A 115,343-nucleotide genomic window follows, 5' to 3' on the forward strand; every position below is an offset into this window, starting at 1 on the left:
AGCTGGGTACGTCCGGAGCTGATGGTTGGCAGCATGCGGCCAGGCAGTTAATCCGCAACGTACAGGTGCAGCCGGGGAATAATCAATCTCAACGGCTGCGCCTGAGGTTTAAAACGATGTTGAACGTTATCGGCATCGTAATTCAGTAACTCGCCGATATCCGGTACGGTCATTCCGTTGTCGTTGTTAAGCAGAGCAATCAGAGGCGTCGGGCAGGCATATTGCACCTGTTTTTGCTCTCCTTTGTACCAGACGCGGGCAATAGGCTGCACTTTTACCGGCCTTTTAATTTTCAGGCGGGCCTGCTGCGGTAAGGCGGCGATATCCTGATATTCGCGTTCAAGCTTCGCCTGCCATTCTTCACGTGTCCAGGGATGTACGCTGCGCGGTGAGGTCAGGCTTTTTTCCAGTTGCTGCAGTACTTCATCGCGTTTCAGGTTTTTAATAATGTGCTTGTTAGCCCAGCCGAATCGCAGGGTGGCAGGATCTCTGACAACGGTGAGCGTGCGATAGGCATTCAGTGTAATCAGCCCCGGCAGGTGGCGATGCACCCATTCGAAACGTGCTGCCGGCGCCAGCCCTGATTCTACTGTAACAATGCGCTCGAAGGTGGTTTTTAACTGGTTTATACGCTGGATTTGTTCTTCCAGAGCACATTGCGCCGCATTATCAACCTGGTAGCACAATACACCCGGTAGGCGGACGGCCGCTTTGCTGCTGCGGTTTTCGGACTGCTGCTGAATAAACAGGTGACGGTAATGACGCAATGCCAGCGCTTCAGCCTCTTTGCCTAAGTGCTGCTTAACATCAATGTTTTGCAGAGGGGCATGCTCTGCCTCTTTGACCACTTCCGGTAACGAGAATACGCGGGCAATCAGCAGCGTCTGCTGCAACAGGTTTTCGTTCAGAAGCGCCAGTTCTTGTTCCATCTGGCGAAAGGTGCCGTTCAGGCGGTCGACGAGATCGTAACGGGCCATAGATTTACCATTTTAGTTACAACATACTTTTTTATAGCACAACATCCACCGCCTGACCACCGAGCAGAATAGGTCAGGCAGCTGAAATTTCAGGAATGTTATGCCAGACGGGCCAACGGAAAGTAAAACGGGCACCGCCAAGTTCACTTTCACCACAGACGACCGTCCCTCCCATAGCCAACGCTATTGAGTGGACGATGGCTAACCCAAGCCCACAACCCCCGGTCGCCCGATCACGGCTGGGATCAAGGCGTACAAACGGTTCAAAAACCTGTTCGCGTGCGTCTGGTGCAATACCGGGACCGTCGTCTTCCACTACCAGCGTGGCTTGATTGCCGCTCAGCAGCAGACTGGCTTGCACTGTAGACTGGCAATAGCGTAGGGCATTGTTCAGCAAATTATCCAGGACCCGCTCCATCAGGCGCATATCCAACGCGCCGTAGTCGCCAGTTTCGAGATGACGTAATTGCACCACACGGTCAGGATTCACGCTTTGCACATCCTCCAGATGGGTGGTTAACCAAGCAGGTAGGTCCGGTACGCTGAGTTTCAGTTCATTTTGCGGGCGATCCAAGCGGGCGTAGGTCAGTAACTCTTCGATCAACGCTTCCAGTTGGCCGATATCACGATTCAGAGCCTGAGATTCCAGCTCGGTGAGGTTATCACTCATTTCCAGCCGGTAACGTAAACGTACCAGCGGGGTACGAAGCTCATGGGCAATACCATCGATGAGCTGTTTTTTACTGGCGATCAGCGCATTGATGTTGTCGGCCATTTGGTTAAACGCCACGCCCAGGCGCTCAAAGCTGGAACCGCTGTCAAAATGCAGGCGTTCACTCAGATGTCCTTCACCAAAACGTTGTGCGGCGGATTCGAGTCTGAGCATTTCCTGCCAGTGCGGACGCATCCAGATCAGTACCGGGAAGGCCAGTGAGATAGCAATAAACGCCATCAGTGCGATGTCCAGCAAGCGCATTTGATGAAGAAAATAGAGATAGGGAACCGGGCCGACGGCCAGCACGTAATGGCTGCGAGGAATGCGTTGAATAAAGGTGTATTGATCGTCAAGTGCCACAATATCGCCTTCGCGCAAACGCTGCATGGTTGGGGCATCTAGTGTGTACTTATTCAGCGGTTCAACGCGAAGGTCAAATGAGAGGTTTAAATCCATCTCCTTCAGCGTCTTACCCCAGTCGCGTGGCGGGATTTCGCGTAGTTCACTGCGCATCAGGTACAACGAGCTTTTCATCAAATCGTCGAGCGACTGTCTGCCTGCGCGTTCTGCGGTGAATTTGTATACCAGACCGACCAACAGGGTCATCACCAAAAAGCAGACAAACAGCAGGAGGTAAAACTGCACAAACAGTTTCTTCATAAAAAATCACCGAACGCTCAATAAGTTAGCGAGTGCACGTGTCCCTCAGGGGAAAAGTGGGCACAGCAGTATCCGCCGATGCGTGGGTTCAGAAAGGTTCTCCGATCACCATCCGGCGTGCTTGTCCACGCAGAGTACACTGTATATCTCTTTTCTGCATTCTTATGGCCCCTACGGGCGCAGAATGACCTTTCGCTGGATCACGCATTGCTTTCTATGCTGTAAGTTAATCAAAATCGGGATGGGGTTGTTCTGGCGTACGTCACGACCGCACCTAAAAGGTTACTTCGTTTCTCAACGTAGATGGTGTTGTTATATTCGTAGTTACCTTCGGGATAGCAAATTCTGATATTAGTCCCAAGGTCTGGATCGTCAACATCAGCCCCCGAACAGCTTTTCGAACTTCCTGTAGCATAGACGTATGTGGTGGTATAGGACGAGGGGACACCCGGAATGAACCAGGTTATCGCCATAACCATGATCACTGAAAACAGCACCATGGCAATGCTGATACCACCAAATAATTTTAGATAAGTTTGGAAGGGACTTTTTTTCATTATCCCATTACCTACCAGAAATAAGGTAATTAACAATGACACTGCCAGAGAAATAAGCATGAGGTATTTGGATGTGAGCGGGTAGAGAAATGTCGCTCTGTAAATCGTTACCTTCCACCAGTAAAAGAGAAAAATTGCGCCGAGAGATGAGACGGTAACAAAAAACAAATATGGATATGAGTATTTTCTCATCCTTGTGACTCCAGAACAATTTCTCCATTTGGGTTTAATAAATTACCATTTGTTTTGAATAATGAAAACGGCTCTCTTGTTTGAATTGTTAGGTACGCCGCAGACCAGAGAATTTGCGCTATCTTTGGGGATATAGGCATAATAATAAAAGGGATATTCTCACCCGTGGCAGGGATGACTGACCTTGCGTATAATGCGTGTCGATACTTCCTGAAAAGTGCTGTGACTGAAAATATGAATCTCAATCGCTGTTGTTATTCGCTACTCATTTTCGCAGCGGTCGGCTGCATTTTCACCGCTTATCCTCTTGTTATATGGTTTCTACTCGCCAACGTTTTGACGCTGCTGTTATACGGCGTGGACAAAATGGCGGCACGTAAGGACTGGCGCAGAGTGCCGGAATCCACATTGCTGGTGTTTGGCGTTGTGGGCGGGTGGGGCGGCGCGATAGCGGGTCAACAAATCTTTCGCCATAAAACACAAAAGCAGCCTTTCAAAACCTACTTCATTATCAGTGTGATAGTGAGTATTTCTGTGATGGGCGTGATTTATAAGTTCTATCCATTTTTACCTTCCTGAGCATGGTTGGTGAATAAACTGCCGGTTTATTTGAGGCAGGAAATATATTTTTCACCTGAACGGCGCACAATTTCATCGGCATTTTGCGTAATATTTTTTCCTTCAAATGCGCCGTAAAGTTGCTTAAATTTCACTGTTCTCAGGCGTTGGATGATGTCGCTGACGGTGGCGGCTGGCAACGGTAGCATATTGGGGTAGCTCCACATAAATGAGACTGCATGGGCACCTGGTGTAACTTGAACGATGTCGCCAGAAAGCACGACGCCTTCGTCACGCGCCCAGTGCAGGACGCAGCCGCCAGCAAAGTGCCCGCCGAGACGTATCACCTTGACGTCACGGGTTAACTCAATGGTGTCGCCATCCCAGAATCTAATCCACGGGCTGTCGCGCATTACCCACCTTCTGTCGCTGGCATGAAGGTAAATCGGCGCGTTAAATTCCGCAGCCCAGTCCTGCATGGTGGTGTAGTAATGAGGATGCGAAATCGCGATAGCCTTAAGGCCGCCAAGGGACGTTATTAGCGTTTTTGTGGCATCGTCGAGCGTGGCAATGCAGTCCCACAGAATATTTCCTTCTGGGGTGCGCACAAGAAACGCGCGCTGATCAATTGCAAAATCAGGAACGGTGCGGATGCTGAGGAGAGTACTGTCGTGTTGCTTCCACTTATTTGTATGCGATGCACACAGGGTGTCAAAATCGATCCATTTCTGCCCGCATGTGGGGACATATTGACGTTCATCCAGGCAGATATCGCAATGTTCCGGATGGGCGCCAGCTACCTCATAGGATGTTCCACAGGTTTTGCATAACGAGATCATCGTGTCCTCCTCATATACCGAACACAGTCAGCATGGCACACAGATACACAAGGATGTGCCTGTTAGTGCTCTACCCGATAAGTCAGTGATGATGGAAGTGGGGGTTGTGGCTCAACCAAAAGAAAACAGGAATAATGCCGACACGGATCTTGTTGATTACCATCTTCCAGAGAAAAATGAGGATATTGTTTGGAAAATCGTCTGTTCAACACCTGGCTCAACCGTTGGGGGCTCACTCCAGATGGTGAACCGTTTGAAACGCACACATCGCAGCTTTTGCCTGTGGTGGTGGTCAAGGACGGGCAGAAAGCCATACTAAAGATCACCGACGATGACAGTGAACGGATCGGCTGTGAACTCATGGTCTGGTGGAACGGAAATGGCGCAGCGAAAGTACTTGCTCATGCAGCAGGGGCGATTCTGCTGGAACGTGCGACAGGGACAGAGTCTTTAGCGGACATGTCCTGGACTGGCAACGATGCGCAGGCCTGTCGCATTATTTGCCATGCTGCCAGTAGACTCCATCTCTCCCGAAATGCGTCTACGCCTGCGTTAACACCTCTGCACCATTGGTTTCGCGATCTGGCTCCTGCCGCGAAAAAGCATGGCGGTATCCTGACGCGTTGTGCTGCGGTGGCAAACGTACTGCTATCTTCACCCCATGATGAAGTCGTATTACATGGCGATCTACACCACGGCAATATTCTTGATTTTGGAACGAGAGGATGGCTGGCTATCGATCCCAAAGGACTGCTGGGCGAGCGTGGCTTTGATTACGCCAATATTTTTACTAACCCCGATCTTGCCGAGCCCACCAGACCTGTCGCCATTGAGCCGGAAAGATTCACGCAACGAGTCAACATTGTGTCTGAAATCGCCAGAATTGAACGGCAGCGTTTACTGATGTGGATTGTTGCCTGGTGCGGGTTGTCGTCCGTCTGGTTTCTGCAAGAGGGCGACAGCGCAACGGTACCTCTGCGTATTGCGGAGCTAGCGATGGCGGAACTTGCTTCAGGTGGTAATCAACTTTGATCTACGACACTGGGTTAGTAATTCTTAAGAGTTATCATTAGCCTGATAAACGTTATATTAATTAATCAGTGAACGGTGGTGTGGTGTGTTGTTTAGCTCAAATGTAATCGGCGGGAAACAATGAACGCATTGTTTTCATTATTTAAAAAACGCCCGAATATTGTTTTGTTGATGGTCTTACTCATCGGGGCAAACATTGTGGCGTGGCTATGGGCTTTCAGCGCGTTTGGCAACAACACGTCATTACTGGCACTGAGTCTGATTGCGTGGTGCTATGGTTTGCGCCATGCCGTAGATGCCGATCATATCGCCGCGATAGACAGCGCGACGCGTAAACTTATGCAGCAGAAAAAACGCGCCCTGACGACGGGAGCCTGGTTTTCTTTGGGGCACTCCACCATTGTGGTACTGGCAAGCATTGGCATTGCACTGACCACCAGCGTGTTTAAGCAACATATGGCATGGTTTCAGAATGTCGGCGGTCTGATAGGAACTACGGTCTCTGCCGTATTTTTGCTGATTCTGGCTACCATTAATCTCATTATTTTCTGCCAGGTCTGGAAGGCATTCCGCCATCTTAAACGCACCGGTGCTTACGATGGCGCCACGGAAGATATTACGGTTTCAGGCCCTCTAAACTGGCTTTTCCGCTCAGCGTTTCGGCTGGTAGGTAAAGACTGGCATATGTATTTTGTCGGTTTTCTGTTTGGTCTGGGTTTTGATACCGCCACTGAAATTTCTTTGCTGGGAATTTCTGCTTCAAGCGCGTCCAGTGGCATGTCGGTTTGGTCAATTCTCGTGTTCCCGGCGCTGTTTACCTGCGGTATGGCGTTAATTGATTGTCTCGACAGTATTCTGATGGTTGAGGCCTACGGCTGGGCGTTCAATAAGCCGCAACGCAAGCTCTATTACAATATGACCATTACCGGGACTTCCGTGATTGTTGCTCTATTTATTGGCGGGCTGGAGGCGCTGGGACTTCTCTCTGACGCGTTTTCGCTCCAGGGTGGTTTGTGGGATACCGTCAGCGATTTGAGTGACCATATGGGAAATGTCGGATTTGCGATTATTGGCGTCTTTATCGGCTGCTGGATTATCTCCGCCGTAAACTACCGTTGGAAAAAATACGACGGACTGACGTTTAGTTGACACAAAAGAAAGCCTTCCAGGAACAGGAAGGCTTTGATCTTTTTAAGACTGACTAATTCGCGTTCACGGGTTGTGGTTTTTCAGTACTCTTTTTCAGGATCCGGTTAGCCAGCACGCCAGACATCATCGAACCGTTCACGTTTAATGCCGTTCTGGCCATATCGACGACAGGCTCGATAGCAATGAAAATCCCCACCAGCGCGACCGGGAAGTTCAGCGTTGAAAGGACGATCAGTGCAGCAAATGTTCCGCCACCGCCTACACCCGCCACCCCAATAGAACCCAGCGCAATCGCAGGTAGCATGGCGAGCAAAAAATGTACTGATAGCGGATCAATCCCAATTGTTGGAGCAATCCCAATTGTTGGAGCAATCATCGCCACCATAATAGCCGGGTAGATCCCGGCGCAGCCGTTTTGCCCCATGCTGGAGCCGAATGAAGCCGCAATATTAGCAATGGTGTTTTGCACGCCAAATTTTTCCTGTGCGGAAATAGCCAGTGGAATAGATGCTGCACTGCTGCGTGAAACAAATGCAAAAGTTAATACTGGCCAGACAGTTTTAAAATAGTGAACGGGATTATTTCCGCTCAGAACCAGTATCAGTGCGTGGACGATAAACATCATCAGAATCGCAAGGTAACAGGCAGCAATAAAGCCTAACAAACTGGCAAATTGTTCAAATCGATATGCGGAAAATATGCCTGCCATTAATGCCATCACACCATAAGGGGTGAGGGCAATAACGATGCGCACCATTTTCATCACCCAAATCTGGATAGCGTTAATACAAGCACTTAATTTTTCACCTTCTTGCGGGGCGTCTTGTTTGACCTTTAATAATGCCACGCCGGCAAGCAGGGTGAAGATAACAATGCCAATGACGGAAACGCTTCTGGCTCCTGTTAGGTCGAGGAAGATATTAGTGGGGATCAGAGATGTAACCAGTTTAGGTAGTGAAATGGAGGCAGTTTTACTCACATCGTCTGCAGTCAGTGTGGACTGCATATGAACAAACGCACTGGCGTCCAGACCTAATACATGCGCAGTCAACAGCCCAATAAAACCGGCAATCATTACCAGACAGAGCATGCATCCGACAATGGTTAACGACATTTTCCCAATGCCAGCGCTGTTTTCGAGCTTATTAATGGCTGAGAGAATAGAGATGAAAATCAGCGGAACCGCAACCAGTTTCAGTAAATTAACATAACCGTTGCCGATAACATTATACCAGTCGATAACTGTTTTACTTTCGTCAGCAGCAATGAGATGCAGGGATAAGCCGATAACGGCACCCATAAAAATAGCGATGAAGACGCTTTTTGAAAGAGAGTGACTTTTTTGGTTGATTCTAAAAATTGCCCATGAACAAACCAAAAAGAACGCGATATACGCAAGCGTTACGAACATATTGTAGCCTCTTGCCTCATTCAGCACCTGAAATGCCGGAAAGAGTTTTGTTAGTGCGAAAAAAACCTATGAACCATAAGGGTTCAGGACCGCGACGGATTATAGGGAGGGGGGAGGGCTACAGCCACACAAAAAGTGTGGAACGGCTTCGGATGGCGTTTATATGCCTGTTCTGTAGACGATTACACGTGACGGTGTAACGTATTGCGAATAATCCAGCCGACCAATGAGATCGGCCCGGTGGCATTACTTCTGCGGCTAGTCGTCCCAGGCGTGCGGTGCGAACAGATAACCTTTGTTGCGTACCGTTTTGATTCGATAGGGTTCAGTCGCGTTATCGAGAAGTTTTTTGCGTAAGCGGGAAATCGCGACATCGACGCTGCGATCCATACCGTCATAACTTACGCCACGCAGGTTCTTTAGCAACGCATCACGGTCCATAATCTGCCCGGCATGGGTTGCCAACTCCCACAGTAATTCAAAATCAGCGGTGGAAAGAGAGATTTGCTCGCCGCCGAGCAGCACGGAGCGGTTGGTGGGATCGATTGCGAGTGTGCCAAAGCGCAGCGTTGTGTGCGGTGTGATGGTTGCCGCCTGAATGCCTTTAGACTGTGCTGAGTGTTCATTCTGGCGCAGGTGCAGGCGCAGGCGAGCCAGCAGCACAGCTGGCGGCGTTGTCTTCAGGATGTAGTCACAGGCGCCCATTTCCAGCGCAAGGATATGGTTCATGTCGCTGTCCAGCGAGGTGAGCAGGACAATCGGGCCTTGCCAGCGCCCGCGTAAATCGCGGCAGATAGTCATCCCGTCTTTGCCCGGCAGCATGATATCTAATAACACCAGATCGGGTTGAACGTGCAGGATTTTCTCCTCGGCCAAATCACCACGAGGTTCAAGGATAACCTCAATATCATGCCGGGCCAGATAGGCTGCAATCAGTGAGCCAACTTCGGGATCATCTTCAACAAATACGATGGTGTTCATATCATTCATTTTGAATATAAAACGCCAACATACACCGCCCCGGTTTTTCCTTCCATTAATCTTTTCTAAACAAGAACGCTTCCGTTATGCTAGAGGCTGATGTTATTGATGTGTTAAGGCAGAGTGATGGGACTCGTTATAAAAGCGGCGCTTGGTGCGCTGGTGGTGGTGTTGATTGGCTTGCTGGCGAAAACAAAGAATTACTATATTGCTGGATTAATTCCACTGTTCCCGACGTTTGCGTTGATTGCCCACTACATCGTGGCCAGTGAGCGTGGGATCGAGGCGTTACGTACAACCATTGTATTCAGTATGTGGTCGATTATTCCCTATTTTGTCTACCTTGTTTCACTGTGGTATTTCACCGGGTTTATGCGCTTACCCGTCGCGCTCGGCGGTGCAGTAGTGTGCTGGAGCCTGAGCGCGTGGTTGCTGATCTTTTGTTGGATCAAACTGCACTAACGCAGATGACGCCCGCCATCAAGGGCAAAACTACGTCCGGTGACAAAACAACTGGTTAGTAGGTAGTCAATTAAATCTATGACCTCTTTTTCACCAGGCGCAGTTTTCATCAGTGATTTGTTCAGTGCCTGCTGGCGATACTCTGCATCGTCACCCTCGTTAAACAGGATAAGTGAGGGGGCAATCGCGTTCACTTTCACTTCCGGTGCCAGTTTGCGCGAGAACGAGCGGGTCATATTGTCCAGTGCCGCTTTGCTGGCAGCATAAGCAATGTGCTTGTCGCTGCCGCGCTCCACAACATAATCCGTGAAATGGATGATGTCGCTGGCAGCGTGCCCATGACCGCGTAGCAATCCTTCCAGCGCGTGGTTGAGCAGGTAGGGCGTATTGACGTGGATCTGCATCATGCGTGACAGTACTTCGCTAAGCGGTGTGCCGGGTTTTTCGGCTACCCAGGCGCTGGCATTATGCACAATGGCGCGCAAGCCATCCGTCTGTGCTTTGACCTCATCAGCAAAGGCCAGCACACCTTCATCCGTGGAAAAGTCAGCCGGGATACAAATCGCCCCTGCTTCTCGCAGGCCGTCAATGGCAGGATAGTGAGTACGGTAGCTGACAATAACTGGCTGTTTTTGATTCAGAAAGTGCCATGCGACGGCGAGGCCGATGCGACGACCACCTCCGGTGATAAGAATTGGCAAAGGGTTTTTTTTACCCATCGTAATCTCCATATGTCGCGAACGATGGGTATAACGTTACCCCATCAGCATCCAGGTAGCCGGCACAGCAGCAACAAGCAGCAGGCCGATCAGCGCCATCTCCTGGCGTTTTAATACGTTTTCATGCGTGTGCGTTTTACGGGCATAAAGGAAAACCAACAGCCCTGGCGCATACAACACCACAGACAGCAACAGATGCATCGGACCTGACGCATACAATAACCATATGCCATAAATACTCGCGCCGATACCGACAGCCTTATGAATTGGACGGGTGGCAATTTTTAACAGAAATGCGCCGACCAGCAAATAGGGCACCAGAATCATCTCTGAGGCGATAGTCAGTAACGTATTGTAGTCGGAGCCTGTGAGCCAGATTAGCACAAGGCAGATTTGTACACAGATGTTGGTTAGCCACAGCGATGCCGATGGCGCACCCTGTGCATTCTGTCGCGCAAAAATACGCGGAAACGCTTTGTGCGTGGAGGCGAGGAACGGCACTTCCGCCGCCATAATCGTCCAGCTTAAATAGGCCCCGCACACGGAAACAATCAGACCCGCAGCAATAATAATTTCGCCCCATGGCCCCATCATTTTAACCATCAGACCGGCCATTGATGGATTGCGGATCTCCGCCAGTTCTGGCCGTGCGACAACCCCGAGAGATAGCAGGGTGACTAACAGGTAAACGCCCAGTGCGGCGAGTACAGCCAACAGCGTGGCGCGACCTACATCGCGTTTATTTCTGGCGCGGGCAGATACCACCACCGCGCCTTCCACACCGATGAAAACCCACAGGGTGATGAGCATGGTATTTTTGACCTGCTCCCAGACAGGCACGCCCAACGCGACGCCGGTAAAATCGAGAGTAAAGGTGTCGAGCTTGAACAGCATGAACGCCAGCACGATAAACAGGCCTAGCGGCAGTAGTTTTGCCAGAGTAGCAACCAGGTTAATGCTGGCCGCGGTTTGTACTCCCCGCAACACCAGAAAATGGACTATCCATAACAGTACCGATGCGCCGACAATCGACTGCCAGGTATTACCGTCGCCGAACAGACGTAATTCTGGTGTGTCGGTAAAGAAACTGAGCGCAGAGAAGACAATGACCAGATACGAAACGTTAGCGATAACAGCGCACAGCCAATATCCCCACGCGGAGCAGAAGCCAATCAGTTCGCCGAAACCTTCACGCGCATAAGTAAAGATACCGCCATCCAGTTCAGGACGGATACGCGTCAGGATCAGCATGGCAAAGGCGAGCAAAAGGATACCCGCACCGGTAATCGCCCAACCAATCAGTAATGCAGCCGGGCTGGCTACTGCCGCCATATTTTGTGGCAGGCTGAAAACGCCAGCGCCGAGCATTGAGCTTAAAACCAGCGCGGTCAGTGCGCTCAGACCCAATTTCTTTTCCATTTGTATCCAGTTACAAAAACGAGAGTGAGAGAATAATTATTTTGGCAAACCGCATAAAAATGGTGAAAGCCACTAAGGCGCGGGATTTTACGGAGAGAAGAGAACGCATGCAATGGGGATAGAGAGATTTGTGACTAATAGTGTGAAAAGTTGTCTTAATACTGCTGTTTTTGTTTTGCCTGGGAACTGAAACGCGGAAAATTATCAGGTCTACAAGGGCTGTAGACCTGATAAGGCATTGGGTATTACTTATACAGATCGGCGCTGATCGTCACGTTGTTACCACGTTCTGACCACTGGCGGGTAATGTGATAGTACTTCGCACCTTTCTTCGCTGCGCGTTTTGCTACCTGATAAGAGACTTCCGTCATGTTGCCGTAGTTACCGGTGAACTTGATGCTGTCGAACGGTACCATCATGGCGGCGGTCGCTTTGTTCAGCTCTTCAACTTTGGTTCCATCCGGTAGCGTGACAGTGTAACGTCCGCCTTTGGTGGATTGCGTTTCGAAGAAGCGGCCAACTTCAGCACTCGGAGAAGCGGTAGTTGCTACGCCCGGGATCTCAACTTTCTTCGCGGCTTCGCCACCTGCTGCTAATGCGGCACGACCAGCATCTGAATCTGCTGGGATCGCATCAGGGCTTTGTACAATGCGTTTTTTCGCATCAGCTTTATAGATGAATGCAGTAATACGCTGGTTGCCGCCCTGGTTGGCATCGACCTGACGCACGATATAGAAGGAGTAAGCACCTTTCTCTTTCGCTGCTTTGGTGATGGCATCGTTTACTTCAGGCTGGCTACGGTAGAAACCTTGCACTGTAACGGTGTCGTAAGGTTCTATCAGAACGGCCTGATCTTTTGGCAATTCCATAACGCCGTTAATGACACGGTTTTTTGACGCTTCCGCTTTTTCAGCGTCGGCTTTATAGACGTCGGCAACAACGCGCCAGTTACCGCCGCTGCCAAAATCTGAGGTATCAACAACATAAAAGGAGGCTGCACCGTCTTTATCTGCACGGCGCGAAACGGCAGCAACCGCATCACCGATAGCATTAAAACGACCGGTGACCACAATGCGGTCATAGGGTTTCAGGGCAGCCGCTTGCTCCGGCGTCAATTCTGTCGCTGCATTTACAGAAAAAGCAGTCGCAGAAATTAGTGCGGACGCCAGGAGAGTGTTCTTAAGCTTCATAAAAATAATCCTTCGCCTTGCGCAAACCAGGTACTGGTATTGTTATTGACTAGAAACGTCGCTGATTATTGCATTTAAATTGTGTCAGTGTCTGCGTCATTTTTCACTCATCGTGTCACGTTAGGTAACAACAGCGATAACATTTTGTGATATGCCGAAAATTTCGGCGTTTGGTGACCAAAACTGATAAAGCAGTTGAATTTCATAAGTTAATTTAATGTTAATCAATTGTTTTTGACAGGTAGGTAATCATGTTTTGCCGCTTCGCTTGAGCGAATTATCAGCCTTTGTGGGCTATTTTTAGGGCATTTTATCTGTCTGAGGTTCGATTCATCTCTATTTCGCGAATTTCATAATAAATACTGTTTTTTGGCGCTAGATCACAGGCGTCATTTTCAGTAGGTTATACAGAGTTTGTTACTGTTTTATTTTATTGAGGTAACACTGACCTCTCTCGAGAGTGCGCGCATGCCTCGTGCGAACATTGATAAACCATCATCATAATTACAGATGGAAGGGAACATTATGCGAATTGGCATACCAAGAGAACGGTTAACCAATGAAACCCGCGTTGCAGCCACGCCGAAGACGGTTGAGCAGCTGCTTAAACTGGGTTTCAGCGTCGCGGTTGAAAGCGGTGCAGGTCAACTGGCGAGTTTTGACGATAAGGCGTTTGTACAAGCAGGCGCAGAAATTGTTGATGAAAATGCAGTCTGGCAGTCAGAGATCATCCTGAAGGTCAATGCGCCGGAGGAGGCGGAAATTCCGTTACTCAATCCGGGCACGACGCTGGTGAGTTTTCTTTGGCCCGCGCAAAACCCTGAACTGTTGCAAAAGCTTGCAGAGCGCAACGTGACAGTTATGGCGATGGACTCTGTGCCGCGTATTTCACGCGCACAGTCGCTGGATGCCTTAAGCTCGATGGCGAACATCGCCGGGTATCGCGCTATTGTTGAAGCTGCACATGAATTCGGTCGCTTCTTCACCGGCCAGATCACCGCCGCAGGCAAGGTTCCACCTGCCAAGGTCATGGTGATTGGTGCGGGGGTGGCTGGTCTTGCGGCGATCGGTGCGGCAAACAGCCTGGGCGCTATCGTGCGTGCTTTTGATACCCGTCCGGAAGTGAAGGAACAGGTGCAGAGTATGGGCGCAGAGTTCCTTGAACTGGACTTTAAAGAAGAAGCGGGCAGCGGCGATGGCTATGCCAAAGTGATGTCCGAAGCGTTCATCAAAGCCGAAATGGAACTCTTCGCCGCGCAGGCGAAAGACGTCGACATTATCGTTACCACTGCGCTGATCCCGGGCAAACCGGCCCCGAAACTGATCACCCGTGAAATGGTCGATTCGATGAAAGCGGGCAGCGTAATTGTCGATCTTGCCGCGCAAAACGGCGGTAACTGCGAATATACCGTGCCTAATCAGGTAACCACCACCGAGAACGGGGTGAAGGTTATCGGCTATACCGACCTGCCTGGCCGTTTGCCAACGCAATCTTCCCAGTTGTACGGCACGAACCTCGTCAACCTGCTCAAACTGTTGTGCAAAGAGAAAGACGGCAATATCACCGTCGATTTTGACGACGTGGTTGTGCGTGGTGTCACGGTGGTTCGCGAGGGTGAAATCACCTGGCCTGCGCCGCCGATCCAGGTTTCTGCTCAGCCGCAGGCAGCGCCAAAAGCCGCACCTGCGCCGAAAGAAGAGAAAAAACCTGTCTCTCCGTGGCGCAAATATGCGCTGATGGCGCTGGTAGTGATTTTGTTTGGCTGGCTCGCCGACGTCGCGCCGAAAGAGTTCCTTGGTCACTTTACGGTGTTCGCGCTTTCCTGCGTGGTGGGTTACTACGTGGTCTGGAATGTGTCACATGCGTTGCATACTCCGCTGATGTCTGTGACTAACGCCATCTCGGGGATTATCGTGGTTGGGGCGTTATTGCAAATTGGCCAGGGTGGCTGGGTGAGTTTCCTGAGCTTTATCGCGGTGCTTATTGCCAGCATTAATATTTTCGGTGGCTTCACCGTGACTCAGCGCATGCTGAAAATGTTCCGGAAAAACTAAGGGGTAACATATGTCTGGAGGATTAGTTACAGCTGCATACATTGTTGCCGCGATCCTGTTTATTTTTAGTCTGGCGGGGCTTTCGAAACACGAAACCTCTCAGCAGGGTAACAACTACGGCATCGCCGGGATGGCGATTGCGCTGATTGCCACGATATTTGGTCCGGATACCGGCAACGTTGCGTGGATCCTGGTGGCGATGATCATTGGCGGCGTGATTGGTATTCGTCTGGCGAAGAAAGTCGAAATGACCGAGATGCCGGAGCTGGTGGCAATTCTGCACAGCTTCGTCGGTCTGGCTGCGGTACTGGTGGGTTTCAACAGCTACCTGTATCACGATACGGGCCTGGAACCGATTCTGGTGAACATTCACCTGACGGAAGTGTTCCTGGGTATCTTCATCGGTGCGGTAACCTTTACCGGTTCCGTGGTGGCCTTTGGCAAACTGCGCGGCAAGATCTCCTCTAAACCGCTGATGCTGCCGAATCGTCACAAAATGAACCTGGCGGCGCTGGTTGTTTCTTTCCTGCTGCTGGTGGTGTTTGTTCGTACCGAAAGCGTGGGCCTGCAGGTATTGGCGCTGCTGGTGATGACCATTATTGCACTGGCCTTTGGCTGGCATCTGGTGGCCTCCATCGGCGGTGCGGATATGCCGGTCGTTGTGTCAATGCTTAACTCCTATTCAGGATGGGCGGCGGCGGCGGCGGGCTTTATGCTGAGCAACGATCTGCTGATCGTTACCGGTGCGCTGGTCGGTTCTTCTGGTGCGATCCTGTCTTACATTATGTGTAAGGCGATGAACCGTTCATTCTTCAGCGTTATTGCGGGTGGCTTTGGTTCTGACGGTTCTTCTACCGGGTCTGATGAGGAAGTGGGTGAACATCGTGAGATTACAGCGGAAGACACAGCAGAAATGCTGAAGAACTCCCACTCCGTGATCATCACCCCGGGCTACGGCATGGCAGTGGCTCAGGCACAGTATCCGGTGGCGGAAATCACTGAGAAACTGCGCGCGCGCGGCATCAAAGTGCGTTTTGGTATTCACCCGGTAGCAGGGCGCTTGCCAGGTCATATGAACGTGCTGCTGGCGGAAGCCAAAGTACCTTATGACATCGTGCTGGAAATGGATGAGATCAACGATGATTTCGCCGATACCGATACCGTACTGGTTATTGGTGCCAACGACACGGTAAACCCGGCGGCGCAGGATGACCCGCGCAGCCCAATCGCCGGCATGCCGGTACTGGAAGTGTGGAAAGCGCAGAACGTCATCGTGTTCAAACGTTCGATGAACACCGGCTATGCAGGTGTGCAGAACCCGCTGTTCTTTAAAGATAACACCCATATGCTGTTTGGTGATGCCAAAGCCAGCGTGGATGCGATCCTGAAAGCGCTGTAATTGCCAGTAAAAGTAAGACGGCCTCTGCGGAGGCCGTTTTTTTAAACATCCAGTTTACGCTGGGTGATCCATTCCACACGAGCCGGATCGCGATGCGAGAAGAACGCGCTGGTTCCGCTGTCCATCGCGGCAATTTGCGTCATCTCTTCCGCCGTTAGGGCAAAGTCCAGCACCTGAATATTCTCGGCCATCCGTGCTTTACGCACGGTTTTCGCCAGCGAAATAATCCCACGTTGATAAATCCAGCGCAGCACGACTTGACCAACGCTTTTGCCATATTTTTCACCAATAGCCGATAAGACTGGGTTCTGAAACAGGTCATTGCGTCCTTCAGCGAACGGTGCCCAGGCTTGCGGTTGAATATTCCGGCTCTGCATCCAGGCTACTGCATGCGGCTGCTGATGAAAAGGATTCACCTCAATTTGGTTAACGGCTGGGATAATGCGATTGAAAGCGATTAAATCCGCCAGACGATCCGGATGAAAGTTACTCACGCCAATCGCGCGGATTTTCCCTTCTTCATATAATTCTTCCATCGCACGCCAGGCACCGTGCACATCGCCATAGGGCTGATGAATCAAATAAAGGTCAATATAATCCAGTTGAAGCCGTTGCAGAGAACGTGCGAATTGCGCCTTTGCGCCTGCATAGTTGGTATCTTGTAACCACAGTTTGGTAGTCACAAAAAGCGCCTCGCGGGGGACTCCGCTTTGCTTAAGTGCGTTGCCGACCTGAGTTTCATTCTGGTAAGAGGCTGCGGTATCAATCAGGCGATATCCTGTGTCAATGGCATCACGTACGGCTTGCTCACATTCGGTGGCATCGGTCATTTGATAAACGCCAAATCCGAGTAGGGGCATCTCAACACCGTTATTCAGAACTGTTGTATTCATAGGGTTCTCCCGAGCATCATCGTTGTATTGGCTGCAGATTAGCAAATCTGCGTTGATACGATTAGTCGGTGAAATTCGCATGGACCTATGAGTAGAATTCATTTCTGGAAAGTAATTGTTGGAAGTCAGTCACAAAATATGACGCATATGATTTCACCATTCATGATTGTAATTCATAAACTCATGCGGTTTTAGCCGTCTAATCAGAGCAATACGTTGTAGATATACTGCGACCTGACTTTTTAGAACATGACAGGGCACTATGCGTACACGTGAACATGCCTCGCCGGTAACTACCGCAAGCCAGACCGGTCTTACTTTTATTCTGATCCTCAGTGGCCTGATGGCCTTTACATCGCTTTCTACCGATATTTATCTTCCAGCAATGCCGACGATGGCCGAGGATTTACATGGCAATGTTGAGCTGACGATTACTGGTTTCTTAATTGGTTTTACTATCGCACAGTTGATTTGGGGGCCGATTAGCGATCATATGGGGCGGCGTAAGCCGCTGTTTATCGGCATGGTGCTATTTATCATTGGTTCCGCAGGGTGTGCGCTGTCTACAAGCATCACGCAAAATGTTTTCTGGCGGGTATTTCAGGCGCTTGGAGCCTGTACCGGGCCTATGCTGGCGCGAGCGATGATCCGCGATCTCTTTGCACGTACTCGTGCGGCGCAAATGCTCTCAACCCTGGTGTTGGTTATGGCGATTGCGCCAATCGCCGGACCGTTGATTGGCGGGCAAATTATTCGCCTGAGCACCTGGCACTCTATTTTTTGGCTGCTGGTGGTGATTGGTGCGCTGATGTTTATCTCCCTAAACTGGCTGCCCGAAACATTGCCGGAAGATAAACGGGTGAAAGCCTCTTTGGCTGGCGCATTTCGTAATTACCGTTCGTTGTTAACGAATGGGCGTTTTATGCGCTATACCCTGAGCCTGACGTTTTATTACGTCGGTGCGTACGCGTTTATTACCGGGTCACCGTTTGTTTATATTAGCTATTACCATGTTGATCCACAGCATTACGGCTGGTTGTTTGCGCTAAACATTATCGGTGTTATGGCGATGAGCGTGGTTAACCGCCGTCTGGTGCAACGGCACGCTCTGGAACAGCTGCTGAAATATGCGACGCTGCTGGCGGCGCTGGCTGCGGTTGTGCTTGCGCTGCTGGTTAAGCTGGAATCAGGTGGCGTCGTTGCCATTATCATCACTGTTTTTCTGTTTTTCTCGATGAATGGCATTATTGCTGCAACGTCGACTGCTGCGGCGTTGGATGCGGTACCGAACATTGCGGGTTCAGCTTCGGCGCTGATTGGCGCGTTGCAATATGGCAGCGGTATTATCTCATCGTTGCTGCTGGCCGCCTTCAGTGATGGCACGCCCTGGACCATGGCGTGGATAATAGCGTTATTTACGCTGTTAAGCGCCGTTTTGGCTTTTCGCGCGAAACGATAAAGGAAATGCCCCGCGATGGAGGGGCGAAAACTCATTCTTTGTTCAGATCGCTAAGCAGCACGGCAATGCTTTGACCGCCGTTGGTTTGCTCAAGCGCGATTTTCACGATGATGGTTAGCGGCACAGAAAGCAGCATCCCCACGGGACCGAGCAACCAGCCCCAGAAGATTAACGACAGAAATACTACCAGCGTGGACAGCCCCAGCCCGCGGCCCATGATCCGCGGCTCGAGGATATTCCCGAATACCAGGTTGATGACCAGATAGCCTGCCAGAACCACCAGCGCATCGTAAAGACCGCTGAATGCCAGCACCTGAGCAATAGGGGGAATGGCCGCCAATACAGAACCGATATTAGGGATGTAGTTCAGGGCGAAGGCCAGTAATCCCCAGACAAAGGCAAAGCGCACATCCAATGCAGCAAGCATGCCCCAGGCGACCAACCCGGTCACAATGCTGATTGCCGTTTTAAGCACCAGATAGTGGGAGACGCTGTCGATGGCGCGTTGAATCGCCGCCATACCTTCAATGGGGCGACTCATCATTTGTTTGAGTTTGTTGGGCAGTTGCGGTACTTCCAGCAGCATAAAAACTACCGTCAGTAGCAGTAAAAATATCGATGACATAGCATTTGAAAGCTGCGCCAGTAAATTGGTCACCAGCGTCATTGCCGCGTTCGGATCGATATATTTGACGAGTTCGTCCACGGAAACGCCGATCCCTGCGCGTTGTAACCATGGTTCAAGATTTTTCAGTGGGATAACCAGTGAAGAGCGATATTGCGGTAGCGTTCGCGCAAGTTCATTTAAGGATGTACCTAAATATGCCAACAGCAGCACCATTAACATTACAATAATAACGATAAGCAATGACACCGCAATTACGCGCGGTATGCGAAGCTTGACCATCCGCTGCACAACGGGATTGAGCACAACGGCTATAAATAACGCCAGAATAAAGGGGACGATGATATCTGCGGCAAAGCGAATACCGCTCAGGATGATAACCAGCATGCCCAGCATAATGACTATTTTTAGACCGTTAAGCGTGATGATCGGTTTCGCCATGTGTATTCCCGCATTTTTCATTTTTGAATCTGCATAATAATGTGATTTGCGTCGAGCCGTTATAACAAAAATCAAACGGGGCAGGTAAAGAAGTGAAAAGACTTTGAGTTCGTCTCGAAGCTATGATACAAATCATCTGTGTTTAACTACTGAGGACAATTATCATCCGCGATGATGAGAAGCAACACTGCGGATAATTGTAATATTATGGACAATATGTTCAGGATGTTTTTGCGTTTACCTACACTTCTTCGGACCTCCTCCACTTTCTTGCTTGCGGGTGAGCAACACTGGCGCAACGCGCTTTAGTCCCTTCTTCTGCCTGAGCTGGCGCTGTGCGCTTAGCTAACTAATTTTATTTTTTGGTTTACTGCATGCAGTAGGCCTAAAGGACTATATTCTCAAGCAGGAGAAGCATCATGTTTTACTGGATATTATTAGGTCTGGCCATCGCGGCTGAAATTACTGGCACGCTGTCAATGAAATGGGCAAGCGTCGGTCATGGTAATTCGGGCTTTATTTTAATGCTGGTAATGATCGCCTTATCGTATATTTTTCTCAGTTTCGCCGTTAAAAAAATTGCCCTTGGTGTGGCCTATGCCTTGTGGGAAGGTATCGGTATTTTATTTATTACGCTGTTTAGTGTGTTGTTATTTGACGAAACCTTGTCCACGATGAAAGTGGCTGGACTGGTCTCGCTGGTATTAGGCATTGTGCTGATCAAGTCTGGTACTCGAAAACCTGCCAAAACGAGCAAAGAGGTGACCCATGCAGCAGTTTGAGTGGGTTCATGGTGCCTGGCTTGGCATGGCCATCGTGCTGGAAATAGTCGCTAACGTCTTTTTGAAGTTTTCAGATGGATTTCGCCGCAAGATTTATGGCGTGCTGTCGCTGGCTGCCGTGTTAGCGGCCTTTAGCGCGCTGTCGCAGGCGGTAAAAGGTATTGACCTTTCTGTTGCCTACGCCTTGTGGGGCGGGTTTGGGATTGCCGCGACGTTAGCGGCTGGTTGGGTGTTGTTTGGTCAGCGCCTGAATAATAAAGGCTGGATTGGCGTGGCGCTGCTGCTGGCCGGAATGGTGATGATTAAACTTGCCTGATATCCGTGCTGCCCGTTAATGCGGGCAGCATGTGTTACTCCTTCGCCAACGCTTCCAACTTATCGCGAAAACCGGTCACGGATATGGCGCGATTATCGGCTCGCCAGCGATCTTTCGCCGCTGGAGCGGAGCTTTGTACGCCAATCAACTGCCAGCCTGAATCTGTCTTCAGCATCAACGGTGAACCGCTGTCGCCCGGGAGCGTGTCGCACTGGTGTGACAAGACGGTATTCTGCGCCCAGCCGGTCACTACACAATCCTGATGGGTGTACAAATCGTCCAGATGATCTTCCGGATAGCCCGACTGTGTGACTTTACGATCGGCGGTTTTCAGTGCCGCGGTTAACGCCGCTTTATCACCTTCGAATAACGGTAGGGGGGTGATCCCGGAAGGCGGGTAACGCAGCACCACCAGACCAAAATCCCATGGGGCAGCGGATGGCGGCACAATCCAGCCTTCGCCATCGGCTTTTAAACGCTTACCGAGTGAGGGATCAACCCGTCCTTCGATTCCATGGATTTCATAGCGCCAGACACCCTTTTTCGACACAAAGCGTAACGCGACGGCTTTATCCGGTTTGCCTTTCGGTGGGGCGAGCAAGCAGTGTCCGGCAGTCAGGGCCAGATGCGGTGAAATGAGCGTGGCGGTACACAGATTACCACTGGCTGTTTCCAGTTGTCCGATAGCGTCCCATGGTGATTGCGTTGGATCAGTCACTTTTGTGCGATCGTCATGACCAAAAAACAGCGTTTTTATGTTTTCTGCTTCAGCGGTGGTCGTTGCTGGCTGATCCGCATGCGCAACAACGGGAAAAAAACAAATTGAGCCCAGTAATACAGCAATGGTTTTATGCATATCACACTCTGGTGGGGAATTATGATTATAAACAGCAAACCCTCAGTTAATACTATAGACGGGACGGCGAGAAAGTGGGAGTAAAATCAGATAACTACACTCAGGAAAGATAAAAATGCATGGCGATGAGGGCGCAAATTATCAGAGTAATAAGAATGAACTCAAAGCGGTAATGTGACACCATTTTACCCTCCGAAAGGCGGCGCTACATCAGGTCGATCTAGCGCCGTATGCTATGGCGTGGGGGACGCCATAGTGACTACAAATGCGTTATGCTGCAGGTTGAGCTGCTGGTTTAGCGGTGTCGTGTTTTACGGCTTTTTTGGTGTGTTTTTTAGCGGCCTGAGCTTTCTGCTCTGGTGCTTTTTGTTCTGCTGCTGGCTTGGTTGCCGCTTTTTTGGTGTGTTTTTTAGCAGCCTGAGCTTTTTGCTCTGGCGCTTTTTGTTCTACAGCCGGTTTAGTGGTGGATTTTTTAGCGTGTTTCTTGGCAGCCTGCGCTTTCTGCGGCGCTGCTTTGTGCTGTTTTTTATGATGCGTGGTTTTTGCCGGCGCTGCTTTGGTGGTTGCAGCAGCAGTCGGAGCGGTAGTAGCAGTTGTCTCAGCAGCAAACGCGGCAGAAGACAGACCCATAGCAGCGGCAACAACCAGAGCTAATACTTTTTTCATTCTCATACCCTCGATTTGGTTTTTCATTCAACCCCACTGCGGGGCCGTTGAAATAACTATATCGCTGTAATCAGAGGGCTTCCGTGAGTCATTGGTTTCGGCGTGTAACGATATGTACAATGACTCACGGTATGAGATTACAAATAGCGGGTTTCCAGATGAGCGCGGAAATAACGGCTGCTGAGCGGTTCGCCGGTGGCCTGGGTAATAAGCTGTTCAGTGGTAAAACGGCTGCCATGCTGCCAGATGTTCTGACGTAGCCAGTCAAACAGGGGACCAAACTCACCTTGTGCAATAGACTGATTCAAATCAGGCAATGCGCGGTTAGCGGCACTGAACAACTGCGCCGCATACATGGCGCCCAGGGTATAGGAAGGGAAGTAGCCAAAGCCGCCATCGGTCCAGTGAATATCCTGCATACAGCCGTTACGATAGTTTCCGATCGTTGACAGCCCCAACCAGGACTGCATTTTTTCGTTCCACAATGCCGGGATATCATCCACTTCAATATCGCCATTAATAAGCGCACGTTCGATTTCATAACGCAGGATCACGTGAGCGGGATAGCTTACCTCGTCGGCATCAACACGGATAAACCCGGGCTTGACCTGCTGGTTCCAGGCGATGAAATTGCTTTCTTCAAACGCTGCCTGATCGCCAAAGTGGCGCGTTACAGTCGGAATCAACCGCATCAGAAAGGCTTTACTGCGTCCCAGCTGCATCTCAAAGAACAGACTCTGGGACTCATGAATGGCGGTTGAGCGTGCCAGAGCAATAGGTTGCCCAGACCAGCTGCGTGGCAGGTTTTGCTCATAGCGCGCATGACCGGTTTCATGGATCACGCCAAACAGTGCGCTGAGTAATTCGTTTTCATCATAGCGGGTGGTAATGCGAACATCTTCTGGTACGCCGCCACAGAAAGGATGAGCACTGATATCCAGCCGACCAGCGGTAAAGTCGAAACCTAGCTGTGCCATTGTTTCAAGACCCAGCTCTCGCTGTACAGCTGTTGGGAAGGGACCTACCGGGGCGATGAGCGACTGTTGAGACTGCTTTGCCACCACCTTGTTTAGCAGATCGGGCAGCCAGCTTTTAACGTCCGCGAAAAGGACATCCAACTGAGCGCTGGTCATTCCTGGTTCAAAGATGTCCAGTAGCGCGTCATACGGCGAACAACCTTTTGCTTCTGCGCGCAGTCGGGCTTCTTCGCGGCTATACTTCACAACCTCTTTCAGGTTTTCGGAAAATCCTTCCCAGTCATTAGCTGTTCGCTGGCTACGCCAGGCATGCTCACAGCGACTTCCCGCAAGAGATTTTGCTTCTACCAACGATTCGGGCAACAAGGATGCCTGGTGATGCAATCGCGACATTTCGCGCAGGTTCGCCTGTTCTACATCGTTGAGATCTTCCCGTTGCGCTGCGGCGATCCACGTTGCCACTTTCGGGTCAGTTAACAGTTGGTGTTCAAGCACGCTCAGCTCGGCCAACGCTTCGCCTCGGGCTTTACTGCCTCCTGGCGGCATCATGGTAAACATGTCCCAACTGGCGATTGCCGAGAGGTGGGAGAAGCGAGAGAGCCGCTGGAACGTGCGGGTGAGCTGATGGTAATTATCATTGTTACTCATTTTTTGTTCTCGTTCTGTTTAGGTGTGGTTAAGAAGTTTACCGTGATTCACTCACTTTTCATAAACACACCTTTGTACCCGGTTTTCCGTAACAGCTTTTTATAGCGAAAAGCCAGCAGAACCACAAAACAGATGGCGTAGATAATAGGGAGCGGTGATAACACTTTTACCGACCACAGATAATGCAGCGGTAGCAAAATGGCGGCCAGGTAGACGTAGTTGTGCAATGTTTGCCAGCGTTTGCCCATTTTACGCTGAGCGGCTTGTGTCGAGGTCAACGTCAACAGGAATAAGATAATCCAACCGGACATACCCAGCATTAGCCATGGGCGTAAAACCAGTTCACGACCCAACAATCCCAGGTTTTGTATACCCAGTTCCAGCAGAGCATAGCTGGTAATATGCAGTGTGGCCCATGCAAAGCACCATAAACCTAACAACCGCCGGGTACGAAATAACAAAGGCTGCTTTGCATAGCGTGCGAGCGGCGATACCAGCAGGGTAGCAAGCAAAAACTTCAGCGCGGTAATGCCCGTAAAGTGCTGGATATCTTTTCCCGGGTCGGCACCCAACCCGCCATGCTGCGCGGCCCAGAAGAGCCATAACAGGGGTAAAAAACCGGCGAGATGCAGCAGCACTTTCAGGCCGGTTATCTGTTTTGCAGTCAACCTCACTTAAAAATACTCCCGAAGATCCATGCCCTGATATAACGATGCCACCTCATCGGCATAACCATTAAAAGGTAACGTGGGCTGTCTCTGTACATCAAGAATGCCACCGGAACCGATAAAACGCTCAGTAGCCTGAGACCAGCGAGGGTGATCAACCTGCGGATTTACGTTGGCGTAAAATCCGTATTCATTTGGTGCTGACATATTCCAGGTCGTCGGCGGCTGCTCACGCGTCAGCTTAATACTGACTATCGATTTAATGCCCTTGAAGCCGTATTTCCAGGGTACGGTCAGGCGTATCGGCGCCCCGTTTTGCGGTGGCAATGCTTTGCCATATACGCCTACGGTGAGAAGTGTGAGTGGGTGCATAGCCTCATCCAACCGCAGACCTTCGACATAGGGATATTTCAACCCACCGCCAATAAAGCGGTCTTTCTGACCCGGCATTTCATCAGGGGCGTAGCGTGTTTCAAAAGCGACGTATTTGGCGTGACTGGTTGGCTCAACCAGCGCCAGTAATTTATGCAACGGAAAACCCACCCACGGCACAACCATCGACCAGGCCTCAACGCAACGCATCCGATAAATACGCTCTTCTAATGGAAAGCGTGTGGTCAGCGCATCATGATCCAAGGTTAAAGGTTTGTTGACCTCACCGCTGATGGTTAACGTCCAGGGATCGGTTTTCAGGCTACCGGCATTGGCGGCAGGATCGGCTTTATCCAGACCAAATTCGTAGAAATTGTTGTAGCCCGTCACCTTGTCTTCTGGCGTCAGTGACAGGCTGTTTTGCCAGCGCTCGGGCTTTGTGAACTCAAGCGCTTTGCCTGCGGGGGCCGGTGGACGATCGTTGCCTTTAAACCAATCCAGCAAATTAGCCTGTGTAGGGGAGGACAGCGTGGCCGCAGCAGCACCTATCCCAAGTGCTTTGAGGATCTGTCGTCGTTGCATAAAAAATACTGACTCGGCTGTAACATCTGCTTCCCGAAGTGGACGTTTTTTTAGCATGACTTTTCCTTCTTATTTTCATGTTAAGGAAAACAAGCGACGTTTCCCTGTTGATGTCTGACGTGTCTGTAACGACATACTGCGCGTATGCGTATCCCTGGATCCTCACGAAAAGTTAAAAATTTTGTGATAACTTCCGCCCCTTGCCTGAGGTAAGCTTTCAGCATGACGAGAGGGGGATGACACTGATGGCAGGCGCGAAAAAGATATTTTTGGTGGAAGATGACAGCGATATTGCCTCACTTTTGCAGCTTAGCCTGAAGGATGAGGGTTACGAGATTGTTCATGAGGCGGACGGCACGCGAGCGCTTGAACAACTGGAGCAACACGTCTGGGATGCCGTTATCCTCGATTTGATGCTGCCGGGTGTCGACGGGCTGGAGATTTGCCGTCGCATTCGCCAAATGAGTTTTTATTTGCCCGTCATTATCATCAGCGCCCGCACCAGCGAAACACACCGTGTTTTGGGGCTGGAAATGGGCGCCGATGATTATCTGGCCAAACCTTTCTCGGTGCTGGAGTTGATGGCCCGGGTGAAGGCGTTGTTTCGCCGTCAGGAAGCAATGAGTCAGAACCTGCGTATGGAGGCGGGGATTATCACCGTTCATGGCGTAGAGATTGACCCATTAGCCCGGGAAGTCCGGCTGCATGGTAAATCCCTCGATTTAACGCCGCGCGAATTCGATCTGCTCTATTTTTTCGCCCGTCATCCAGGCGAGGTCTTTTCGCGTCAGGCGCTGTTAGATCAGGTGTGGGGCTACCAGCATGAAGGGTATGAGCATACGGTGAACAGTCATATTAATCGCCTGCGGACCAAAATTGAAAAGGATGCTGCGGAGCCGGAAATTATTCTCACGGTTTGGGGACGAGGCTATAAGCTTGCTGCGGTTAACGCGGAGCATCAGCCATGATTTATCGCCTGTCGCTGAGCCAGCGTCTGACCCTCGTCTTTACCTCCATTATGCTGATTTGTGCGGTTACCGTCAGTGTTGTCCAGATCCGCAGCAGTAAACAGTATGGTGACGCCATGGTGCAAAGGCTCTCGCTGGAGCTGGCGAGCAAGATTGTCAAAAGTGAGTCGCTTATTGATACCAGCGGGCAGATTAATCGCCAGACCTTAAAAGGATTGTTTAATCACCTGATGACGCTCAACCCCAGCGTGGAGCTGTATCTGATTTCACCATCAGGTGAAATACTTGCTGATGCTGCACCGCCCGGGCATATCCAGCGGCAGAAAATTAGCGTGCAGCCGATCCAGGATTTCCTTAACTCAGATGCGTTGCCCGTCTATGGCAACGATCCGCGTAGCAGCCAGCAAAAGGTATTCAGCGCAGCGCCGGTTTTATATAACGGTGAGCTACATGGCTATTTGTACATTATTCTGCAGGGTGAAGACCTGAATATGCTGGCGAATACCGCCTGGCAAAAAACGCTCTGGAATACCGTGGCCTGGACGTTAATACTGGTTTTATTAGCTGGTGCAATCGCTGGATTCCTGGTGTGGCGATGGGTGACGAATCCAGTGAAAAGGCTGACTGGGCAGGTGGTCAAACTGGAACAGGACAGCATTAGCGTCATCAAACAGCTGGCGCAAAAAAATCCCGAACCGGTACCGGAGAATGAAATAGCGCTGCTGAACAATGCGTTTATCGAGTTAGCGCAGAAAATTGCCCAGCAGTGGGATTTATTAGCAGACAGCGATCGTCAGCGCAGAGAGTTTATTGCCAATATTTCGCACGATTTACGCACGCCGTTGACTTCACTGTTGGGGTATCTGGAAATGCTGTCGCTGAAAGCCGATACGATGACGCCTGAGGAAAACCGGCATTATCTTAGCATCGCGCTGCGCCAGGGGCATAAAGTTCGCCATCTGTCACAACAGCTGTTTGAGCTGGCAAGGCTGGAGCATGGCGGTATAAAACCGCAGCGTGAACGTTTTGCTATTGGTGAATTGATCCAGGACGTGGCACAGAAATTTGATCTCCCTGTTGCCACGCGTCATTTGCAGTTGCACCTTGACGTAACGGGGCCGTTACCGCTGGTGAATGCCGATTTATCGATGATAGAAAGAGTCGTGACGAATTTGCTGGATAATGCTATCCGTCATACGCCTGACGGAGGCGAAGTACGGCTAAAAGTCTGGCGTGATGAAGACCGTTTATTAGCCGAAGTGCAGGACAGTGGGCCAGGGGTAGAAGAAGCTGTGCGAGAAGTATTGTTTCAGCGCCCGACCGCGTTAATTCCCCGTGAGCAGCGGGCTGAGCGCGGCGGTCTGGGCTTACTGATCGTGCGTAGAATGCTCGAGCTGCATGGAGGGGATATCCATCTGGTTAGCTCAACGGCAGGGGCTTGCTTCCGTTTCTCGTTGCCGCTGGCGGATTCTCCTCTGAGTAGCTGACGGTGAAATTCCGGAGTAAAGAGGGTTTTGGCATTGTACCCATGGGCATTGCGTAAAAGTTGGTAGGTTGTCAGTGATAATGAGAATTTTTATCATACATAGGTAATTCATCAACTTATCTTCGATGAGCGCAAGGAGATCGTATGTCACAGGATGCCGACAACCTGTATATCGCCAGGACCAAAGCAGTTGCTGGCTGCTTTTCAATGTTTTTACTGATGTTTGGCCTCACGTTTACCCCGTTGTTTTTCCCCGCGAGTCAGGACCTGCTTGCCAAAGGGTTACTTTTTCCGCTGCTGTTTGCGCTGGAATTTGTTGTGCTGGTTCCGCTGTATTATTTCTTCTTTAGAAAAAGAGAGGGACTGGGCAAAGGCATTTTCAACGCCAGGTGGTTTGCCATTTTGTTCGCGGCGCTGCTGTTTATTCAGCTTATCCTGCCATTGATTTTGGGTCTCAGACAAACTGAAGCGTGGGTGACCAGCCAAATATCCTTAAGTAGTTATGCGTTGTGGTTATCTACGTTGACCCTGATATTTATCGCGCCAGTTTATGAAGAAATTGTTTTCAGAGGCTGTTTATTCAACGCGTTCCAGTACTGGTTCAATAATAAAACCTGGCTGTCGTCAGTGGTGGTATCGGTCATTTTTGCCATCATGCATACGCAGTATGTGGATCTACGCACGTTGCTGATGTTGTTTCTTGTGTCGCAGGTGTTGATCCTGGCCAGACTGAAAAGCAACGGTCTGTTGATGCCAATTTTGCTGCATATAGTGATGAACGGGACGGTTGTTGCTCTGCAGATGGCGGCTCAGACGTTACAGCCAGGGTGATGAAGGTGATGCCCGGAACCCGGGCATCGTGGATTATACGTGCAGACGATGGTGCAAACGCGCACCGACCAGCAACGCCAACACCAGCATCAGGGCGATAAATCCGCCCACACCGTTCCAGCCATAGCTGTGCCAGAACACACCGCCCAGCGTACCGGCAATACTGGATCCCAGATAATAGCTGAACAGGTACAGGGAAGAAGCCTGGCCTTTAGCGCGTTTTGCCCGTGGTCCAATCCAGCTGCTTGCTACGGAGTGCGCGGCAAAAAAACCGGCTGAAAAGAGCAGCATCCCGGCGAAGATCAGCCATAGCGATGTGAATAGGGTCATTAACAGTCCAACCAGCATCACGCCTGTTGAAAAGAGCATTACCGGGCCACGGCCATAACGAGTGGTCATAGAACCCGCCTTTGGCGAACTCCAGGTCCCAGTCAGATACGCCACAGATAACAAACCTACAACCGCCTGGCTGAGCTCCCACGGGGAGAGCATCAGGCGGTAGCCGATGTAATTAAACAGCGTGACAAACGACCCCATCAACAAAAAACCTTCCGCAAACAGCAGCGGCAAACCTTTGTCGCGCCAGTGCAAGCGGAAGTTGATAAACAACGTTTTCGGGCGCAGCGACGTAGGTCTGAAATGACGGGATTCCGGTAAGATTTTCCAGAACATCAGTGCAGAGGCAAGGGCAAAACAGCCGATCGCCGCCAGCGCGATACGCCAGTTAAAAAAGTCGGTAAACACGCCGCTAATTAAGCGACCACTCATTCCGCCAATTGAGTTACCGCTGATATACAGGCCCATTGAGAAGGCGACGAAACTGGGATGAATTTCTTCACTCAGATAGGTCATCCCTACCGCCGCGACGCCGCTCAGTGAAAGTCCTATCAGAGCACGCATGATTAAAATACCGTGCCAGCTGGTCATCATCGTTGAAAGCAGCGTACAACAAGAGGCGAGCAGCAGCGCGGTAACCATCACCGGCTTGCGGCCAATAGCATCTGAAAGTGGGCCGGTAAACAGCAACCCTATCGCCAGCATCGCCGTTGATATGGAAAGCGAAATACTGCTGCTGGCGGGAGATACCCCAAACTCGTGCGAAAGCACTGGCAGTATGGGTTGTACGCAATAGAGGAGGGCAAAAGTCGCCAGCCCGGCGGAAAACAGCGCCAGCGTGACGCGCATAAATGGGGATGTTCCGCGTTTGATAAAACCATCCGGCGGGGTAACTATCTGTTCGTCAACATCGCTTGTTGGCGCGGTATCGACAGTTGTTGTACGGCTCACTTGAAATCCTTGCTCATTCAATTACGTCTACAGGACCAGCCATAAGAGTATGAAAATCACAATATTCTGTCTAATATATTAATAATCTCAAATAATATTTTAAAAATATGAATATCGAACTGCGTCATTTACGTTACTTTGTGGCCGTTGCCGAAGAGCTGCATTTTGGTCGGGCGGCGGCGCGGTTAAACATTTCGCAACCGCCGCTAAGCCAGCAGATCCAGATCCTTGAACAGCAGGTTGGCGCCCGGTTACTTGCCCGAACTAACCGTAGCGTGGCGCTGACCTCTGCCGGAAAGCAGTTTCTGGCGGACAGTCGGCAGATCCTCGGGCTGGTTAATGAAGCCGCCGCCAGGGCTGAGCGTTTGCATCTGGGAGAAGCAGGGGAATTGCGTATTGGCTTTACGTCGTCCGCGCCGTTTATCAAAGCGGTTTCAGATACGTTATCTCTGTTTCGCCAAAGCTACCCGGCAGTGCATATGCAAACCCGTGAAATGAACACACGTGAGCAAATTGCCCCGCTCAATGAAGGAACGCTGGATTTGGGACTTCTGCGCAATACGCAGCTACCGGATACGCTGGAGCGTGAAATCATTCTGCATGAACCACTGATGGCAATGATCCCACGTGCGCATCCGTTGGCGCAAAAACCCGTGGTTACGTTGGCCGAACTGGCGAATGAGCCATTTGTCTTTTTTGACCCCCATGTGGGGACAGGGTTGTATGACGATATTCTGGGCCTGATGCGTCGCTATGGACTGAAACCGACGATTGCGCAGGAGGTTGGCGAGGCGATGACTATCATTGGGCTGGTGGCCGCAGGATTAGGGGTTTCTATACTTCCTGCTTCTTTTAAACGGGTGCAGCTGTATGAAATGTGTTGGATCCCGATAGCGGAAGAAGATGCTGTCTCGGAAATGTGGTTAGTGTGGCCAAAGCATCATGAGCAAAGTCACGCCGCGCAACGCTTTCGTGAGCAGTTGCTGGCGGCCGTTCAGGGCGGTTAATTTAGTTTAAAAATGGGCGAAAATGTGCAGTAAATCACAAGGCTAAGTAAAAAGTTGACGGAAGCCATTGAAGTGCTTCACCATAGCCCGCAGATTATTTCGGAGCGCGAAAATAAAGGGAGTAAGTGGTGGTTGCTGATAGTCAGCCTGGGCATATCGATCAAATTAAGCAGACCAATGCGGGCGCGGTTTATCGCCTGATTGATCAGCTGGGTCCGGTATCGCGTATTGATCTCTCTCGCCTGGCACAATTGGCGCCTGCCAGCATTACCAAAATTGTCCGCGAAATGCTCGAAGCGCATCTGGTGCAAGAGCTGGAAATCAAGGAAGCGGGTAGCCGTGGTCGTCCGGCCGTTGGGCTGGTTGTCGAAACGGAAGCCTGGCACTACTTATCCATTCGTATCAGTCGCGGCGAGATTTTTCTGGCGCTACGCGATCTGAGCAGCAAACTGGTGGTTGAAGATTGTCTTGAAATGGCGCTGGTCAGCGAAATACCGTTGCTGGATCGCGTGATAACGCAGGTCGATCAGTTTTTCATCCGCCACCAGCAAAAGCTGGAGCGCTTAACCTCCATTGCCATCACCTTACCCGGCATTATTGATACTGAAAACGGTATCGTTCATCGCATGCCATTTTACGAAGATGTCAAAGAGATGCCGTTGGGCGAAGCGCTTGAGAACCATACCGGTGTGCCGGTGTATATTCAGCACGATATCAGCGCCTGGACGATGGCCGAGGCGCTTTTTGGCGCATCGCGTGGTGCTCGCGACGTCATTCAGGTGGTGATCGATCATAACGTGGGTGCAGGGGTGATCACTGACGGGCATTTGCTGCATGCAGGCAGCAGTAGCCTGGTGGAGATTGGCCATACGCAGGTCGATCCCTACGGTAAACGCTGCTACTGCGGCAACCATGGTTGTCTGGAAACAATCGCCAGCGTCGACAGCGTGCTCGAATTGGCGCAGGTGCGGCTGAAGCAGTCAATGAGTTCTTCTCTACACGGACAACCGTTAACGGTAGACGCGCTGTGTCTGGCGGCCATGCAGGGTGATTTATTGGCGAAAGATATCATTAGCGGCGTCGGGACCCACGTCGGTCGAATTCTTGCTATCATGGTGAATTTGTTCAACCCGCAAAAGATATTGATTGGCTCTCCGCTCAGTAAAGCGGCAGATATCTTGTTCCCAACCATCGCTGACAGCATTCGTCAGCAGGCGCTTCCGGCTTACAGTCAGCATATAGTCGTTGAAAGTACCCAGTTTACCAATCAGGGGACGATGGCAGGGGCGGCACTCGTGAAGGACGCGATGTATAACGGTTCTTTGTTGATTCGTCTATTACAGGGTTAACATTTTTTAACTGTTGTACGAAAAATTGCGCTATCTCAAGCTGATCCTGGTCGTCATACCTTAGACTTTCTCCACTGTTTTATTTTCCTGACTTATATTTTCAAAGCATAACGGTGGAGTTAGTGATGCTGAAGCGTTTCTTTATTACAGGTACAGACACTTCTGTTGGGAAGACCGTGGTTTCCCGCGCATTACTACAAGCGTTAGCGTCAGGGGGTAAAAGCGTTGCAGGTTACAAACCTGTGGCCAAAGGCAGCAAAGAGACGCCTGAAGGTCTGCGCAACAAAGATGCACTGGTACTGCAAAGTGTGTCATCTATCGAGCTGCCCTATGAGGCAATTAACCCAATTGCGTTGAGCGAAGATGAAAGTAGCGTGGCGCATAGTGGTCCGGTCAATTACACCCTGTTATCCAACGGTCTCGCAAGCCTCAGCGAAAAAGTCGATCACGTTGTCGTGGAAGGCACCGGAGGCTGGCGGAGCTTGATGAACGATCTGCGTCCGTTATCGGAGTGGGTGGTGCAGGAACAACTGCCGGTGCTGATGGTAGTGGGTATCCAGGAAGGCTGTATTAATCATGCGATCCTCACCGCGCAGGCGATAGCCAGCGACGGACTGCCGTTGATTGGCTGGGTTGCGAATCGCATTAATCCTGGGCTGGCGCATTATGCGGAAATCATTGATGTGCTGGGTAAAAAATTACCTGCACCGCTGATCGGTGAACTGCCTTATCTGCCTCGTGCAGAGCAGCGTGAACTGTCGCAGTACATCCGCCTGTCAATGCTCGGCAGCGTGCTGTCGGTAGATAGAGTCGTGGCGTAACGTACGCGACAGCACCGACGCCAGGACACAGGCAATCAGTAATCCGGGGAGCAGGCGATACTCCCCGGTCATTTCACAAACCATCAACGTCGACATTATTGGTGCATGCGTGGTAGCCGCCAGCAGCGTGGCCATCCCCGTTAATCCCAGCAAAATGGCAATTTCATCCGAGCCTGGAAGCCATAATCCCCATACCTGACCCAGCAACATGCCCACCGACAAGCCGACAAACAGCGTTGGCGTAAACACGCCACCTGGCGCACCGGATCCACTGCTGGCAAGCACCGCCAGTAATTTGCAGATAAAAATCCCGCTAACCACGGCCAGCAGCGGTGGTGAAAGTAAATATGACTGCACCACGCTGTAGCCATTACCCCAGACCGCTGGCGTGAGCAATGAAAGCAGGCCAACGATCAGCCCGCCAAGCGCCAGTTGCCACGGCGGCGAGAGTTTTAAGCGCAAAAATACATTATGGCTGGCAGTCATCAACCACATGAAGAGCGGTCCGCAGATGCCAGCAGCCAGACCGGTGCTGACAATCATAACGTATTCCAGAGCATGTAATTCCCGCGACAGGTGCACGGTATACAGCAGCGCATTGCTGTCGCTAAGCAGATTGGTGGTGAGTAATGCGACTACGGCGGATACCACTACCGGTCCCAGTGAGGCGAGGATCAGCGTGCCAAACAATACTTCGGCAATAAATAAACTGCCCGCCAGCGGGGCATGATAGGCTCCAGCCATACCTGCAGCGGCGCCGCAGGCAATCCATAACTTCCATTCTGTACGCGGGGTAAAGCGTTGAGCAAAGCAGGAGGCCGCCAGGGCCGCCAGTAAAATCATGGCACCTTCACGTCCGATGGCACTCCCGCTGGCGACGACCAGTAACGAGGCCAGCGATTTCACCAGGCTTGCACTGACGTCAAATTGTCCGTCGGTTTGCAGGGCTTCCATATAATCAGTGGGAGCCTGCGGACGTAAACGGTTAAATTTTTGCCAACCCCACAGTAGTAATCCAGCCGCCAGGCCGCCGAGTGCAGGTGTAAGCATACGCCTTAAAGGCGAAAGATTTGTCGCTGCGTTGACCAGACTCCCCGTGTTGTTGCTCAGAAACAACCATTCGAGAAGCAGCATGGCATGACGAAATCCTGCGACGGCCAGCGCAGCAAGGACGCCAATCAACGCGGCGATCAGCAGGCGGCGGAACATGGCACGCAGGTCAGGGTAAGCATGTAAATGATGCATGAGTGGCCAGACTGGAAAATTCAGACGCTCTATTTTGCGGCTATTAGGCAACAGAAGCAAAAGCTCAGCGTGCGCAACAGGATGATGCACCACAGGCAGGACAATTCCTGCCTGTGACGAAATTAACGGAACAAAGGCTTATCGGCTACCGGGATCAGTAACTGTGATTGCCACTGTGCCAGCGTCAGACGCGCCAGCTCACCCAGCGCCTGGTAGAACGGGTGGTCGGCTTTTTCGATTAACACATTAAGGAAGCGCGATGACCATGGGAACAGATGCCAGGCCAGCAGTTGCTCGCACTCGGTGTGGCGTTCGTTCTCAGCAAGCCAGGCCGTCAGCAACAGCAGTGAACCAAAGTGATCTTCTGGCTCATTTTGCTGCATGGCAAACTGGATGCCGTTGTCCCGCATCCACTGACGCAAAGCCAGCGTGGAGTCGCCAAACAACACGTTTTCACGATCCAGCCAGACGGATCCCCAGGGCGGAGAAGGGAGCGCATAGGGGCCAACAAACAGACGTTGCCAGGCCTGCGGGAGAGACTCATCGGCCTCAGCCTGAAACTGTGCGACCAACGGCGAAAGCGTTGTCTTTTCAAGCGGCCACTGCGCCTGCCAGCCATCGGTTCTTAACTCACTGACCAGTGCCGAAGCTTCGGCACTGTCTGGGGCATAATAAAACAGCGCGCCGAGCACACGCGCTGCAGTAGAAAAGTTGTCTCGTTGTGAAAAATGGGTCATGCAAACAATCCTGAACAGTGCGGGTTGCCCCGCACCCGAAAGTTAACCTGCAACAGCCATTCCGACTGTCATATGTAAACCGTAAAACAATCCGCGGCCAATGATTTCACCGACAAGCACCAGAATTAACCCGAGCGCCAACCCGCCAACGGACGGTCCTTTGCGACGGATCAACGGACATATCCAGCAACCCAGACCCGCAGCCAGCAGCAGGACACGCCAGACCTGTAAACTGCCGTAGTCGGGAACCAGTGCGCTGGCATATTGTACCGAACTGTGGATCTCGCCGAGTGACAGTCCCTGCAGCACAATAACCACCACGGTCACCAGCAGGGCCAGCACGCTGATACCGGCGAATCTGGCGGCGTTAAAAGAAACACCTGCAGCACGCAGCAGCAGAGCGGCAAAAAGCGGTCCACTGAGCAGCATCGTCATGAAAAATGCCAGAGTAGTATAGCCATTATACCAGGTTGGGACGGTGTCTATCTGGTAGACGTTGGTCATCGCAAAGACAAATACCAGGCCCAGCAGCATGCTCAACAGCAGCCAGATTTTACCTAACGCTGCGGGCATTTTACCGAGAAACGCCACCAGCCACCACAAGCCACCGACGGCGAAAAACAGTGAACCACTGGCGATTTCGTTACTCAGCGCCGATGCGCCAATTCTGTTCAGCGAGTTTAACGCGCGCAGCGGCGAACCTAAATGCATGATCGAGGCGAGAAAGGCGATGCCCATCACCAGCCAGAGGAAAAACATACTGCGAACGATACGCTGTTTTGCCAGCTTGTCTTTAGCGGTCAGCCAGCTGTAACCACTTACGATCAGCGCCCCGACTACGCACTGGCCCAGCACCGTGAACAGTACCAGCGGCCATTCATGCCATCCATTTCCCATTTTACACCTCTTTTGGATTAGCCAGAAAACCCGTGGTATCCCCGGTCGGGCGGCAATTGGCGTTTGGTTTGATCACAATATTTGGTTTGGTGAAGTGCGCACCCGGCAGCGGGGCGACGGCAGCCAGTTCACCATGTTTTTTGCGCAGTTCGTCGATGGGGCCAAAATCCAGCGCACGCAGCGGACAGGACTCGACGCAGATGGGCTTTTTGCCGTCTGCCGCGCGTTCATGGCAGCCATCACACTTGGTCATATGTCCTTTCGCAGCATTGTACTGTGGCGCACCGTACGGGCAGGCCATATGACAGTAGCGACAGCCAATGCACACGTCTTCATCGACCACCACAAAACCATCCTCACGCTTATGCATCGCACCACTTGGACAAACCTTGGTGCAGGCCGGATCCTCGCAGTGGTTACATGAGATGGAGAGATAGTAGGCAAAAACGTTCTGGTGCCAGACGCCGTTGTCTTCCTGCCAGTCACCACCTGCGTATTCGTAAATCCGCCGGAAACTGACGTCAGGAGTGAGGTCTTTGTAGTCTTTGCAGGCCAGCTCGCAGGTTTTGCACCCGGTGCAACGACTGGAATCAATAAAAAATCCATACTGAGTTGTCATGGGTTAGTCCTTAAACCTTCTCGATCTCGACCAGATTAGTATGCTGTGGGTTGCCTTTTGCCAGCGGTGAAGGGCGCTGTGTTGTCAGCGTATTGACGCAGGCGCCATGGTCAATCTTGTCGCCGGCCATATCGGCATCGTGCCATGCCCCCTGGCCCATTGCGCTGACGCCAGGCAGGATCCGCGGCGTCACTTTGGCCGGAATACGTACTTCCCCGCGATCGTTAAAGACCCGCACCATATCGCCATTTGCAATACCACGCTTTTGGGCATCGACGGGATTGATCCACACTTCCTGACGACAGGACGCTTGCAGAACATCGATATTGCCGTAGCTGGAGTGCGTACGGGATTTGTAATGGAAGCCAAACAACTGCAGCGGAAATGCGCTGCGTTTGGGATCGTCCCACCCTTCAAACGTGGAGGCGTAGACGGGAAGCGGGCTAATTACTTCATCCTTCTGCAACTCCCAGGTGTTGGCAATTTTCGCCAGTCGGCTGGAGTAAATTTCAATCTTTCCAGACGGTGTTTTGAGTGGATTGGCCTGCGGATCGTCGCGGAATTTTTTATAAGCGACAAAATGCCCGTTAGGATCTTTGCGTTTATAGATCCCCATTTTTTTCAGCTCGTCATAAGAAGGGAGCGCGGGGTCCTTGGCCAGCATTTTTGCATACAGATACTGGAGCCACTGTTCCTGAGTACGGCCTTCCGTAAACCGTTGATAGATATCATTGCCAAGGCGTTTGGCGACTTCGCTCATTATCCAGTAGATCGGTTTGCGTTCGAACTTCGGTGACGTCGCGGGTTGAATAAAAATGAGGTATCCCATGTTGCCTGCATAGTCGTTAGGAATGATGTCTTCCTGTTCGACGGTCATTAGGTCCGGCAGCAGAATATCGGCATATTTCGCCGAAGATGTCATGAAATTTTCGATGACCACTATCATTTCGCATTTCGTATCATCCTGAAGGATCTCATGCGTTTTATTGATATCTGAGTGCTGATTAGTAATGGTGTTGCCCGCGTAGTTCCAGATAAATTTAATCGGTACATCAAGCTTATCTTTACCGCGCACGCCATCGCGGGTTGCGGTCATTTCCGGACCCCGGGCGATGGCGTCGGTCCAGCTAAAGCAGGATATCTGGGTCTTGATGGGATTATCCGGCAGCGGCATACGTTCAATCGTGATGGTGTAGGTTGATTCTCGCGCACCGCTATTGCCGCCGTTGATACCAACGTTGCCGGTCAGGATTGGCAGCATTGCGATCGCGCGCGAAGTCAGTTCGCCGTTAGCCTGACGTTGTGGACCCCAACCCTGACAAATATACGCCGGTTTTGTACTACCGATTTCCCGTGCCAGTTTAATGATGCGCTCGGCCGGGATCCCGGTGACATGCGAGGCCCATTGGGGCGTTTTAGCGATACCGTCATCGCCGTTGCCTAGTATATAGGCCTTGTAGTGTCCGTTAGCCGGGGCGTCGGCGGGTAGGGTTTTCTCGTCATAACCGATGCAATATGTGTCGAGGAACGCCTGGTCGACAAGATCTTCGTTAATCAGGACCCATGCGATTCCCGCCACGAGTGCGGCATCGGTTCCCGGACGAATAGGGATCCACTCATCTTCACGACCCGCAGCGGTATCGGTATAACGTGGGTCGATGACGATCATGCGAGCGTTAGAACGCTCCCGGGCCTGTTCAAGGAAGTAAGTTATTCCGCCGCCGCTCATGCGCGTTTCGGCAGGGTTATTGCCGAACATCACCACCAGCTTCGTGTTTTCAATGTCGGAGGTACTGTTGCCGTCATTTGAGCCGTAGGTGTAAGGCATTGCCGCCGCGATTTGTGCGGTACTGTATGTGCCGTAATGGCTCAGGAATCCGCCATAGCAGTTCATCAGGCGAGCAACCAGCGAGGCATAAGGGGAGGAGCGAGTAATGTTGCCGCCGACAATGCCAGAGGTGTAGTTGATATACACGGCCTCATTACCGTATTTCTGTACGGTATTTTTTAAACTGGTGCTGATGGTATCCAGCGCTTCCTGCCAGGTTATACGTTCGAATTTACCCTCACCGCGTTTGCCCACACGCTTCATAGGATAATTGAGGCGATCCGGATGATTGATCCGTCGACGGATTGAGCGTCCACGCAAACAGGCACGCACCTGGTGCTGACCATAAATATCGTCTCCGGTCGTATCGGACTCCACCCATACGACCTCGTCATCTTTGACGTGCAGTTGCAGGGCACAACGGCTGCCGCAGTTTACGGAACAAGCGCCCCAAACCACTTTCTCTTCAGCCGGTTGTATCGCCTGTTGTACCGCAGCCGCTGCGGTGCGCATTCCAAAAGGTAACGATAACCCACCAGCGGCAAGTGCCAACGAACCTATAGCCGAGGATTTCACTAACATCCTGCGGCTAATGCCTCCATATTGCTCAGTATCAGACATAACTCACTCCATTCTAGTTATCGCTATATATTAATTTCTACAACGAAATTAATAGCATGCTAATAATAGAGTGAGTTTACCCATTTATGAGTATGGCATCTTAATGCATATCAAACTGGAGTAACCCTCCGCGTACGGAGGGTATGATTTATTGCGGTTCGGCGACGTGCCCGTCCTGTGCAGGCGAGCTGTTGGCAGGGGCGTTGCCACTGTTAGTTCGGGTGTAGAGAATTTTGTGCGTATCGTTTGCACAATGTCCTACCACCAGTGAATCAGGTTGATCGGCCTGATCGTTGGGGACAATGTTCAGCGTAAAGCTGGACTCTGCAACGCCATTATTAATGATGCGCTGTTCGATATCGCTCTTCACGCGTTCACATGACGCGGGTGCCGCCAGAACCTGTGGGGATGCAACTGCCAGTAAGATCGTGGCAATTCCTGTTACGTATTTCATCATCAGCTCCTTTATGATCGACATAGACTAAGATTAGCATTTCTGGTGTAAATAACTGTATTTGCTAATATGATTGAGAATTATCTTCTTATCCCGGTGAAAAATGTGAAGAAACAGACCCTGTTAGGTTTCCTGTGTGTCGTGCTGGTTGGGTGTGATAATGCCAAAGGGCTGGTTTCCTTTACGCCGGAAATGGCCAGTTTTTCCAATGAATTTGATTTCGATCCGCTGCGCGGGCCGGTGAAAGATTTCAGTCAGACGCTGCTCAACGACAAAGGTGAGGTCACCAAGCGCGTCGCTGGTACCCTGTCACAGGAAGGGTGTTTCGATACGCTTGAACTGCACGATATCGAAAACAATACCGGTATGGCGCTGGTCCTGGATGCTAACTACTATCGGGATGCCGAAACGCTGGAAAAACGGATCCGTTTACAGGGCAAATGCCAACTGGCGGAACTGCCTGCTGCAGGTGTGGTGTGGGATACCGACGATAACGGTTTTGTCGTTTCTGCAACGGGGAAAGAGATGAAGGTGCAGTATCGATATGATGCCGAAGGCTACCCGCTGGGTAAAACAACCGTCAGTAAGGACAATACCTTACAGGTTGATGCCAAACCGTCGGTCGACCCGTTGAAGAAGCTGGATTACACCGCGGTGAGCCTGCTCAACAATCATCCGTTAGGCAATGTCAAACAAACGTGCAAATACGATGAATACGCAAATCCGGTCAACTGCCAGCTCGTTATCGTTGACGAGAGCGTGAAGCCGGCAGTTGAACATCATTACTCGATTGAAAACACTATCGATTACTACTAATCGCCTTTACTGAGCGGTAGGTTGCAACAGGTTAGGGCCTGCCGTTTTGTGTTCTGCCAGATACTGCTGCTGGAAGATGCACATGCGGATAGTGTTGCGGTATTGGCCGTTGATAAAGAATTCATGAATCAGCTCGCCTTCCACCATAAAACCGAGTTTACGGTAAATGTGGATAGCCTTTTCGTTCTCTTTATCGACGATCAGATACAACTTATAGAGGTTGAGCACGGTAAAGCCGTAATCCATCGCAAGCTTAGCCGCCCGTGAGGCCAGACCCTTCCCCTGATATTCCGGCGAAATAATGATCTGAAATTCGGCCCGGCGGTGCACATGGTTAATTTCAACCAGCTCCACCAGCCCGGCTTTTTCACCGTCGCACTCCACCACGAAGCGACGTTCGCTTTGGTCGTGGATATGTTTGTCATACAGGTCTGACAGCTCAACAAACGCTTCGTAAGGCTCTTCGAACCAGTAGCGCATTACGCTGGCATTATTATCAAGCTGATGGACGAATCGTAAATCTTCACGCTCCAGCGGGCGCAACTTAACACTGAGGGCGCTAGTCATATCGTATCCTTTCAATATCCTTCAAAGTGCAATGATTATGGGGCAACGGTGCGGCCAGTACGGCGGTCAAGGCAGCGCAGGGTGTTAGGTTCCCAGTACGCATTAATATTAGCGCTCTGTTCGCACTTATCACGACTATCGAAGGCAGCGTCGGTTTTGTCCCACTCCTTCTCTGCACGTTTGTTGGCTTTCTGGCGAAGCTGGCGCGTATCGTTCCATTGTTCCTTTTCCATTGCGGCTTGTTGACGACTTTGCGCACTGTCTCCGGATTCAATGATCAGTTTACTGGTTTCAGCAAATGCGGAAGAGGTGTACACAGCCGCAGCCAGCGTCAGCATAGCCGTCAGGCACAGGCGTTTGGTCAGTGTAATTTTCATGGTGAATTCCTTTTATGGGAAAGGGTAAAAACGATAAAACAGGGTTAAATTCTACACTATTCCAGTTTGCGGGCATACCCACCCGGTAGATATGGATACGCTAACGAGATTCTGTCGTATCATGGTTAAACCGAAGGTAACTGAATAACATCAATGCTTAAGACCACATTTCTTTTTTTCGTCACCGCGTTATGCGAAATCATTGGCTGCTTTTTACCCTGGCTCTGGCTTAAGCGAGGGGCTACAGCCTGGTTGCTGATACCCGCCGGGGTGTCACTGGCTTTATTCGTCTGGTTGCTGACGCTGCATCCGGCAGCCAGCGGGCGTGTATACGCAGCCTATGGTGGTGTTTACGTGGTGACCGCGCTGCTATGGCTACGCATTGTCGATGGTGTAAAACTCAGTTTATATGACTGGTCTGGCGCGCTGGTGGCATTGTGCGGCATGTTGATCATTGTGGCTGGATGGGGGCGCGCATAGCGCCTTTTTTGTGATCAAACAGCGTTTTTTTGATCTTTATACTTGTATGGTAGTAGCTCAGTTGAGTAAATTTCCTGCATCACAAGAACAGATGTAGGGAATAAGAAATGAAGATTGTTGGGGCTGAAGTGTTTGTCACCTGTCCTGGGCGTAATTTTGTAACGTTGAAAATTACGACAGAAGATGGGATCACCGGGCTGGGAGATGCCACGTTAAATGGACGCGAGCTGTCCGTGGCGTCGTATCTGAAAGATCACGTGTGTCCGCAGCTTATTGGTCGCGATGCGCATCGTATTGAGGACATCTGGCAGTTTTTCTACAAAGGTGCGTACTGGCGTCGTGGTCCGGTCACCATGTCGGCGATTTCTGCGGTGGATATGGCTCTCTGGGACATCAAAGCGAAAGCGGCGAATATGCCGTTGTACCAGTTGCTCGGCGGTGCTTCTCGTGAAGGGGTTATGGTCTACTGTCACACCACAGGCCATACCGTTGATGACGTACTCGAAGATTATGCGCGTCATAAAGAAATGGGCTTTAAAGCTATTCGCGTGCAGTGCGGCGTGCCGGGTATGAAAACCACTTACGGTATGTCTAAAGGCAAAGGACTGGCCTACGAACCCGCCACCAAAGGGCAATGGCCGGAAGAGCAGTTGTGGTCAACGGAGAAATACCTGGATTTCACACCAAAATTGTTTGCTGCCGTGCGTGACAAGTTTGGTTTCAACGAACATCTCCTGCACGATATGCACCACCGTCTGACGCCAATTGAAGCGGCCCGTTTTGGCAAAAGCATTGAACAGTACCGTTTGTTCTGGATGGAAGACCCAACGCCAGCTGAAAACCAGGAGTGCTTCCGCCTGATCCGCCAGCATACGGTCACGCCGATTGCGGTAGGGGAAGTGTTCAACAGTATCTGGGACTGTAAACAGCTTATTGAAGAACAACTGATCGACTATATCCGCACCACCATCACCCATGCGGGTGGTATCACCGGTATGCGCCGGATTGCCGATTTCGCGTCGCTGTATCAGGTTCGTACCGGTTCACATGGACCTTCCGATCTGTCGCCTGTGTGCATGGCCGCCGCGTTGCATTTTGATCTGTGGGTGCCGAACTTCGGCATACAGGAATATATGGGCTATTCCGAGCAAATGCTGGAAGTGTTCCCACATAACTGGACCTTTGATAACGGCTATATGCACCCAGGAGACAAACCTGGTCTTGGGATCGAGTTTGACGAAAAACTGGCGGCGAAATATCCGTATGACCCTGCATATCTGCCCGTTGCTCGCCTGGAAGATGGCACGCTGTGGAACTGGTAAATATAAATTTTACGTACGAAAGATGTTGATTAACCCAATACCCTACAGAAGGTTAAACTTATGGTTAGTTCAGTCGATATTAAAGATAACGTAGATAATAAGCCCATTATTCGCCGAGTGGCTTCAGCATCCGCAATTGGTACAGCAGCTGAGTATTATGATTTTTTTGCATACGGGACAGCTGCTGTACTCTTTTTTGGTCATTTATTTTTCCCAAGTGATGATCCGTTAATAAGTACTCTCGCTGCTTTTGCAACCTATGCTGTTGGTTTCCTCGCAAGACCATTAGGAGGAATTGTCTTTGGTCATATTGGCGATAAGGTTGGGCGAAAAAAAGCACTGGTTATTACCATATTAATTGTAGGTTTGGGGACGTTTTGTATCGGGTTATTACCTACATATGAGAAAATTGGTGTCTGGGCTCCAGCTTTACTTATTTTTATTCGTGTATTACAGGGATTTGGTGTTGGAGGAGAGCAAGCCGGTGCAGTACTGATGACTGCTGAATATTCTGAACCCAAAAATCGTGGATTTTTTTCCAGTTGGGTTCAAATTGGTGCCCCGGTTGGTTTTCTTCTGCCGTTAGCACTCTTTGCGCTGTTAAATGCCACACTTTCTCCAGAGGCAATGATGGATTACGGGTGGCGTATACCGTTCCTTTTGAGTCTGTTACTGGTTATTGTAGGGCTGTTTATCCGCTTAAAAATTGATGAGTCACCGGTCTTTGCTCAGATTAGGGAGACAAAAGCAGAAGAATCACGTCCATTAGTTGAAGTTATCCGCGATTTTCCTGGCATTGTTGTCAAGGGGGTCTGTGCGAAACTAATTGAAGCTTGCACATTTGCAATGTTCACAGTGATTGTTTTGGCTTACGGTAAGGCAAACAATCTTGATGCTAATATTTTGATGGAGACAATGATCGTTGCGGTCATAATAGAAATCATTGCAATACCGTTGATGGGGTCGCTATGCGATAAAATTGGACGTAAACCAGTTTATATTATCGGCGCGTTGCTGCAGGTCGTTATGATTATTCCTTTCTTTCTTGCGATTAATCAGGATAGTTTTTGGCTTACACAAATAGTAATGATCCTGGTTCTGAGTATTGGGCATAGTATGTGCTACGCACCTCAGGCCTCTTATTTTCCAGAGCTTTTCCCAACTCATATTCGCTGTAGCGGAATAGCATTAATTTGGCAACTGGGGTCGCTAATAGGCAGCGGGATTCTTGGCTTAGTAGCAGTAAAAATTCTGCAAGTAACAGGTGGACATTACTATGGACTTGCAACCTATGTGATTGTGCTTGGAGTTATTTCAATTATTGGTTTGTTGATGATGCCGGAAACTGCACCGCAAAGACTTAAACGTGAATATCAGCAGTGGCAGAAACACTAATATCGATTGGCGGCAGTATGCCGCCAAACTCACCGATTTTGGTTCATAACTCAATAAATGATGTCATACCAATCATAAAAAGCTTAATGCAAATCAAAACATACAACCATACAGGCGTTACTCTGGAACAGTCCTGATTTCATTTATAAGTAGGCCATACCATGCAAAATAAGCTCTTAGCGGCAAAGGCTGCACTTCCTGACTACGATCGTTCAAAACTGGTTCCGCGTATTGTTCATCTGGGGTTTGGCGCGTTTCACCGCGCACATCAGGGTGTTTACGCAGACATTCTGGCCGCCGATCACGGCAGTGACTGGGGCTACTGCGAAGTGAACCTGATTGGCGGCGAGCAGCAGATTTTCGATCTGAAACAGCAAGATAATCTGTATACCGTTGCAGAGATGTCTGCTGATGCCTGGACCGCGAGAGTCGTGGGCGTGGTGAAAAACGCATTGCATGCGCAGGTTGATGGTCTGGAAAGCGTACTGGCAGCGATGTGTGAACCTCAGGTCGCGATCGTTTCCCTGACCATCACCGAGAAAGGATACTGCCATTCTCCGGCGACCGGCCAACTGATGTTAGACAATCCAATGATTGCAGCCGATCTGCAAAACCCCAAACAGCCTAAAACTGCGCCGGGTGTGGTGGTTGAAGCCCTGGCTCGTCGCAAAGCTGCGGGTTTAGCCGCCTTTACCGTGATGTCCTGCGATAACATGCCAGAAAACGGTCATGTGATGCGCAATGTTGTCACTGCATATGCCCGAGCGGTGGATATGGAACTGGCCGCGTGGATCGAACAACATGTGACATTCCCATCAACAATGGTTGACCGCATTGTCCCGGCGGTTACGCAGGAGACGCTGGACAAAATTGAGCATATAACCGGTGTACGCGACCCGGCAGGCGTGGCATGCGAACCGTTCCGTCAGTGGGTTATTGAAGATAACTTTGTCGCCGGCCGTCCTGAATGGGAAAAGGCCGGGGCGGAACTGGTGGCTGATGTCATTCCGTTTGAAGAGATGAAACTGCGTATGCTCAACGGCAGTCACTCTTTCCTTGCGTATCTTGGGTATCTTGCGGGGTATCAACATATTAACGATTGCATGGGCGATGAAAACTATCGTCTTGCTGCCCGTGCGCTGATGTTGCAGGAACAAGCACCCACGTTGAAAGTAAAAGGTGTCGACCTACAGCGCTATGCCGATCTGTTAATTGAGCGCTACAGCAATCCGGCGCTGCGCCATCGTACCTGGCAGATCGCCATGGACGGTAGCCAAAAACTGCCGCAGCGTATGCTTGATTCCATTCGCTGGCACATTGTGCACGGTAGTGACTTTGCGCTGCTGGCACTGGGTGTCGCTGGTTGGATGCGTTACGTCGGTGGTGTGGATGAACAGGGCCAGGCGATTGAAATTAGCGATCCACTGTTGCCTGTGATCCAGAATGCGGTGCGTAGCAGTCACGAGGGCGAAGAGCGCGTTCAGGCGCTGCTGGCAATCGATGCTATTTTCGGTCGCGAATTGCCGCAGGTTGAGTTGTTCAACCGTCAGGTCACACAAGCGTATCTTGCTTTACTGGCTGAAGGGGCGAAGGCGACGGTTGCGAAGTATGCAGCAAAACTGAAGTAACGAAGATCATCCTTTATGTCGCCATCTGGCTTGCAACGGCCAGATGGCGCTGTGTTTTCTGGCATTCACACCAATTAGTTCATGCCTAAACGAATCAGCTCGAGGGGGGCGTATTTGCCTTCACATCCTTCGATTTCCACTGTTTTCCCGCGGCGAATCTGCTCAGCGGTCAGGCCATCGGTATCTATCGCTGTAATGCGGCCTGTGAGTCCGGTGTCGCTGATCATGACGCGGCTGCCAGTGGTGATTGCGTTACGGTTACGATCGTATGTTTTCATGGTGTTTTCTCCTCTCCAACTTACCGTCAAAGCCCGTGGGCTTTTAGTCCCACGTAACGGGCGCAATATAAATACGCTTCTCGTTAATGATTTTTTTTGTTTTCGATCAAAATCACAGCTTTTTTTATGCAGTTATGCGGGAGAGGGGAAAGCGCAGGAGAAACTCACCCCGGAGTGAGGTGAGCGTAGTATTAATCTTCGCTGAACCAGTCGCTATTTTCCTGACGAATAAGCTGAACGGACTCACCGATTTCCTGGAGATGGAGCATCATTGCGCGCTCGACCGCATCGCCATCATGCTTCTCAAGGGCGGCAAAAATATCGTGATGCTGGCGTAGCAGCATTTCAGGCGGGGAAATATGATCCAGGCTCATATAACGAACGCGGTCAATTGTTGCCTTAATATTCTCGACGGTATCCCAGGCGAGTTGGCACTCGGCGATTAAAGCCAGTTTCTGATGAAACTCATCATCAAGCTGGAAGAAATCATTGATTTGTTTTCGGTCAATTGCGATGCGCTGCTGATGCAAATTCTGTTCAAGCTGATAGCACTGCTGATCGTTGATCAGCGATGCGGCGCGGCGTACCACGGCACATTCAATCGCCTGGCGGACAAAACAACCATTTTGCACCTGCGACAGCGAAATCTTGTTCACGTAGCTGCCACGCTGCGGGCGGATCTGAATCAGGCCGTTTTCTGCCAGTTTGATGAATGCTTCTCGTACCGGTTGGCGTGACACATTAAAGCGTACGGAAACCTCTTTCTCCGACAGCGGTGTACCGGGTGCAATCAGACAATGCACGATATCACGGCGAAGAATACGGTAAATCTGTTGATTTACTGGCTGTGTAGGGTTGAGCTGCGTTTCTACGGTCATTCATTCTTACTTTTTAGAGAGTTAACCCGGATATTTTATCACTTCTTTCTGGCTATCTATACCCGGCGCAAGGCCGGGTAGAGAAATTAGCCCCGATGAATACTCAGCCCGGCAAAAGACTGTGTGACAGGCATCATTTCAAGGGTGTTGATATTGACATGAGCCGGTAAAGAAGCCACCCACCATACCGCTTCTGTAACATCTTGCGGAGTCAGCGCCGTGGTATTTTCGTAGGCTTTTTCAGCTTTGGCGTCATCACCTTTGAAACGGACATTAGAGAATTCCGTACCGCCAACCAGACCCGGCTCGATGTCGGTAACGCGAATTGCAGTGCCGTGTAAATCAGTACGTAAATTCAGGCTAAACTGGCGAACAAACGCTTTAGTCGCACCGTAGACGTTACCGCCAGCGTATGGCCAACTGCCCGCGGTAGAACCGATATTGATAATATGACCGCGGTTGCGTTCAACCATACCAGGCAGAACGGCACGGGTCATATAAACCAGCCCCTTGTTGTTGGTGTCGATCATATTCTCCCAGTCTTCAATGCTGGCCTTGTGAGCAGGCTCAAGGCCCAGCGCCAGACCTGCGTTGTTGACCAGAACATCAATATTGCGCCATTCTGCGGGTAAGGCGTCCATCATCTCTTCAATCGATGCACGATTACGTACGTCCAGTTGCGCGGTATAGAGGCGGTCACCCAATTCCTCTTTCAGTTCCTGCAGGCGCTCCTGGCGGCGTCCGGTGGCAATAACTTTATGCCCATTCTCAATAAAACGACGCGTAATGCACTCACCAAAACCTGCGGTTGCTCCGGTTACTAAAACGATCATCTCACTGTTCCTCAACGCTTTTTATGTCGTACTACCATAGCACGTCATTTCCGTTCAGAGCTATTCCTGCGTAACGCGATTGCGGTTGATTCCCGGGAAGTCTACTCTGGTAAACAAATCGTTTTCAGGAGTGGAAGATGTCGTTAACGAATCCCTTTTTACACCACAGCACATTGCCGTATCAGGCCCCGCAGTTTGATCAGATAGAGGTGCAGCACTATCGCCCAGCGTTCGATGAAGGCGTGCGGCAAAAACGTGCAGAGATCGAGGCGATTGTGCAAAACCCGCAGGCCCCTGATTTTGCCAATACGTTGCTGGCGCTTGAACAAAGCGGCACGCTGCTCACACGTGTAACCAGCATTTTCTTCGCGATGACGGCGGCACACACCAACGATGAACTACAGCGCCTTGACGAAGAATTTTCCGCGGAACTGGCGAGCCTTGCCAATGATATTTATCTCAATGGCGCGCTTTTTTCGCGCGTTGAAGCGGTCTGGCAACAGCGAGGTTCACTGGGGCTGGATAGCGAATCATCACGCTTGCTGGAGGTCATCCACCAGCGTTTTGTATTAGCCGGCGCGCGTCTGAATGAGGTCGATAAAGCAAACCTTAAAGCGCTCAATACAGAGTCCGCCACGTTGACCAGCCAGTTTAATCAACGGCTGCTGGCGGCGAACAAGTCCGGTGCTCTGGTGGTGGATGATGCACGTTACCTGGACGGACTTAGCGCAGAGGAAATTGCTGTTGCCGCCGAAGCTGCAAAGGAGAAAGGGCTTGAAGCGCGTTGGGTTATCCCGCTATTGAATACGACTCAGCAACCGGCGCTTGCGGCGTTACGCGATCGCCAGACCCGTGAGAATCTGTTCAACCGCGCATGGACGAGAGCAGAAAACAATGACGCTAACGATACTCGGGCGATTATTCAGCGACTGGTCGAGATCCGGATGCAGCAGGCGAAACTACTCGGTTTTGCCAATTACGCTGCATGGAAAATTGCCGATCAGATGGCAAAAACACCGGAGGCGGCACTGAATTTCATGCGGGCGATTGTTCCTGCTGCGCGAGCCAGGGCATTGGATGAACAGGCCGAAATCCAGAATGTTATCAATCACGAACAGGGGCAATTTAACGTCGAGGCCTGGGACTGGGCATTTTATGCCGAGCAGGTTCGTCGTGAGAAATATGCTCTTGATGAGGCGCAGCTCAAACCTTACTTTGCCCTTGATACGGTGCTGAACGAGGGCGTTTTCTGGACAGCTAATCAACTCTTTGGCATAAAATTTATAGAACGGTTCGACATTCCTGTTTATCACCCGGATGTTCGGGTATGGGAAATATTCGATCACGATGGCGTAGGGCTGGCGTTATTTTACGGCGATTTCTTTGCCCGGGAATCGAAAAGCGGTGGTGCCTGGATGGGCAATTTTGTTGAGCAATCGCAACTCAATGAAACCCGGCCGGTTATTTATAACGTGTGTAATTATCAAAAACCGACAAAGGGTCAGCCTGCATTGTTATTGTGGGATGATGTTATTACGTTATTTCATGAGTTTGGGCACACGTTGCACGGCCTGTTTGCCACTCAGCGTTATGCCACACTTTCAGGAACCAATACTCCGCGGGATTTTGTTGAGTTTCCTTCACAGATCAACGAACACTGGGCGAGTCATCCGCAGGTCTTTGCTCGTTTTGCTCGTCATGTTGATACCGGGGAGCAAATGCCGCAGGCGTTGCGGGATAAGATGCAGCGGACCAGCCTGTTTAACAAAGGTTACGACATGACCGAACTGCTCAGTGCCGCATTGCTGGATATGCGTTGGCACAGTCTGGAAAATAGCGCGTTATCTCTTTCGGTTGATCAATTTGAACAGCAGGCGCTGGCAGCAGAAGGTTTGGAACTCAAGGCTGTGCCGCCTCGTTATCGTAGCAGCTATTTTGCCCATATCTTCGGCGGCGGTTATGCCGCAGGTTATTACGCCTATTTGTGGACGCAAATGCTGGCCGATGATGGCTATCAGTGGTTTGTAGAGCAGGGCGGATTAACTCGTGAAAACGGGCAAAAGTTCCGTGAAGCTATTTTGTCCCGCGGTAACAGTACTGATTTAGCTGAACTCTATCACCAGTGGAGCGGGCGCGATCCCCGAATGGAGCCGATGCTGGAACATCGTGGTTTGAGCGCGTAAGGTTTGTTCAGAGGGGGAAAGTCCTCAATTCAGCTTAGCTAAACATAATGACGCCGATAAATTCATCATTGTGCTGAAAAGGGAATTACGCTGTAGGCCGGATAAGCGAAGCGCCATCCGGCTGCTTGTAACAGATTGCCGGATGGCGGCGTAAACGCCTTATCCGGCCTACTGCTCACTATCGTTTCGTGCATTCCCAACCGGGTGTAACGCTCGGTTTTTATATTACCTAAGAAATAACCTTGCAATTTAGGTCTCTAATCGGAAAAAGATAGCTATAAAAAGCTTAAAGCATACACATCAGCTTTCTTAGCGGTTTTTATCTATCCGCGAAAATAAAAGGCTCAATGGCCGTGTTCAATTTGAGTCTGGTATGAACTGAGTGATGTACGCTATGCCGCGACCAGTGGCATAGCGCAATGCTATTGTTAATCGCGGCTTATTAATTACTATTAAAAAATTTACATAAATTTTCTTTTTTATCGTTAAGATAATTCCATCAGAAACGCTCGAACAGGGAGAGAGAACGTGATGATGAGAAATACGAAGGAAATAGATACAATTTTGATTGAGTTGAACAACTCCATTGATGCCCACTACAAATGGCTGGTAAAGATGTTCCGCTGCGTGGTGTCTTCAGATGTAACACAGCCTGATATTATGGGTGAAAACTCGCATTTTGTTTGTCGATTTGGACTGTGGCTTAATAATCAATCGCGGTACAATGAGGATGATTGTAGTTACGTGAGCAAGATAAGTGCCACTCACGAAAAGATGCATTTATTAGGCAAGGAGTTGCTATTGGCTATAGTGGAGAAACGTAGCCATTCATGGCATTTCGACAGTTTCCAGGACGCGCTTCTGGCATTTACCTCATCTGTAATGGACTACAAAATATATTTATTGAGTATCCGCAGTAATATCGATGTATTAACAGGTTTACCTGGCAGAAGAATGCTCGATGAGTCTTTTGATCGGCAGTTGCTCGACGCCGAACCGCTTAATCTCTATATATTGTTGTTGGATATCGATCGTTTTAAATACGTTAACGATACATACGGTCATCTGGTCGGTGACGTGGTATTGCGCGCTCTGGCATCAAATTTATTGTCATGGACGCGATATGATGAGGCGGCGTACCGCTACGGTGGAGAAGAGTTCATTATCATCATCAGAACAAAAACGGACGAGCAGGCATGCCTGGCGGGTTTGCGACTTTGTCGTCTGATTGGTCAGAAAAAAATTCCCTACGCTGATGGAGAGATCGGTATCACGGTGACGGCAGGCATAACCCGGGTTCAACAGGGTGAAACGCTGGATACCGCGCTTGGTCGGGCCGACAGGGCGATGTATCAGGGGAAACAGACTGGCAGGAATCGCTGCATGTTTATGGATGAAAATGAGCGGATCGCGTTGGTGGACACCAATGACGGAACCTCGTATCCCCTCAGTGCGTGAGTTTTCGAAAAACGTTTTGAGGTAGTTGCGTTTCGTTTAACTTTCATTGGGGTTGTCGATGATAGGTTAGCTGACTATCCGTTATCTTCGCAGGGAATTGCCAGATAGCGTATAAAAGCAAAACACAAATCTATCCATGCAAGCATTTACCGCTGGTATATCCGGCGGTTTTTTTTATCTGTAAATCAGGATAAAGGCACAGCGAGCGCGATTCAGGTAAAAAAATGGCCCCTTGTGCAGCTACGCAACAAGGGGCCGGGTCGGTGCAGGACTATCTCCGTTCATCAATCATCCCATCTGTGGCTAAAATACGCGGCCAGAAAACCGGAAAATAAAATAATTCCCAGAACAGCCATAAAAATATTCATATTACCCAGCATAGTAAATGCTCCTTTATCTGTGAGTTTCCTCTCTTACCTTAAGTTCACCTCGCTTATGACTATAGTAGCAATTCAATCTTAAACAAAGGCTGAACTGTGTGATTATTTCGACTGAAAAGTAAATTTTTGACATGATCACGTCGAATAAAATAAATAATAGTGACGAGACACATTTATCTGCGCACAAATAACCTTGTTTTTAAACCCTGAGACGCTGTTATGACGGTGTGATGCTGACACAGATTGTTGCACGTTTATAATGCAGAGTTGTCTCATGGTGGTTCATTTTTTCGTGTGATTAATCCTTTTGGCGGGAAAATGTAATACTGATTTTTGTGTGCGGGATGCTAATTTATTGATTTTATATGAGGTTTTAATATCTGGCATCGTTTTTGCCTTATCACTTCTGAACACCCTTAATTTGCACCGTTTTGTCTGCCCGGCTGCACCGGAGCTTTCAGCAAGTCTAATTTCAGGAGTGAAACTATGCAGCGTCGTACATTTTTAAAAGCTTTTGCACTTTCTGCCTCTGTTGTTGCAATGGGCGTGAGTTTTAGCGTTCAGGCAGCCGACACCATTAAGGTTGGCATCATGCATTCGTTATCCGGCACGATGGCCATATCCGAAACGCCGCTAAAAGATGTGGCGTTGATGACCATCGATGAAATAAATGCTCAGGGCGGTGTGTTGGGTAAAAAGCTGGAACCGGTGGTGGTTGACCCGGCCTCGAACTGGCCGTTATTTGCTGAAAAAGCAAGACAACTGCTGAGTCAGGACAAGGTGGCGGCAGTTTTCGGCTGCTGGACATCGGTTTCGCGTAAATCAGTTTTACCGGTATTTGAAGAGTTGAATGGTCTGCTGTTTTACCCGGTGCAATATGAAGGTGAGGAGATGTCGCCTAACGTCTTCTATACCGGCGCAGCCCCCAACCAGCAGGCGATCCCTGCGGTTGAGTATCTGATGAGTGAGGATGGCGGTAGCGCGAAACGCTTCTTCCTGCTGGGCACGGATTATGTTTATCCGCGCACGACCAACAAAATTTTACGCGCCTTTTTGCACTCAAAAGGGGTCGCCGATAAAGACATCGAAGAGGTGTACACCCCATTCGGACACAGCGATTACCAGACCATTGTCGCCAGTATTAAAAAATTCGCCGCAGGGGGAAAAACGGCGGTGGTATCAACCATCAATGGGGATTCTAACGTACCGTTCTATAAAGAGTTAGCGAATCAGGGGCTGAAAGCCACCGATGTGCCGGTGGTGGCTTTTTCCGTGGGCGAGGAGGAGCTACGCGGTATTGATACCAAACCGCTGGTGGGTAACCTTGCCGCCTGGAACTACTTTGAGTCTGTCGATAATGCGGCCAACAAGAAGTTTGTCGCGGATTACCGGGCGTATGCCAAAGCGCACAAATTACCGAATGCTGATTCGGTGGTGACGAACGACCCAATGGAAGCCACATATGTTGGCCTGCACATGTGGGCGCAGGCGGTAGAAAAAGCCGGAACTACCGATGTGGATAAAGTTCGTGCTGCTATGGCGGGGCAATCCTTCGCTGCACCATCAGGTTTTACCCTGACCATGGATGCGACCAACCATCACCTGCATAAACCCGTCATGATTGGCGAGATTGAAGGCAACGGCCAGTTTAACGTGGTGTGGCAAACCGATGAGCCGGTCCGCGCCCAGCCGTGGAGTCCGTACATCGCTGGTAATGATAAAAAATCTGAACAGCCTGTGAAAACCGCCAGCAACTGATCTAACGCCCTCCTGCGGGAGGGTAATGCTTTGGAGAACGCTCATGAAAGCTATGCGCTTGATTCGTGGTGTGTTGTTGCTGATGTGGTTTTTGCCGTGGATAGCCCAGGCCGCAGATGCTGATTCCTTTACCGCCGCCAACCGTGCTCAGCAGGCCGCCTTGCTTGAACAATGGGCGGTGAATCCCGACGTTCAGCGCATCCCGCTGCTCAGCGCGCTGCGAGATGAGAACCTGCTGACCGATAACACGAAAAATGCCTTCATCATGAACGGCTCGCACGTACAGCCGTTAGGCACAGCGACAGCCCCAAACGGCGAGCTAAAAAAAACTCGCCTGACTAACCGCCTGCGTAATTTGGTAGCCGGAGCGTTGGCTGTCCATCAGCTTTTAAGTGACAGCGTCACGGTAAGGGGAGAGGCAGCTCGTACATTACAGCGTGAGGCGCAGCCGGGCATGCTGCCGTTTTTACAACAACGACTGGCTCAGGAGTCAGATGGTGATGTGAAATCCGCACTCGCTATTGCACTGGCAAATCTGCAACTGAGTAGCACCTCGCCGGAGGTCAGGCTTCAGGCAATCGAACTATTAGGGGCGTCAAATGATCCTGAAACTCAGGCGCGCCTGCAGCCATTCACCCGGGCTGAACATGAACCCGATGCCCGAGTGCGTGCTGCCGCTGACGAAAGTCTGAATTCCATCTCGCATCGCATGAAGGTTGGGGATCTTCTAGGGCAGGCTTTCATGGGACTGTCACTGGGTTCTATTTTGCTGCTGGCGGCATTGGGTCTGGCGATAACCTATGGATTGCTCGGCGTAATCAATATGGCGCATGGCGAGATGTTAATGCTCGGGGCGTACTGTACCTGGATGGTGCAACAGTTGATGGGGCAGTTTTTCCCGCACGGGTTAGCCTGGTATCCGGTTATTGCACTTCCGGTCGCCTTTTTGCTGACTGCGGCAACAGGAATGCTGCTGGAGCGTGGGGTGATACGCCATTTATACGGCCGCCCGCTCGAAACGCTGCTGGCGACCTGGGGGATCAGCCTGATGCTCATCCAGTTGGTGCGTATGACCTTTGGCGCACAAAACCTGGAAGTCGCCAATCCGGCATGGCTTTCCGGCGGTATTCAGGTTTATGCCAATCTGATATTGCCATGGAACCGAATAGTGGTGCTTGGCTTTGCCATGCTGGTGCTGTTCTTCACTTGGCTGCTGTTGAATAAAACGCGCCTCGGGCTGCGCGTGCGTGCCGTGACGCAAAATCGCAATATGGCGGCCTGCTGCGGCGTACCCACCGGACGAGTCGATATGCTGGCCTTTGGCCTTGGTTCAGGAATTGCCGGTCTGGGAGGCGTGGCGCTCTCGCAACTAGGTAACGTAGGACCGGAGCTGGGGCAAAGCTACATTATCGATTCGTTTTTGGTGGTGGTACTGGGCGGCGTTGGACAGCTTGCCGGGAGCGTGGCTGCGGCATTTGGGCTGGGGATCTTCAATAAAATTCTGGAGCCTCAGGTGGGGGCGGTTCTCGGCAAAATCATGATCCTGGTGCTGATCATTCTGTTTATTCAGAAACGACCTCAGGGACTGTTCGCGCTGAAAGGGAGGGTTATTGACTGATGACGATGCCAATGACAATAACGCTGGCGCGTAAAGCGCCGCGTGCAACACGCGTGCTGGGTCTGGGCTTACTGCTGGCGTTGATTATTCTGCCGTTTCTTGCGCTGTTACCTGCGGAGCATCCGCTGGCCATATCGGTGTGGACGTTGACGCTGGCCGGGAAAATTCTCTGCTATGCCATTGTGGCCGTTGCGCTGGATCTGGTGTGGGGCTATGCCGGAATGCTCTCGCTGGGACACGGTATCTTCTTCGCGCTGGGGGGCTATGCGATGGGAATGTACCTGATGCGGCAGGCTTCCGGCGAAGGATTACCGGCCTTTATGTCATTCCTGTCGTGGAGCGAGCTGCCCTGGTTTTGGTGGGGGACGCAACATTTTCTCTGGGCGATGCTGCTGGTTGTTCTGGTGCCGGGCCTGCTGGCGCTGGTATTTGGTTGGTTTGCCTTCCGTTCAAAAATCAAAGGTGTCTATTTCTCCATCATGACCCAGGCCCTGACTTTCGCCGGAATGTTGCTGTTTTTCCGCAATGAAACCGGCTTTGGTGGAAATAACGGCTTTACCGGTTTTACCACCATTCTGGGATTTCCGGTGACCGCGACGTCCACCAGGATCGCGCTGTTTCTGGCGACGGTTATGCTGCTGGTGCTGGCAATATGGCTGGGACTTGCGCTGGCCCGCAGTAAGTTTGGTCGTATTCTGACCGCCGTGCGCGATGCCGAGAACCGTCTGATGTTCTGTGGTTACGATCCGAAAGGTTTCAAGTTACTGGTGTGGACGCTTTCAGCTGTACTGTGCGGCCTGGCCGGGGCGCTTTATGTCCCGCAGGTAGGGATTATCAACCCCAGCGAAATGTCGCCGACTAACTCGATTGAAGCGGCGATTTGGGTTGCTCTGGGCGGACGTGGAACCCTGATCGGCCCGGTATTTGGCGCAGTACTGGTGAACGGTGCTAAAAGCCTGTTTACCGTCATTATGCCGGAATACTGGCAGCTGTTTCTTGGCCTGATCTTTATTGGCGTTACGCTTTTTTTACCTAGTGGTGTGATTGGCCTGTTTCGCAAAGGAGACAAATAATGCAGCCGGATGAAGGACTTTTTACACGCCAGATGCCGGGCGATCGGTTTCGCGAACAAACGGACCCGGTACTCCAACTGGAAAAAATTAACGTTAATTTCGACGGATTCCAGGCGTTAACGGATCTCTCGCTCAATATTGGCGTCGGGGAACTGCGCTGTATTATTGGCCCCAACGGCGCCGGGAAGACGACGTTAATGGATGTCATAACCGGTAAAACCAGACCGCAAAGTGGTCGTGCGATATACGACCAGTCGACCGATTTAACAACGCTGGATCCCATCGCCATCGCGCGTCAGGGGATTGGACGGAAATTTCAGAAGCCCACGGTATTTGAAGCATTAACGGTGGAGGAGAACCTGGAGTTGGCGCTGAAAAATGATAAATCTGTCTGGGGTTCTCTACGGGCACGACTCTCAGGCGAACAACGGGATCATATTGATGAAGTACTGGCGCTGTTGCGGCTGGGTAATGAGCGGACCCGCCGCGCCGGACTGCTTTCGCATGGGCAAAAACAGTTTCTCGAAATTGGCATGCTGCTGGTGCAGGAGCCGCATTTACTGCTACTGGATGAACCCGCGGCGGGGATGACGGATGCGGAAACGGAATACACGGCGGAGCTGTTTCGCCAGCTTGCCGGTAAGCACTCTCTGATGGTTGTTGAGCACGATATGGGATTTGTTGAAACTATTGCCGATCGCGTCACAGTATTACATCAGGGACGTGTCCTCGCTCAGGGGAGCCTTCGCGATGTGCAGGCCAACGAGCAGGTTATTGAAGTCTATCTCGGGCGTTAAGGAGTTCATATGCTGCAGGTGAAAGAACTGAATCAATATTATGGTGGCAGCCATATTCTGCGCGGGGTGAGCTTTGAAGCGCGTATCGGCGAGGTGACATGCCTGCTGGGGCGTAACGGCGTGGGGAAAACAACACTACTAAAGTGTCTGATGGGGATTATTCCGGCCCGTAGCGGAAGCGTGCTCTGGCAGGATAAAAATGTCACTCACTGGAAGCCGCATCAGCGGGTCAGGGCCGGTGTGGCGTATGTCCCACAGGGGCGTGATATTTTTCCGCGTTTGACGGTAGAAGAGAATCTGCTGCTCGGTCTTTCCCGTTTTTCAGCACCGGAGGCCCGGCATGTGCCAGATGATATTTACGCGCTCTTTCCGGTTTTACAGGAGATGAAGCATCGGCGAGGCGGAGATTTGTCCGGCGGGCAACAGCAGCAACTGGCGATTGGGCGAGCGCTGGCAAGTCGCCCACAGCTGTTGATCCTCGATGAGCCCACCGAAGGGATTCAGCCTTCGGTAATTAAAGAGATTAGTCAGGTTATTTCTCAACTGGCGCACCGGGGTGATATGGCCATTTTGCTGGTGGAGCAGTTCTATGATTTTGCGCAGCAGCTAGCCGACAAATACCTGCTGATGTCGCGGGGCAGCATTATTCAACGCGGCGACGGTAAAAATATGGAGGCCGAGGGCGTACGGGGACTGGTTGCTATCTGAGGTATGCGACAGAGCGGTTTCGGCTCTGTCGCTATACTCATCAGCAGACTGCCGTCTGCCCCCAGGGCTTGGCGCGCATGCCTTTTATCATGAGCGTCCAGGCAAGAACGATCGCCACTATCAGCGCGACAAACAGCGACCATGGCGGCAATGTGGTTAAAATGACGCCGCTGACTAATGGGTTAACCGCTGCGCCAAGCCAGCCCAACGACTGGGCGGAAAAATAGCTGGCTTTCATGCCTGCTGGCGCGATGTTGTCGATAAGCATATATTCGCCCGGCGCGTAAATGACTTCGCCGATAGTGAAAAAGGCAGCAGAAATTCCCCATAACAACAGACTGTTGCCGGAAAAGGCGAAACCGATCAGGCCAACGACAAAGAAGACTGTACCCATTGTCATTAACGGGCGGATATTCGTGGCGGTGAGCCTGCGACCAAGTGCGTATTGCAGTGATACTACGATGGCGGCGTTCACGGGCAGGACCACCGCCACGACTTTCTCGGCAAAATCGCCATCGGCGACCACCATAACGTATTGCGAAATACAGGACGCAAAAGCACCGCCAACAAACGATGCCAGAAAGGCCGATAACGTAAACCAGAATAATGCCCGGTCGCGCAGGAGTACCGAAGGGGACCACACCGCGGCGTTTAAACCTTCTGATGGTGCTGTTGAACGTTTTACCCAGGTCTGGATAAACACCAGTGGCAATGCTGAACAGGCGGCAGCCAGCCAGAATGGCAGGTTAATGCTTTGCATCACCAGCAGCGTGCCCAGCGGTGGACCAACGGTCCAGCCAATATTCAGCACGGTATAGTTAAGCGAGAAAATTTTAGTCTTGTTGGTAGCAGACAGATTATCGGCAAACCAGGCCTTCAGCACCGTGGCGAAGACGGAGTAGGTACAGTTGATCAGAGCAAAGAGCAAAACCACGACCACCACGTTATGCACCAGTGGGATCGCAATAAAGCCGGACGCAAAGCCACAAATTGCCAGCAGCATAAAGCGTTTTTTTTCAAATTTATCGGCCAGGATGCCGAATCCAAGACTGAAAACGACGCCAATAGTCAGTGCTACTGTCATTGCATAACCGATCAGATCGACACCCAGGCCATACTGACGACTGAGGTAAATCGTCATGAATGGCAGAGTGGCGCCACGGCCAATTGTTAATAACAAAGATGACGCGAGTAACGCGAGAGTGGACCTTCTCAGAGAGATATTCATTTTCCTGCCCGACAATGCATGTTGTTATGTTTTTTTTAGATATAAGAAACAAATAGCATGCTAAAACTGTGATGTACACTCAATAAGTTGTCCGAAAATGCCTTGCGTGGCCTACCTGAAATAATGATCTGTTACGGCACAACGATTTCCGTTACTTTAACTTGTTTACAAAAATTTAATATTTGCAGGGGCGGTGGTATGTCGCGTAAAGACGGGTTATTGGCGTTACTGGTCGTTGTGGTTTGGGGACTGAACTTTGTGGTCATCAAAGTGGGGCTGCATAATATGCCCCCTTTAATGCTGGCAGGGCTGCGTTTTTTACTGGTGGCGTTCCCGGCAATACTCTTTGTTGCCAGGCCGAAAATCCCACTTTCGCTGTTGCTCGGCTATGGGCTGACCATCAGTTTTGGGCAGTTTGCGTTTCTCTTTAGCGCTATCAAATTCGGTATGCCTGCCGGGTTAGCTTCTCTGGTATTACAGGCTCAGGCGTTTTTCACCATCATTCTGGGGGCATTCGCCTTTGGCGAACGTCTGCAGGGTAAACAGCTGGTAGGCATTGCGCTGGCGGTATTTGGCGTGCTGGTGCTGATTGAGGCCAGTCTGAACGGGCAGCATGTTGGCATGCTCGGTTTTATGCTGACGTTGGCGGCGGCGCTAAGCTGGGCCTGTGGCAATATCTTTAACAAAAAAATCATGCAGCATACCTCGCGCCCGGCCGTTATGTCGTTGGTGGTATGGAGCGCGTTAATCCCTATTGCTCCGTTCTTCCTTGCTTCATTAATTCTCGATGGTCCAGCGCAAATTACCCAAAGTCTGGTGGCGATAGATATGACCACCATTCTGTCACTGGTTTATCTGGCGTTTGTGGCGACCATCGTGGGTTATGGTATCTGGGGTTCGTTACTCGGACGCTATGAGACCTGGCGTGTAGCGCCGCTGTCGCTGTTGGTGCCGGTCGTTGGACTGGCGAGTGCGGTTGTGCTGCTGGATGAAACGCTGACCGGATTGCAACTGCTCGGTGCGCTACTGATCATGGCTGGGTTGTATATCAATGTGTTTGGCTTTCGGTTGCGTAAGGTTGCGTCGGTGAGGGGCTAAAAAAAGCCCCGCAGTGGCGGGGCAATATAATTACAGGTTGCGCATATTGTAATATGGCACACCTAATTCGTCGGACTTGTCGCTGCCTGCACCCATATGATTAAAATCGAACGGGGACTGATCGTTCGCAGGGGGCATAATCATCGCGTCGCGACTGTTCTGGGTGGCAGGTTGCGCGGTCTGTTCCGCCATGCTCTGGCCCGAAACAACAAACAGTAGGGCCAGCATTGCATAAGACAGAAGTTTCATGATTTCCTCGGTTACGTCGTTAACTGGCGTTTAGCAATTACATTGATTAAGTGGGAGCAAATAGCGTGATTCGCCGTGCATATTCGTCATACGGTATTTATGCGGCGGAACATCAAAATAGTTTTTGAATGTCCGGGTCAGCGTCTGCTGAGACTCAAAACCGTAACGCTCTGCCAGATAAAGAATAGGTTCGTTACTTTCTTTTAGTTTTTGCGCTATTTCAGTCATTTTACGGCTGCGAATGTATTGACCCAGTGAATGACCGGTTTCTTTTTTAAACATCCGTTGCAGGTGCCATTTGGAGTAACCTGAACGCTCTGACACTTTTTCCAGTGAGAGCGGCGATTCAAGGTTATTTTCGATCCAGTCCAAAATGCTATGAATAGTGATTGTGTCAGTATTGCGTCTGGACATCGTCATACCTCTTTCTGTTTACGGCAGGATTCTCTTAAGCAAGTGCTCAAGTGTGGCTACTTCATCCGCCGTTAAGTTTTTTGTTAGTTCCTGGTGCAGGTCTTGCCCTACTAATTGATGACACTGCTCGCAAATTGCTGCGCCATGCTCGGTGAGTTTCACCAGCACGCCACGCTTATCATGTGGATTCGGAAGCCTTTCTATCCAGCCTTTACAGGCCAGTCTGTCCAGCATCCGCGTCAGGGCGCCAAGGTCGACAGACAGCACTTTTTTCAATTCGACAGGGGTGATGCACACCGCGCAACGGATGGAGCAGAGCACCTTGAACTGCGATGCCGTGATATCCAGCGGTGACAAATAGTCGTTTAACAAACGATCTTTTTTCTGATTAACCATATAGATCAAACGACCCAGTGGGATGATTTCGTTAAACAGATCACTGGTGTTTTTCACAATGGTTGCCCTGGCAAGTAGTTAGTCACGGCTGATATTATTGCTTAGGCAAATATAAGTCAAACGAATGAATCAGCAAATGCCACGTTTTGCTAAATCATCAGACTCAATACCTGGCGTGTGGAAATTTAACGATCTGATAATTATGGTTTATACGCGTAGATGAAAAATGAATCCTTACATCGCGAAAATGGCTTATCTTCTGGATTTCACCGTATACTTGCCGTTGACGATTAACGCACAGGAAAGATGACATTATGATGGACTTGTTTAAAGCAATAGGGCTGGGGCTGGTAGTCCTGTTACCGTTGGCAAACCCGTTAACCACCGTGGCGTTGTTCCTTGGCCTCGCGGGCAACATGAACAGCGCAGAGCGTAACCGTCAGTCACTCATGGCATCTGTTTACGTGTTTGCCATCATGATGGTGGCGTACTATGCCGGGCAACTGGTGATGAATACCTTCGGGATTTCGATTCCAGGACTCCGTATTGCGGGTGGGTTAATCGTTGCGTTTATCGGCTTTCGGATGCTGTTTCCGCAGCAGAAGGCGCATGATTCTCCGGAAGCGAGAAGCAAGTCAGAAGAGCTGGAAGACGAGCCGACTGCCAATATCGCCTTTGTACCTCTGGCTATGCCAAGCACTGCCGGTCCGGGGACGATTGCGATGATCATCAGTTCCGCGTCAACCGTGCGCCATGGCTCCGAATTTCCGGACTGGGTGATCATGATCGCGCCGCCGATTATTTTTGCGGTTGTCGGGATTATCCTGTGGGGCTGTTTGCGCAGTTCCGGGGGGATCATGCGCCTGGTCGGCAAAGGTGGTATCGAAGCGATTTCTCGTCTGATGGGCTTCCTGCTGGTGTGTATGGGCGTGCAGTTTATTATTAACGGCGTGCTGGAAATTATTAAAACCTACGCTTAGAACACTGTGCCCGGTAATCGGTAATGTCTACCGGGCACATTTTTTACGAATGCTGAGGCTGTTCTTCCAGCGATACCGGCCATTTACGAAAGATAATCACCGACCATATCAACGCCACCACGGCAGGCACTGCGCCGACGTAACCAATCGTAGACATTGACCAGTGCAAACTCACCTGATTGCCTACCAGCGCGCCAGCGCCAATACCGATATTAAAGATGCCTGAGAACAGTGCCATTGCGACGTCAGTCGCATCAGGAGCAAGCGCCAGCACTTTCACCTGCATACCCAGACCTATCAGCATGATGGCGACGCCCCAGAAAATACTCAGGATAGCAAGGTGCATTTCGCTGTCAGCAGCGGGAAGTAACAACACCAGGCATACCGTCAACAGGGCAATGGCACTGCTAATCAGTACGGAAGCATGCAGATTCCCCAGCTTACCGAAAATGACGCTACCGACAATTCCCGCGCCACCCAGAACCAGCAACAGCACGGTAGCAAAGTTTGCGCTCAGACCCGCGACGGTCTGCACAAACGGCTCGATATAGCTGTAGGCCGTGTAATGTGCGGTGACCACAATCACCGTCAGTAGATACAGACTCATCAATGCCGGACGATGGAATAACACCGGCAGGCTTTTTAAAGAGCCGGAGTGCTCACTGGGTAGTTTGGGCAGGAGCTTAATCAGGCAAAGCAGGGTAACTAACGCCCCCATGCCGATGGCGAAGAAGGTGGTGCGCCAGCCAAAATACTGACCGACAATGCGCCCGATGGGCAGACCCAATACCATAGCCAGCGCGGTGCCGGTGGCAATCAGGCTGAGAGCCTGTGCACGTTTACCGGCAGGAGCCAGGCGGATCGCCAGCGATGCGGTGATCGACCAGAAAATAGCGTGCGCAAAGGCAATACCAATACGGCTAATTACCAGCACGGTAAAATTCCATGCCAGGAAAGAGAGAATATGACTGGCGATAAACACAACAAACAGACAGATCAGCAGTTTTCGGCGCTCCACCTGACTGGTAAGTAACATAAAAGGGAGCGACATCAGGGCGACAACCCAGGCGTAGATCGTCAGCATGATCCCGACCTGAGCAGTCTGCATATTGAAGCTTTGTGCGATGTCGGACAGCAAGCCGACAGGGACAAACTCTGTGGTATTGAAAATAAAACCGGCAATGGCAAGCGTAACTACCCGTAGCCACGCGACCTTGCGGGAAACAGTGTCTGTTGTCATATCAAATAAGAGGATTAGCTGCGAAAAGGTAAGGCCACGATCTTAAAACGTTTGCTGGCGAAAATACAATCATTTTGTGATGCGGATCTCATTTCATTGGCAGGGCGCCACAATTTGCTGCCGAACATTCCTCGTATTTTTAAGTATTTCAATAATAATGAAATTCCGGGCGTATGACTTCACTCGGATTTACAGGTATTCATGTTCTTTGAGGAGCGCCAGTTACTCCGGGCTCTGTGATAACTGAGGGTTCAACACCTCAATAAACGCTTCCAGCTGACGTGTCATTGCACCTCTGCGCCAGACCAGCCATGTATTCAGCCAGCGCCAGTTCTCGCTTAGCGGCCAGGCGTTGACCTGATGATGCCCTGGCATGCTCTCCAGCATCGAACGCGGGATCAATGCGATACCCGCGCCGGCAATAACACAGGCCAGCATACCGTGATAGGACTCCATTTCATGAATGGTGCCGGGCATGGCGCGATCGGCATGAAACCAGCTTTCAAAATGGCGGCGATAGGAACAGTTGGCGCGAAAGGCGTAAATACTGCAACCGTTGACGTCACTGGCCCGCTTAATGGGGGGATGACCGTTAGGCGTGACAATCATCATCTCTTCACGGTAGACCGGTATTCCTTCAAGTCCCGGATGGGTAATTGGACCATCGACAAAGGCAGCGTTCAATGTACCGTCGAGCACGCCGTCCAGCATTGTGCCTGAAGGACCTGTCGCCAGCGCGAACTGAATCTTGGGGTAACGCTGGTTATATTCAGCCAGCGTGGCGGGGATGCGAACTGCTGCTGTACTTTCAAGCGAGCCGAGAGAGAAGAGTCCTTGCGGCTCATCCCCGGCGACGACCATCCTGGCTTCCTCAACCAGTGCCAGGATCCGCTGGCTGTAGCGCAAAAAGTTGTGCCCGGATGGGGAAAGCCGCAGGCGCTGGTTTTCACGAATAAACAGATCAACACCCAGGTCGGCTTCAAGCTGACGTATACGGGTGGTGAGATTGGATGGCACGCGATGCACCTTCGCGGCGGCCTGCGTAATACTGCCAGTCTCCGCGACGGCATTGAACATTTCCAACTGCGTCAGATCCATAATATTCTCTATTCGTGAATGGTATGGTTAATATTATTCATTTTTCAGAAAGAGTAAATATGCTCATGATATAACCATACCCTGCGATAAAGAGAGGCACTTATGACTATCACAGCAGCAACACATGCGATTTCCATTGACCCTGCCAGCGGTGAAAGGCTGACGGCGACGCCGTGGGCCAGCGCGGAAGAGATTGATCATGCGCTGAACCTTGCCGCGAATGGCTATAACGAATGGAAACATACTTCCGTTGAGCACCGTGCGCAAACGCTGCGCCAGATCGGGCAAGCTCTGCGCCATCGTGCGGAAGAGATGGCGGAGTGTATCTCACGTGAAATGGGTAAACCCATTAAGCAGGCGCGTGCTGAAGTCGCCAAGTCAGCTGCATTGTGTGACTGGTACGCCGAGCATGGACCGGCGATGCTCAATCCGGAACCCACGCTGGTGGAGAATAACCAGGCGGTGATTGAGTATCGTCCGCTAGGAACCATTCTGGCGATCATGCCGTGGAACTTCCCGCTCTGGCAGGTAATGCGAGGTGCCGTCCCGATTCTGTTGGCCGGAAATGGCTATCTGTTAAAGCATGCGCCTAACGTAACCGGCTGTGCTGCAATTATTGCGCAGGTTTTCGCTGATGCTGGTGTACCCGCGGGGGTTTACGGTTGGGTGAATGCCGATAACGCCGGGGTCAGTCAAATGATCAATGACCCGCGTATCGCGGCGATAACGGTAACGGGAAGCGTACGTGCCGGTGCGGCGATTGGCGCCCAGGCGGGTGCCGCGCTGAAAAAATGTGTGCTTGAACTGGGCGGCTCCGATCCGTTTATTGTCCTCAATGATGCTGACCTCGATCTGGCCGTTAAGGCGGCGGTCGCTGGGCGTTATCAGAACACAGGGCAGGTTTGTGCGGCAGCCAAGCGCTTTATTATCGAAGAAGGGATTGCGGCAGAATTTACTTCACGCTTTGTGGCCGCTGCGAGTGCGCTCAAAATGGGCGATCCGCTAAACGAAGAAAACGATCTGGGGCCGATGGCGCGATTTGATCTGCGTGATGAGCTACACCAGCAGGTAGAGGCCACCCTTGCCGAAGGGGCACGGTTACTGCTCGGCGGGGAAAAAATTGCGGGTCAGGGCAATTACTATGCCGTGACGGTACTGGGCGATGTCACTCCAGAGATGACGGCGTTCCGCCAGGAGCTGTTTGGTCCGGTTGCGGCAATTACCGTGGCGAAGAATGCGGAACATGCGTTAGCGCTGGCGAATGACAGTGATTTCGGCTTATCCGCCACGGTGTTTACTGCGGATGAAGCGCTGGCGCAGAAGATGGCGTCACGCCTGGAGTGTGGTGGCGTATTTATCAATGGTTACAGCGCCAGTGATGCCCGCGTTGCGTTTGGTGGTGTGAAGAAAAGTGGCTTTGGCCGCGAACTTTCGCACTTTGGTCTGCATGAGTTTTGTAACGTGCAGACCGTCTGGAAAAACCGCCTTTGATGGTGTGGGTGCCTCCGCTGGGGGCACCTGTCTTATTTCTGCAATTTTTCTGTCATTTACTCTCCGTACACTCGCGACTAACGCTTTGATACAGAAGAGTAATATGAACATAACGCAAATTTCCCATCGTCTAATACCCCGTCAGTTCGGTCTGTTAACGGGCATTTTTTGCATTATTGCGCTGTTCTCTGTTTTGCAGGTCGTGTCCTCCTTGATGCTCTCGGCCTCAGTCAGTGACGCACAGCAGAATGAAGGGCGTAATCAACTCGCGCTTTTGCAGCAGGCAAAGGTTGATGAAGCGCGGGTGGCGTTATTATCTGCCAGCGATTTACTTAACCGTGCGGGGATTTATTTTATGCAGGATGCCGCCACCGGATCGGACGGGAGTTGGCGTCCGTTAATGGAAGAGGCGTATCGGACGCTGGCGCAGTCAAAAAGTGCATGGGAGGCCTGGCGGGATATGAAGCCGCAGTCGGATCCGGATCTAACAGAGAGCTATCAGCGTTTTTATAGCGGTATTAAGGAGCAGGCGGACGGGCTGATGCAGTCAGGTTCCATTGATGCGTTTTTTGCCGTACCCGTGCAGGCCTTTCAGACAGACTTTAACGGTAATTACGCGCGCTTTCAGCAGGGCAGTGGGCGACATGCGGAGGTTGGGCGTCAGCAGCTGTTGACCAGTCTTGAGCGTTTACAGAATCTATTTTTGTTTATTCCTCTGGTACTGGTGGTTATCGCCTTTCTGGTCTGGCGTAGTATGTTCCGTTGGGTGATTATGCCGCTGCGACGGCTGATCGATCATATCGATATTTTAGCGGCGGGTGATCTTTCCCGGCCAGCCCCGCAGGTGAGTCAGTTTAATCGGGAAGTGACGCAATTAAGTTCGCGTATTGCTGCAATGCAGCAGGGGCTCTGCGCGCTGGTACGGCAGGTGAATGATGCCACCACCGCAATGGTAGGAAATATCAACGAACTTGCGCAGAACAATAAACAGCTATACCAGCAGTCGGCAAAACAAAGTGAAGAGTTGAGCACTGTGACATCGCATATTTCGGTTCTGGAAACGCATGTTGAGGATAACAGTGGCTTTGCTGAACTGGCGAATCAACGCGCAGTGCAGGCGCGTGATATTGCGGCAGGTGGAGACCGAATGATGGCGACGGTAAATGCGTCAATGCAGGCGATTGTGACTCGCTCGTCTGAAATGCGAGGGATTACAACGCTTATCGACAACATTGCATTTCAGACAAATATCCTGGCTCTCAACGCCGCAATCGAGGCAGCACATGCCGGGGAGCAAGGGCGCGGGTTTGCCGTGGTTGCGAAAGAAGTTGGGCTGCTGGCGCGAAAAAGCGGTCAGTCTACGCAAAACATTCAGACACTGATTAAACACTCGTTACAGGGCATTGAAGAGGGCTTTCACGCGGTTAACGGACTGGATAAGAATTTGCAGCAGGTTATCGCACTGGTGGAAAACCTCGGCGCGTTACTGAACGACATTTCAACTGCAACGTTAAATCAGGGGAACAGTATTCACCAGTTAACCCGTCAGCTCCATGTCCTGAACGGCGAAGCCCGACAAACCAGTGATTTGGTGAATGCTGCATCTGATTCTTCCTTACAGCTTCACCATGAATCTAACCAGCTTATGCAGGCCGTGCCAGATTCCGCCTTCCGGCCTGACGTTGCGTATTCAGCTCTGTTATACTCGCAGGCCTTTCATACCTGCGAGCAAGGAGCATGTTGTGGCCAGGGCCATGGACAATTCAATTTTAGAGACCATTGTGCAGCAGGTTCGTCCGCTGATTGGTCAGGGTAAAGTCGCTGATTACATTCCGGCATTAGCCTCCGTCGACGGTTCAAAACTGGGTATTGCTATCTGTACCGTTGATGGGCAGCACTATCAGGCGGGAGATGCGCAAGAACGTTTTTCTATTCAGTCAATTTCAAAGGTGCTCAGTCTGGTCGTGGCGATGCGTCACTATCAGGAAGAGGAGATCTGGCAGCGCGTCGGCAAAGATCCTTCCGGTCATCCATTTAACTCCCTGGTGCAGCTGGAAATGGAGCAGGGTATCCCTCGCAACCCCTTTATTAATGCCGGGGCGCTGGTGGTTTGCGATATGCTGCAAGGGCGTCTAAGCGCACCTCGTCAACGGATGCTGGAAGTGGTGCGGGCATTAAGCGGCGTTTCGGATATCGCCTATGATGCGACGGTCGCGCGATCGGAGTTTGAGCACTCGGCGCGTAACGCCGCTATTGCATGGCTGATGAAATCCTTCGGCAATTTTCACCATGACGTGCCCACCGTTTTGCAGAACTATTTTCACTACTGCGCGCTGAAAATGAGCTGTGTGGAACTGGCGCGGACTTTTGTCTTTTTGGCAAATCAAGGGCATGCCTTTCATCTTGCGGAGCCTGTGGTCACACCGATGCAGGCCCGGCAGATCAATGCGCTGATGGCGACCAGCGGCATGTATCAGAACGCAGGGGAATTTGCCTGGCGGGTTGGGCTTCCGGCGAAATCTGGCGTCGGCGGCGGCATCGTGGCGATCGTGCCACACGAGATGGCGATTGCTGTCTGGAGTCCGGAACTGGATCCGGCGGGAAATTCACTGGCCGGTATCGCCGTGCTGGAACAATTAACACAACAGCTGGGGCGCTCGGTTTACTGATGAAAACGCTCGATCCTCTTTTTGCCCGGCTGGCGAAATCAACGTTTCGCTCGCGGTTTCGTCTTGGTCAGAAAGAAAGGCAGTATTGTCTGGATAAAGGGGCGCCAGTTATCGAACAACATGCTGCGGATTTTATAGCTAAACGACTAGCACCTGCGTTTCCCGCCAATGATGGTAAACAGACGCCTATGCGTGGTCACCCGGTATTTATCGCTCAACATGCTACGGCGACGTGCTGTCGAGGGTGTCTGGCGAAATGGCATGATATACCTCAGGGTGTAGTGCTAAACGATGAACAGCAACGTTACGTTGTCACGGTTATTTACCACTGGTTAGTACTCCAAATGAATAAGCCATAGATAACATTATCCTATGATATGCCCCCTTGTGTTGTGTAATTGTTAAAAGCAGTATGAAGGGGTCAATCTAAGGAGAAACCATGGCTTCCGGCAAACCCTGCTTTGTGCTGAGCGCGACACAGATTCTGTCGCGAATCGACGAGCTCAGCGATGTTCTTGAACAGTGCGTCAATGACGGCGCCTCCATCAGTTTTATGCTGCCCTTTAATCGCGAAAAATCAGAGCCTTTCTGGATGAAGGTCGCGCAAAGTGTTTCTCGCGGAGAACGGATCGTTCTTGGTACGCAGAATGCGCAGGGGGTGCTTGTCGGTACCGTCCAACTTATTATCGATCAACCCGAAAATCAACCTCATCGTGCTGATGTCGCCAAACTGCTGGTTCACCCCTCAGCGCGACGCGGTGGTTTGGCCCGTGAATTGATGAACGAACTGGAAAGTTGCGCGCGTCAACAAGGTAAAACGCTGCTGGTGCTTGATACGGCGACTGGCAGTGGTGCGGAGTTGTTCTACCACAATTGCGGGTGGAAAAAGGTAGGGGTGATACCTGACTATGCCCAAATGCCCGATGGGACGCTGACCGGAACCACACTTTTCTACAAAACGCTCTAATTTGTCGCCGGGGATTGATCAAAACAGGGTTTCAATGTATTAAAGTTTGCTAACCTATTGGACCAATTCAATCAGGTTGTATGACTAATCATAAAGGGAACCCATTGTGCAAACACTAAATCGTCGCGATTTCCCCGGTGCTCAGTATCCTGAACGCATTATTCAGTTTGGTGAAGGAAACTTCCTGCGCGCCTTTGTAGACTGGCAGGTAGATCTGCTCAACGAACATACCGATCTGAACGCTGGTGTGGTCATTGTTCGTCCTATCGAAAGTTCCTTCCCGCCATCGCTGAGTACGCAGGATGGCCTCTATACCACTATCATTCGTGGTTTGAATGAGAAGGGCGAGGCCGTCAGTGATGCCCGTCTAATTCGTTCAGTTAACCGTGAAATCAGCGTCTATAGCGAATACGATGAGTTCCTGAAGCTGGCGCATAATCCTGATATGCGTTTTGTGTTCTCTAACACCACGGAAGCAGGTATCAGTTACCACGCGGGCGATAAGTTTGACGACGCGCCAGCGGTTAGTTATCCGGCTAAACTGACGCGTCTGCTGTTCGAACGCTTCAGCTATTTTAACGGCGCATTGGATAAAGGCTGGATTATCATCCCTTGCGAACTGATTGATTATAACGGTGATGCGCTGCGTGAACTGGTTCTGCGCTACGCTCAGGAATGGGCGCTGCCGGAAGCGTTTATTCAGTGGCTGGATCAGGCCAATGCATTTTGCTCCACGCTGGTGGACCGTATTGTTACCGGCTATCCGCGTGATGAGGTAGCTAAGCTCGAAGCTGAACTGGGCTATCATGATGCTTTCCTCGATACCGCAGAACATTTCTATCTGTTTGTCATTCAGGGGCCGAAGTCATTAGCCGCAGAACTACGTCTGGATAAGTATCCGCTGAATGTCCTGATCGTGGATGACATCAAACCGTACAAAGAGCGCAAAGTGGCGATTCTCAACGGTGCTCACACCGCGCTGGTCCCTGTTGCCTGGCAGGCAGGGTTGGACACCGTGGGTGAGGCGATGAATGACGCTGAGATTTGTGCTTTCGTGGAGAAAGCGATCTATGAAGAGATCATTCCGGTACTGGATTTACCACGTGATGAGTTAGCTTCTTTTGCCAGCGCGGTAACCGGTCGATTCTGCAATCCGTACATCAAACATCAGCTGCTGTCGATTGCCCTGAATGGCATGACCAAATTCCGCACCCGTATATTGCCGCAACTGCTGGCAGGGCAACAGACCAGCGGTAAACTGCCGGCGCGTTTGACGTTTGCGCTTGCCGCGTTAATTGCTTTTTATCGTGGAGAGCGCAACGGTGAGTCTTATCCGGTTCAGGACGACGCGCATTGGATAGAACGTTTTCAACAGCTGTGGTCCCAGCATCGCGATCGCCAGATAAGTACCGAAGCGTTGGTCAAATCTGTACTGGGTGTCAAAGAACACTGGGAACAAGATCTGACGCAGGTTTCTGGACTGGTGGAACAGGTCTCTACCGATCTGGATACCATTCTGGCAAAAGGTATGCGTGAAGCTGTTAAGCCACTGTGCTAAGGCGACTACCGACAACCCGGCTCAGGCCGGGTTTTTTCTGGATATGCATTAGTTACAACATACTATGTGGTTTAAATAATAAACCCGGTCTGTGACTTAGGTGCGACTTCGTTTTAAGCAGGACAAAAGTTGTTGGGATAATGTTGCGATTAACTTGCAACATTGATCGCTATCGCGTCTAATGTGACGGATTTCACATTTTCCCGAAGATAACCATGATCGTTCGTCCCCAACAACACTGGCTGCGCCTGATATTCGTCTGGCATGGTTCCGTATTATCTAAAATATTTTCACGACTGCTGCTGAACTTCCTGCTCTCCATCGCCGTTATCATCATGTTGCCCTGGTATACGATGTTGGGTATCAAATTTACCCTGGCACCGTTCAGTATTCTGGGCGTGGCGATTGCTATCTTTTTAGGTTTTCGCAATAACGCCTGCTATTCACGTTATGTCGAAGCCCGACACCTGTGGGGGCAGTTGATGATTGCTTCCCGATCACTACTTCGCGAGGTGAAAACCACCTTACCGGATGACGCCGAACTGGGGCAGTTTGTTCGTCTGCAAATCGCATTTGCCCACTGTTTACGCATGACGTTACGTCGAAACCCACAGGCAGAGCCGTTGGCGAAATATCTCAGCGAGAAAGATCTGCAGACGGTATTTTCCGCACAATCGCCAGCAAACCGCATTTTGTTGCTGATGGGGGAGTGGTTGGCCGTGCGCAGACGTGATGGACAGCTGTCCGATATATTATTTCATAGTTTAAACAACAGATTAAATGATATGTCGGCAGTACTGGCAGGTTGTGAGCGAATTGCGAATACGCCAGTGCCGTTTGCTTATACTTTGATCCTTCATCGCACTGTTTATCTGTTTTGTATCATGCTGCCATTCGCGTTAGTGGTGGATCTTCACTACATGACGCCGTTTATTTCAGTGCTTATTTCCTATACTTTTATCTCGCTCGATGCGCTTGCGGAAGAGCTAGAAGATCCGTTTGGTACTGAGAACAATGACCTGCCGCTGGATGCGATTTGCAATGCAATCGAAATCGATTTACTGCAAATGAACGATGAAACCAATGTGCCAGCAAAACATATGCCGGATAAACATTACCAACTAACTTAGTTTCGTTCTGTTTCCCACCATGCTGGCCGCATATCAGAAAACGAATGAAACTCCGGCGCCAGATCTTCATCATTAGGATCGTCAAAAGCGCCGGCTAAAAGCGCAATGACCGGAGCGTCATCGATGGCGCCCACGGAACTCCCGCACTGAGGGCAAAAAGCCCGACTGGTGGTTTCAGATGAGCGCCAGGTTGTCGGTTTTCCGGCTTTTCCCGTCCATTCTACATTTTCTGCATCAAACTCAATCCAGACGACGGTCGGGGCACCAGTATGTTTCCGGCATATATCGCAGGAGCAGGTATGGGAATTATTAGGACTGCTGGCTGTGAAACGGATCGAGCCACACAGACACCCACCAATGTAGACTTTAGACATAACAACTCCCGTCAGAAACATGTGGCAAGACACTAGCAGATGCCTGACATAGCCACTAGATCCTTATGATAAAAAGGCGAGGGCGCGCATACTCGGTAGCCCAGTCCTGTGATCTGTCTGATGATAAACGCTTAACTATTGCGTCTGGCAACAATAAACAACCGCGGAAATGCCAGCAAAATATTGCCGTTTTCCTGCAACGGATATTGTTCCTGGAGCAGTTCATGATAGCGCGCCAGGTAATGACGTTGCTCGCTTTCGCTCAAATCCTGCAGCCAGGGGCGGAGTCCCGTTGAGCTTACCCAGTCGATAATCGCCTGATGCGAATCCATAATGTGATAATACGTAGTACGCCAGATATCCACATCACAACCCGCTTCGGTCAAAATATCATAGTAGGCGTGAACGCCAGGAAGCGCTGCTCGGCCCCGATCAGGATAACCTTTTTCATAAGCCACTTCGCGCATCAGCACATGCGTGGGCTCCAGCCAGTTATCCGGCATTTGCACGGCCAGAACGCCGTTGTGACCGAGTTGTGAGACCAAATGTGGGAATAAGTCATAGTGATCGGGCACCCACTGTAACGACGCATTTGCATAAAGCAGATCCACGGGATGCTCGGGCTGAAACTGGCTAATATCCGCTTCGATAAAATGGCAGTCAGGTAATGCGTTGCGCGCTTCATTCAGCATAGCAGGTGAAGAATCGACACCTGTTGTCTTTGCCGTAGGCCAGCGCTGATGCAGCAATGCCGTACTGTTTCCCGGACCACAACCAAGATCAACAACTGAGCGGACATTTTCTAACGCCACACGGCTGAGTAATTCTGCTGCGGGTCTTGAACGTTCAGTTGCATATTGCAGATAAAGCGAAGGGTTCCAGTCGGCCATGTATAAATCTCCAGTATGAGAGGAAAAGTCGGAAAAGGACGGTATAAGACCTTGCCGATGAGCCACTTATTTTAGAAGATTATATGAAAATGAATGATAAGGGCAGGAATATGCTGGAAACATCAAGGTTGATATTACGACAATGGGAGGCTAAAGACCGGGCCCCTTTTGCTGCACTCAATGCCGATTCTGACGTGATGCGCTTTTTCCCCGCGCCGCTAGAGAAAGCTGAAAGCGATAACCTGGCCGATAGATTTAGTGAAGGTATTGCAGAACGCGGCTGGGGATTTTGGGCCGTAGAGCTAAAAGAAACACACCAGTTTGTGGGCTGTGTGGGGTTACATCCACAACCTGATAAATTTCATTTTTCACCCTGCACCGAAATAGGCTGGCGCCTTGCTAAAGCATACTGGCACCAAGGTCTGGCGTTAGAAGCCGCGCAAGCGAGTCTTGCATTTGCTTTTGACGTACTGGCGCTAAATGAAGTCGTTTCATTTACTTCTGTGCTGAATAAGCCGTCAGAGAATCTGATGATACGAATTGGTATGAATAAAACAGAAGAGTTTGTGCACCCCGCGTTGCCGCCAGATCATCGATTGGCACAACATGTTCTGTATCGTCTTTGCCGATAATTAATCAGTCTATTTTGCTCCTTTTCTCATATCAGAGAAAATAACTAAGCCAATTCCAGCCAAAATAATGACGCTTGCGAGAAGGATTCTGACGGTGAGCGTTTCGCCCAAAAATATGATCCCACCGAGAGTGGCCAGACAAGGTACGCTGAGTTGAATAGTACTGGCCGTTGTGGACCGGAGTAAGGGGAGCAATGAATACCAGAGCAGATATGCACCTCCCGATGTAATTGCACCAGAAAGCACGCCCAGAACTAATCCATATATATCAATATGAAGATGAGAGCGGAAGAACAGAGGAATAATCAATGCGACCGGGATTGCCAGGATGAAATTCCCCCCGGTTGAGGCAGCAGCATCCGTGATTTTCTTCCCTGTGATACTGTAGAAAGCCCAGGCTAACCCAGCAATAACCATCATTATTGCGGCATAAAAGGAAGGACGCTCCACACCAGGAAATAGCAAAATCGCTATTCCAGCCAATGCCCCGAGTATTCCTGTTATTTTTAAAATTACGAGTTTCTCTCCCTGGGCTATTCCCCATACCGTCATGACGAGCTGAACGGTACCAAAGAGCAGCAGGGCACCCGCGCCGGTGCTAAGAGAAACATAGGCAATGGAGAATGAAAAAACATAGATGCAAAGGAGCAGGGCATTTAACCACTTGAACTCAAATTTTCTGCTGTCAGATGTTATCGCGATAAATAAAAAAAGGGCAATTGCGCCACTTATCAATCTGATGCTGCTGAATGAGATAGCATCAGCATGCATACCCTTCAATGCGAGTCGGCAAAGCACTGAATTTCCAGCAAATGCGATCATTGCGATGATGATTCTGATGAGCAAGATAGCGTCCTTTAGTCGATACGAGGTTTAGCGCAATATGCAGGTGTTGCCTTCAAAAACAGGTGTGTTGATTAATATAGTTGCCGACATCAACGACTGTGTTCGTGCTGGGCTCGACATTAAGAACGACAAAACGCATTTGCGGGCAGAACAGCTCTGCACTTTTCTTGCTGCACTCAGTTTGTAGCCATCGATGCTCACCCTGTTCGGTTACAACCGTGTTCACGTTTCCGTATTCGCTGCACACAAAACCTTTTTCAGTTGCTCTTTGCCTTGCTGCCTCCAGGCTCAGACCAATAACATTCAGCTCATCGACCTCTTTGGCGAGTGTGCTGTCGGAAACACGGGTTAATGTGCAGCTCGACAGCGTAGAGGTAAATAGTAGCAAGAGCGCGAAGCGTAGGATGGTTTTGCTTTTTTTGTTTCGCATTGTCCGATATGTACTCAATTTTATTATCGTATTTCTGAAAGTAAGTGAAGTCACCTGGTTCAGTATATAACGAACGATTACATACCATTGCTTAAAAATCACAGATGTGCGGCTTTATATTTTTAAATGAAAGCTACTAAAGACAGAATCTCATGACGTAATAATTGAGACTATGTACTTTTGGTCAGAGATATGCATTTCAAATTAGCGACGATGAAGATAAGAGCCTTCCCAGAGAAATGTCATCTTTCACATCAAATGAAGACCTCATTCTCACTAACATTGCGTAAGTGAAAGGCTGGTCTATGCTAAAAAAGCAATCAAATTTGCGTTGGCTTTTTGAATAATAACGATAATTCTCGCGTTTTCGGTGGCGAATATGAACAGGATTGTGATCGCTTTTTTAGTTTCGCGAATTGGACGGCGACTGGTGGAACAGTAAACGTAGGGTTCCAGATAAATTTCTGGTGTTAAAGCGTAACTATAATCTTGAGCATAACCGGTTACCAACCCCAGTTTCGTACGAGAACGCCACGCCACTGCAACTGACTTTTCCCGCCGTGATCGAAGGATATCGGCTTGCGCGCCTGGGCGAGTTACAAATTTACCCGGGCACTTCCATGCAATCGCTTCCGCGACCGAAAACTTATTACGCACCCGATAGTTTTCAGTCCCTGGCTGACACAGCGAGTGAAGCAGACAAAATCCAGCTCGAACGTATGCACAAGTCGCGCTTTTAATCCGGTGCTTTGGCCTGGCAATTTAAATGCTGCGAGCTACGCTTTTACAGACGCTAACTCCTTCAATAATGAAGAAATTCTGCAGGTGGCATATGAAAATACGGTTTGGGGATCGATTTTGGCAATTGGTCCGGCGACCGGCTGATTAAGAAAAGCACCATGGTTGCGATGTCGCTCAGTCCATCGGTGGCTTATAAGCTTAGTGACAGGGTTTCCGTTGGGGGCTCTGTTAACGTCAATTCCACAGCAGATTATGTTAAGTCTGGTTCATGACATTAATAAACAGTGGTCAGTGATGGGAGAGCTTGGCTGGCAGGACTGGAGTCAGTTCGGCGCGCCGCAAATAACGGTGGTCGGGCAAGAAGTTGATAAGTCCAGTCGTCTGAAGGATTTGTGGCATACGGCTTTAGGTGTGCAATTTCGACCTACGGAACAATGGCGTTTGAATGCGGGCGTAGCTTTTGATAGTACTGTCTATAATTCGCAAAGCGATGTAGCGCTGACGTTGCCGACCGGTGATGAATGGCGATTTGCTACCGGAGCGCAATATCAAATTACACCACAAAGCAATATCGGTGCTGCCGTGTCGTATCTGCATATGCAGTCGTCCCACGTACAGTCACCATCAATTTATCAGGGGAGTTACGATAATCCGTATCTGTGGTTTGCCAGTGTGAACTACAGTTATCAGTTTTGATGTTCAGTGAAGTGAGAGTCGCGGTGGAATTGTAGAGGACATAAAACAGCTATTTGCATAACCAGCTGTAGTCGAGAGCCATCATCCAAAACTGTTAGCGCTGTTGAGGCAACTGCGCTTGAAAGAGTTTTGAGGCGTCATTATTGAGCAGCACAAGGATGACCATAAAACAGCAGATTCCGCCTTTATCTATTTTAGTGCGCATAATGTATATTATGTTAAATGCAATTGCTGCGTACTCAGTTGAGACTCCATGTGGCCCACGTTTGGCCATTGACCTCCTCTGCTCATTACAATCATGAAAGCTTGAGGAACAGAGTTCGTTCCTGCAGTTGAGATGCTTTGAATCCGTGGTGAAGATAAAAACGTTTAGCTTCGTCTGTGAGCGCATGTACCATAACGGCACGCACGCCAATATTTTCTGCCACTTTGTAACACCGCAGTACCGCATCGTGAAGCAGATCGGCCCCTAACCCTTTTCCACGAACAGAAAGATCTACGGCCAATCTGGCAAGGATAATTACGGGGATTGGATCTGGCATGTTACGCCGAAGATTGCCTGTTGCTTCTGTGTGGTTGACGCTACCTGTGGCCAGTGAATAAAAGCCAGCGACTTGTCGCGTGTCTGTTTTGCAGACAACAAACGTCCTGGCTGCGCCGAGAGCCTGATTTTTTAGCCCTTTTTGCTTTAACCAATCATCGAGAACAATTTCTCCGCTGACAAATTCCGCTAATTGATGAATGTGAGTTAGTGGTTCCGGTGCGGTTACAAATCCCACTGTGGTTTCCTTGCCAGTAGCTTCCTGATAGCGGGATCTTCGGCAACCGGAGCATCAAGCATCTCGATAAACTCAGCGTATTGTTCATCATTAAAATTAAACACTCGGCGATCGAGAATAACGTTCTCTGCCGCCTGGCAGGCCATTTCCAGAATAAAGTCTGTACGCGATTTATGTAGAATCTCTGCGGCCGCATCAATAAGCGCGCGTTGGGATTCTTTAGCTCTAAGGTTTAGCTGGACATCTGATTTCATTATTAAGCCTCTTGTATAGCAATTGCTTTACAAGCATATCATAAGGCTTATGTATAGCAACTGCTATACAGCATCGTTCAACTCAATACTCTGATAAGCAACAATAAAAAACCCGCCAGTGCTGGCGGGTTATGGCATGGTTTGTCTCTACAGTTAAGGCGTTACCATGTTAAACCAGAAATCAAAGCCATCTAAATACCCGAGGAACTCATCAAGCTTGGCATGATTGCCGGAAATTTGTACATCACCCTTCTCTTCTGCCTGTTTCAGCGATTCTTCCTTGAGAATGATTTTGTTCAACGTTGCACGGTTAAGCGTAATGGAGGCGTCAGCGTTGCTGGCCTGTGTATCAGCGCTATGGTTAAGAACACCGTTTTCCAGTTCCAGTTTGTATTTACCGCCGTCAGCACCTAAATCGACGTTGAAGACTGCCTGCGCATTTGCCGCTTTTTCTCCGTTAATATGTACCGCGAGATAATCAAAGAACATCTCAGGTGACATGGCTTTAACGGTATCCGGGCTGGCGGTATTTGGTGTCGCACCTTTCACCACACCGTTGCGTAATTCTTGTGCACCAGTCAGATAAAAATTACGCCATGGACCGGACTCAGCCTGATAACCCATTTGCTCAAGGGCATCTGCTTCCAGATTACGGGCTTCTCTATTGCTCGGATCAGCAAAGACGATATTGTTAGTGACTTGCGCCACCCAACGGTAATTGCCTTGGGCGTAATCAGTTTTCGCTTTTTGCATGATTGCATCGGCGCCGCCCATATAATCGACATATTTCTTCGCGGCATCAACGGGCGGTAATTCATTCAGTGTTGCCGGATTACCGTTGAACCAGCCGAGGTAAAAGACATACGTTGCTTTCACATCATGGCTGACAGAACCATAGTATCCGCGGCTGGCCCATGATTTTTCCAGACCAGACGGCAGTTTGAAGTTAGCGGCGATTTCGTCACGGGTCAGCCCCTGGTTAGCCATGCGCAGCGTCTGATCGTTGATGTAACGGTACATATCACGCTGACTTTTCATTAACTTCACCACATTTTCATTACCCCAGGTCGGCCAGTGATGCTGAGCAATAATAATGTTTGCCTTTCCCCCCCAGCGGCCAATAACGTCATTGATATATTTTGACCATGCCAGCGGATCGCGGATCTTCGCGCCACGTAATGAATAAGTGTTATGCAGTGTATGGGTGACATCCTCTGCAGCTTCGATCATTCCCTTCTCTTCTACATACCACAGCATTTCAGAAGGTGCTTCCGATCCCGGCGCCATCATGAAGTCATAGGTTAGACCGTCGATAACTTCTTTCTGCCCGGTGTGGGTAATATAGTTAGTGGGTTCAATCAGCGTGACCGTACCGGCGGAGGTTGTCGTCCCCAGACCCGCACCGACCTGACCTTTTGCATCCGGTTTCAACAGATTGCCATACATGTAACTAGCTCGGCGACTCATGGCGTTACCTGCCATAATATTTTCAGATACAGCTTCCTTCATAAAACCAGCCGGTGCATATACCTTCACTTTACCGGATTTCACATCCGCTTCATCAATCACGCCGCGGACACCACCGTAGTGGTCAACATGGCTGTGCGTATAAATGACGGCAACAACGGGTCTTTTACCGCGATTCTTATAATAAAGGTCCATTCCCACTTTCGCGGTTTCTGCAGATACCAGCGGATCAATGACCGTAATACCCTCTTTCCCTTCCATAATTGTCATATTCGAGAGATCAAGATTACGGATTTGATACACGCCATCAGTGACCTGGAACAAACCGCCAATATTGATCAACTGCGACTGACGCCACAGGCTTGGATTAACCGTGTCGGGGGCTTTTTCGCCCTCTTTGATAAAGGCATATTGCTGAGGGTCCCAGACAACATTTCCCTGCTTCCCTTTAATCAATTCACTGGGAAGCGGAGCAATAAAACCTTTATGTGCGTTCATAAAATCGGTTTTATCAGTGAATGGCAATTGACCATATAAGGCGTCATTCGCACTTTTGGTCTGAGCAGTCGCATCTTTTGCTCCTTCCTGTGCCAATACAGGTAGTGATATTAATGATGTTGAACACACGCCAGCTAAAGTCAGATAACTTACTAGTTTATTAAGTTTCATAAATCCTCGCTAATAATATATTATCCAGAAGAAAGAAATCCTGCAGTTCTGATTGTTGAGAAGCTTCCGTAATACTGTACTTATCAGGTTTCTATGATCTAATGCCTCGTAGGCTAACATGGTCTTATGAAACAATGTAATGCAATGGCATTTAATTTTAAATTTCCTTTTGTTTTTATTTAAACAAAATAGCTGTAGACACCTGAGTGTATAAAAAGATAATGGCTGGCATCCATTGTCTTTAGAACACTATATATGCGCACTCTCTATCTACTTCTCATCGTTGGGATGCTTTCTGGCTGTAATACTTCTCCCCCAGAGAAAGTTGTTAAAATCAATAAAATGGTGATCCCTGTTGTTCAGGCACAACCCGAGTCAAAATCAAGTAGTGACTCGGCATCCCTGTCCTTATATCAGGATAATAAACAGCAAATTGAAAACGTCGCGAGTTCATTAAAAAATGAATATCTTCATGAGGTTAAGCCAAGAGAGATGTTTGACGTTCATAGCCAGGCATACCAGGTTTATGCTTCTTTAACCAAGCTCGAACAAATGCAGCAAATGAACAATTTTTATTATAAGGAGCATAATCAAACAGGACTGTTAAGCATTAATCAGTCCGTGAACTCTCTTATTGAATAACAAGAAATCCTCTTCAGAAAATGATGAGGAGGATTTCTTACGATTGATATATGGCATACCACAACAATAGAATATTAAATTTAGATAATCGATTTGTAACTTGTTTGTGGGTTTATTTAAAATCGCTCAGGCAATTTATTGATGGAAGTAAGATACCCTCCGCGTTCAAAATCAATATACCCTCCTTTTTTTAACGCAGATACAACATTTAAAACACTGCTGCGCGATAAGTGGGTCCGATCCTGAATATAATCTAAAATAGAGACTCGCGTGCGCGTCTCTTCCGGCAACAAAATCATCTCTTCGAGGTGGTTACGTATCACTGAATAAGTACGCTGCTGTACGACTAAATCATCACGATAAAAGAGATAGCCCGTATGATATGAAAGCACTGCCGCCGCATCTTCCCACAAGCCTTGTTGATGAAAGAGTTCTCGTGCTTTATCGGCATCGACGCGTAATAATGTTGACTCAGCTTCAGCGCGCAATAAATGGCCGTGTACCGGTTGGATCATTTCGGCAATACCGAACAGATGGGGTTCATAGACGGTCACGATTAACAGACCATCAGAAGAACGTAAAATAGACAGCTCCCCTTGCAAAAAAAGGTAGAGTTGAGGCTTATTCTTGTATTTCCACATGATACGCCGCCGCGGCACAACCTTCATCTTTTCTGCAATCGGTTCAAGTGCTTGCATTAAGCGTTGTATGCTTTGTTCTGGGCGTACCGGAGGTGAAATTTGCATAATCAAACCTGTATTATTTAGATTGAAAACAATATGCTTTTACCTATATTCCATGAAGGTAGTACAGATTCATATTAAAACCATAAATTGCTCAATAATAAAAGTAGAAATTTATTTTTATTTAAACGAGCGTGTGTGATAAGACCACCAGCAGACGGTTACCAGACACTGTCGGATAGATAATCCGCCATGGTGACTATTAACAATGCGTGAGATAGTTAATCGGGAATAACGGCGCTAGAATTGATAGCTGTAGTTGACACTGGCAAACCATAGCCACGGATTCTTATACTGGCCTGCAAAGATATCAGATTTGACATTAGACGACTGCATGTGCAAATACTCAACGGCAACGCCAATATTACTGGCTGGCGTAATCTGGTACTGTGCACCGGTGGCAAGTCGCCATTCATCGCCGGTTGGCATCGAAAGCGCTACATCACTTTGCGATTTGTACGGTGAACTGTCATAGGCAATACCGGCATTAATGCGCCACTGCTCATCGGGATGATATTGCACGCCCAGCGCTGTATGCCATGTATCTCTCAGACGATTATCACGATCGCTTTGCTGACCATTTATTGTAATCTGCGGGCTGCCAAACTGACTCCAGTCCTGCCAGCCAAGATCGCCCATCACTGACCATTGACTGTTGATATCGTGAACCAGACTAAACATCACCTGCTGCGGAGCACGGACCTGTGTGGAGATCGGCAGATCATATCCAATATTAGGTATATTGGGAAAACGCGCTGTCCCGTCAATATTGAAATGATAATCAGTCTTACTGGTCCAGGTTACACCCGCCCGAGTATTGTCAGTTAAGTCCATTAATAACCCAAGGTGGTAATTCATCGCCCAGTCATGATCGCTTTGTTTCTCATCGTGGCCATCGACATCTCTGCTTAGCGACAGAAAACCATAGTTTAGCCCTGCAGCTGCGCCAACCGACACCTTATCACTTAGTTTCCATGCAACGGCGGGACTCAGCGTCATCGCAACCATGGTACTTTGTTTAATTAACCGATCCCCTGCCCAGTTGCCGAAGTCGATACCTAACCCATAGTTGCCGTACAAACCCAAACCGGCAGAAACGGTATCACTTAGCCGTTGCGTATAAAACATGCTGGCATTGGGGAAAAGCGTCATTACATTACCGGGGCTTTGCCTTCCATCTGTCGTATTGTTCAGCGTATAGGGAATATCTCCGCCCATCGCCTGTAATCCTCCGCTGACCATATGGTCAGGTAAACGGGTCATCCCCGCAGGGTTCGTTAACAGCGTAGAGGCATCCTGAGCACGAGCGGCCTGCCCTGCACCAGCCAGTGCGGTATCCTCCGTTCCGACTTCATAGAAGTAGAGCGCACTGGCGTGACCGACTGACGAAAAAATCATCCCGGAGAGAAAAATTATATTTTTTTTCATTGCATTACCTGTTTGGAGGGGGCGTTCTTTACTAAACGTAGGGTCAGCTATCACACTATATTGATTTATGCTAATAGCATAATCAGGCATCAGGAATGATGTCGTGTTAAATTTCATCCAATATTAAATTTTATAATTCAACACAATGACATCTTAAAAGTCGACTTAATGAGAATTCTTCTTAAGAAGAGATTTGACATAAATTCTAATGTAAAGAAATGAAAATTTAATCTTTTCATAATAAAGTATGAGTGAAGTCGCCAACGGAAAAACCATAGTTATGATCATCACATAACTGTAATATGCGTTTTAAAAAGTAAAACCTTTACAGCCTTGAGGAGACCTTGTCTTCTCAAAACTGCGTGTCTCGAATATACCTTTAATTTCAACGGGCACGATGGTCATCAACCGCTCAAACCTAATATATAAGTGAGGTGCATATCTTACTGTGCTAACTAAATTTCAGGAGAATAATGCTAATCAAGTCGTAGATACTTCATTTTTTTAAATATGGAGTTTTAATCATGTAATAACAATCAGGTATCTTATACGACTCATTCTTCTGTCAGTTTTTGTAAGTGGAAGAAAAGAGTGATGATAGCTAATACAGGTAAAGATAGGGGTAATGACTTATGGCCTCACAATATGACTTTACTGTCACTCTGCACGATCTTGCTTTTATTCTTAAGCAGATCAAAATATCCGAAGCGGCAACTAACCCGGATGGTAGCGTTAATGCTGAATTGCTTAGAGAATTAGTTTCCAGTCCGCTATTGCCTTATGGACTTCGCACGGTAGATGGTTCATGGAATAATCTTCTACCAGGCCAGGAGTTATATGGCTCTGCCGACCAGACAATGCCGAGATTAACCGCGTTAAACTGGCAAGATGCGGACCAAATGACCAGTTATATCCAAATTGGTGGCACCGTTATTGATGCCGACCCACGTATTATTAGTAACTTAATTTCCGATCAAACGGCATCTAACCCAGCCGCACTGGAGGTATTTAACGCGTTAAAAGATGCTCCCGGCGGGGGGACTATTACAGGAGACGGAGAAACGTTATCCATTCCTAACCAGTCTCCCGATATCGGTCTCTCCCCTGCTTTTAACGGCTGGATGACCTTCTTTGGCCAGTTTTTTGACCACGGTCTGGATTTGATTCCCAAAGGCGGCAACGGTATCGTTTTCATTCCGCTACAGCCGGATGACCCTTTATATGTGGAAGGGTCGTCGACAAACTTTATGCTATTAACCCGGGCAACGGTGGATGAAAACCGAGAGACAGTAAACCTGACGACCCCCTTCATCGACCAAAACCAAACCTACACCTCCCATCCTTCACATCAGATTTTCATCCGCGAATACGTCATTATTGATGGGAAACCAGAGCCTACCGGGAATTTATTAGGCGGTGCGAACGGTGGACTGGCGACCTGGGCCGACGTTAAAAACCAGGCTGAAACTCTGCTAGGCATTAAACTCACCGATCAGGATGTGTTTAATGTTCCCCTGCTGGCAACGGATCGCTACGGTAATTTGATTTTAAGTGAAAATGGAAAGGTACAGATTGTTACCACCGGGGGACTGGTTGAAGCCAACGGCGGTCTGTTGCCTGAGGGAACATTCCGCACCGGCCATGCGTTTCTTGATGATATTGCGCATACTGCCGCGCCAAAAGCGGGTCTGCTGGCAGATGATGACACTGCGATTGGGGGCGAAGGAGCGCAACCGGCAGGAACCTATGATAACGAACTGCTCGATCGTCACTTTATTACCGGTGACGGGCGTGGGAACGAAAATATAGGTTTAACCGCGGTGCACGCCGTTTTTCACAGCGAGCATAACCGTCTGGTTGAGCAATATAAAACAACACTGCTGGAAACCGGTGATATCGACCTCATTAATCAGTGGTTGATGCCCAATCATCAAATCACGGAATTACCTGCCGATACCAGTACGCTGGTATGGAACGGTGAGTACTTATTCCAGGCAGGCCGCTTCTCCACGGAAATGCAATATCAGCACCTCGTATTCGAGGAGTTTGCCCGTACCGTACAACCCGCCGTCGATCCGTTTGTTTTCTCCAACACGGCGGATATAAACCCGATGATCTTTGCCGAGTTTGCGCATGTGGTTTACCGTTTCGGGCATTCAATGCTGACAGAAACCGTGGCGCGCACCGACATTGATATGCAAAGCGGTGATATTGACCTGATTTCAGCATTCCTGAATCCGGTAGCATTTAATCAAATCAACGGGGCCACCGTCACGGACGATCAGGCTATTGGCGCAATTGTGCGTGGTATGACGCGTCAGGTGGGTAACGAAATTGATGAATTTATTACCGATGCGCTGCGTAATAATCTCATCGGCCTGCCCCTCGATTTAGGCGCGCTTAATATAGCCCGTGGCCGTGACACCGCAATGCCGACGCTGAACCAGGCCCGCGAGCAGTTTTTTGCATTAAGCGGTGATAGTCAACTGAAGCCTTATACCAGTTGGGCTGACTTCACTACCTACCTGAAAAATCCCGCTTCAATCATTAACTTTATGGCCGCCTATGGTCAGCATGAGCTGATCCTCAATGCCACCAGCCTTGAAGGTAAGCGTGCAGCGGTAAACTTCCTGTTGTTTGGTGATGCTAACAATGCCCCGCCTGCGGATGCGATGGATTTCTTTAACAGTACCGGAGCGTGGGCAACCAAAGAGACCGGCCTGAATATGGTCGATTTCTGGATTGGCGGGCTGGCAGAGCGCAAAAATGAATTTGGCGGCATGCTCGGCTCAACCTTCAACTTCGTCTTTGAAACACAAATGGAAATGCTTCAGGACGGCGATCGTTTCTACTATCTGAGCCGCGTTCAGGGACTGAACTTACTCAATGAACTGGAGGCCAACTCGTTTTCCGCGCTGGTAATGCGTAACAGCGATCTTGGTGATGAGGGATCCTCCCACCTGCCCGCTAATCTGTTCCAGACACCGGACCATATTTTTGAAGTGAACCGCGTGCTGCAAACGGAAATCGACCCGAAATGGGGTAATCCGCTGAAGGATCTGCTCTCGCCGTTGTTGGTGCGTCGCGACCCAGGAGTGGATGTTGACGGCGATAGTTTTGCCGATGGCGGGTATCTGAAATATACCGGCGATGGGCATGTGGTGCTTGGAGGGACGGCAGGCAATGATACGTTAATCGGCGGTAAAGGGATCGACAGTCTGTGGGGTGATGGCGGAGATGACCGACTGGACGGCGGCGACGAAGCAGACGTGGTCCATGGTGGTGACGGTGATGACATTATTACCGATACCGGTACGCCTGTTGGTGATGCGGACTTCCTGCACGGTGATGCCGGACATGACGTTATCTTCTCCGGTAACGGAAACGATCTGGTCTTTGGTGGCAGCGGTAGCGACTTCGTGGTGGTCGGCGAAGATGCGCAGGAGGTCTTCTCGGGTCAGGATAACGACTTTGCGCTTGGCGGCTCGGGTGGTGATTTCCTGATGGGCAACGAAGGTGATGACTGGCTGGAAGGCGGCGACGGGTTTGACACGCTGGCGGGTGACAACTCTGAGTTGTTCTTCAACAGTACCATTATCGGTCACGATGTCCTCAACGGTCAGGGTAACGACACCGACTACGATGGCGAAGCCGGTGACGACATCATGATTCAGGGCGCGGGGATCCAGCGCAATAATGGCATGGCCGGTTTCGACTGGGCTATCCATAAAGGCGACCCAAATGGCGCTAACTCTGACCTTGGGATCCCTATTTTCGTCAACCAGCAGGAGTTTATTCTACGCGACCGTTTTGATCTTGTTGAAGGGCTGTCGGGCTGGAAATACGACGATATCCTGACCGGGACAGAACAGCCGATAGGTACTGCGCCTGTTCAGGGCGTTCCCCTCTCTAACAACCTGACCCAGGAAGGTGCGGACAGGATCACCGGTTTACAGGCTATTCTCGGCGTAGAGCGTTCTACAAATCCGGACGCGGTGCTACTGAACCCTGATGATGGTAGCGATATTTTACTCGGCGGTGGCGGTAGCGACCGCATTATGGGTAAAGCCGGTAACGATATCATTGATGGTGATGCATGGCTCAACGTGCGTATTGCCGTTACAGGTATGGCGGGACTCACCAGCGCCGAAGGTATGGCCGAACTGAAATCGTACATGCTGGCCGGCACGCTGAAACCGAATCAGCTGTCGATTGTGCGAGAAATCCTGCATGAAGGTAACGGCACGGAAACTGACGTCGCGGTGTACCGTGATGTCAGCAGCAACTATGTCTTTACCCGTATGGCGGACGGTAGCCTGCGCGTCGATCACGCCACGCCGGATGCCGCGCTGAACCTGAATGATGGCATCGATCGTCTGTTGAACATCGAAAAACTGGAGTTTGGCGATGGGAAGCAGCTGTGGGTGACGGCGCAGCAAGCGACGGGCGATCTGACCATCAGCAATCCTAACCCTTCGGTGGGCGACCTGCTGCGCGTCAACGTGGCGAACTTGCTGGATGGTAACGGGCTGGCGGCGGATGTGGCCATTACCATGACCTGGCAGGCATTCGTCAACGGCCAATGGCGAGACCAGGCAACCGGTGTTGAGTTCAGAGTGCCTGGCGCTATTCAGGGTGCTCCGCTGCGTGTGGTAGCCAGCTTTAACGACCGCATGGGTGACGCTGAAACCCTGGTGTCGGCACAAACTCAGGCGATCCTACCGCGAAATCAGGCCACGACCGGTGTGCCGGTAATTAACGACCTCACCCCAACTGAAAGCCTGACGCTGACCGCGGTGGTTTCAGGCATTGCTGACGCCGATGGTCTGAGCGGCGGTAATTTCACTTATCAATGGAGAATGAGTTCGCCAACCGGATTCGTCAACATTAACGGTGCGACTTCCGCCACCTATACGCCGGGTCAGGCTATGGTTGGCAGAACGTTGCAGGTGGTCGTTACCGTCGTCGACGATGAAGGCAACCCCCCTGTTGTCCTGACGTCGACCACCACCCAGCCCGTGGGCGATCTGATTGTGGGTACCAACGGGGCTAACACCCTCGTCGGCACTGCCTGGAGCGATATCCTACGCGGTGAAGGCGGTAATGACACCTTACTCGGCGGTGCAGGTGACGATCTGCTCATCGGCGGTGCAGGAAACGACAACCTCTCTGGTCAGGCTGGGCAAGATATTCTGCAAGGTGATGCCGGTAACGACACGCTTGATGGCGGACTTGGTGCCGACAGTATGACCGGCGGCACGGGCGATGATACCTACATCGTTGATGATTTCGGTGATGTAGTTATCGAAGGTGTGAATGGCGGCACGGACGTTGTCCGAACCAACCTTAGCAGCTACGACCTCACCGATAACGTGGAAGAACTGGTATTTACCGGCAGCGGCAGTTTTATCGGTACCGGTAATGCCATTGCGAACACCATTACGGGAGGGACCGGTAACGACTATCTGTTCGGTATGGGCGGTAACGACCAGTTGTTTGGTGGTATCGGGAATGACTTCCTCGATGGCGGAGATGGCGCTGATAACCTGCAAGGCGGAGTTGGTAACGACGTCATGATTGGCGGTGCGGGAGCGGATACCCTCTCCGGCGGTAGCGGGGACGATATTCTCAATGGTCAGGAAGGTAACGACATTCTGGACGGTGGTGCCGGGAGCGATATCTTCGCCTTTGGTGCCAACTTTGGGCAGGACCGAATTACCGGTTTTGACAGTAACCCCAACGGCGGGCAGGACTTCCTTGATCTCGTCTTGTTAGGTATCAACGCGGGTAATTTTGCCAGCAGCGTGTCTATCACCGGAAACAATGGCAACACCATTGTGACTATCGGTACAGATACCATCACATTGGTGGGCGTCAATTCGAACACCGTGAATATTGGTGACTTTTATCTGGAAATGCCCACTACCCTTGCCAGTAACAATGGCAATAGTTCATTGATCGTATAAGGAGAAGACTATGTCGCGCCAGCATACGCCAACAGAACTGAATGATGCATTAAAGGGAACGAAACCCACTTTTCTGATGCTGTTGTTTTTTAGTTGTGTGATTAATATGCTTATGCTGGCGCCGGCAATTTATATGCTACAGGTTTACGACCGTGTGCTGGTCAGTAAAAATACCACCACGCTGTTAATGTTGACCTTATTGATTGTCGGCTTGTACATCGTTATTGCCATGATTGAATCTGCCCGCGCGCAGGTTATGGTCAGGCTTGGCAACCGGCTTGATATAAAGCTAAGCCAGTTGGTTTTTAACGCAGCCTTTAAAAGAAAGATGGTTACCGGTGATAACAATCCGGCGCAATCTTTAGCCGAATTAGATCAGGTTCGTCAGTTTCTTTCCGGGAATAGCCTGTTCGCCTTACTGGATATTCCCTGGACGCCAATATATCTGTTCATCGCCTTTTTGGTCCATCCCCTGCTGGGATATCTTTCTCTCGGCGGAATAACATTATTATTTATTCTGACGCTGGTATCTGAAATCTCTACCAAGCGCCCGATTCAGCAAGCGCACGCCTTAACCATTAACAATGCCAGCAAACTGAATAAACAGCTGCAAAACGCCGATGCCATTGAAGCGATGGGGATGCTTTCGACCCTGAAGTCCAACTGGCAGGAGCAACATAACAAAGTGCTGGCGCTACAAACGCAGATTGCCGACAAAACGGCCGGGTTAAGCAGTCTCAGCCGCTTTGTGCGGGTGTTGCTGCAATCTATTGCGCTGGGCGCCGGGGCTTTACTGGTGATCGGCGGCCATATTACTCCGGGCCTGATGATCGCCGCCTCGATCATTCTTGGCCGCGTCCTCAACCCGGTAGAACAAGTCATTGGCAGTTGGAAGCAGTTCGTGCAGTTTCGTAGCGCGTGGCATCAGCTCTCAACCTTGCTGAAGGAGTATCCGGCTCCGAAAGAGGTACTGACCCTGCCGCGTCCTAACGGCAACATCAGCGTCGAAAGCGTCTTCGCCGCAGCCCCCGGCCAGCCTTCCCCGCTACTGCGTAATATCTCATTCCAGCTGGAGCAAGGTGAAGTTCTGGGGATTATCGGCCCCTCAGCCTCAGGGAAAACCTCGCTGGCAAAGGTTCTGGTTGGCGTCTGGAAACCGCTATCAGGGAAAGTCAGATTAGACGGCGCAGATATTTGTCAGTGGGATAAAGCGCTGCTGGGCCCGTCTATTGGCTATCTGCCGCAGGATGTGGAACTGTTTGACGGTACCATCGCGCAAAACATTGCCCGCTTCGCGCAGAATGACAGTGAGCTTATCGTCGCCGCCGCATTACTGGCAGGCGTTCATGAGATGATCCTGCGCTTGCCACAAGGTTATGACACGCTGTTGGGCGCAGGTGGATACCAGCTCTCCGGCGGGCAGCGGCAGCGCATCGGGCTGGCACGCGCCGTGTATAACAATCCTGCATTCATCGTGCTTGATGAACCGAATGCCAATCTTGACGACGCGGGCGAATTCGCACTCGTTAAAGCCATCAATACCCTACGTACCCAGGGACAAACCACTGTCATTATCTCACACCGCCCGACGCTGCTCGGCGTGGTCAATAAGGTTTTGCTGCTTAACGATGGCGCTATACAGGAGTTTGGTACCCGCGATCAGGTTTTTGCCCATTTGCGTCAGGCCAACGTACTGAAACCAGTGGCTACGCCTTCTCCATCCACGACTGAACAGCAACGTGAGGCCTGATGATGAAAAAGAAATCTGAGAACGCGGCCTCTGCTGGCGTTGATACTAATATCTGGTCGCCGATTATCCGGGGCGTGATCGTCATTGTGCTTGGTGTCGGTAGTTTTATCCTCTGGGCAGTGCAAGCGCCGTTAGATGCGGGCGTGGTCGCCGATGGTACGGTAACCGTATCGAGTAACCGCAAAACCATTCAGCATCTGAGCGGCGGTCGGGTAACGGATATCTTTATCAAAGAAGGCGACCTGGTGAAGAAAAATCAGGTCCTCGTCCGGTTGGATAAAATGCAGCTTGAAATGCGTTTCAGCGCGTTAAATGCCCAGTATATTTCTGCAAAAAGTATCGAAGATCGCCTGTTAGCAGAACGCGATGGCCTGGATGCGATCGTCTTTAATACGACGCTGACGCAGCAATTGTCTGGCAATAAACGGCTGGCAGAAGTCAGAAATCTGCAGGCTAAACTTTTCGATACCCGTCGCAAAACGATTCAGGATGAACTGTCGATGATTCAGGAAACGCTCGATGGTCTGGTAGGACAAACGGATAATCTCAATAAAATAAAAGGCTATCGCGACCACCAGTTTTCTCTGATTAACCGGGAGTTAGGGGCTATTCGCGCGCTGAGCGAAAAAAACTATTATCCCAAAGCGCAATTACTGGTGCTGGAGCGCGAGGCGGCAGAAATATCTGGCAGCGTTTCAGAAGATATTCTTAACATTGCCAAACTGAAATCGCAGCAAAACGAATTAAAAATTAAAGCCTACCAGGTGCGTCATCAATATTTACGTGAAGTTGAGTCTGAACTGACGGAAAACCAAAAAGAAGTGGCAATGCTGGAGGATGAACTGGCGTCCACCCGTCACGAGCTGGATAACACCGAGATCCGCTCGCCGATTAACGGTATCGTGCTGGATGTTAAAGTCAGTACCGTGGGCGGCGTCATTCAACCCGGCGAACATCTTATGGATATCGTTGCCGCCGGACAACCGATGCAAATCGATGCCAAAATACCCGTGCATGCCATTGATAAACTGGTCCCCGGTTTAACCGTTGATGTGCTATTCCCTGCCCTTAACCACGCGCTGTTACCGTCGGTTCCGGCCCGGGTTCTGACTATCTCTGCGGACCGCTTAATTGATGAAGCCACTCAGCAGCCTTACTACCTTGCGGAAGTACAGGTTTCAGCAGAGGGCGCGCGTTTGCTGGGCGATTACAAAATAAAAGCGGGAATGCCCGCCAGCGTGACGATCAAGACCGGTGAACGAACCCTGATGAGTTATCTGTTTAAACCGTTGATTGCCCGTCTGGAACTGGCTTTTAAAGAGTATTGATCCATCCATTGCCAGTATGGCGTACGGCTTGTCGCGCCATACCGCTTTCTGCCGTTGCTGGCAGCTGCGCTTTCTTGTAACCTTCTTCCCGTCTCACTACTGACAAAATCTGGAACCACTGAACTGGACTTCATATGAATGCTCATATTTCTAAAGACCCTTTACATGGCGTAACGCTTGAAATGCAGGTCAATGCCCTGGTTGAACGTTATGGTTGGGCTGAACTGGCGCAACGCATTAATATCAACTGCTTTAAAAATGAACCGAGCGTTAAATCCAGTCTGAAGTTTCTGCGCCGTACGCCGTGGGCGCGGACAGAAGTTGAAGCGCTGTACCTTGATTCGCTGCATGACCTGGCCTCAAACAACACCCCCGAACCGGCCTTCGATCCCTGGGCTAACAGCCGCAATAAAAAGAAATAAGAGCAAAATCAGATGGCAGCATCCGGTTTCTTTTCAGGAAATTATCAGAAAAAACTGGCGAAGATTCTCGCCCGTTCTCGTGCCAGACTACCGCTGACCAACATGAAATGGTTTGCTGTACTTGTGGGCAGTATGTTGTTACTTGGCAGCTGTTCTTCACAACCACCCGGTTACAAGACCACTCCGCTACCTCCGGTGAGCAAACCCCAGCAGAGCAAGGAGCCAGTGCGCGGGATCTGGCTGGCGACGGTTTCACGTCTTGACTGGCCGCCGATTTCATCCGTGAACATCAGTTCGCCTGCCCTACGCATCAGCCTGCAGCAAAAAGCGCTGACGGATAAGCTGGACAACCTGAAACGGCTTGGTATTAACACCGTTTTTTTCCAGGTTAAGCCCGATGGGACCGCATTGTGGAAGTCAAAAATTCTACCGTGGTCAGATACCCTGACCGGCACGATTGGCCAGGATCCGGGTTACGATCCGCTGCAGTTTATGCTCGATGAAGCGCATAAGCGCGGAATGAAAGTTCATGCCTGGCTTAACCCCTATCGCGTGTCCGTAAACACCAAACCTTCGACGGTCACTGAATTAAACAGCACGCTGTCACAGACGCCGTCCAGCGTATACGTCCTGCATCGGGACTGGATCCGCACTGCGGGCGAGCGTTTTGTGTTAGACCCCGGTATTCCCGACGTGCGCGACTGGATCACCAGCATCGTGGCGGAAGTGGTTGAGAATTACCCGGTTGACGGTGTGCAGTTTGATGATTACTTCTATACCGAATCTCCCGGCTCTGCGCTCAACGACAGCCAGACCTTCAGAAGATACGGTCAGGGGTTCGCTTTCAAAGCTGACTGGCGGCGCGATAACACGCAAAGGTTGATTGCCCAGGTATCGCGGACCATCAAGAAACTCAAGCCTGAAGTCGAGTTTGGCGTTAGTCCTGCGGGCGTGTGGCGCAACCGTTCGCACGATCCAGCGGGCTCCGACACGCGCGGCGCCGCAGCGTATGATGAGTCGTATGCAGACACCCGCCGTTGGGTGCAATTAGGTTTGCTGGATTACATTGCACCGCAACTCTACTGGCCTTTTGCCCGTGACGCAGCGCGTTACGATGTACTGGCAAAATGGTGGGCAGATGTCGTGAAATCAACCAACACTCGCCTCTACATTGGTGTAGCTCTGTATAAAGTCGGTGAACCATCGAGAAAAGAGCCGGACTGGACGGTAAAAGGCGGTGTGCCGGAACTGAAAAAGCAGCTCGATTTAAACGAATCCGAACCGTACATCAACGGCACGATCCTGTTTCGCGAAGATTATCTTAATCAACCGCAAACGCAGGAAGCTGTGACCTATATTCGCAATCGTTGGGGACGTTAATGGTTGTCCTCTGGTCAGTTTAGCGGGGAAATGTAGCGGGGAAACCTTGCCCCGCTCAGCTTTAATTTTCCGGGAAGTGTTGCGGCCGTATCTGCGTCACCGGGACATTAGCCGGCGGACATTATCATTAATTTGTTTCTGAATCGTCTTCAGCGTAGATAGCGTTATCTGATCGGGGTATTTGTCCCTGGCGATAGCGCTCAATGCAGTGGCAAAGTGACAGACTTTTTCGATTATGCCGTTCACATGGTCAGCAGATAACTCAGCTTCCTGAACGCCAAGCGACTGAAGGTGCTTTCTTTCGATATCCAGCGCCTCTCCCAGCACGTCCATTTGGTGATACCCACCTGGCCCTTCGCACCAGGTGACGTCGTAAGCCGGAGCCAGAGTCCAGTTTCCATCGGCTGACATTAAATAGGCAAAATTCTTCGGATGATCGTCGCGGTTGTTAAAAGCCACGTTGAAAACCACGCGTTCGAACGCTTTTGCCTTTTCTCTGACATCATTGGTACAAATCTGCGTGGCGCGCAGAAAATCCCGGTAGTCTAAAGCGCCGGGTATCTGGTAATTTGCCCCGGTAAGTGCCGCCAGGCTCTGCATAGGAATTCGTGTCGACTGGTCACGGTCGAAACGGCGAGTGGCAAATGCCGCCTGTCCGCCGGGCAGATTGAAATACGCCGTATCGGGCGTGGTGATCCCACATTGGCGCAAGCATTCAGCATAAACCGCTTCGATGGCGCATACCTCAGCATGCTCATGCCTGGCGGGAAATTTAATCAACCAGCTTTCGCTCCCGGGTAGCGGCACCGTGGTGAAGTTAGACGTGACAGTGTCACGATAAAGTAGCGCCTTAGGCCTTGCTCCTTGTGGCGAACCGCCCATCTGGAGCAGTTTGTGCAAAAATTCCCCGCCTTCACCGCTCAGGACTTCCTGAACCTCAGCGGCCAGTTGTTCGAGAGGAACATCCTCTTTTGAAAGCATCTCGACATCTGACTGAACGGGCTGGAATGTCATGGCGCCCATCGCGTTGTTGCCGACCCAGGTTAAACGCTCTAATGGACCTATGCGTGCTGCGTTGAGTCCGCGGCGTTTAAATAATCGGTCCATCAACAGCATGCCCCAGCCGTCAGGCAGCGAATCATAGACCGGTCCGGGTAATCCTAACTGATGAGCCGGGAAATCCCTGCGCAAACGAGGACCGTTCAGCGGTAACATCAGACGGGACAGCTCCAGGCCCCTACGTAAGGCGTCTTCACTGTATTCAAAGGCGATCAACGGACGTCCGGTCAGGGCTGTGGAAGACACCAGTTTTCCCCACAGCCATTTTTCACCCCAACCTTCATAGAAGACATCAACTTGTTCAGGCATCAGAATTTTTCCTTTTGATCCGCTGGCGCGTTGCGCTCTTTTCGTAACGCAAAATATCATCCAGACTATCAATCCTGGGTTTGAATAACTCCTCAAGCGCATCGCCATAGCCTAACACCATTGCGACTTTGACCAGATTCTCAAATCCTACATTCTTACCTGTTTCCAGATTTGAAACGGTATTCACACCGACACCTGAACGCGCGGCAACATCAGCCTGCGTCATTTGCCGCGCGAGTCGTTCTTTACGCAATCTGTCACAAAGTAGTTTGACGATATCAGCAGCTGTATTGAGCGTTAAATCCATAATATTGGCCCTTATAAGAATAAAAGCTACTTTACACCCAATATTATAGAGTTAAATTATGGGGAATTCAAAATCTTATAAAACACAATAAAAGGGAGTTAAACCGGAAAAATTTACTTAAAAGCCATTATACTGGAGTTATCCGGGCACAAGGTCTGTACCCGGATATGGTGTGGTTATCAGGCAACGGAAGGCTCAGGTAACCTGAAGGATGAGACCAGCAGTGCCAGCTGTTCCGCCTCCTCTTTCAGCGCCTGCGTCCGTGCTGCGGCATCATCAATTAACGAGGCATTCTGCTGAACGGTGCTGTCCATTTCGGTAACGGCCAGCGTGACTTCGGAAACGCCCTTACGTTGTTCTTCACCCGCAACGCGTATTTCCCCCATCAACTGGCGCACCTGACGCACATTGCTGACCAGTTCTCCCAGACGTTCGCCGGCAGTGTGGATTTGCTGACTTCCGCTACCTACATGAGAAACGGATTCATCAATCAACGTTTTAATTTCCTGGGCGGCGGTAGCACTGCGCTGAGCCAGCGTGCGCACTTCGGAGGCCACGACGGCAAACCCTCTGCCAGCATCCCCCGCTCTGGCGGCTTCAACCGCGGCATTCAGGGCGAGAATATTGGTCTGAAATGCAATGCTGTCGATGACTGCGACAATTTCCACCATTCTGCCGGATGAGGCGCTGACGTTATCCATTGTTGAGATCACGCCCTGCATCACATCGCCGCAGCGGTTGGCCGTTTGCGCGGTGCTATCGGATAGCTCATCCGCCAGTTGTGTATTACTGGCGTTTTGATGAACGGTCGCATTTAACTGTTCCATCGCCGCCGAACTCTCTTCCAGCGCAGCGGCCTGCTGCGTGACGCGAGATGAAAGCTCCATATTACTGTCAGCCAGGCTAACGGCGTTATTCGCTACCACTGTGCTACTGCTTCTGACGGTGATCAGGATGGCCGAGATTTTATCGACGAACAGGTTAAACGCCTCGGCGATAGCTGAAATCTCGTCTTTGCCACGAACATCCAGACGACGGGTAAGATCGCCTTCGCCCTGCGCGATGTCATCAAGTGCCTGCCGGGTATCATCAAGACGTGAAATCAGTCGACGAACCACCAGCCATGATCCCACCAGCAACAGCGTCATGATAGGGATCAATACTTCCAGAACATCCTGCATCATCACTTTGGCGAGACCGACGATGCGTGATTCAGGTGTCACCAGCCCCACGACCCAGCCGGTATCCGCCATCGGGAACAGCATTACCCGGGATGGCGTATTCAACACGTTGTCGTTCGCAAGCGTAATCGTCTTCACTCCATCCGCCGGGCGCAAGGATTTCAGACCGTTTTGCACCGGGATAAGCCACTGTGCGCTTTGCGCCAAATCGTTAATGGTTTTATATTTTGCCAGGTCGGCCTGCGGGAAATAGAGAATTTGTCCCTGCTTGTCTACCACAAACGCGTAACCACCGGTGCTGTTTCCCTGCTGCTGCATAAAAGTGGCGACGTTATCCAGACGGATATCGGTGGTAGCGACACCGGCAAACTTGCCCGCCTGTTGATAAGGCACGCTGCATGTCACCATGTTGACGCCTGAACTGGCATCCTGGTAAACGTCAGACCATAAACAGCTGTTTTGTGAATGGCCTTTGGCCAGTTGATACCAGCTTTCATTGTGGTATCCACTCGATCCTTCGACGTTATAATCATTGGAATACACCAGCTTTCCTTCAGCATTACGCGCCCAGAAAAAGCTTCTTTTCTCCACACCTGCGGTGAAGGCGTCTGGTTCTGGCCAGATGCCGCCGCCGGTAATAATCGAGTCTTTACCTTCACCAATAAGATGCGGAACAACGCTTTGGTACAGTGATTCATCGTTAGGCAACACTTCAGCCAGTCGCGACAGGCTGACGGTCTCACCTTCAATTCGGGACAATACGGTACTCAACTGACGGGTTAAACCTTGCCCTGTTTCTTCGATCAGAGCGGTGTTGATTTCAACGACGCGCGGCTGACCGCGCCAGAGCATAATCACCACGATAACAAGGCTCGTTACTGCAAGCAGCAGAATGCCGCCGATGGTTAAACGCGTTGAAATACGAGTAGGATACCAGGCCATACAAACTCCTTCTGCAAAAGGCTAACTTTTATCCAGTATCGGCACAGGCGTTTATATCTTTATAAAGTTTTCTTAAGTATTGCAAAACAAATTAGTGACAGTGTCACAAATAACAAAACCCAGCACTTTGGCTGGGTTTTAATAACAGTTAAATCTTATTTAGATAATTCTTTTTTGATTTCGTCTTTTATTTTACTTAATTCACTCTGCGGATGTTTCTTGCAAAGTTCAACGGTCAGAGGAACTGCAGTCGTAACGGTTTCGTTATAGTCGACGTAGTCACCACCTTTGAAGTCTTCGTCTTCATTGAGCACCCAGAAGGCCACCGGAGCCATAGTTTGTGGGTTTAAATCAATAAACTCCTGGCAGTTCATGCCTTTCGGAGTCACTTCAGTTTTAGCGTTATCTGTTGCTGCATTGACGCTGACACTGGTTAACAGCGCTGCGACCAGAATACCTGCTGTAGAAAGGGAGAATTTATTCATTGTAGTACTCCATTTATAATATAAATAATATCTACACTTGCGCTTAACACCGTTAATGTAGCTCGCGAAAAATAATACCCCTACCGTCATAAGAATAAAGATTGCTGTTATTGATATGGCTGAAATTTATATTTCCCATTACTGATTCTTATGTCTGAGGGATAAATGTTGCCCACAATGTGATCGTTCCGACGAAATCAGCAGATTCATACCCCTCTTCCTCTACCGTTGCACCAAAACTGAACTACGCTGCACAAATGTTGATCATTGGTTAATGAATATCGGTTGGTTTTTAACAAAAACAGCCGGCGTGCCGCTGTTACGCACATGGCACGCGTCCTGCATTGTTAATTCGCTAACAGAAATACGGTATCTGACAGGCAACTAACAGCGAGAAGGTAATGACAGCCAAACCAGAGTTATTTACCCGCATAGAGCAAACCTTTAGCCAGCTGACGCCCAGCGAAAAGCGCGTGGCCGGGTGGCTGTTAGCCCATGCTGTGCAGATCCCATTTGAAACCGCAGATGGCATCGCCAAAGCAACCGGCACCAGCGGCATTACCGTCGGACGTTATCTGCGTAAACTGGGCTTTCGTAACCTGGAGGATGCAAAAGCCAGTCTGCGTGAGCTTCCCGTTGTTCCCTATCAGCCCTGGGGAATGAACGAACGACTGGACTCCTGGCACCAGCAACAAAGCCTGCCGGATCGGGCGCATCAGTCGCTGTTGCTGGAGATCGACGCTATTACCCACGTCTACCAGCTCGCACAAGGCGAAACGTTTTTACGCATTGCACAGCAGCTGGCGCATGCGGAAGCCGTGTACATCCTCGGGATCCAGTCCACCCGCGGGATCGCCAACGCCTTTTTTAGTCACCTGGAATACCTGCGACCTAAAGTCAGCTACTCCGAAGGCCTTTCCGGCAGTTGGGTAGAGTCGCTGAACTCGGGATTCAGCCAGCCTTACGTGGTTATTACCGATATGCGTGCCTACTCCGCTATTTCGCGACAATATTGCCGTGTTGCCACAGAGCGCTGCATTCCGCTGGCGCTCATTACCGATGTGTGGTGCCCATGGGCCAGGGATTATTCCATTGATTTACTACAGGTAAAAACCGACACCGGACATTTCTGGGACTCACTGGCGCCTGTGAGCTGTCTGTTCAACTTATTACTTTCTGCGGTGGTGGCGCAACTGGGTGACGCCCTCGCAGGACGCCTGCAAACCAATCGCCAGTTACAACAACAATTTGGTCAATTCGAACAATAAACAGGAAACGTGCTATGTCAGAACTCCCAGAACTGGTCGATCTGTCGGTGATATTTCCGTCGCTGCATATCGATCTTAAATACGCCACTGCCGACAACATTACCGGCGCACCTATCTACCGGGAAGCGCGTTGTCTGTTGCACACCGAGGCGGTAACCGCGCTGGCTAAAAGCATCAGCATTGCGCAACTGGCCGGCCTGCAGCTTGTGGTGTACGACGCGTATCGCCCCCAGCAGGCGCAGGCGATACTGTGGAATGCCTGTCCCGACCCGCAGTATGTTTTCGATGTCGCAATTGGTTCCAATCACAGTCGCGGAACGGCCATTGACGTTACGTTGATGGACGATCGCGGCCATCTCCTTGATATGGGGGCCGGTTTTGATGAAATGCACGACCGTTCCCATGCCTGGCACCCGTCTGTACCTCCGGCAGCGCAGCGTAACCGCCTGCTGCTCAATGCCATTATGTTTGGCGGTGGTTTTGTCGGTATTAACAGTGAATGGTGGCATTTTGAATTACCTGATGCCGCTCGCTATCCGCTGCTTGACGATCAAATAGATTGTTACACTGTCACGTATATAACAACACAACATCCCCTTTAATTCTGGAGCCTGGTTATGAAGACTACACCTGCGTTAAACGCGTTTTTTCGCCCCGCTCTGATAGCCGCTGCGTTAGCATTTGCCCTGCCCGCCGCTCAGGCTGCCGTTCCCAAAGATATGTTAGTGATTGGTAAAGCCGCCGATCCGCAGACGCTCGACCCCGCCGTAACCATCGATAACAACGACTGGACGGTCACCTATCCCTCTTACCAGCGGTTGGTCCAATACAAAACCGACGGAGGTAAAGGCTCCACGGAAGTTGAAGGTGATTTAGCCAGCGGCTGGAAGGCCTCTGACGATCAGAAAGAGTGGACGTTTACCCTGAAAAACGATGCCAAATTCGCCGACGGAACGCCGGTAACGGCAGATGCGGTAAAGCAATCCTTTGAACGTTTGCTCAAAATTGGTCAGGGACCTGCGGAGGCTTTCCCGAAGGATCTGAAGGTCGACGTCATTGATAACAACACGGTGAAGTTTACCCTCAGCCAGCCGTTTGCCCCGTTTCTGTATACGCTGGCAAATGACGGTGCCTCAATCATTAACCCGGTCATCTTAAAAGAGCATGCCGCAGACGATGCCCGCGGATTCCTGGCGCAGAACACGGCAGGTTCCGGGCCATTCATGCTGAAGAGCTGGCAAAAGGGACAACAGCTGGTGCTGGTGCCTAACCCGCATTATCCCGGTACAAAACCGACATTTAAGCGTGTCTCAGTCAAAATCATTGGTGAAAGCGCCTCCCGTCGCCTGCAACTGTCGCGTGGCGATATCGACATTGCCGATGCGCTGCCTGTTGACCAGCTTGCCGCTTTAAAACAGGAAGGCAAAGTGAACGTGGCGGATTATCCCTCATTGCGCGTGACCTATCTGTATCTCAACAACAGTAAGGCCCCGCTTAATCAGGTGGATTTACGCCGCGCCATCTCGTGGGCCACCGATTATAAGGGCATGGTCAACGGGATCCTGAGCGGCAACGGAAAGCAAATGCGTGGCCCGATCCCTGAAGGCATGTGGGGTTTTGACGATAAAGCCATGCAGTACAGTTTCGATGAAGCCAAAGCCAAAGCCGCGTGGGACAAAGTTGCCACCAAACCTGAAAGCCTGAGCTTCCTGTACTCCGATAATGACCCTAACTGGGAACCTATCGCGCTCGCCACCCAGGCAAGCCTTGGCAAACTGGGTATTAAGGTGAAACTGGAAAAACTGGCAAACGCCACCATGCGCGACCGCGTGGGCAAAGGCGATTACGACATTGCCATTGGCAACTGGAGTCCGGATTTTGCCGACCCGTACATGTTTATGAACTACTGGTTTGAGTCAGATAAGAAAGGCTTGCCGGGTAACCGTTCGTTCTATGAAAACGGTGAGGTCGATAAACTGCTGCGCAGCGCGCTGGCCACGACCGATCAGGTGGCCAGAACCAATGACTACCAGCAGGCGCAAACCATCGTGATTGATGAAGCAGCCTACGTCTATTTATTCCAGAAAAACTATCAGCTGGCGATGAACAAAGACGTCAAAGGATTTGTATTCAACCCCATGCTGGAACAGGTCTTCAATATCTCCACCATGAGTAAATAAGCCACGTTTATGCGGAGCCGTTCTGGCTCCGCAAGGGGAAGCTAATGACGTTCTGGAGTATTTTACGCCAGCGATGCTGGGGACTTATTCTGGTGGTTATCGGTGTTTGCGTAATCACCTTTATTATTTCACACCTGATACCTGGCGACCCCGCGCGGCTGCTGGCGGGTGACCGTGCCAGCGATGAAATTGTCGAAAATATTCGCCAACAGCTGGGGCTGAATCAACCGCTGTATGTCCAGTTTTTTCGCTATGTCAGCGATATTTTTCACGGCGATTTAGGCACCTCCATTCGCACCGGGCGTCCGGTACTGGATGAGCTGCGCATTTTCTTCCCCGCGACCCTTGAATTGGCTTTCTGTTCTTTGTTGCTGGCGCTGGTGATAGGTATCCCGCTGGGTATTTTATCTGCGGTCTGGCGTAACCGCTGGCTTGATCACCTTGTTCGGCTAATGGCAATTACCGGTATCTCCACGCCTGCATTCTGGCTGGGGCTGGGGGTTATCGTGCTGTTTTACGGTCATCTGCAAATTTTACCAGGCGGTGGGCGTTTAGACGACTGGCTGGATCCACCTGCTCACGTCACCGGTTTCTACCTGATTGATGCTCTGCTGGAAGGCAACGGCGAAGTCTTTTTCAATGCGCTTCAGCACCTGATTTTGCCATCACTGACATTGGCTTTTGTACATCTTGGGATCGTTGCCCGTCAGATTCGTTCCGCCATGCTGGAGCAACTGAGTGAAGATTACATACGTACCGCCCGCGCCAGCGGGCTCCCGGGCTGGTACATCGTGCTGTGCTATGCATTGCCTAACGCACTTATCCCATCAATCACCGTCCTCGGCCTGGCGCTAGGCGATCTGCTCTACGGTGCGGTATTGACCGAAACGGTCTTTGCCTGGCCTGGCATGGGCGCCTGGGTGGTGACCTCAATTCAGGCACTCGACTTCCCGGCGGTAATGGGATTTGCGGTGGTGGTCTCGTTTGCCTATGTGCTGGTCAACCTGGTGGTGGATTTACTCTATCTGTGGGTAGACCCTCGAATTGGACGTGGAGGTGCTGAATGATGCTCACTCAAGAAACACCGACCGCCCCTCAGACTGCACGCCGCCGCACGGACTGGGCCAAACTGTTCTGGATGATGAAAAGTAGCCCGCTGACGCTGGTTGGCGGGGTCATTATCGTATTGATACTGCTGCTGATGGTGCTGTCGCCGTGGATAACACCCCACGATCCGAATGCCATCAATTTGAGTGCGCGCCTGCTGCCCCCGTCAGCCGCTCACTGGTTTGGAACCGATGAAGTCGGTCGCGATCTGTTCAGCCGCGTCCTGGTAGGAAGTCAGCAATCTGTCGTTGCGGGTCTGGTGGTAGTGGGTATCGCCGGGGGATTGGGCTCACTGCTGGGTTGCTTATCGGGTGTCATGGGCGGGCGTGCCGACGCGATAATTATGCGGATGATGGACATTATGCTGTCCATCCCTTCGCTGGTGCTGACGATGGCGTTGGCCGCCGCGCTGGGCCCCAGCCTGTTTAACGCCATGCTGGCGATTGCAATCGTCCGTATCCCTTTCTATGTACGCCTCGCCCGTGGCCAGACGTTAGTGGTGCGCCAGTTTACTTATGTACAGGCTGCCCGGACCTACGGCGCTTCACGCTGGCATCTGATTAGCTGGCACATTTTACGCAATTCTCTGCCGCCGCTCATTGTGCAGGCATCACTGGATATCGGCAGTGCGATCCTGATGGCCGCCACGCTCGGGTTTATCGGTCTGGGCGCGCAGCAGCCCAGCGCTGAATGGGGTGCGATGGTCGCAATTGGCCGCAATTACGTGCTTGATCAGTGGTGGTATTGTGCTTTTCCCGGCGCCGCCATTCTGATTACCGCCGTGGGCTTTAATCTCTTTGGCGATGGTATTCGCGATCTGCTTGATCCGAAAGCCGGAGGAAAACAGTCATGACACAACCCGTACTGGAAATCGAAGATTTGCATCTGAGTTTCCCCGGCTATAAAGCTGACGTGCATGCGCTGAACCATGTATCACTGCACATCAACCGCGGAGAAATTGTTGGTGTGGTGGGTGAATCTGGTTCCGGTAAGTCCGTGACCGCCATGCTCACCATGCGTCTGCTACCAGAGGGAAGCTATCGTATTCACCAGGGACGCGTTTCGCTGCTGGGTGAAGATGTGCTCAACGCCAGTGAGAAACAAATGCGCCAATGGCGCGGCGCACGCGTTGCGATGATCTTTCAGGAGCCCATGACGGCACTGAATCCGACCCGCCGTATCGGCCAGCAAATGGTGGAGGTGATCCGCCATCATCAGGCGTTAAGCCGAACGGATGCCCGCCAGAAAGCCGTTGCTCTACTCGAAGAGATGCAAATCCCGGACGCGCCGGAGGTCATGAAACGATTTCCGTTTGAGCTTTCCGGCGGTATGCGCCAACGCGTGATGATTGCGCTGGCCTTTTCGTGCGAGCCGGAGCTTATCATTGCCGATGAACCGACCACTGCTCTGGACGTCACGGTGCAACTGCAGGTGCTGCGTTTGCTGAAGTTAAAAGCGCGCGCCAGCGGAACAGCGGTGTTATTTATCAGCCATGATATGGCGGTGGTTTCACAGTTATGCGACCGGTTGTATGTCATGTATGCCGGGAGCGTGATTGAGAGTGGCCCGACGCAAACCGTTATTCGACGTCCGACGCACCCCTATTCCATTGGCTTGCTGAAATGTGCACCGGAACACGGCGAACCGCGCGCATTGCTGCCCGCCATTCCCGGCACCGTGCCGAACCTAACCTGCTTACCTGCCGGATGCGCGTTTCGCGAACGCTGCTTTGCCGCTGGTCCTCGTTGTGAAGAGATGCCTGCGTTAAGTAGTCAGGGAGGCGCGGATCAACAATCTGCCTGCTGGTATCCGCAACTGGAGACAACACATGTCTGATTTTTTACTGACGCTGCAGGATGTTCATGTCAACTTTCCTGCGCGTAAAAACTGGCTTGGCAAGGTTACGGAACGGGTGCATGCGCTCAACGGTCTGGATTTACAGATTCACCAGGGTGAAACGCTGGGGATTGTTGGCGAATCCGGCTGTGGAAAAAGTACGCTGGCGCAACTGCTGATGGGCATGTTGAAACCCAGCCAGGGAAGCTATTCTCGCCGTGGTGAAAAACAGCATAACGGTATGCAAATGGTCTTTCAGGACCCTCTTTCATCGCTGGATCCGCGCTTACCGGTGTGGCGGATAATTACCGAACCGGTGTGGATCCAAAAACGGAGCCCGGAGCGTGAACGACGCATGCTTGCCGAGGATTTGGCACGGCAGGTGGGGATTCGTCCTGAATATCTCGACCGCTTGCCGCACGCGTTTTCCGGTGGACAGCGCCAACGTATTGCTATTGCCCGGGCGCTATCGTCAGAGCCGGATGTTATCGTCCTTGATGAGCCAACTTCAGCACTGGATATCTCCGTGCAGGCGCAAATTCTCAACCTGCTGGTGTCGCTACAGGCGCGTAGAAACCTGACCTACGTATTGATATCGCATAACGTGTCGGTGGTCCGCCATATGAGTGACCGTGTGGCGGTGATGTATCTCGGGCAAATTGTTGAGCTGGGCGATGCCCAACAGGTTCTCACTCACCCCGCCCATCCGTACACACGATTATTGCTGGACTCGGTCCCTAAAACGGGCGCACCGCTGGCGGAAGATTTGGTGTTACGTAAGACTGAGCTACCGGGAAACCGAACGTTGCCCCAGGGCTGCTTTTTCCGTGACAGATGTCCATTGGCAACCCACGGTTGTGAGAAAAAACAGGCATTGCTGAAGAGCGATACCGGCTGTGACGTTCGCTGCTGGCGGGCGGTTACATGACCAGAGCCGTTGAGAAAAGTCAGGTGCGATACGCCTTTTTCAGTGAATCCACCAGCACCTCGGAAGCGGTAGATAATTTATGATGCGCCGAACGCAAAACCCCGATCCGACGCTGGATCACCGGCGTATCCAGATCGATACAGGTTGCCCCTAACTCTGTCATTTGCGTGCGGCATAGTGCAGGTACGGCGCTACCGCCCAGACCGTTAGCCACCAGGCGGCCAACGGTCACCAGCTGATGGCTCTCCAGCGCTACTTCCAGAGTATGTCCGCTTTGCACCAGTTGTTCTTCCAGCATCAGCCGCACGGCGGACGGGCGTTGCAGGGTGATAAAATCCAGTGTCAGCAGTTCGCGCCACGCAATACGATCCCTGTCTGCCAGTCGACAGGTTGGCGGCACAATCGCGATAAAACGATCCACACCGAGCGGCGTGAAATGCAGATGTCCCGAATAGTCCGGCTCGAAGGCTATGCCCATCTCGACCCGCCCTTCACTGACCATTTCAATCACGTGTTCATTGATCACATCATGAACCGTTACGTTGATACCGGAATAAGAATCACGAAATGTTTTCAGTACCGATGGCAGGACGTTAGCGGCAAATGAGGGCATGGCGGCGATCGAGATTTTACCGCGCTGCAGCGTAAAGCGTTGGTGCATGGCTTCTTCCGTATTCTCCCAGTCCGCCAGCAGCTGTCGCCCCATATTCAGCAGCGTTTCTCCCTCCTGCGTCAGGGTCACTTTGCGGGTAGTTCTTAACAGTAACGCCCCGCCCAGCGAATCCTCCAGCCATTTAATCGCCAGGCTTAACGCAGGTTGCGACATATTCAGTCTTTCGCTGGCATGAGCAAAATTCAGAGTGTGAGCTACCGCTAAAAACGCGCGTAACTGTTTGATGCTCATTCCCATTTCGCATTCCTTTAACTTGTTGAATACCTTTAATTAACATTAAATTGATAAAAAAACCCAATGAGTGAGTCACAAATTTAAAATTAACAAATCATTTTTCACCCCCAATGATGTCGGCAAGGACAACTTGGGAGGCAAGTGTATGGCTGGACTGGATAAACGTGTTGCCACTTATCAAGAGGCGCTGGAAGGACTGACCGACAACATGACGCTGCTGGCGGGCGGTTTTGGTTTATGTGGGATCCCTGAAAACCTGATTACCGAAGTCCGCCGTCGGGAGGTTCAGGGACTTACCGTTGTGTCTAACAACTGTGGTGTGGATGGCTTTGGTCTTGGCGTGCTGCTGGAAACGCGTCAGGTGCGCAAAGTGGTCGCGTCCTATGTAGGGGAAAACGCCCTGTTTGAGAAACAGGTGCTTAGCGGCGAACTGGAAGCCATCCTGACGCCGCAGGGTACGCTGGCAGAGCAGTTGCGCGCGGGCGGCGCGGGGATCCCTGCATTTTTTACCGCGACCGGATATGGAACTCCCGTGGCGGAAGGTAAAGAGGTTCGCGAGTTTGCCGGACGCCCTTACATTCTTGAGCAGGCGATAACCGGCGATTTTGCATTGGTTAAAGGCTGGAAAGCCGACTGGTACGGCAACGTCATTTATCGCCACACCGCACAGAACTTTAATCCGCTGATGGCCGCCGCCGGGCGCATTACCGTCGTGGAAGTTGAAGAGATTGTCCCTCCCGGAGAACTGGACCCTGCTGCGATTCACACTCCCGGAATTTTTGTTAACCGCATTATTCAGGGGCAGTTTGAAAAACGTATTGAACAACGCACCCTGCGCCAGAAAGGAGCCTGACCATGTTAACGCGTGAACAAATGGCGATGCGCGTCGCCCGCGAGCTGCGCGACGGTTATTACGTCAACCTTGGGATCGGCATTCCCACGCTGGTGGCGAACTACATCCCTGATGGCATGGACGTGATGCTGCAATCAGAGAACGGTTTGCTGGGGATGGGCCCGTTTCCCACAGAAGACGAAATTGATGCCGACATGATCAACGCCGGGAAACAGACCGTGACGGCGCGCAAAGGCGCGGCGATTTTCGACTCGGCGCAATCCTTCGCCATGATCCGCGGCGGCCACGTTGATCTGACGGTGCTCGGTGCGTTTGAAGTCGATGTTAACGGCAATATCGCCTCTTGGATGATCCCCGGAAAAATGGTGAAAGGCATGGGCGGCGCGATGGACCTGGTTGCCGGAGCCGACAATATCATCGTGGTAATGACCCATGCTTCCAAAAGCGGTGAGTCGAAACTGCTTCCCGCCTGCACCCTGCCGCTGACCGGCGTGGCCTGCATCAAACGCGTGCTTACCGACCTGGCTCTGCTGGAAATTGCCAACGGTGCATTCATTCTGCGTGAACGTGCACCGGGCATCAGCGTGGATGAGATTGTCGCCAGAACCGCCGGTAAGCTCATCGTTCCCGAAAATGTCCCAGAAATGCAATTTAGCTGAGGAGCTGACCATGCAGGATGTTGTCATTGTCGCGGCAACGCGCACCCCGATTGGCAGTTTTCATGGCGCGCTGGCACCACTTTCCGCGGTTGAGCTTGGTTCAGTGGTGATCCGTTCGCTGCTGGAAAAAACGGCTGTGGAACCCGAGCAAATTGATGAGGTGATTTTAGGTCAGGTTCTGACTGCGGGCTGCGGTCAGAATCCGGCCAGACAAACGGCGTTACGCGCAGGTCTGCCAGTCACCACGCCCGCGCTAACCATTAATCTGGTGTGTGGTTCGGGTCTGAAGGCGGTGCATCAGGCGGTACAGGCGATTCGCTGTGGCGATGCGCAAATCGTGATTGCCGGAGGCCAGGAGAGCATGAGTAATGCTCCCTATTTTCTCGACGGGGCGCGGGCCGGTCTGCGGTTGGGCCATGCCAGCATGAAAGACAGCGTGGTGCATGACGGTCTGTGGGATGCGTTCAACGACTATCACATGGGAATTACCGCCGAAAATCTGGCGGATAAGTTTGTTATCAGCCGTGAGCAGCAGGATGCTTTTGCCCTGCGCTCCCAGCAAAAAGCCGCCGCCGCCATTGAAGCGGGTCGTTTTAGCGCGGAAATCACGCCGGTTAGCGTCCCGCAGGGCAAAAAACCGCCACGTGTGGTGGATCGTGACGAACAGCCTCGCCCGGATACTCAGGCCGACAAGCTGGCGCAACTTAAACCAGCATTTCGTCCAGGTAACGGTACGGTGACCGCCGGAAATGCCTCATCCATCAATGATGGTGCCGCCGCGGTGATGTTGATGAGCGCCGCCAAAGCCGCAGAACTCAATTTGCCGGTGCTTGCCCGGGTGGCAGGCTACGCGGTTTCTGGCGTCGATCCCGCCATTATGGGGATTGGGCCGGTAGAAGCATCACTCCAGTGCCTGAAACGTGCTGGCTGGACGCTGAATGACGTGGATCTTATCGAAGCCAACGAAGCATTTGCCGCACAAGCGCTGGCGGTTGGCGAATCCCTGAACTGGGACAGCAACCGGGTGAACGTGAACGGCGGCGCAATTGCTCTAGGGCACCCGATTGGCGCATCAGGTTGCCGGATTCTGGTAACACTGCTGCACGAAATGGCTCGCAGCAACGCCGCAAAAGGGCTGGCTACGTTGTGCGTGGGCGGAGGTCAAGGTGTGGCGCTGGCAGTAGAGCGTTCACAGGAGGTATCTCATGCATAGTAAACCTATCTGCGTCCTGGGGGCGGGTTTAATGGGCGTCGGCATTGCTACCCACTTCGCCCGTTATGGTCACGATGTCTGGTTATACGATACCGATAGCAGCCGAATTGCAGAAATTAGCGTAGTTGCCAGCGGAATTCTGGATGAGCTGATAGCCACCGAACAGTTTGCTGCAGACGATAAAACACAGGTTGTGAGCCGTCTGCATGGCACCACCTCGCTACAGGATATTGCCGCATGCCGGTTACTGATTGAAGCGATCCCCGAGCGTCTTGAACTCAAGCACGCACTGTATGCGCAACTGGAAGATCTGATCGCGCCTGAAGCCGTTATTGCCAGTAACACCAGCGGCCTGCCGCCGGATGCACTGGCAGAAAAACTCGCCCATCCCGAGCGGTTACTGATCGCCCATTTCTGGCATCCGCCACATTTTATTCCGCTGGTCGAAATTGTGCCTGGTACCGCAACGAAGCCGGAATATCTCTATGAATTACAGCAACAACTGATCGCGATGCAACTTGAGGCCGTGGTGCTCGACCGCGCCGCCCCAGGGTTTGTCGGCAATCGACTGCAGTTTGCCCTGCTGCGTGAAGCGCTACATATCGTTAAAAGCGGCATCGCCAGCGCAGAAGTGGTTGATCAGGTGATGCGCGCTTCGCTCGGTCGCCGCTATGCGATGGTTGGTCCGCTGGAGGCGGCAGATATGACCGGACTCTCTACGGTGCAGGACATTTGTCGGCATCTGCTTCCGGAACTGGCAACCGGCAGCGACATGATGTCGCTGGTCGCTGACAAGGTTGCCAACGGTGATACCGGTTTACGCAGCGGTCAGGGATTTTATCGCTGGGATGATTCGCGCAAGGAGTACATCCAGCAACGCAGAGAGCATCAGCTGCGTTTTGCCCTGAAACCATAACGTCTCTTTCTGTACCCCAATATAATAATAAGGAGTCATGATGAGTGTATTAATCGCCCTGGCAGCGCTGGGCCTGCTGATGCTGGCAGCCTATCGCGGATACAGCGTCATTCTGTTTGCCCCCATCGCGGCATTAGGTGCTGTATTGCTTACCGAACCCAGCGCCGTCGGCCCTGCCTTCACCGGCCTGTTTATGGAAAAAATGGTCGGTTTTGTGAAGCTGTACTTCCCGGTGTTCCTGCTGGGGGCAGTGTTTGGCAAGTTAATCGAGTTATCTGGATTTTCACGTTCTATTGTTGCCGCCGCTATCAACATCCTTGGTCGTCGTCATGCCATCCCGGTGATTGTGCTGGTATGTGCGCTGTTGACCTACGGCGGCGTATCGCTGTTTGTGGTGGCCTTTGCGGTGTATCCGTTCGCGGCTGAACTGTTCCGTCAGAGCAATATTCCTAAACGCCTGATCCCGGCAACCGTTGCGCTGGGTGCCTTCTCCTTCACCATGGATGCCCTGCCAGGCACACCGCAGATCCAGAACATTATTCCGACCAGTTTCTTCGGTACCAACGCCTGGGCCGCGCCGTGGCTGGGTTTGATAGGTTCCGTATTTATCATCGTTGTTGGTCTGGTTTATCTCGAACGTCAGCGTCGTAAAGCACAGGCTAAGAATGAGGGTTATGGCACTGAACTGTTAAACGAGCCGGAAACGCCGGATAACATTAATCTGCCGAACCCGATCATCGCGATCTCTCCGCTGATCCTGGTTGGGGTATTTAACCTGCTGTTTACCCGCTGGATCCCACAATGGTATGGCGCCACGCATCAACTTGAACTTCCGGGCCTTGCCAAGCCGATTACCACCGAAGTCGGTAAAATCACCGCTATCTGGGCAGTGGAAGCGGCGCTGATTTCTGGGATCTTGCTGGTGGTGCTCTTCGGCTACCGCAACATTAAAGGTCGCCTGGCGGAAGGCAGCAGAACGGCGGTTGGCGGTGCGATCCTTGCGGCGATGAATACCGCGTCAGAGTACGGTTTTGGCGCAGTGATCGCCGCCCTGCCAGGTTTCCTTGTACTGTCAAAAGCACTGGCGGCTATTCCTGACCCGCTGCTCAATGAAGCTATCAGTATCACTACGCTCGCCGGGATCACCGGTTCGGCGTCTGGCGGGATGAGTATTGCCCTTGCCGCCATGTCTGATACCTTCATTGCAGCCGCTCACGCTGCCAATATCCCACTTGAAGTCTTCCACCGCGTGGCGTCTATGGCCAGCGGCGGTATGGACACCCTGCCGCATAACGGCGCGGTCATTACCTTATTGGCTATCACCGGTCTCAGCCATCGTCAGGCGTATGGCGGAATTTTCGCTATTACCGTCATTAAAAGTCTGGCCGTACTGTTTGTCATCGGCGTCTTCTACACTACCGGAATTGTTTAAGGAGAATCATCATGAACTTAACGGGAAAAACCGCTCTGGTTACCGGCTCGACCAGCGGTATCGGATTAGGTATCGCACAGGTGCTGGCGCAAGCGGGCGCTACCCTGATCCTCAACGGGTTTGGTGATGTGGATGCCGCCAAAGACGCTGTTGCGCAATATGGCAAAACGCCAGGTTATCATGGCGCGGATCTGAGCGATGAAGCGCAAATTGCCGACATGATGCGCTATGCCGAGAGCGAATTCGGCGGTGTTGATATTCTGGTCAACAATGCGGGGATCCAGCATGTATCCCCGGTGGAAACCTTCCCGGTTGATAAATGGAACGCGATTATCGCTATTAATCTCTCTTCCGTTTTTCACACCACGCGTCTGGCGCTTCCTGGTATGCGCGCGCGAAACTGGGGGCGCATCATTAATATCGCTTCTGTTCACGGCCTGGTGGCTTCAAAAGAGAAATCTGCCTACGTAGCGGCGAAGCACGGTGTGGTGGGATTCACCAAGACCATTGCGCTGGAAACCGCGCAGACGGGGGTAACCTGCAATGCGCTGTGTCCCGGCTGGGTGCTCACGCCGCTGGTTCAGCAACAGATCGATAAGCGTATTGCCGAAGGCGCAGAGCCTGAGGCTGCGCGTGACGCCCTGCTGTCGGAAAAGCAGCCGTCGCGCGAATTCGTCACGCCGGAACAGTTAGGTGAGCTGGCACTATTTCTGTGTTCAGACGGTGCGGCGCAGGTGCGTGGTGTGGCGTGGAATATGGATGGCGGTTGGGTAGCGCAATAACATCATCAGGTGCCGGATAAGACTGACTTACATCCGGCACAGTCGTAGGCCGGATAAGACGCAGTCGCATCCGGCACGCCACGATTAAGACTTCAGCTGATAATCCAGCGTAATTTCCGCGTTCAGTACCTGCGATACCGGGCATCCGGCTTTTGCTTTCTGGATGATGCCGTCAAACGTGGCGGCGTCTATCCCCGGCACGCTCACCTGGCTATGCAACGCGATTTTAGTGATAGCAAACCCGGCATCTACTTTATCCAGAGAAACATCGGCAGTGGTATCAATGGCATCTGGCGTAAACCCCGCTTCGCCCAGCATCAGCGAAAGCGCCATCGAGAAGCAGGCTGCATGGGCCGCGCCAATCAACTCTTCAGGATTGGTGCCTTTCTCACCTTCAAACCGTGTATTAAACCCATACGGTTGCTGATTCAACACGCCACTTTCGGTCGACACAGTGCCTTTGCCGCGCTTAATGTCGCCTTCCCAGTGTGCCTGACCTTTCTTATGGATAGTCATTACCGTTCTCCTGTGTTGTCGTCGGAGTTACTAGTATAGGACGCCCGGGAAAAAGCATGTTACATACGGGATAGTTCTCATTTGCCGCTTAAGCATTGACCTTTCAGATAAAATGACCGACCATCCAGAAAGCCGTTATGTTGAACATCGGCTTTATATCAGGTTGTATTTCGTCCGTTCTCATACGGGCTCGCCCTTGAAACCAGTAACAGGATTAAGGAGTTAGAATGAAATCGAACCGTCAGGCCCGTCATATTCTCGGACTGGACCACAAAATCTCAAATCAACGTAAAATCGTGACCGAAGGTGACAAAACCAACGTGGTCAATAATCCTACTGGAAGAAAGCGCCGCACTGACGGCAAGTAGCCTTTCGCACGTCTGACTGAGTAACGAGATAAACACCATTGCAACCGCAGTGGTGTTTTTGCTTATAAAACCCCTTAACCCATTCACAATGCTTTATACTTCGCCCGTTTCCCTGGCGGACAGGCTACATACGATCATAAAGAGCGCCAGGGACGGTTATTCAAAAAAGAGTGAGTGACATGGAAAACGAAACCAAAAAACTGCGTTCCCTTTACATCCCCTACGCTGGCCCGGTACTGCTGGAATTCCCTTTACTGAATAAAGGGAGCGCCTTCAGTGTGGAAGAACGCCGTAACTTCAACCTGCTGGGGTTACTGCCGGAAGTGGTCGAGACGATTGAGGAACAGGCTGAACGCGCCTGGATCCAATATCAGGGATTCAAAACCGAAATCGACAAACATATTTACCTGCGCAACATCCAGGACACCAACGAAACCCTGTTTTACCGACTGGTGCATAATCACCTGGATGAGATGATGCCAGTTATCTATACCCCAACGGTCGGCGCGGCCTGTGAGCGTTTCTCTGAGATTTATCGTCGTGCGCGCGGCGTGTTTATCTCTTATCAGAACCGCCACAATATGGACGATATCCTGCAAAACGTCCCTAACCACAACATCAAGGTCATCGTTGTCACCGATGGCGAACGTATTTTAGGTCTTGGCGATCAGGGGATCGGCGGGATGGGCATTCCAATCGGTAAACTGTCGCTGTATACCGCATGTGGCGGAATTAGCCCGGCCTATACTCTTCCGGTGGTACTGGACGTGGGGACCAACAACCAGCAACTGCTGAACGATCCGCTGTATATGGGCTGGCGCAATCCGCGTATCACTGATGATGAATACTACGAATTCGTTGATGAATTCATCCAGGCCGTGAAGCATCGCTGGCCGGACGTGCTGTTGCAGTTTGAAGATTTCGCCCAGAAAAACGCCATGCCGCTGCTGACCCGTTATCGTGATGAAATTTGCTCGTTTAACGACGATATTCAGGGCACCGCGGCGGTTACCGTCGGTACGCTGATTGCGGCTAGCCGCGCGGCCGGTAGCCAGTTGAGCGAACAGAACATCGTCTTCCTCGGTGCGGGTTCCGCCGGTTGCGGGATTGCCGAGCAGATCATTGCGCAGATCCAGCGTGAAGGTTTAAGCGAAGAAGCGGCGCGTCAACGCGTATTCATGGTCGATCGCTTCGGCCTGTTAACAGACAAAATGCCGAACCTGCTCTCCTTCCAGACCAAACTGGTGCAAAAACGCGAAAATCTCCAGCACTGGGATACACAAGAAGATGTGCTGTCGTTGCTCGACGTGGTCCGCAACGTTAAACCTGACATCCTGATCGGCGTTTCCGGACAAACCGGCCTGTTTACCGAAGAGATCATCCGCGAAATGCACAAGCATTGTCCGCGTCCGATCGTCATGCCGTTGTCTAACCCCACTTCCCGTGTTGAAGCTACGCCACAGGATATTATCGCCTGGACCGAAGGTAACGCGCTGGTTGCGACCGGTAGCCCGTTCGCACCGGTACTGTGGAAAGAGAAAATTTACCCAATCGCCCAGTGTAACAACGCCTATATCTTCCCGGGTATTGGTCTGGGTGTGATTGCTTCTGGCGCCAAACGCATCACCGATGAAATGCTGATGTCGGCGAGTGAAACGCTGGCGCAGTATTCACCGCTGGTGCTCAACGGCGAAGGACTGGTGTTACCAGAGCTGAAAGATATTCAGACCGTTTCTCGCGCCATTGCCTTTGCCGTCGGTAAAATGGCTCAGCAACAAGGTGTGGCGGTGAAAACCTCCGCCGAAGCGCTGCAACAGGCTATTGACGATAATTTCTGGCAG

Annotated in this window: 110 protein-coding genes and 3 pseudogenes (2 of these 113 running past the window's edge); 62 read left to right on the top strand and 51 right to left on the bottom strand. The window is 51.0% G+C overall.

What is annotated here, in order from left to right; all coding sequences use genetic code 11:
• Positions 1–51, top strand: partial view of a class II fumarate hydratase gene (gene fumC, locus OGY72_RS05355; protein ID WP_003832824.1) — the 3' portion only. Its footprint begins 1,353 nt before the window's first position; the window shows 51 of its 1,404 coding nt (coding positions 1,354–1,404); its start codon lies off the left edge, out of view; its stop codon occupies positions 49–51.
• Here fumC and tus read toward each other — a convergent pair.
• The 3 genes from tus to OGY72_RS24760 form a co-directional block, all read right to left on the bottom strand.
• Positions 48–977 (bottom strand): DNA replication terminus site-binding protein, encoded by a 930-nt coding sequence (tus, locus tag OGY72_RS05360; RefSeq protein WP_191212754.1) that lies wholly within the window; start codon positions 975–977, stop codon positions 48–50. The genes fumC and tus overlap by 4 nt on opposite strands.
• Before the next feature lie 73 nt (positions 978–1,050).
• On the bottom strand, positions 1,051–2,352 hold the full coding sequence (gene rstB / locus OGY72_RS05365) for a two-component system sensor histidine kinase RstB (RefSeq protein ID WP_279274758.1): 1,302 nt from the start codon (positions 2,350–2,352) through the stop codon (positions 1,051–1,053).
• Between the two features lie 230 nt (positions 2,353–2,582).
• Positions 2,583–3,101 (bottom strand): hypothetical protein, encoded by a 519-nt coding sequence (locus OGY72_RS24760; protein ID WP_286634788.1) that lies wholly within the window; start codon positions 3,099–3,101, stop codon positions 2,583–2,585.
• A gap of 234 nt (positions 3,102–3,335) precedes the next feature.
• Here OGY72_RS24760 and OGY72_RS05370 point away from each other — a divergent pair, with 234 nt between their 5' ends.
• Entirely contained in the window at positions 3,336–3,680 is a 345-nt protein-coding gene (locus OGY72_RS05370; RefSeq protein WP_032934568.1) for a DUF1294 domain-containing protein, read from the top strand.
• A 26-nt stretch (positions 3,681–3,706) separates the two neighbouring features.
• Here the strand turns inward: OGY72_RS05370 and OGY72_RS05375 are convergent, their stop codons facing one another.
• On the bottom strand, positions 3,707–4,498 hold the full coding sequence (locus tag OGY72_RS05375; RefSeq protein ID WP_126318182.1) for an MBL fold metallo-hydrolase: 792 nt from the start codon (positions 4,496–4,498) through the stop codon (positions 3,707–3,709).
• A gap of 189 nt (positions 4,499–4,687) precedes the next feature.
• Between OGY72_RS05375 and OGY72_RS05380 the strand changes: the two genes are divergently transcribed.
• Together OGY72_RS05380 and OGY72_RS05385 are read left to right on the top strand one after the other, a co-directional pair.
• The gene (locus tag OGY72_RS05380; protein WP_149280910.1) at positions 4,688–5,530 is read left to right on the top strand and encodes an aminoglycoside phosphotransferase family protein; all 843 of its coding nucleotides are present in this window, start codon (positions 4,688–4,690) and stop codon (positions 5,528–5,530) included.
• A gap of 120 nt (positions 5,531–5,650) precedes the next feature.
• Positions 5,651–6,679 (top strand): HoxN/HupN/NixA family nickel/cobalt transporter, encoded by a 1,029-nt coding sequence (locus tag OGY72_RS05385; protein WP_286547244.1) that lies wholly within the window; start codon positions 5,651–5,653, stop codon positions 6,677–6,679.
• Between the two features lie 52 nt (positions 6,680–6,731).
• On the opposite strand, the gene OGY72_RS05390 is transcribed toward OGY72_RS05385, so the two are convergent.
• Positions 6,732–8,090: an L-cystine transporter gene (locus OGY72_RS05390; RefSeq protein ID WP_286547442.1), complete on the bottom strand. Its 1,359-nt coding sequence runs from the start codon at positions 8,088–8,090 to the stop codon at positions 6,732–6,734.
• A 258-nt stretch (positions 8,091–8,348) separates the two neighbouring features.
• Complete coding sequence (rstA, locus tag OGY72_RS05395; protein WP_126318176.1) at positions 8,349–9,080, bottom strand: two-component system response regulator RstA; 732 nt, start codon at positions 9,078–9,080, stop codon at positions 8,349–8,351.
• A 117-nt stretch (positions 9,081–9,197) separates the two neighbouring features.
• Here rstA and OGY72_RS05400 point away from each other — a divergent pair, with 117 nt between their 5' ends.
• Positions 9,198–9,533, top strand: coding sequence for a GlpM family protein (locus OGY72_RS05400; RefSeq protein WP_003832844.1), 336 nt, complete (start codon positions 9,198–9,200; stop codon positions 9,531–9,533).
• Here the strand turns inward: OGY72_RS05400 and folM are convergent.
• The 3 genes from folM to ydgH all read right to left on the bottom strand — a co-directional run bounded on the left by folM (position 9,530) and on the right by ydgH (position 12,861).
• Complete coding sequence (folM, locus tag OGY72_RS05405) at positions 9,530–10,252, bottom strand: dihydromonapterin reductase (RefSeq protein ID WP_126318172.1); 723 nt, start codon at positions 10,250–10,252, stop codon at positions 9,530–9,532. The genes OGY72_RS05400 and folM overlap by 4 nt on opposite strands.
• A gap of 36 nt (positions 10,253–10,288) precedes the next feature.
• On the bottom strand, positions 10,289–11,671 hold the full coding sequence (locus OGY72_RS05410; RefSeq protein WP_126957135.1) for an amino acid permease: 1,383 nt from the start codon (positions 11,669–11,671) through the stop codon (positions 10,289–10,291).
• Positions 11,672–11,916: 245 nt separating this feature from the next.
• Positions 11,917–12,861: a DUF1471 family protein YdgH gene (gene ydgH / locus OGY72_RS05415; protein ID WP_003832856.1), complete on the bottom strand. Its 945-nt coding sequence runs from the start codon at positions 12,859–12,861 to the stop codon at positions 11,917–11,919.
• A 525-nt stretch (positions 12,862–13,386) separates the two neighbouring features.
• Between ydgH and pntA the strand changes: the two genes are divergently transcribed.
• Together pntA and pntB are read left to right on the top strand one after the other, a co-directional pair.
• Positions 13,387–14,916, top strand: a complete 1,530-nt coding sequence (gene pntA, locus OGY72_RS05420; RefSeq protein WP_003832858.1) for a Re/Si-specific NAD(P)(+) transhydrogenase subunit alpha — start codon at positions 13,387–13,389, stop codon at positions 14,914–14,916.
• A 10-nt stretch (positions 14,917–14,926) separates the two neighbouring features.
• Positions 14,927–16,315 (top strand): Re/Si-specific NAD(P)(+) transhydrogenase subunit beta, encoded by a 1,389-nt coding sequence (gene pntB / locus OGY72_RS05425; RefSeq protein WP_286547248.1) that lies wholly within the window; start codon positions 14,927–14,929, stop codon positions 16,313–16,315.
• Positions 16,316–16,356: 41 nt separating this feature from the next.
• Here the strand turns inward: pntB and OGY72_RS05430 are convergent, their stop codons facing one another.
• Positions 16,357–17,208 (bottom strand): aldo/keto reductase, encoded by an 852-nt coding sequence (locus OGY72_RS05430; protein WP_286547250.1) that lies wholly within the window; start codon positions 17,206–17,208, stop codon positions 16,357–16,359.
• 262 nt (positions 17,209–17,470) lie between these two features.
• Here OGY72_RS05430 and OGY72_RS05435 point away from each other — a divergent pair, with 262 nt between their 5' ends.
• Positions 17,471–18,667 carry a multidrug effflux MFS transporter gene (locus OGY72_RS05435; RefSeq protein ID WP_286547252.1) on the top strand — a complete coding sequence of 399 codons (1,197 nt, stop codon included), beginning with the start codon at positions 17,471–17,473 and terminating at the stop codon, positions 18,665–18,667.
• A gap of 31 nt (positions 18,668–18,698) precedes the next feature.
• Here the strand turns inward: OGY72_RS05435 and OGY72_RS05440 are convergent, their stop codons facing one another.
• Positions 18,699–19,733, bottom strand: coding sequence for an AI-2E family transporter (locus OGY72_RS05440; protein WP_003832866.1), 1,035 nt, complete (start codon positions 19,731–19,733; stop codon positions 18,699–18,701).
• A 171-nt stretch (positions 19,734–19,904) separates the two neighbouring features.
• Between OGY72_RS05440 and OGY72_RS24880 the strand changes: the two genes are divergently transcribed.
• The 3 genes from OGY72_RS24880 (at position 19,905) to mdtI (ending at position 20,831) form a co-directional block, all read left to right on the top strand.
• The gene (locus tag OGY72_RS24880) at positions 19,905–20,042 is read left to right on the top strand and encodes a protein YdgV (protein ID WP_153687216.1); all 138 of its coding nucleotides are present in this window, start codon (positions 19,905–19,907) and stop codon (positions 20,040–20,042) included.
• Positions 20,043–20,149: 107 nt separating this feature from the next.
• On the top strand, positions 20,150–20,515 hold the full coding sequence (gene mdtJ, locus OGY72_RS05445; protein ID WP_162623449.1) for a multidrug/spermidine efflux SMR transporter subunit MdtJ: 366 nt from the start codon (positions 20,150–20,152) through the stop codon (positions 20,513–20,515).
• Positions 20,502–20,831, top strand: coding sequence for a multidrug/spermidine efflux SMR transporter subunit MdtI (gene mdtI, locus OGY72_RS05450; RefSeq protein ID WP_003832870.1), 330 nt, complete (start codon positions 20,502–20,504; stop codon positions 20,829–20,831). The genes mdtJ and mdtI overlap by 14 nt, the downstream gene beginning before the upstream one ends.
• A 34-nt stretch (positions 20,832–20,865) precedes the next feature.
• Here mdtI and OGY72_RS05455 read toward each other — a convergent pair whose 3' ends face one another.
• The 6 genes from OGY72_RS05455 to msrP all read right to left on the bottom strand — a co-directional run bounded on the left by OGY72_RS05455 (position 20,866) and on the right by msrP (position 25,657).
• Positions 20,866–21,687, bottom strand: coding sequence for a trypsin-like serine peptidase (locus tag OGY72_RS05455; RefSeq protein ID WP_148362003.1), 822 nt, complete (start codon positions 21,685–21,687; stop codon positions 20,866–20,868).
• A gap of 100 nt (positions 21,688–21,787) precedes the next feature.
• On the bottom strand, positions 21,788–21,871 hold the full coding sequence (gene ydgU, locus OGY72_RS24885) for a small membrane protein YdgU (RefSeq protein ID WP_049259791.1): 84 nt from the start codon (positions 21,869–21,871) through the stop codon (positions 21,788–21,790).
• Between the two features lie 86 nt (positions 21,872–21,957).
• Positions 21,958–22,353, bottom strand: coding sequence for an acid resistance repetitive basic protein Asr (asr, locus tag OGY72_RS05460; protein ID WP_048214236.1), 396 nt, complete (start codon positions 22,351–22,353; stop codon positions 21,958–21,960).
• 137 nt (positions 22,354–22,490) lie between these two features.
• Complete coding sequence (locus OGY72_RS05465) at positions 22,491–23,978, bottom strand: carboxypeptidase M32 (RefSeq protein WP_286547259.1); 1,488 nt, start codon at positions 23,976–23,978, stop codon at positions 22,491–22,493.
• Positions 23,979–24,025: 47 nt separating this feature from the next.
• Positions 24,026–24,652 (bottom strand): protein-methionine-sulfoxide reductase heme-binding subunit MsrQ, encoded by a 627-nt coding sequence (gene msrQ / locus OGY72_RS05470; protein WP_286547261.1) that lies wholly within the window; start codon positions 24,650–24,652, stop codon positions 24,026–24,028.
• Positions 24,653–25,657 carry a protein-methionine-sulfoxide reductase catalytic subunit MsrP gene (gene msrP / locus OGY72_RS05475; RefSeq protein WP_003832879.1) on the bottom strand — a complete coding sequence of 335 codons (1,005 nt, stop codon included), beginning with the start codon at positions 25,655–25,657 and terminating at the stop codon, positions 24,653–24,655.
• A gap of 188 nt (positions 25,658–25,845) precedes the next feature.
• Here msrP and OGY72_RS05480 point away from each other — a divergent pair, with 188 nt between their 5' ends.
• The 3 genes from OGY72_RS05480 (at position 25,846) to OGY72_RS05490 (ending at position 28,885) form a co-directional block, all read left to right on the top strand.
• Positions 25,846–26,568, top strand: coding sequence for a winged helix-turn-helix domain-containing protein (locus OGY72_RS05480; protein ID WP_148362675.1), 723 nt, complete (start codon positions 25,846–25,848; stop codon positions 26,566–26,568).
• Entirely contained in the window at positions 26,565–28,055 is a 1,491-nt protein-coding gene (locus tag OGY72_RS05485) for a sensor histidine kinase (RefSeq protein ID WP_063941572.1), read from the top strand. The genes OGY72_RS05480 and OGY72_RS05485 overlap by 4 nt, the downstream gene beginning before the upstream one ends.
• Positions 28,056–28,198: 143 nt before the next feature.
• Positions 28,199–28,885, top strand: a complete 687-nt coding sequence (locus OGY72_RS05490; protein ID WP_003832885.1) for a CPBP family intramembrane glutamic endopeptidase — start codon at positions 28,199–28,201, stop codon at positions 28,883–28,885.
• Positions 28,886–28,918: 33 nt separating this feature from the next.
• Here the strand turns inward: OGY72_RS05490 and ynfM are convergent, their stop codons facing one another.
• Positions 28,919–30,172: a multidrug efflux MFS transporter YnfM/SxtP(Kp) gene (gene ynfM / locus OGY72_RS05495; RefSeq protein ID WP_003832886.1), complete on the bottom strand. Its 1,254-nt coding sequence runs from the start codon at positions 30,170–30,172 to the stop codon at positions 28,919–28,921.
• Between the two features lie 107 nt (positions 30,173–30,279).
• Here ynfM and ynfL point away from each other — a divergent pair, with 107 nt between their 5' ends.
• The 3 genes from ynfL (at position 30,280) to bioD (ending at position 33,349) form a co-directional block, all read left to right on the top strand.
• A complete protein-coding gene (gene ynfL / locus OGY72_RS05500; RefSeq protein WP_003832887.1) occupies positions 30,280–31,179 on the top strand; it encodes a multidrug efflux transcriptional activator YnfL/SxtR(Kp) in 900 nt (299 codons plus the stop codon).
• A 128-nt stretch (positions 31,180–31,307) separates the two neighbouring features.
• The gene (mlc, locus tag OGY72_RS05505) at positions 31,308–32,528 is read left to right on the top strand and encodes a sugar metabolism global transcriptional regulator Mlc (RefSeq protein WP_048226542.1); all 1,221 of its coding nucleotides are present in this window, start codon (positions 31,308–31,310) and stop codon (positions 32,526–32,528) included.
• Between the two features lie 125 nt (positions 32,529–32,653).
• Positions 32,654–33,349: a dethiobiotin synthase gene (bioD, locus tag OGY72_RS05510; protein ID WP_020996409.1), complete on the top strand. Its 696-nt coding sequence runs from the start codon at positions 32,654–32,656 to the stop codon at positions 33,347–33,349.
• Here bioD and clcB read toward each other — a convergent pair.
• From clcB to OGY72_RS05540, 6 genes are all read right to left on the bottom strand, one after another.
• Positions 33,305–34,594 carry a voltage-gated ClC-type chloride channel ClcB gene (gene clcB / locus OGY72_RS05515; protein WP_032934569.1) on the bottom strand — a complete coding sequence of 430 codons (1,290 nt, stop codon included), beginning with the start codon at positions 34,592–34,594 and terminating at the stop codon, positions 33,305–33,307. The two genes, bioD and clcB, sit on opposite strands and share 45 nt — an antisense overlap.
• 122 nt (positions 34,595–34,716) lie before the next feature.
• Positions 34,717–35,331 (bottom strand): Tat proofreading chaperone DmsD, encoded by a 615-nt coding sequence (gene dmsD, locus OGY72_RS05520; protein ID WP_286547271.1) that lies wholly within the window; start codon positions 35,329–35,331, stop codon positions 34,717–34,719.
• Between the two features lie 42 nt (positions 35,332–35,373).
• Positions 35,374–36,228 (bottom strand): dimethyl sulfoxide reductase anchor subunit family protein, encoded by an 855-nt coding sequence (locus tag OGY72_RS05525; protein WP_286547275.1) that lies wholly within the window; start codon positions 36,226–36,228, stop codon positions 35,374–35,376.
• Between the two features lies 1 nt (position 36,229).
• Positions 36,230–36,847: a DMSO/selenate family reductase complex B subunit gene (locus OGY72_RS05530; protein WP_126957146.1), complete on the bottom strand. Its 618-nt coding sequence runs from the start codon at positions 36,845–36,847 to the stop codon at positions 36,230–36,232.
• Positions 36,848–36,857: 10 nt separating this feature from the next.
• Positions 36,858–39,296, bottom strand: a complete 2,439-nt coding sequence (gene ynfE / locus OGY72_RS05535) for a selenate/tellurate reductase subunit YnfE (RefSeq protein ID WP_286547279.1) — start codon at positions 39,294–39,296, stop codon at positions 36,858–36,860.
• A gap of 148 nt (positions 39,297–39,444) precedes the next feature.
• Positions 39,445–39,753, bottom strand: coding sequence for a DUF1161 domain-containing protein (locus tag OGY72_RS05540; RefSeq protein WP_122973942.1), 309 nt, complete (start codon positions 39,751–39,753; stop codon positions 39,445–39,447).
• Positions 39,754–39,855: 102 nt separating this feature from the next.
• Here OGY72_RS05540 and OGY72_RS05545 point away from each other — a divergent pair, with 102 nt between their 5' ends.
• Positions 39,856–40,566, top strand: coding sequence for a YnfC family lipoprotein (locus OGY72_RS05545; RefSeq protein ID WP_080470568.1), 711 nt, complete (start codon positions 39,856–39,858; stop codon positions 40,564–40,566).
• A 6-nt stretch (positions 40,567–40,572) separates the two neighbouring features.
• Here OGY72_RS05545 and speG read toward each other — a convergent pair whose 3' ends face one another.
• Together speG and OGY72_RS05555 are read right to left on the bottom strand one after the other, a co-directional pair.
• On the bottom strand, positions 40,573–41,133 hold the full coding sequence (gene speG / locus OGY72_RS05550) for a spermidine N1-acetyltransferase (RefSeq protein WP_003832900.1): 561 nt from the start codon (positions 41,131–41,133) through the stop codon (positions 40,573–40,575).
• A 35-nt stretch (positions 41,134–41,168) separates the two neighbouring features.
• Positions 41,169–41,510, bottom strand: a complete 342-nt coding sequence (locus tag OGY72_RS05555) for a DUF1283 family protein (RefSeq protein WP_286547288.1) — start codon at positions 41,508–41,510, stop codon at positions 41,169–41,171.
• A gap of 153 nt (positions 41,511–41,663) precedes the next feature.
• On the opposite strand from OGY72_RS05555, the gene OGY72_RS05560 reads away from it, so the two are divergent.
• The 4 genes from OGY72_RS05560 to OGY72_RS05575 all read left to right on the top strand — a co-directional run bounded on the left by OGY72_RS05560 (position 41,664) and on the right by OGY72_RS05575 (position 46,335).
• Entirely contained in the window at positions 41,664–41,990 is a 327-nt protein-coding gene (locus OGY72_RS05560; protein WP_044699845.1) for a YnfA family protein, read from the top strand.
• A gap of 107 nt (positions 41,991–42,097) precedes the next feature.
• Positions 42,098–43,312 carry a starvation-sensing protein RspA gene (gene rspA / locus OGY72_RS05565; RefSeq protein WP_286547292.1) on the top strand — a complete coding sequence of 405 codons (1,215 nt, stop codon included), beginning with the start codon at positions 42,098–42,100 and terminating at the stop codon, positions 43,310–43,312.
• Between the two features lie 60 nt (positions 43,313–43,372).
• Positions 43,373–44,707 (top strand): MFS transporter, encoded by a 1,335-nt coding sequence (locus OGY72_RS05570; protein WP_063941577.1) that lies wholly within the window; start codon positions 43,373–43,375, stop codon positions 44,705–44,707.
• Between the two features lie 161 nt (positions 44,708–44,868).
• On the top strand, positions 44,869–46,335 hold the full coding sequence (locus OGY72_RS05575) for a mannitol dehydrogenase family protein (protein ID WP_286547293.1): 1,467 nt from the start codon (positions 44,869–44,871) through the stop codon (positions 46,333–46,335).
• 74 nt (positions 46,336–46,409) lie between these two features.
• On the opposite strand, the gene ydfZ is transcribed toward OGY72_RS05575, so the two are convergent.
• From ydfZ to ydfG, 3 genes are all read right to left on the bottom strand, one after another.
• Complete coding sequence (gene ydfZ / locus OGY72_RS05580; RefSeq protein ID WP_003032393.1) at positions 46,410–46,613, bottom strand: putative selenium delivery protein YdfZ; 204 nt, start codon at positions 46,611–46,613, stop codon at positions 46,410–46,412.
• A 191-nt stretch (positions 46,614–46,804) separates the two neighbouring features.
• Positions 46,805–47,491 carry a GntR family transcriptional regulator gene (locus tag OGY72_RS05585; protein WP_003032396.1) on the bottom strand — a complete coding sequence of 229 codons (687 nt, stop codon included), beginning with the start codon at positions 47,489–47,491 and terminating at the stop codon, positions 46,805–46,807.
• 86 nt (positions 47,492–47,577) lie between these two features.
• Positions 47,578–48,324 carry a bifunctional NADP-dependent 3-hydroxy acid dehydrogenase/3-hydroxypropionate dehydrogenase YdfG gene (ydfG, locus tag OGY72_RS05590; RefSeq protein WP_032943401.1) on the bottom strand — a complete coding sequence of 249 codons (747 nt, stop codon included), beginning with the start codon at positions 48,322–48,324 and terminating at the stop codon, positions 47,578–47,580.
• A gap of 137 nt (positions 48,325–48,461) precedes the next feature.
• Here ydfG and dcp point away from each other — a divergent pair, with 137 nt between their 5' ends.
• Both dcp and OGY72_RS05600 read left to right on the top strand, forming a co-directional pair.
• Complete coding sequence (dcp, locus tag OGY72_RS05595) at positions 48,462–50,507, top strand: peptidyl-dipeptidase Dcp (RefSeq protein WP_286547297.1); 2,046 nt, start codon at positions 48,462–48,464, stop codon at positions 50,505–50,507.
• Positions 50,508–51,038: 531 nt separating this feature from the next.
• Complete coding sequence (locus OGY72_RS05600) at positions 51,039–51,965, top strand: diguanylate cyclase (RefSeq protein WP_286547299.1); 927 nt, start codon at positions 51,039–51,041, stop codon at positions 51,963–51,965.
• 284 nt (positions 51,966–52,249) lie between these two features.
• Here OGY72_RS05600 and mgtS read toward each other — a convergent pair whose 3' ends face one another.
• Positions 52,250–52,345 carry a protein MgtS gene (mgtS, locus tag OGY72_RS05605; protein ID WP_003032406.1) on the bottom strand — a complete coding sequence of 32 codons (96 nt, stop codon included), beginning with the start codon at positions 52,343–52,345 and terminating at the stop codon, positions 52,250–52,252.
• A gap of 486 nt (positions 52,346–52,831) precedes the next feature.
• On the opposite strand from mgtS, the gene urtA reads away from it, so the two are divergent.
• The 5 genes from urtA to urtE are packed head-to-tail and all read left to right on the top strand — an operon-like array spanning position 52,832 to position 58,299.
• Positions 52,832–54,103 (top strand): urea ABC transporter substrate-binding protein, encoded by a 1,272-nt coding sequence (gene urtA, locus OGY72_RS05610; RefSeq protein ID WP_003832925.1) that lies wholly within the window; start codon positions 52,832–52,834, stop codon positions 54,101–54,103.
• A gap of 43 nt (positions 54,104–54,146) precedes the next feature.
• Positions 54,147–55,721 (top strand): urea ABC transporter permease subunit UrtB, encoded by a 1,575-nt coding sequence (gene urtB, locus OGY72_RS05615; RefSeq protein WP_286547301.1) that lies wholly within the window; start codon positions 54,147–54,149, stop codon positions 55,719–55,721.
• Complete coding sequence (gene urtC / locus OGY72_RS05620) at positions 55,721–56,794, top strand: urea ABC transporter permease subunit UrtC (RefSeq protein ID WP_003832929.1); 1,074 nt, start codon at positions 55,721–55,723, stop codon at positions 56,792–56,794. The genes urtB and urtC overlap by 1 nt, the downstream gene beginning before the upstream one ends.
• On the top strand, positions 56,794–57,591 hold the full coding sequence (gene urtD, locus OGY72_RS05625; protein WP_063941582.1) for an urea ABC transporter ATP-binding protein UrtD: 798 nt from the start codon (positions 56,794–56,796) through the stop codon (positions 57,589–57,591). Before urtC ends, urtD begins: the two co-directional genes overlap by 1 nt.
• 9 nt (positions 57,592–57,600) lie before the next feature.
• The gene (urtE, locus tag OGY72_RS05630) at positions 57,601–58,299 is read left to right on the top strand and encodes an urea ABC transporter ATP-binding subunit UrtE (RefSeq protein ID WP_003832931.1); all 699 of its coding nucleotides are present in this window, start codon (positions 57,601–57,603) and stop codon (positions 58,297–58,299) included.
• A gap of 40 nt (positions 58,300–58,339) precedes the next feature.
• On the opposite strand, the gene ydeE is transcribed toward urtE, so the two are convergent.
• Positions 58,340–59,527, bottom strand: a complete 1,188-nt coding sequence (gene ydeE / locus OGY72_RS05635) for an efflux MFS transporter YdeE (RefSeq protein WP_286547303.1) — start codon at positions 59,525–59,527, stop codon at positions 58,340–58,342.
• Positions 59,528–59,725: 198 nt separating this feature from the next.
• Here ydeE and eamA point away from each other — a divergent pair, with 198 nt between their 5' ends.
• Positions 59,726–60,625 (top strand): O-acetylserine/cysteine exporter, encoded by a 900-nt coding sequence (gene eamA, locus OGY72_RS05640; RefSeq protein ID WP_126957165.1) that lies wholly within the window; start codon positions 59,726–59,728, stop codon positions 60,623–60,625.
• Positions 60,626–60,655: 30 nt separating this feature from the next.
• On the opposite strand, the gene marB is transcribed toward eamA, so the two are convergent.
• The 3 genes from marB to marR are packed head-to-tail and all read right to left on the bottom strand — an operon-like array spanning position 60,656 to position 61,741.
• Positions 60,656–60,874, bottom strand: a complete 219-nt coding sequence (gene marB, locus OGY72_RS05645) for a multiple antibiotic resistance protein MarB (RefSeq protein WP_191236280.1) — start codon at positions 60,872–60,874, stop codon at positions 60,656–60,658.
• 30 nt (positions 60,875–60,904) lie between these two features.
• Positions 60,905–61,288, bottom strand: a complete 384-nt coding sequence (gene marA / locus OGY72_RS05650; RefSeq protein WP_003032424.1) for an MDR efflux pump AcrAB transcriptional activator MarA — start codon at positions 61,286–61,288, stop codon at positions 60,905–60,907.
• 18 nt (positions 61,289–61,306) lie between these two features.
• Complete coding sequence (gene marR, locus OGY72_RS05655; protein ID WP_003832935.1) at positions 61,307–61,741, bottom strand: multiple antibiotic resistance transcriptional regulator MarR; 435 nt, start codon at positions 61,739–61,741, stop codon at positions 61,307–61,309.
• A 257-nt stretch (positions 61,742–61,998) separates the two neighbouring features.
• Between marR and OGY72_RS05660 the strand changes: the two genes are divergently transcribed.
• Positions 61,999–62,664 carry a MarC family NAAT transporter gene (locus OGY72_RS05660; RefSeq protein ID WP_063941584.1) on the top strand — a complete coding sequence of 222 codons (666 nt, stop codon included), beginning with the start codon at positions 61,999–62,001 and terminating at the stop codon, positions 62,662–62,664.
• Positions 62,665–62,707: 43 nt separating this feature from the next.
• Here OGY72_RS05660 and OGY72_RS05665 read toward each other — a convergent pair whose 3' ends face one another.
• Positions 62,708–63,904 (bottom strand): sugar transporter, encoded by a 1,197-nt coding sequence (locus OGY72_RS05665; RefSeq protein WP_126318124.1) that lies wholly within the window; start codon positions 63,902–63,904, stop codon positions 62,708–62,710.
• A gap of 222 nt (positions 63,905–64,126) precedes the next feature.
• Positions 64,127–65,002, bottom strand: a complete 876-nt coding sequence (ptrR, locus tag OGY72_RS05670; RefSeq protein WP_286547309.1) for a putrescine utilization regulator PtrR — start codon at positions 65,000–65,002, stop codon at positions 64,127–64,129.
• A gap of 102 nt (positions 65,003–65,104) precedes the next feature.
• Between ptrR and sad the strand changes: the two genes are divergently transcribed.
• From sad to OGY72_RS05705, 7 genes and pseudogenes are all read left to right on the top strand, one after another.
• Positions 65,105–66,493, top strand: a complete 1,389-nt coding sequence (gene sad, locus OGY72_RS05675) for a succinate-semialdehyde dehydrogenase (protein WP_198579181.1) — start codon at positions 65,105–65,107, stop codon at positions 66,491–66,493.
• Positions 66,494–66,596: 103 nt separating this feature from the next.
• Positions 66,597–68,173, top strand: a pseudogene (locus OGY72_RS05680) (methyl-accepting chemotaxis protein).
• A gap of 62 nt (positions 68,174–68,235) precedes the next feature.
• Complete coding sequence (gene glsB, locus OGY72_RS05685; protein WP_003832944.1) at positions 68,236–69,162, top strand: glutaminase B; 927 nt, start codon at positions 68,236–68,238, stop codon at positions 69,160–69,162.
• Positions 69,162–69,521 carry a DUF4186 domain-containing protein gene (locus OGY72_RS05690; RefSeq protein WP_063941589.1) on the top strand — a complete coding sequence of 120 codons (360 nt, stop codon included), beginning with the start codon at positions 69,162–69,164 and terminating at the stop codon, positions 69,519–69,521. The genes glsB and OGY72_RS05690 overlap by 1 nt, the downstream gene beginning before the upstream one ends.
• An 80-nt stretch (positions 69,522–69,601) precedes the next feature.
• A complete protein-coding gene (locus OGY72_RS05695; protein WP_149280930.1) occupies positions 69,602–70,129 on the top strand; it encodes a GNAT family N-acetyltransferase in 528 nt (175 codons plus the stop codon).
• Positions 70,130–70,235: 106 nt separating this feature from the next.
• Positions 70,236–71,687, top strand: coding sequence for a tagaturonate reductase (locus OGY72_RS05700; RefSeq protein ID WP_191219407.1), 1,452 nt, complete (start codon positions 70,236–70,238; stop codon positions 71,685–71,687).
• A 215-nt stretch (positions 71,688–71,902) separates the two neighbouring features.
• A complete protein-coding gene (locus tag OGY72_RS05705) occupies positions 71,903–72,817 on the top strand; it encodes a bestrophin family protein (protein WP_063941590.1) in 915 nt (304 codons plus the stop codon).
• Here the strand turns inward: OGY72_RS05705 and OGY72_RS05710 are convergent.
• Both OGY72_RS05710 and tam read right to left on the bottom strand, forming a co-directional pair.
• Entirely contained in the window at positions 72,814–73,191 is a 378-nt protein-coding gene (locus OGY72_RS05710) for a GFA family protein (protein WP_003832953.1), read from the bottom strand. The genes OGY72_RS05705 and OGY72_RS05710 overlap by 4 nt on opposite strands.
• Positions 73,192–73,322: 131 nt before the next feature.
• A complete protein-coding gene (tam, locus tag OGY72_RS05715; protein ID WP_286547320.1) occupies positions 73,323–74,081 on the bottom strand; it encodes a trans-aconitate 2-methyltransferase in 759 nt (252 codons plus the stop codon).
• A 110-nt stretch (positions 74,082–74,191) separates the two neighbouring features.
• Between tam and OGY72_RS05720 the strand changes: the two genes are divergently transcribed.
• Positions 74,192–74,713: a GNAT family N-acetyltransferase gene (locus tag OGY72_RS05720; RefSeq protein ID WP_126319810.1), complete on the top strand. Its 522-nt coding sequence runs from the start codon at positions 74,192–74,194 to the stop codon at positions 74,711–74,713.
• A gap of 9 nt (positions 74,714–74,722) precedes the next feature.
• Here the strand turns inward: OGY72_RS05720 and OGY72_RS05725 are convergent, their stop codons facing one another.
• Together OGY72_RS05725 and OGY72_RS05730 are read right to left on the bottom strand one after the other, a co-directional pair.
• Positions 74,723–75,559, bottom strand: coding sequence for a DMT family transporter (locus OGY72_RS05725; protein ID WP_003832960.1), 837 nt, complete (start codon positions 75,557–75,559; stop codon positions 74,723–74,725).
• 52 nt (positions 75,560–75,611) lie between these two features.
• The gene (locus tag OGY72_RS05730; protein ID WP_003832962.1) at positions 75,612–75,989 is read right to left on the bottom strand and encodes a hypothetical protein; all 378 of its coding nucleotides are present in this window, start codon (positions 75,987–75,989) and stop codon (positions 75,612–75,614) included.
• A 407-nt stretch (positions 75,990–76,396) separates the two neighbouring features.
• Here OGY72_RS05730 and OGY72_RS05735 point away from each other — a divergent pair.
• Together OGY72_RS05735 and OGY72_RS05740 are read left to right on the top strand one after the other, a co-directional pair.
• Positions 76,397–76,729 (top strand): annotated as a pseudogene (locus OGY72_RS05735) (DUF4056 domain-containing protein); the annotation flags it as partial.
• A gap of 99 nt (positions 76,730–76,828) precedes the next feature.
• Positions 76,829–77,426 (top strand): annotated as a pseudogene (locus OGY72_RS05740) (OmpP1/FadL family transporter); the annotation flags it as partial.
• Positions 77,427–77,722: 296 nt separating this feature from the next.
• Here OGY72_RS05740 and OGY72_RS05745 read toward each other — a convergent pair.
• The 3 genes from OGY72_RS05745 to OGY72_RS05755 form a co-directional block, all read right to left on the bottom strand.
• Entirely contained in the window at positions 77,723–78,205 is a 483-nt protein-coding gene (locus OGY72_RS05745; protein ID WP_148361982.1) for a GNAT family N-acetyltransferase, read from the bottom strand.
• Positions 78,193–78,459: a type II toxin-antitoxin system TacA family antitoxin gene (locus tag OGY72_RS05750; protein WP_008784769.1), complete on the bottom strand. Its 267-nt coding sequence runs from the start codon at positions 78,457–78,459 to the stop codon at positions 78,193–78,195. The genes OGY72_RS05745 and OGY72_RS05750 overlap by 13 nt, the downstream gene beginning before the upstream one ends.
• Before the next feature lie 153 nt (positions 78,460–78,612).
• The gene (locus tag OGY72_RS05755) at positions 78,613–80,595 is read right to left on the bottom strand and encodes an alkyl/aryl-sulfatase (RefSeq protein ID WP_286547327.1); all 1,983 of its coding nucleotides are present in this window, start codon (positions 80,593–80,595) and stop codon (positions 78,613–78,615) included.
• A gap of 255 nt (positions 80,596–80,850) precedes the next feature.
• On the opposite strand from OGY72_RS05755, the gene OGY72_RS05760 reads away from it, so the two are divergent.
• Positions 80,851–81,237 (top strand): KPN_03583 family lipoprotein, encoded by a 387-nt coding sequence (locus OGY72_RS05760; RefSeq protein WP_286547329.1) that lies wholly within the window; start codon positions 80,851–80,853, stop codon positions 81,235–81,237.
• A 116-nt stretch (positions 81,238–81,353) separates the two neighbouring features.
• Here the strand turns inward: OGY72_RS05760 and OGY72_RS05765 are convergent, their stop codons facing one another.
• Positions 81,354–81,983, bottom strand: coding sequence for a winged helix-turn-helix transcriptional regulator (locus OGY72_RS05765; RefSeq protein ID WP_003832974.1), 630 nt, complete (start codon positions 81,981–81,983; stop codon positions 81,354–81,356).
• Between the two features lie 237 nt (positions 81,984–82,220).
• Positions 82,221–83,408, bottom strand: a complete 1,188-nt coding sequence (locus tag OGY72_RS05770; RefSeq protein ID WP_166465415.1) for an OmpP1/FadL family transporter — start codon at positions 83,406–83,408, stop codon at positions 82,221–82,223.
• A gap of 632 nt (positions 83,409–84,040) precedes the next feature.
• Between OGY72_RS05770 and OGY72_RS05775 the strand changes: the two genes are divergently transcribed.
• The 5 genes from OGY72_RS05775 to OGY72_RS05795 all read left to right on the top strand — a co-directional run bounded on the left by OGY72_RS05775 (position 84,041) and on the right by OGY72_RS05795 (position 94,254).
• Positions 84,041–89,374 carry a peroxidase family protein gene (locus OGY72_RS05775; RefSeq protein ID WP_286547334.1) on the top strand — a complete coding sequence of 1,778 codons (5,334 nt, stop codon included), beginning with the start codon at positions 84,041–84,043 and terminating at the stop codon, positions 89,372–89,374.
• A gap of 10 nt (positions 89,375–89,384) precedes the next feature.
• Positions 89,385–91,124: a type I secretion system permease/ATPase gene (locus tag OGY72_RS05780; RefSeq protein WP_057067763.1), complete on the top strand. Its 1,740-nt coding sequence runs from the start codon at positions 89,385–89,387 to the stop codon at positions 91,122–91,124.
• The gene (locus tag OGY72_RS05785) at positions 91,124–92,452 is read left to right on the top strand and encodes an HlyD family type I secretion periplasmic adaptor subunit (RefSeq protein ID WP_185879291.1); all 1,329 of its coding nucleotides are present in this window, start codon (positions 91,124–91,126) and stop codon (positions 92,450–92,452) included. Before OGY72_RS05780 ends, OGY72_RS05785 begins: the two co-directional genes overlap by 1 nt.
• A 134-nt stretch (positions 92,453–92,586) precedes the next feature.
• Entirely contained in the window at positions 92,587–92,874 is a 288-nt protein-coding gene (locus OGY72_RS05790) for a VF530 family protein (RefSeq protein ID WP_149384261.1), read from the top strand.
• 12 nt (positions 92,875–92,886) lie between these two features.
• A complete protein-coding gene (locus tag OGY72_RS05795; RefSeq protein WP_286547337.1) occupies positions 92,887–94,254 on the top strand; it encodes a glycoside hydrolase family 10-like protein in 1,368 nt (455 codons plus the stop codon).
• Between the two features lie 96 nt (positions 94,255–94,350).
• Here OGY72_RS05795 and OGY72_RS05800 read toward each other — a convergent pair whose 3' ends face one another.
• The 4 genes from OGY72_RS05800 to hdeB all read right to left on the bottom strand — a co-directional run bounded on the left by OGY72_RS05800 (position 94,351) and on the right by hdeB (position 98,537).
• On the bottom strand, positions 94,351–95,622 hold the full coding sequence (locus OGY72_RS05800) for a type II toxin-antitoxin system HipA family toxin (protein ID WP_149384259.1): 1,272 nt from the start codon (positions 95,620–95,622) through the stop codon (positions 94,351–94,353).
• On the bottom strand, positions 95,615–95,929 hold the full coding sequence (locus tag OGY72_RS05805; protein WP_126318102.1) for a helix-turn-helix domain-containing protein: 315 nt from the start codon (positions 95,927–95,929) through the stop codon (positions 95,615–95,617). The genes OGY72_RS05800 and OGY72_RS05805 overlap by 8 nt, the downstream gene beginning before the upstream one ends.
• 179 nt (positions 95,930–96,108) lie before the next feature.
• Positions 96,109–98,052 (bottom strand): methyl-accepting chemotaxis protein, encoded by a 1,944-nt coding sequence (locus OGY72_RS05810; protein WP_148361974.1) that lies wholly within the window; start codon positions 98,050–98,052, stop codon positions 96,109–96,111.
• 155 nt (positions 98,053–98,207) lie between these two features.
• A complete protein-coding gene (hdeB, locus tag OGY72_RS05815; protein WP_003019999.1) occupies positions 98,208–98,537 on the bottom strand; it encodes an acid-activated periplasmic chaperone HdeB in 330 nt (109 codons plus the stop codon).
• A gap of 401 nt (positions 98,538–98,938) precedes the next feature.
• Here hdeB and OGY72_RS05820 point away from each other — a divergent pair, with 401 nt between their 5' ends.
• From OGY72_RS05820 to OGY72_RS05850, 7 genes are read left to right on the top strand one after another with little or no spacing between them, the layout of a single operon-like run.
• Complete coding sequence (locus OGY72_RS05820) at positions 98,939–99,805, top strand: MurR/RpiR family transcriptional regulator (protein ID WP_003020002.1); 867 nt, start codon at positions 98,939–98,941, stop codon at positions 99,803–99,805.
• Between the two features lie 14 nt (positions 99,806–99,819).
• Positions 99,820–100,407, top strand: coding sequence for a D-alanyl-D-alanine dipeptidase (gene ddpX / locus OGY72_RS05825; RefSeq protein ID WP_286547343.1), 588 nt, complete (start codon positions 99,820–99,822; stop codon positions 100,405–100,407).
• Positions 100,408–100,422: 15 nt separating this feature from the next.
• A complete protein-coding gene (locus tag OGY72_RS05830) occupies positions 100,423–101,985 on the top strand; it encodes an ABC transporter substrate-binding protein (RefSeq protein ID WP_149384257.1) in 1,563 nt (520 codons plus the stop codon).
• Positions 101,986–102,029: 44 nt separating this feature from the next.
• Positions 102,030–103,052, top strand: a complete 1,023-nt coding sequence (locus OGY72_RS05835) for an ABC transporter permease (protein ID WP_003020008.1) — start codon at positions 102,030–102,032, stop codon at positions 103,050–103,052.
• Positions 103,049–103,945, top strand: coding sequence for a D,D-dipeptide ABC transporter permease (ddpC, locus tag OGY72_RS05840; RefSeq protein WP_003832993.1), 897 nt, complete (start codon positions 103,049–103,051; stop codon positions 103,943–103,945). The genes OGY72_RS05835 and ddpC overlap by 4 nt, the downstream gene beginning before the upstream one ends.
• Positions 103,942–104,928: an ABC transporter ATP-binding protein gene (locus OGY72_RS05845; RefSeq protein ID WP_286547348.1), complete on the top strand. Its 987-nt coding sequence runs from the start codon at positions 103,942–103,944 to the stop codon at positions 104,926–104,928. Before ddpC ends, OGY72_RS05845 begins: the two co-directional genes overlap by 4 nt.
• A complete protein-coding gene (locus OGY72_RS05850; protein ID WP_148361971.1) occupies positions 104,921–105,856 on the top strand; it encodes an ABC transporter ATP-binding protein in 936 nt (311 codons plus the stop codon). Before OGY72_RS05845 ends, OGY72_RS05850 begins: the two co-directional genes overlap by 8 nt.
• Positions 105,857–105,875: 19 nt before the next feature.
• Here OGY72_RS05850 and OGY72_RS05855 read toward each other — a convergent pair whose 3' ends face one another.
• On the bottom strand, positions 105,876–106,766 hold the full coding sequence (locus tag OGY72_RS05855) for a LysR family transcriptional regulator (protein WP_286547351.1): 891 nt from the start codon (positions 106,764–106,766) through the stop codon (positions 105,876–105,878).
• Between the two features lie 142 nt (positions 106,767–106,908).
• On the opposite strand from OGY72_RS05855, the gene OGY72_RS05860 reads away from it, so the two are divergent.
• The 6 genes from OGY72_RS05860 to OGY72_RS05885 are packed head-to-tail and all read left to right on the top strand — an operon-like array spanning position 106,909 to position 112,618.
• Positions 106,909–107,616 carry a CoA transferase subunit A gene (locus OGY72_RS05860; RefSeq protein ID WP_003020020.1) on the top strand — a complete coding sequence of 236 codons (708 nt, stop codon included), beginning with the start codon at positions 106,909–106,911 and terminating at the stop codon, positions 107,614–107,616.
• 2 nt (positions 107,617–107,618) lie between these two features.
• Entirely contained in the window at positions 107,619–108,275 is a 657-nt protein-coding gene (locus OGY72_RS05865; protein WP_193134010.1) for a CoA transferase subunit B, read from the top strand.
• 10 nt (positions 108,276–108,285) lie between these two features.
• Complete coding sequence (locus OGY72_RS05870; protein WP_286547355.1) at positions 108,286–109,488, top strand: acetyl-CoA C-acetyltransferase; 1,203 nt, start codon at positions 108,286–108,288, stop codon at positions 109,486–109,488.
• Positions 109,481–110,404 (top strand): 3-hydroxyacyl-CoA dehydrogenase family protein, encoded by a 924-nt coding sequence (locus tag OGY72_RS05875; RefSeq protein WP_286547358.1) that lies wholly within the window; start codon positions 109,481–109,483, stop codon positions 110,402–110,404. Before OGY72_RS05870 ends, OGY72_RS05875 begins: the two co-directional genes overlap by 8 nt.
• 37 nt (positions 110,405–110,441) lie before the next feature.
• On the top strand, positions 110,442–111,836 hold the full coding sequence (locus OGY72_RS05880) for a GntP family permease (protein ID WP_196776256.1): 1,395 nt from the start codon (positions 110,442–110,444) through the stop codon (positions 111,834–111,836).
• An 11-nt stretch (positions 111,837–111,847) separates the two neighbouring features.
• Positions 111,848–112,618 (top strand): 3-hydroxybutyrate dehydrogenase, encoded by a 771-nt coding sequence (locus OGY72_RS05885; RefSeq protein ID WP_003833005.1) that lies wholly within the window; start codon positions 111,848–111,850, stop codon positions 112,616–112,618.
• 84 nt (positions 112,619–112,702) lie between these two features.
• Here OGY72_RS05885 and osmC read toward each other — a convergent pair whose 3' ends face one another.
• On the bottom strand, positions 112,703–113,134 hold the full coding sequence (osmC, locus tag OGY72_RS05890) for a peroxiredoxin OsmC (protein WP_286547363.1): 432 nt from the start codon (positions 113,132–113,134) through the stop codon (positions 112,703–112,705).
• A 227-nt stretch (positions 113,135–113,361) separates the two neighbouring features.
• Between osmC and sra the strand changes: the two genes are divergently transcribed.
• Both sra and maeA read left to right on the top strand, forming a co-directional pair.
• Positions 113,362–113,502, top strand: a complete 141-nt coding sequence (sra, locus tag OGY72_RS05895; protein ID WP_003833009.1) for a stationary-phase-induced ribosome-associated protein — start codon at positions 113,362–113,364, stop codon at positions 113,500–113,502.
• A gap of 179 nt (positions 113,503–113,681) precedes the next feature.
• Positions 113,682–115,343 carry the 5' portion of a malate dehydrogenase gene (gene maeA / locus OGY72_RS05900; RefSeq protein WP_181511104.1) on the top strand. The gene runs 36 nt beyond the window's last position, so the window shows 1,662 of its 1,698 coding nt (coding positions 1–1,662); the start codon lies at positions 113,682–113,684; its stop codon lies beyond the right edge, outside the window.

Origin of the sequence: Citrobacter sp. Cpo221, assembly GCF_030332345.1 — a bacterium.
Taxonomy (GTDB): Bacteria; Pseudomonadota; Gammaproteobacteria; order Enterobacterales; family Enterobacteriaceae; genus Citrobacter; species Citrobacter portucalensis.

Excerpts from the sequence above, each read along its gene's own strand:
- pntB (WP_286547248.1), top strand. The coding sequence starts at position 14,927 with ATGTCTGGAGGATTAGTTACAGCTGCATACATTGTTGCCGCGATCCTG.
- OGY72_RS05575 (WP_286547293.1), top strand. The coding sequence starts at position 44,869 with ATGCAAAATAAGCTCTTAGCGGCAAAGGCTGCACTTCCTGACTACGAT.
- OGY72_RS05775 (WP_286547334.1), top strand. The coding sequence starts at position 84,041 with ATGGCCTCACAATATGACTTTACTGTCACTCTGCACGATCTTGCTTTT.
- OGY72_RS05720 (WP_126319810.1), top strand. The coding sequence starts at position 74,192 with ATGCTGGAAACATCAAGGTTGATATTACGACAATGGGAGGCTAAAGAC.
- hdeB (WP_003019999.1), bottom strand. The coding sequence starts at position 98,537 with ATGAATAAATTCTCCCTTTCTACAGCAGGTATTCTGGTCGCAGCGCTG.
- OGY72_RS05665 (WP_126318124.1), bottom strand. The coding sequence starts at position 63,904 with ATGACAACAGACACTGTTTCCCGCAAGGTCGCGTGGCTACGGGTAGTT.
- urtE (WP_003832931.1), top strand. The coding sequence starts at position 57,601 with ATGCTGCAGGTGAAAGAACTGAATCAATATTATGGTGGCAGCCATATT.
- OGY72_RS05755 (WP_286547327.1), bottom strand. The coding sequence starts at position 80,595 with ATGAAACTTAATAAACTAGTAAGTTATCTGACTTTAGCTGGCGTGTGT.
- OGY72_RS05585 (WP_003032396.1), bottom strand. The coding sequence starts at position 47,491 with ATGACCGTAGAAACGCAGCTCAACCCTACACAGCCAGTAAATCAACAG.
- OGY72_RS05880 (WP_196776256.1), top strand. The coding sequence starts at position 110,442 with ATGATGAGTGTATTAATCGCCCTGGCAGCGCTGGGCCTGCTGATGCTG.
- sra (WP_003833009.1), top strand. The coding sequence starts at position 113,362 with ATGAAATCGAACCGTCAGGCCCGTCATATTCTCGGACTGGACCACAAA.
- mdtI (WP_003832870.1), top strand. The coding sequence starts at position 20,502 with ATGCAGCAGTTTGAGTGGGTTCATGGTGCCTGGCTTGGCATGGCCATC.
- ynfE (WP_286547279.1), bottom strand. The coding sequence starts at position 39,296 with ATGTCTGATACTGAGCAATATGGAGGCATTAGCCGCAGGATGTTAGTG.
- OGY72_RS05730 (WP_003832962.1), bottom strand. The coding sequence starts at position 75,989 with ATGCGAAACAAAAAAAGCAAAACCATCCTACGCTTCGCGCTCTTGCTA.
- OGY72_RS05865 (WP_193134010.1), top strand. The coding sequence starts at position 107,619 with ATGTTAACGCGTGAACAAATGGCGATGCGCGTCGCCCGCGAGCTGCGC.
- mgtS (WP_003032406.1), bottom strand. The coding sequence starts at position 52,345 with ATGCTGGGTAATATGAATATTTTTATGGCTGTTCTGGGAATTATTTTA.
- OGY72_RS05525 (WP_286547275.1), bottom strand. The coding sequence starts at position 36,228 with ATGGGAAATGGATGGCATGAATGGCCGCTGGTACTGTTCACGGTGCTG.
- OGY72_RS24760 (WP_286634788.1), bottom strand. The coding sequence starts at position 3,101 with ATGAGAAAATACTCATATCCATATTTGTTTTTTGTTACCGTCTCATCT.
- OGY72_RS05560 (WP_044699845.1), top strand. The coding sequence starts at position 41,664 with ATGCTTAAGACCACATTTCTTTTTTTCGTCACCGCGTTATGCGAAATC.
- rstB (WP_279274758.1), bottom strand. The coding sequence starts at position 2,352 with ATGAAGAAACTGTTTGTGCAGTTTTACCTCCTGCTGTTTGTCTGCTTT.
- rstA (WP_126318176.1), bottom strand. The coding sequence starts at position 9,080 with ATGAATGATATGAACACCATCGTATTTGTTGAAGATGATCCCGAAGTT.
- OGY72_RS05855 (WP_286547351.1), bottom strand. The coding sequence starts at position 106,766 with ATGGGAATGAGCATCAAACAGTTACGCGCGTTTTTAGCGGTAGCTCAC.
- OGY72_RS05465 (WP_286547259.1), bottom strand. The coding sequence starts at position 23,978 with ATGAGTAACAATGATAATTACCATCAGCTCACCCGCACGTTCCAGCGG.
- OGY72_RS05760 (WP_286547329.1), top strand. The coding sequence starts at position 80,851 with ATGCGCACTCTCTATCTACTTCTCATCGTTGGGATGCTTTCTGGCTGT.
- OGY72_RS05830 (WP_149384257.1), top strand. The coding sequence starts at position 100,423 with ATGAAGACTACACCTGCGTTAAACGCGTTTTTTCGCCCCGCTCTGATA.
- OGY72_RS05785 (WP_185879291.1), top strand. The coding sequence starts at position 91,124 with ATGATGAAAAAGAAATCTGAGAACGCGGCCTCTGCTGGCGTTGATACT.
- OGY72_RS05440 (WP_003832866.1), bottom strand. The coding sequence starts at position 19,733 with ATGGCGAAACCGATCATCACGCTTAACGGTCTAAAAATAGTCATTATG.
- OGY72_RS05690 (WP_063941589.1), top strand. The coding sequence starts at position 69,162 with ATGAAAACGCTCGATCCTCTTTTTGCCCGGCTGGCGAAATCAACGTTT.
- OGY72_RS05530 (WP_126957146.1), bottom strand. The coding sequence starts at position 36,847 with ATGACAACTCAGTATGGATTTTTTATTGATTCCAGTCGTTGCACCGGG.
- OGY72_RS05480 (WP_148362675.1), top strand. The coding sequence starts at position 25,846 with ATGGCAGGCGCGAAAAAGATATTTTTGGTGGAAGATGACAGCGATATT.
- OGY72_RS05485 (WP_063941572.1), top strand. The coding sequence starts at position 26,565 with ATGATTTATCGCCTGTCGCTGAGCCAGCGTCTGACCCTCGTCTTTACC.
- dmsD (WP_286547271.1), bottom strand. The coding sequence starts at position 35,331 with ATGACCCATTTTTCACAACGAGACAACTTTTCTACTGCAGCGCGTGTG.
- urtC (WP_003832929.1), top strand. The coding sequence starts at position 55,721 with ATGACGATGCCAATGACAATAACGCTGGCGCGTAAAGCGCCGCGTGCA.
- ydfG (WP_032943401.1), bottom strand. The coding sequence starts at position 48,324 with ATGATCGTTTTAGTAACCGGAGCAACCGCAGGTTTTGGTGAGTGCATT.
- urtD (WP_063941582.1), top strand. The coding sequence starts at position 56,794 with ATGCAGCCGGATGAAGGACTTTTTACACGCCAGATGCCGGGCGATCGG.
- OGY72_RS05765 (WP_003832974.1), bottom strand. The coding sequence starts at position 81,983 with ATGCAAATTTCACCTCCGGTACGCCCAGAACAAAGCATACAACGCTTA.
- pntA (WP_003832858.1), top strand. The coding sequence starts at position 13,387 with ATGCGAATTGGCATACCAAGAGAACGGTTAACCAATGAAACCCGCGTT.
- OGY72_RS05850 (WP_148361971.1), top strand. The coding sequence starts at position 104,921 with ATGTCTGATTTTTTACTGACGCTGCAGGATGTTCATGTCAACTTTCCT.
- OGY72_RS05800 (WP_149384259.1), bottom strand. The coding sequence starts at position 95,622 with ATGCCTGAACAAGTTGATGTCTTCTATGAAGGTTGGGGTGAAAAATGG.
- OGY72_RS05490 (WP_003832885.1), top strand. The coding sequence starts at position 28,199 with ATGTCACAGGATGCCGACAACCTGTATATCGCCAGGACCAAAGCAGTT.
- OGY72_RS05790 (WP_149384261.1), top strand. The coding sequence starts at position 92,587 with ATGAATGCTCATATTTCTAAAGACCCTTTACATGGCGTAACGCTTGAA.
- OGY72_RS05570 (WP_063941577.1), top strand. The coding sequence starts at position 43,373 with ATGGTTAGTTCAGTCGATATTAAAGATAACGTAGATAATAAGCCCATT.
- msrP (WP_003832879.1), bottom strand. The coding sequence starts at position 25,657 with ATGCTAAAAAAACGTCCACTTCGGGAAGCAGATGTTACAGCCGAGTCA.
- OGY72_RS05555 (WP_286547288.1), bottom strand. The coding sequence starts at position 41,510 with ATGAAAATTACACTGACCAAACGCCTGTGCCTGACGGCTATGCTGACG.
- ydeE (WP_286547303.1), bottom strand. The coding sequence starts at position 59,527 with ATGAATATCTCTCTGAGAAGGTCCACTCTCGCGTTACTCGCGTCATCT.
- urtB (WP_286547301.1), top strand. The coding sequence starts at position 54,147 with ATGAAAGCTATGCGCTTGATTCGTGGTGTGTTGTTGCTGATGTGGTTT.
- OGY72_RS05885 (WP_003833005.1), top strand. The coding sequence starts at position 111,848 with ATGAACTTAACGGGAAAAACCGCTCTGGTTACCGGCTCGACCAGCGGT.
- urtA (WP_003832925.1), top strand. The coding sequence starts at position 52,832 with ATGCAGCGTCGTACATTTTTAAAAGCTTTTGCACTTTCTGCCTCTGTT.
- OGY72_RS05875 (WP_286547358.1), top strand. The coding sequence starts at position 109,481 with ATGCATAGTAAACCTATCTGCGTCCTGGGGGCGGGTTTAATGGGCGTC.
- eamA (WP_126957165.1), top strand. The coding sequence starts at position 59,726 with ATGTCGCGTAAAGACGGGTTATTGGCGTTACTGGTCGTTGTGGTTTGG.
- dcp (WP_286547297.1), top strand. The coding sequence starts at position 48,462 with ATGTCGTTAACGAATCCCTTTTTACACCACAGCACATTGCCGTATCAG.
- OGY72_RS05770 (WP_166465415.1), bottom strand. The coding sequence starts at position 83,408 with ATGAAAAAAAATATAATTTTTCTCTCCGGGATGATTTTTTCGTCAGTC.
- marB (WP_191236280.1), bottom strand. The coding sequence starts at position 60,874 with ATGAAACTTCTGTCTTATGCAATGCTGGCCCTACTGTTTGTTGTTTCG.
- ptrR (WP_286547309.1), bottom strand. The coding sequence starts at position 65,002 with ATGGATCTGACGCAGTTGGAAATGTTCAATGCCGTCGCGGAGACTGGC.
- tam (WP_286547320.1), bottom strand. The coding sequence starts at position 74,081 with ATGGCCGACTGGAACCCTTCGCTTTATCTGCAATATGCAACTGAACGT.
- OGY72_RS05820 (WP_003020002.1), top strand. The coding sequence starts at position 98,939 with ATGACAGCCAAACCAGAGTTATTTACCCGCATAGAGCAAACCTTTAGC.
- OGY72_RS05400 (WP_003832844.1), top strand. The coding sequence starts at position 9,198 with ATGGGACTCGTTATAAAAGCGGCGCTTGGTGCGCTGGTGGTGGTGTTG.
- speG (WP_003832900.1), bottom strand. The coding sequence starts at position 41,133 with ATGACTAGCGCCCTCAGTGTTAAGTTGCGCCCGCTGGAGCGTGAAGAT.
- ynfL (WP_003832887.1), top strand. The coding sequence starts at position 30,280 with ATGAATATCGAACTGCGTCATTTACGTTACTTTGTGGCCGTTGCCGAA.
- OGY72_RS05845 (WP_286547348.1), top strand. The coding sequence starts at position 103,942 with ATGACACAACCCGTACTGGAAATCGAAGATTTGCATCTGAGTTTCCCC.
- OGY72_RS05780 (WP_057067763.1), top strand. The coding sequence starts at position 89,385 with ATGTCGCGCCAGCATACGCCAACAGAACTGAATGATGCATTAAAGGGA.
- OGY72_RS05430 (WP_286547250.1), bottom strand. The coding sequence starts at position 17,208 with ATGAATACAACAGTTCTGAATAACGGTGTTGAGATGCCCCTACTCGGA.
- OGY72_RS05435 (WP_286547252.1), top strand. The coding sequence starts at position 17,471 with ATGCGTACACGTGAACATGCCTCGCCGGTAACTACCGCAAGCCAGACC.
- tus (WP_191212754.1), bottom strand. The coding sequence starts at position 977 with ATGGCCCGTTACGATCTCGTCGACCGCCTGAACGGCACCTTTCGCCAG.
- OGY72_RS05455 (WP_148362003.1), bottom strand. The coding sequence starts at position 21,687 with ATGCATAAAACCATTGCTGTATTACTGGGCTCAATTTGTTTTTTTCCC.
- OGY72_RS05370 (WP_032934568.1), top strand. The coding sequence starts at position 3,336 with ATGAATCTCAATCGCTGTTGTTATTCGCTACTCATTTTCGCAGCGGTC.
- OGY72_RS05390 (WP_286547442.1), bottom strand. The coding sequence starts at position 8,090 with ATGTTCGTAACGCTTGCGTATATCGCGTTCTTTTTGGTTTGTTCATGG.
- folM (WP_126318172.1), bottom strand. The coding sequence starts at position 10,252 with ATGGGTAAAAAAAACCCTTTGCCAATTCTTATCACCGGAGGTGGTCGT.
- ydfZ (WP_003032393.1), bottom strand. The coding sequence starts at position 46,613 with ATGAAAACATACGATCGTAACCGTAACGCAATCACCACTGGCAGCCGC.
- OGY72_RS05695 (WP_149280930.1), top strand. The coding sequence starts at position 69,602 with ATGGCTTCCGGCAAACCCTGCTTTGTGCTGAGCGCGACACAGATTCTG.
- OGY72_RS05870 (WP_286547355.1), top strand. The coding sequence starts at position 108,286 with ATGCAGGATGTTGTCATTGTCGCGGCAACGCGCACCCCGATTGGCAGT.
- asr (WP_048214236.1), bottom strand. The coding sequence starts at position 22,353 with ATGAAAAAAGTATTAGCTCTGGTTGTTGCCGCTGCTATGGGTCTGTCT.
- rspA (WP_286547292.1), top strand. The coding sequence starts at position 42,098 with ATGAAGATTGTTGGGGCTGAAGTGTTTGTCACCTGTCCTGGGCGTAAT.
- OGY72_RS05835 (WP_003020008.1), top strand. The coding sequence starts at position 102,030 with ATGACGTTCTGGAGTATTTTACGCCAGCGATGCTGGGGACTTATTCTG.
- sad (WP_198579181.1), top strand. The coding sequence starts at position 65,105 with ATGACTATCACAGCAGCAACACATGCGATTTCCATTGACCCTGCCAGC.
- OGY72_RS05805 (WP_126318102.1), bottom strand. The coding sequence starts at position 95,929 with ATGGATTTAACGCTCAATACAGCTGCTGATATCGTCAAACTACTTTGT.
- OGY72_RS05660 (WP_063941584.1), top strand. The coding sequence starts at position 61,999 with ATGATGGACTTGTTTAAAGCAATAGGGCTGGGGCTGGTAGTCCTGTTA.
- OGY72_RS05710 (WP_003832953.1), bottom strand. The coding sequence starts at position 73,191 with ATGTCTAAAGTCTACATTGGTGGGTGTCTGTGTGGCTCGATCCGTTTC.
- ddpC (WP_003832993.1), top strand. The coding sequence starts at position 103,049 with ATGATGCTCACTCAAGAAACACCGACCGCCCCTCAGACTGCACGCCGC.
- clcB (WP_032934569.1), bottom strand. The coding sequence starts at position 34,594 with ATGCATCATTTACATGCTTACCCTGACCTGCGTGCCATGTTCCGCCGC.
- OGY72_RS05375 (WP_126318182.1), bottom strand. The coding sequence starts at position 4,498 with ATGATCTCGTTATGCAAAACCTGTGGAACATCCTATGAGGTAGCTGGC.
- ydgH (WP_003832856.1), bottom strand. The coding sequence starts at position 12,861 with ATGAAGCTTAAGAACACTCTCCTGGCGTCCGCACTAATTTCTGCGACT.
- ydgU (WP_049259791.1), bottom strand. The coding sequence starts at position 21,871 with ATGGTGTCACATTACCGCTTTGAGTTCATTCTTATTACTCTGATAATT.
- ddpX (WP_286547343.1), top strand. The coding sequence starts at position 99,820 with ATGTCAGAACTCCCAGAACTGGTCGATCTGTCGGTGATATTTCCGTCG.
- OGY72_RS05410 (WP_126957135.1), bottom strand. The coding sequence starts at position 11,671 with ATGGAAAAGAAATTGGGTCTGAGCGCACTGACCGCGCTGGTTTTAAGC.
- OGY72_RS05385 (WP_286547244.1), top strand. The coding sequence starts at position 5,651 with ATGAACGCATTGTTTTCATTATTTAAAAAACGCCCGAATATTGTTTTG.
- OGY72_RS05750 (WP_008784769.1), bottom strand. The coding sequence starts at position 78,459 with ATGAAATCAGATGTCCAGCTAAACCTTAGAGCTAAAGAATCCCAACGC.
- OGY72_RS05705 (WP_063941590.1), top strand. The coding sequence starts at position 71,903 with ATGATCGTTCGTCCCCAACAACACTGGCTGCGCCTGATATTCGTCTGG.
- marA (WP_003032424.1), bottom strand. The coding sequence starts at position 61,288 with ATGTCCAGACGCAATACTGACACAATCACTATTCATAGCATTTTGGAC.
- OGY72_RS05600 (WP_286547299.1), top strand. The coding sequence starts at position 51,039 with ATGATGAGAAATACGAAGGAAATAGATACAATTTTGATTGAGTTGAAC.
- OGY72_RS05810 (WP_148361974.1), bottom strand. The coding sequence starts at position 98,052 with ATGGCCTGGTATCCTACTCGTATTTCAACGCGTTTAACCATCGGCGGC.
- OGY72_RS24880 (WP_153687216.1), top strand. The coding sequence starts at position 19,905 with ATGATGAGAAGCAACACTGCGGATAATTGTAATATTATGGACAATATG.
- osmC (WP_286547363.1), bottom strand. The coding sequence starts at position 113,134 with ATGACTATCCATAAGAAAGGTCAGGCACACTGGGAAGGCGACATTAAG.
- OGY72_RS05540 (WP_122973942.1), bottom strand. The coding sequence starts at position 39,753 with ATGATGAAATACGTAACAGGAATTGCCACGATCTTACTGGCAGTTGCA.
- bioD (WP_020996409.1), top strand. The coding sequence starts at position 32,654 with ATGCTGAAGCGTTTCTTTATTACAGGTACAGACACTTCTGTTGGGAAG.
- OGY72_RS05795 (WP_286547337.1), top strand. The coding sequence starts at position 92,887 with ATGGCAGCATCCGGTTTCTTTTCAGGAAATTATCAGAAAAAACTGGCG.
- OGY72_RS05860 (WP_003020020.1), top strand. The coding sequence starts at position 106,909 with ATGGCTGGACTGGATAAACGTGTTGCCACTTATCAAGAGGCGCTGGAA.